We start from the raw sequence: 110,253 nt of genomic DNA on the forward strand, positions 1-110,253 counted from the left end.
CAAGTGGGAGGAAGGAGATTTATAGACCCACCTACAGGTCGGAAGTTTTGAGAAGGATAATAAAGAAGTATGTTCAACCGTCTGGCAATCTTTTTGGTAGGTTTACCGGTGCGGACATTGAGCTTAACGCAAGAACGATTACGAGGCTTGCAGAACTTTCCTACAGGTGCACAATCTGCAGAAGATGCACTCAGACATGTCCTATAGGAATAGATAATGGACTGATAACAAGGGAGATAAGAAAGCTTTTCAGTCAGGAGATGGGCATTGCTCCTTCAGCCCTGCACATGCAGGGTACTGTGCAGCATCTCGAAAAAGGCTCATCAACAGGATTAACACCGGACGGCTTCAAAGACATCATCGAGTTCATTGAAGAAGACATTGAGGAGAGGACAGGGAAGAAAATAAAGATACCTGTTGACGTTAAGGGGGCTGATATTTTACTAATACACAACGCTGGTGAGTATCTCAGCTGGCCTGAAAATGTTGCCGCCTTTGCGGTTATATTTGAAGAAGCCGGACTGGACTGGACGTTGAGCAGTGAGATCGTTGGTTATGATGCTGTGAACTACGGAGTTTGGTATGATGATGTGCAGCTTGCCAGAATAGCTCTTAAACATGCTGAAATAGCCAATAAACTTGATGTAAACCGCATTGTGGTTGGAGAATGTGGACACGCACATAAGGCAATCACCGTTATAGCTGACAGAATCTTCATTGACGAATACAACATTCCAAGGGAAAGCTGCCTGCCATTGCTCTGGGACATTGTGAGAAAGAAGAAGCTGAACCTCGACCCAGAGAAAAACAACTTCCCTGTCACGCTCCATGACCCCTGTAATGTGGTTAGATTGATGGGAATTGTTGAACCTCAGCGCAAAATACTGCACGAAATCTGCCCGCAGTTCAGAGAAATGAATCCAAACGGAGTTTACAACTACTGCTGTGGTGGAGGGAGTGGTTTCGCGATAATGAACTCTATGAACTTCCCCGAGTTCAGGGCAAAGGTTTCAAGCAGAATGAAATTCAAGCAGATACTCGATGCCTTCCAAGACCACATTGAGCCAGATGTTCAGAAGTATGTTTGTGCACCATGCAGCAACTGCAAAGGAGCAATTAGAGATATCTTAACGCATTACAACGCAACGGAGAAGTGTGGGATATACTACGGTGGTCTGGTTGAACTGATAGTCAACGCAATGGTTGATGTTGAGGAGCCTTTTGTGGAAATGTATTAAGGTTCTTTCATTTTTCCCTATATTTTATAGGACTCATACTTCCATATCAGGTCAAAGTACTTCTTCATTCCTGCTACCAAGCTGGGATTCTCTGTTACCGCCGCATCACGCAGATATAACGGGATTTCTGGGTCCTCAACGACAAATATCGCTTTTCCTGTCCTGTAATCATAGCTCGGATCAACAATGCTCCCTCTGAGAGGTAGAGGAGTTTTACTCGATCTTATCTCTGCGTCAATATCAGACTTGATCATTTTTACTATTTCAGTCTGTACTTTCCTCGTTCGCTCGTCAGTAAATTCTCGACCGAGAAGCAGAATTTTTATTTCAACACCTCTCTTATCTGCATCAACCAACTCCTTTCTAACCTTGGGATAGTACTCAAAGCTTCTTGACACTATGTTTATCTCTCTCTGTGATTCAGAATACATCATCCTCGTCTCCCTTTCACTCGCTTCTCCAACCCTGATCACCCTTATAAGCTCCTTCGAGTGGATACTGGATGGAGAATACACAGAGGCAAGCTCTCCTACAAGGTCTTTCTGTACTGCTTCGTAAAACCCTATTTTACCTTCATATTCAAGTGTTATGTTTCTTCTGAGCCTTTCAGCGATCTCTTCAGGCTTTCTCGCCCTAAATCTCACAGGTCGTGTGGGAATTTTGTCAACCAGTCCAAGGTCTGAAAGCTGATCCAAGACCTCGTAAATCTTGGCTCTTGGAATCCCGCTAAGTTCGCTTATCTCTGATGCCTTTGCCTCTCCACATTTGAGAATTGAAATGAGAGCTTTTGCTTGATAGGTGCTCATACCAAGCTTCTCCAAAATACTCTCAACATTCATTAGTTTCATCTCAGAAGCAAAACTTTAAATATTTTGCTACAACTAAAAGTAACAACAATATGGAGGTGTGGTTGTGACAATAATAGTAACAGGTGCCGATGGGTATGTAGGGTGGCCAGTTCTTCTGAGACTTGCGGAGACCTTCCATGACGAGAGAATCGTAGGGGTTGACAACTTTGCAAGAAGGAGATGGGTAGAAGAGATTGGATGTGTTTCTGCAAATCCGATTCTGTCCCCTGCAGAGAGAAGAAAGAAAGTTGAAGACTTAGGAAAGGTGTCTTTTGTCGAGGGCGATCTGATTTCAAAGGAATTTGTGAACATGCTTGTTAGAGTGTATCAGCCAGACGTAATAATTCATCTTGCAGCCCAGCCTTCAGCCCCATACTCTCAGATAAGCTGGGAAAAGGCAGTTTACACACAGTACAACAATAACGTGTCTACCCTAAACCTTCTCTGGGCTTTGAAGGAGAATAAAATGCTCGATGCTCATTTTATAGCTGCAACAACCACAGGTGTCTACGGAGCTCCAGAATATCCAATTCCGGAGGGTTTTATCGAGGTTGAGTATAAGGGAGGAAAAGACATCGTTCCACATCCCCATATGGCAGGCAGTTTCTACCACATGAGCAAGTGCAACGATATTAACAACATGTATCTCGCCCATAAGCAGTGGGGGCTGCCAGTGTCGGATGTGAGGGTGGCAATCGTTACAGGTGCAACGACCGAGGAGGCTAAGGGAGATATGGCGACACGTTTCGACTTTGACTTCTACTTTGGAGTGGTCACTCACAGATTCTGCGCGCAGGCTCTGATAGGGTATCCGATAACGGTTTACGGAAAGGGTTTGCAGGGTAAACCCTTTGTTACACTTGAGGATTGCGTCAAGTCCTTTGTTGAGCTGGCGAAGAAAAAGGACGTGGATGGATATGATGTTTACAATCAAACTCTGGGCGCTGTAAAGATTGTGGAGCTGGCGGAGATAATCAGAGAGGCAGCAGAAGAAGAGATTGGGCTCGAAGTTGAGATAAAGCACGTACCAAATCCGAGAGTCGAGAAAGAGGAGCATGAAATGGTTATTGAAAACGATAACTTCATAAAGCTTGTTGGAAAGCCGATGGACCTCAAAGAGGCAATTGGAGATATATTCAGAACAATAGAGGATAGAAAGAAAATTATCGAGAGCTACAAGGACAGATTTTTGCCCAGAGGACTGGAAAAATGATTCTGATTACGGGAGGATGTGGTTACATAGGAACTGCCCTATCTGAAATTTTAACCCGGCGGGGAGAAGAGTTCAGAGTGCTGGATAATCTTTCAGGCTGCAATCCGCTAAATCTTATTTTTCTCAATCATGCGGAGTTTGTATGGGGTGATGTCAGAAAAAGAGAAGATATCCGGGAGGCTCTGGAAGGGGTTGAGGTCATCATCCATCTCGCAGCAAAACTCCCCACTGCTCCGGGAATTATTGATGATGCCAAGAATGACGTGGAAGATGTGAACTACACGGGAACTTTGAACGTTCTTGAAGAGGCAAGGAGGAAAGATCTAAAAGTTCTTTTTGCCTCTACATGCAATGTGTATGGTGTCGGAACGAATCTGGATGAGAATAGCATTGTCCATCCCTTAAACCCCTACTCGAAATCGAAATTAAAGGCTGAAGAACTCTGCATCGAATATAGCGAGAATTACGGTCTCGACGTTGTAATCCTCAGGCTTGCCTCCGTTTACGGATACAGTCCCGGTGTCAGGTTCAATTTAGTCGTAAACTACTTTACACTTCGAGCACTACTTGGATACAATCTCACGGTTTTTGGATTGGGAGACAACTGGAGACCCTTTATACATGTCAGAGATGCTGCAGAGTCCTTTCTTTTCCTCATGGATAGAGGAAAAAGCGGAGAAATTTATAACGTAGGTGGAGAAAATTACAGAATACGGGATGTGGCAGAAGTGGTTCGCGATACGGTTAACCCCTCTGCGAGAATTGAGTATATGAAAGACAGGACTCCAGAGTTCAGCTACAGTGTTGATTTCTCAAAAATTCAAGAACTTGGATTCTGTCCAGAGTCTGACCTTAGGGCAGGAATAAAAGACCTTGCAAGTAGGTTGGAGGCTCTTAAAAGTTTGAGGAGGTAGTATGAAGGTTGGCGTAACTGGAGCGGGAGGTTATGTTGGAGCGGGCTTGTGCGGAAAGCTGATGGAGAGGGGTCATGAGGTTGTAATGGTTGATAATTTCTACAATGCTCAGGTGAAAGATGTTCATGGGAACAAGATTGTATGGGCTGACATAAGAGATAGAGAAGAGATGGAAAAGATGTTTGCGGATTGCGACCTGATAATCCACTTAGCTGCTATATCAGGCGTTGCCGAGTGTGATGACATGCCGGACAAGGCCTACGAGGTAAATGTGGTTGGCACAGCGAACATCGCATGGATGTGCAGGAAATATGGAATAGACCTCATATTTCCCTCCTCGATGGCTGTTATTGGCGACCCCATTGAGTTGCCGATAAAATCCACACACCCACGAAACCCCCTAAACATCTACGGACTCACGAAATGGGTTGATGAAGAAATCATAAGAACACTCTCAAAAGGAAAATTCAATGCTCTCGTCTTTATGAAAACAAATATCTACGGGGAATACGAACTCGATGGTAGGGGGATAACGAAGAGAACTGTAATAAACATATTTGTCAACAAAGCGTTGAAAGGAGAGACTCTTACCGTTCATAAGCCCGGAACTCAGACGAGAGACTTTATCCACGTTTTAGATGTTATTGATGCTTACGTGATGGCTGTGGAGAATCTGCCTAAGGGATTCAACATCTCTACACTTGCTGGAGGAGAATGTCTTTCTGTTTTAGACATCGCAAAGCTCGTGAGAAAGTATTCCAATGTGGAGATTGAGCTGATCGAGAATCCGAGAAAAGGCGAAACTCACGCGAAAAACTTTGAAGTTGATACGGAAGAGGCTAAACATCTCATAGGATTTGAAGCCAAGAGAAGGGTTGAAGAAGAGATAAAGCGTCAACTGGGTAGATAGAGCTTAAACTCGAAACACATAAATTCAAGCAGAATAAATGAAAGCCCATGAAACTCGAGAAGGTTGAAATTCTGAATCCTGATTTGAAGTATCAGATAATAGTCGGACAGGCGAACTTCTCCGTATTTACCGTTGATGACCTTTTCAGGGCTTTGCTTACCGCAGTTCCGGGTATAAAGGTTGCGGTTGCCATGAACGAAGCTGCCCCAAAGCTTGTGAGAGTTACGGGCAATGACGAGGAGTTGAAGAAGCTGGCAGCGGAAAATGCTTTGAGAATTGCAGCAAGCCATGTATTTGTCGTGGTATCTTCAAACGCTTTTCCAATAAACGTTCTTAACACCATCAAACTTCACCCAGCAGTTTGCAATGTCTTTGTTGCTTCAGCAAATCCAATCGAAATCATTGTAGCCGAAACAGAGCTTGGGAGGGCTGTACTTGGAGCGGTTGACGGTGCTGCCGTCACAAGAATTGAAAATGACGAAGAGAGGAGGCAGAGAAGAGAACTCTGCGAGAAGCTCGGATACAGGCTTGACTGACAAAATTTTTAATCCCATTAACTGAGGCAACTGCATGGCAGATTTCAAAGAAATCGAGAGGAAGTGGCAGAAAGCTTGGCAGGAATCAAGGATTTTTGAGGCTGATCCTGACAATCGTGAAAAGTTTTTCTTGACTATCCCCTATCCTTATCTTAATGGAAATCTTCATGCAGGACATACGAGAACCTTCACAATTGGAGATGCCTTTGCCAGATACATGAGAATGAAGGGGTATAACGTCCTCTTTCCTCTTGGATTTCATGTAACTGGCACACCGATTATAGGGCTGGCGGAACTGATAGCCAAGAGAGACGAGAAGACGATTGAGGTTTACACGAAATATCATGACGTCCCGCCTGATGACCTTCTTGAACTCACAACGCCTGAGAAAATTGTAGAATACTTCTCCAAAGAGGCTCTTCAGGCTCTGAGGAGAATAGGCTATTCCATAGACTGGAGGAGAGTTTTCACGACGACAGATGAGGAATATCAGAAGTTCATTGAGTGGCAATACTGGAAGCTGAAGGAGATGGGTCTGATTGTCAAGGGAACTCATCCCGTCAGGTATTGCCCTCACGACCAGAACCCGGTTGAGGATCACGATCTGTTGATGGGTGAAGAGGCAACGATTGTTGAGTTTACAGTGATCAAGTTCAAGCTCGAAGATGAGGAGTTAATCTTCCCATGCGCCACTCTGCGCCCCGAAACGGTTTTCGGGGTTACCAACATCTGGATAAAGCCCACCACATACGTTATTACTGATGTTGAAGGGGAAAAGTGGTTAGTGAGTAAGGAGGCATATGAAAAGCTAACCTACACTGAAAAGTCTGTTAAGCTTGTCAAAGAGGTTGATGCAAGGGATTACATAGGAAAATACGTTATAGTTCCTCTTGTCAACAGAAGGGTTCCAATCTTGCCAGCTGATTTTGTTGACACCGATAACGCTACTGGAGTTGTGATGAGCGTTCCCGCACATGCTCCCTATGATTACGCCGCCATTGAGGATTTGAAGAGGGACGAAGAGAGATTGAAGGAGTTTGGAATTAATAGAGATGTTGTTGAAAATCTCAAGCCTATCGTACTCATAGGGACGTCCGACCTAAAAGGGGTTCCGGCAGAGATGCTTGTAAGGGAACTTGGTGTGAGAAGTCAGCAGGATGTTGAGCTGCTGGAGAAGGCGACAAAGACCCTCTACAAAAAGGAGTATCACACAGGAATTATGCTCGAAAACACAATGGATTATGCTGGGATGAAAGTTTCTGAGGCGAAGGATAGAGTTCATGAGGATTTGATAAGGACTGGTTTGGGTGATGTGTTCTACGAGTTCAGCGAAAAGCCAGTTGTATGCAGATGCGGCACTAAATGTGTTGTGAAAGTTGTCAGGGATCAATGGTTCTTGAATTACTCAAATCGAGAATGGAAGGACAAAGTTCTGAAACACATTGAAGAAATGGAAATAATCCCGGACTATTACAAAGAGGAGTTCAGAAACAAGATTGAATGGTTGAAGGACAAGGCTTGTGCGAGAAGAAAAGGGTTGGGGACGAGGATACCGTGGGATAGAGAATGGTTAATAGAGAGCCTCTCAGATTCAACTATTTACATGGCTTACTATATCCTTGCAAAGTATATCAACGAAGGCACTCTGAGAGCCGAAAACATGACTCAGGAGTTCTTAGATTATGTGCTTCTTGGCAAAGGAGATGCAGAGAGCGCTTCAAGTTCCGCTGGCATTGACGTCAGGGTCGTGGAGAAAATCAGACAGGATTTTGAATACTGGTATCCTGTTGATTTGAGGAGCAGTGGAAAGGACCTTGTCGCCAATCACTTGCTCTTCTATCTCTTCCACCATATTGCAATCTTTCCACCAGAAAAATGGCCAAGAGCAATTGCTGTCAATGGCTATGTCAGTCTTGAGGGTAAAAAGATGAGCAAGAGTAAAGGGCCTTTGCTCACGATGAAAAGAGCTGTCCAGCAGTATGGAGCGGATGTGACAAGGCTCTACATTCTCCATGCGGCAGAGTATGACAGCGATGCAGATTGGAAAAGCAGGGAGGTTGAAGGACTTGCAAACCACCTCAAAAGATTCTACAACCTTGTGAAGGAGCACTATGTTAGCGAAGTTAAGGAGGCATCGGCACTCGATCGCTGGCTGGTGAGCAGAGTGCAGAGAGCGATAAAAGAGGTCAGAGAGGCTATGGATAGGCTGCAGACAAGAAGGGCCGTGAATGCTGCCTTTTTTGAAATTATGAACGACGTGAGGTGGTATTTGAGAAGAGGTGGCAATAATCTCGCCATAATCCTCGACGACTGGCTAAAGCTACTCTCCCCCTTTGCTCCGCACATCTGCGAAGAACTCTGGCATCTAAAGCACGATAGCTTTGTGAGTCTTGAACCCTACCCAGAATTCGACGAGTCCAAGATTGACGAGAGTGCTGAGATGGCAGAAGAGTATCTTAAAAGGTTAATAGAAGACATACTGGAGGTTAAGAAGTTCGTTGAAGGAGCCAAAGAGGTTTACATTTATCCCGCGGATGAATGGAAAGTTGAAGCTGCCAAAGCCGTTCTCAGCAGTAACGATATCGGGGAGGCTATTAAGAAGCTCATGCAGGACGAAAGAATGAGAAAGATCGGGAAAGAGGTGACAGATTTTGTGAAAAAAGTTTTCAAGGACAGAAAGAAGCTGGTGGTTTTGAATGAGAAAGAGATAATCCAGAAGAACGCCAGTTTCATTGAGAATGAGATAGGGATGAAAGTTTCCTTCGATCCATCAAAGGTTCCAGATGAGAAAAAGAGAATGGCCATTCCGGGTAAACCTGCCATATATGTTGTCTGAATACCAAAGCTTAAACTTTTTATATTTTTAATGTAAAACTTTTACCAATGGACATCAACATTGACTTTATACCCGACCCGGTGATAGTGACAGATAAGGGAGGTAGGATACTCGCCTTAAACACATCAGCCAGTGAACTTGGGCTTTCCGGAGGAGCGAACATTCATGACTACATAGGTAAGAATATTGCTGAGATTGAGATAGATGGGAGAAGCTACGAAATCAAAATTTCAGAAACCACTGAATTCAACCTTTACATCCTGAGGGACATTACAGAAAGAAAAGAAGTTGAGAGAAAGCTAAAAGAGAGCGAAAATATGTATAGAACGCTCGTTGAGTTAAGTCCAGATGCCATTGTAGTTCACGATGGACAAAAAATTGTATTTGCGAACAGACGCGCTGCTGAACTTTCAGGGTTCGAGAAACCAGAGGAAATGGTTGGTCTACCAATCATGAACTTCGTTCACCCCGATTATGTTGACTTAGTTAGGGAAAGAATTTCAAGGATGATGAAAAATAGAACAATTGCCCCCTTTGTAGAAGAGAAGTTCGTTCTACCTGACGGCAGTGTCAGGGATGTGGAAGTGAGTGTAAGCTTCATAACTTTCAATGAGAAGCCAGCAATCCTTCTTGTTGTTCGAGACGTAACAGAAAGGAAAAGAATGGAGGAAGAGGTTATCGAGAGTGAGAGAAAGTACAAGGACTTCTTTCACAACACGTTGGATATAATCGTTGTGACAGACCTCCGGGGGAATTACGTTGAGGTCAACAAAGAATTTGAGAGAATTACAGGATATAGCAGGGATGAAATTCTCGGGAAAAATTTCAGGGATGTCCTGCCAAAAAAAGAGGCTGACTACCTTTTTAAGAAATACAACGAAGCTTTCAGAGAAAGAAAGAGCGTCTACGGTCTTGAGTTCAAATTTACGACAAGGTTTGGAGAGACTAAATATGTAGAAGGGAAAGTGAGACCTCTGATAAAAAAGGATAGAGTTGTGGGCTTTATTGCCAATTTCAAAGACATCACGGAAAGAAAGAAGCTGGAAGAAGAGCTTAGAAGAACAAACAAACTTCTCAAAACGATTAACCACATCAACGAACTTGTGGTAAGGGAAAAAGACCTGCAGAAGCTTATCGAAATGACCGTTAAAGAGATTGGAGAATACAGCAATCATGCGTGGATTGGTATTTACCGTGATGGTCACCTGAATCCAATTGGAACGTCAGGAATAGACATCAAAACAGTTAGACAGGAGATTGAAAAGGGTATGCTTTGTGTTGAGAAGGCAGCTGAAATGAAAAAGCCGGTTGTAGTCTACAAAAATGAACATCGGCCAAAGTGTCCCAATTTTAATGCCCACAAGGAATATAACTGCTACATTTTCCCGATCGTGTATCACGAAAAACTCGTCGGCATTATGACTATACATTCAGACATCAGAATAAGTGACGAAGAGGTCAAGTTACTGCAAACCCTTGCAGACAATATTGCCTTTGCCATTAACTCAATCGAGCTCGAAAAAATGAAAGAGCAGGCTGTTTTGCAGATAGACCGAAATATAGAGCAGTTCGCAATACTTGTTGACAAAATAAGAAACCCCCTCGCCGTTATTATTGGAGCTGTTGAAGTCGGATGTGATAATTATGATATACAGAGAAAGGTTTTTGAAGCTGTAAATAAGGTTGAATCAATCATAGCTGAGCTTGAAAGAGGATGGCTTGAATCAGAAGATGTTAGGAAGCTACTTAGGGGGATGAGAGATGAAGATACTTCTGGTTGAAGATGAGCCTGATTTGCTTGAAATTTTTGAACACATGCTTTCAAGTTATGAGATTATCAAGGCATGTGATGGGAGAGAGGCAATTGAAAAATTCAAATCTCACCAACCCGATCTCGTTCTGATGGACATAGAGCTCCCCGGAATTGATGGGGTTGAAGCAACAAAGCGTATTTTAAGCATAAAGCCTGATACTAAAGTTATCGCCATAACGGCATTTGCTTCAAGAAGAGGAAGAGAGATGCTTGCTGCAGGAGCGGTAGAAGTTCTCAAGAAGCCTTTTAGGATGCAGGAGCTTCTTGAGACTGTTAGGAAGTATTTATGATCTACGCCGATAGCAGAGAGCCAGAGAGAATTGTAGACAGGTTGAAAAGACTCGGAATTGAAGTTGTTGTCAAAGGCCTTGAAACGGGAGACTACATCGTAAAACACGGAAACTACGAAGTTGCGGTGGAAAGGAAAGATATTAACGATTTTTTGAACTCCATCGCTGACGGTAGAATATTCAGGCAGTGTCACGCTTTGGCTGCCAGATACCCTATCTCATTTCTTGCCATTGTTGGTGATCTTGATGAAGCTTTGGAGGAAAGGATGTTTAACAGGGGTGCTGTAGTATCAGCAATAGTCTCCATAGCCGTAAAAAACCTTCAGGGTCAGGTTGTGCCCCTGATCTTCACAAAGGAAGACGACTTCTGCTTAGCACTAAAGGCAATTGACAGCCGGTTGAGGGAGGGGGACTTGAGAATTCTTCCGAGGCTGAAAAAAGCCGAGAGACTACAGGTAGCGATGCTCACCGCAATCCCGGGAATTGGGGAGAAAAAGGCTGAAAAGCTACTTGAAAAGTTCGGCAGTGTGCAAAGAATTGCAAATGCGAGCATTGCAGAGTTGATGAGGGTTGAGGGAATAGGGGAGAAGAAAGCCAAGCAGATTTACAGGATTTTCAGAAAAAAGGTTGGAGATTAATTCGCTGGAACAAATTTAGTCCCGTAATTTATTATTCCTTCTTCTCCATCCTCGCCATACCTTCTGAAAGCTTTTCTGACCCTCATCCCAGTCTCCACTTCACTCGGATCACAGGAAAGTTGCGATATGATTCTTGTTCCATTGTCGAGTTCTATGAGGGCAACGACGCATGGTTCTCCTTCTCTGATGATAGTGTAACTCAAAACCCTGCCCTCATCAGGGAGTCTAACCTCTTTAACCCTCCCTCTCCTTCTGCAAACCGGGCAGAAGTTTCTGGGTGGATAATGGTAATTTCCACAGTTTTCACAGTAACTGCCCTTAAGGTCATACCGATATTTTATCTTCCTCCAGAATCTCGGAACCACAATATCACCTCCCCAGTATTGAAACTACTGCAGTTGCACCAGTTCCTCCAATATTCAACGCTAAACCTTTCTCAGCGTCAACCTGTCTCTTCTCTGCATCTCCTCTGAGCTGGAGTGTAAGCTCCACGATCTGCCTTACACCAGTCGCTCCAACAGCGTGCCCACATGCCTTCAACCCTCCCGAAGGATTTACCGGAAGGTCTCCATCTATCTCTGTAATACCCTCTCTGATCAGTTCTGCCCCCTTCCCCTTTTCCGAAAATCCCAAGTCCTCGTAAGCGAGAATTTCTGCAATCGTAAAGGAATCGTGAACCTCTGCAACCTGAACATCCTTTGCTTCAATTCTCGCAAGTTTATATGCCTCCCTTGCAGCCTTAACAACAGCTTTCATTGTCAGAACATCCTTTCTGCTATGCAGGGCGATGTAGTCACTCGCCTGAGTGCACGCTTCAATGTAAACGGGTGTATCTGTTATTTCTCTCGCGACATTCTCGCTTGCAAGTATTACCGCTGCAGCCCCATCACTTATGGAGGCACAGTCAAGAAGCTTCAGAGGTTCTGCGACATATGGTGACCTCAGCACATCATCCACCTTTATCTCTCTCCTGAACTGTGCCTTTGGATTTTTAACACCATTTCTGTGGTTTTTCACGCTCACCATCGCCAAATCTTCCTCAGTGGTTCCGAAGCTCTCCATGTGCATCCTCGCCATTATCGCATAGAGGGCAGGCAAATTACCGCCAACGAACCTTTCCCATTCCATGTCAACCGAGGCAGAGAGAATTTCCATCGGATCACCGACATCGGTAACCTTTTCTGCACCAGCGGCAATGACTATTTCGTGCAGTCCGGAGGCAACAGCCATATAAGCTTGCCTTACCGCCAACCCACCACTGGCATCAGCAGCTTCGACTCTTGTCGCTGGAATACCAAACTCTGCCAAACCTGAGTAATCGGCAATCAGTGCAGCTATGTGTTCTTGCCCCAAATACCTGCCTCCGCTCATGTTTCCGACATACATTGCCTCTATCTCTTTCCCTTCAAGTTCAGCATCAGCCAAAGCCTCTGCTCCAGCCTCAAGGACTATGTCTCTGAATCCCCTTTCCCAAAGTTCTCCGAACTGACTGTATCCAACACCAACAACAGCAACGCGCCTCATGCCTTTATCTTCCTCCTGTGTTTAAGATAAATCGCATAATCCACATACACCTTCCTCTCGATTTTGTCCCAAACCGCAGGTTCTCTCGAGTAGTTCTCAATTCTGTCAGTAACTCTGATAGCGAAGGCGTCACTTCCTGCACCTGATCCGAAAGAAACAAGGAGTATTCTCTCATCGGGTTCGGCAATGTCGAGAGTTGCACACAAGCCAAGCAGTGAAGAACCTGAGTACGTGTTCCCAATTGCTCTCACAACAAGTCCTTGATTTATCTGCTCAATGCTGAACCCAAGCATTTTTGCAGCCCTTATCGGAAACTTGGCGTTGGGCATGTGGAAGACGGCATAGTCAAAATCCTCTGGCTTGAATTCATGCTTTTCCATCAGACCCTTTGCCGCAGAGATTACGTGTCTGAAGTAGGCAGGTAAACCTGTAAATCTACCACCATGACTGGGATACGGCTGTAAATCCCTTCTCCAGAAGTCTGGGGTATCAGAGGTGTAGGAATACGTCGCCTCAATCTCTGCTATTGGATCGTTACCGATGATAAACGCAGCTCCACCTGCAGCAGCAGCATACTCCAAAGCATCTCCCGGCCTTGCCTGACTTGTATCAGCACCAATGGCTAAGCCATACTTTATCATTCCAGATTTTACCATAGCGTAGCATATCTGCATCCCGGCTGTTCCTGCCTTGCAGGCGAACTCAAGGTCGGCAGAGAAATAGTCGTTTCCAGCTCCAATTGCCTCACCAACTATCGTTGCTGTGGGCTTAACGGCGTATGGATGACTTTCAGACCCGACAAAAACTGCTCCAATTTCTGAGGGATCAATTTTTGATCTGCTGATTGCCTCTCTCGCAGCCTCTACCGCAATAGTTGCAGCATCTTCATCCATCCCTGGCACGGATTTCTCGTAAACACCCAAACCGCCCTTGATCTTCTCCGCATCCTCTCCCCAGACTCTCGCAATTTCCTCAACTCTTATCCTGAATTTGGGTATGTAGCTTCCGTAAGACACTATTCCAGTCATGCAAACTTCCTCCTCAACCTTTTTATCATTCTATCAATCTTCATTTTGGTAACAATCAGCGGAATCCTCTCAATTCCGGCAATCTTCTTCGCCATATCATCAACCCTCGTGGCATCAATACCGTGAAGAACAACTGCAGAAGGTTTCAGATTGGAAACCCTCACAGCCACCATCGGCGATCTTCCGGTTGAAACTTTGGTGAAAACAATCGCCCTTTCGCTCGTAAGACCATATAGCCTGTAAAAGTCAAAGGCGTTGAAGGACATTATAGCGCTGATACTGTCAACAAAGGTATGACCGTGTATCAACCTCTCAAAATCATTTAGCAGTTCTCCGTCTATGACATCGCAGAATTCGGGCACGTTTACAGTTCTGGAATACTCAACTATGTCAAGAATGGCCTTAGTGTCAGACTCAAGGATATGCCTGTATTTCGAAAGCGTTGGATATCCCCTCTCTTTGTCCAGATCGAGAAGAGATAACACGAATTTCCTCAAAAAGCTTATTCCCGGACTCCTCCTCCCCGACTCGTAGTCGCTAATCACCGATGGTGAAATGCCTATCTTTTTCGCCAGTTCACTTTGAGTTGCACTGAAAATTCCCCTCCACTTTCTCATAACCTCTCCTGAGTTTTCGGCCAGAACTATATCTCCGCAAATCCTCTCTGCAATGCTCCGAAACTCCACAAATAATAAGTTAGCATATCATTTATAAAGTTAACGGATAGTCGAAAAGAAATTCGGCAATTGTTGAAAAATGTTGAAGATTGGAAGACCTTGAAGATAAAGTCTTTTTTGCATCCAGAACCTCAAGACAAATTCTCTAAATTCTAAGTTCTGAGTGTCTTTGGAACGTAAATGCAGCACGGCTCCTCTGCCAGATAATCTCCAAAAATCGCATAAGCTCTCGCCCTGCTTCCACCACATATTTTGCGATACTCGCAGACACCACACTTACCCTTCAGCCTATCCGGGTCTCTCAGGTTTACAAAAATTTCCGAGTTGGAGTAGATTTCAGCTACACTTCTCTCCCTAAGATTGCCTGCAACCAATGGTAAAAAGCCACTTGGGTAAATCTCACCGATGTGGCTTATGAACAGCATTCCTCTGCCGTCTGTTATCCCAACACTCCTCCTTATCCCGTCTGTGCTCAGGCTCCTTCCATGGCCTCCGGCAACAATTTGTGAAGCTTTCCCTTCAGGAAGATCATCTGTTCTATCAAGCAACCACCAGTAAAGTTCGCTGACTACTGGCATCTCTCCTCTATCCCTCATAAGCTCGATTCTCCTTAGATGTGTAGCTGCAGAGCTTTTAATGTTCAAGCCCGTTCTTCTGCTCAAATCGTAGAGCCAGCACAACACATCCTCAAATTGCTGAGGAGTTGGCATCATCTCCGCCTTAGCCCTTCCTGTGGGAACAACGAAGAAAACATCCCACATTATAGCTTCAAGTTCAATGCAGAGTCTTGCTATGTTCGGCAAATCTTTAATGTTATCTCTCGTAACCGTCGTGTTAATCTGGAAGGGTATTCCAACTTTCTTTGCATTCTCGATTGCCTGCATGCTCATTCTAAATGTTCCCCTAACACCTCTGAACGAATCATGCCTCTCTTCATCGCTTCCATCAATACTAACAGCAATCCTTGCAATTCCAGCATCCTTCAGCTCCTCCAGCTTCCCCATAGTTGCTCTCTCAGTCCCACTGAAGGCAATTGCAGCCCTAAAACCTTTCTGTGAAGCATAAACGATTATTTCGGCAATATCTTCTCTCATAAGGGGGTCTCCACCGGTAATTATCAGCAGAGGTTTTGGATTGAATTCAGCAAGCTGTTCAATCACTCCGAAGCACTCTTCTGTCGTGAGTTCTTTTGGGTGTCTTTTCCTAATAGCTTTCGCTCTGCAATGCTTGCATGCAAGCATGCACGCCCTTGTAAGCTCCCAGAAGACTATGAAGGGTGATGGGTGCATGACAAAGTGGACAAGAGGAGGCTTATAATCCCTTCGCAGAATCACATGTAATGTTTAATCTAACATATTTTAGAGTAAAGTTAAATATTAGTAATTTCAAATTATTAATAGCGTAGGGGTGGTTGGAGTGATATCTACATACCTGATACTGCTCGGACTGGTTGTGTATATTCTGCTTTACTACACCTACGGCAAAGGAATAGAGAAGAAAGTTGTCAGGGCGAGTGAGGAAAGAGAAACTCCAGCTCACAAGCTTTATGATGGTGTGGACTACGTACCAGCACATCAGGCAGTCCTTTATGGGCATCACTTTGCTTCAATAGCCGGAGCGGGGCCAATAGTTGGTCCAGCACTTGCAATGGCATGGGGCTGGTTGCCGAGCTTGCTGTGGATATGGTTCGGAAACGTCTTCATAGGGGCAGTGCATGACTATTTAGCATTGATGAGTTCAGTGAGATACGACGGAAAGTCTATTCAATGGATTGCGGGTAGAATAGTAGGGAAACGCACCGGTATAACGTTCCCGATATACATCTGGTTCACACTTGTGCTTGTTATTGCTGCTTTTACAGCGGTTGTTTCCAAACTTTTCAACTCCGTTCCCCAAGCCGCGACGGCATCGCTGTTGTTTCTGGCGGTGGCAGTTATACTGGGCTACTTGCTCTATAAAGCAAAACTTAACTTCTATGTGGCAACGATAGTAGGGCTGGTGCTTTTAATCGGTTCCCTGTGGGTTGGATTCCTCAATCCACTGGTTCTCGACTACCACACATGGAACATAATCCTATTTGTTTACATCGTCATCGCTGCGTCACTGCCTGTATGGGTTCTACTGCAGCCGAGAGATTATCTCAATGCCTACATTCTGTGGTTTGGTCTTGCTACTGCTGGAATAGCATTCATCGCTCTCGCAAAACCGATAACAGCTCCAGTCTTCACAGCCTTTACAGCGAACGTTGTTGGTGGACAGCCATCTCCATTCTGGCCAGCAGTCCCCCTCGTCATAGCTTGTGGAGCGCTTTCAGGATTCCACGCTCTGGTTGGCTCAGGAACTACTTCCAAGCAGCTTGACAAAGAAATGCACGGACTGCTCATAGGCTACGGAGGAATGTTTACTGAGGGATTCCTTTCAACAATTGTGGTAGTTTCCATCGCGGCCTACGGTGTCACACTTCTCGGACTGCCAGCAGCCCAGTGGAGCACAGAATACATAAAGTCTGGAGGGGGTCTTGGTGCCTTCATATCAAGCTACGCTCAAGGTTACGCTGACTTTTACGGCTATGAGGTTACCTTCTGGAAGACTTTTGCCACTCTCTGGGTGTCGGCTTTCGCCTTGACGAGTTTGGATACAGCCACAAGACTTGGCAGGTTTGCTTGGCAGGAGATATTTGAGCCTCTCTACGACAGAAGTCCGGGTTTCCACAGTTTCATTGCGAACAGGTGGGTTGCATCTATAATAGCTTCGGCAATTGGTGTTGGACTTGCGTGGGGTGGTAGCTACACAATTCTATGGCCTGCTTTTGCAGGTATGAACCAGCTACTGGCTTCGATAGCAATGATTACGGCCTCAATATGGGTCTCGAAGATTCAGAGACCGGCAAAGGTGTGGAGCTATGCTGTATTGGTCCCGGCACTCTTCCTCTGGATAACCGTAACTGCCGGTTTGATCTGGTATATAGCCTCAATTCAGATTGCAAATCCACTTACAAACGCTGTAGTGAAGGCAATTCTTTTTATAGGACTGATACTGAACTTCATCCTAATAGCAGAGTTTGCCAACGCATACAGAAAGCCTGCGGAGGAATTTGAAGCAGCTGTAGCATAACAAAATTTCTTTATATTTTTTCAACCACAGTATAGAGACATGAAAATTGACGATGTAATCTCATTTTTAAAAGGATTCTTTGGTGCATTCAAGAAAGGATCAACTGAAATGATAGAATTTGAGCTCAGAGAGCTTGAAAATATATTTGCTCTTGTCCAGATGGGATTTTTTGTAGGTATACCCAGCCCGCCACCAACTATAATCATTAAAACTTTACCGCACATGGCGAGAGAGCTTTACATAATGACGAGGAGGGTTAGTGAGGAAGATGCCCTGTCCGAGATGGCAGGAGTTTTTGACGTTACGTAGGTGGAAAGATGAAACTCCTCTTTGTTCTTGGGAAGGGAGGGGTTGGAAAGACAACGCTTTCTGCAGCTATAGCAAAAAAGTATGCCAGAAATTTCAGGACCCTTGTTGTCAGCCTTGATCCTGCTCACAATCTCGGAGATGTTCTTGAAAAAAAATTGTCCACCAAGCCTAAAAAAATTGACGAAAATCTCTACGCCTCTGAGGTAGATTTGGACGAGGCTGTCAAAGATTACATAGGCGAGTTACAGCGAACCCTAAAGCATGTATACCGCTACCTTACCGTTATAAATCTCGAGAAGTACTTCGATGTTCTAAAGCATTATCCGGGTGTCGAGGAAAGTGCCCTTCTTGAAACCATAAGAAAACTCGTTAAAAAAGAGGATTATGACGTGATAATCTTTGATACTCCCCCAACCGGTTTGACAATCAGAATTCTGATTTTAATCGAAATGACCCTGATCTGGTTAAGAGAATTAATTGAAATAAGGAAGAAGATACTTGACAGGCGAAGAGCTATCGAGAAAATCCAGGGTGAAATGTGTGTTGTAATAAACGGTGAGAAATTTGACATTCCAACGTCGGAGGAAAAGGATGCTGTCATCAAAGAAATGAGACAGTATCAGGCAGAAATTAACGATCTTGTCTTGAAACTGAGAAATAAAGATATCTCAAGATTTGTAGCAGTTTTAAACCCTGAGCAGCTTTCTTATTTAGAAACAAAGAGAATAGTTGAAAGCCTGAGGAACATAAATCTTGAACTTGACTGCATGATACTCAACAAATATGTTGAAAACGAGATGAGCAGGAAAATAGTAGAGGAATTTTCGAACCTCAGGATATATACTGTTCCACGGCTGGAGAGAGTAAGGGGGATTGAAGTCCTTGAAAATATTGCCACCTTTATTGGTGATATCTGATGCTGTCGGGTGATGTTGTAGCGGCTCTGCTTCTGCTTGCTGGTGCGGCAGTAATACAGTTTTTCAGAGGAAGAAAGCTCAATCTCGCTCTTGTTCAGTTCTATGCAAGCCAGAGCGTGGAGGTTTTCAAGCCAGTTGACAAAACCTATACCTGGCTTGGTGGATATATCGGTTACAGAGCGAGTTTTGAGCTTGAGGATGGGACAAAGCTGGAATACACCCTCACCCTCCTGCCGAGACACAGCCTTCTATACTTTCCAATATCACTGCTTACAAACCGCCATGACAAACTCTACCTCGTCTTCAGACTTAAAGAACTGGGCGGGGAGGCTCACCTCATACAGAAAGGATACTATCGCCTAAGACCAAGCATTGAGAATGAGATCACCCTCCTCAAAGAGGTTATCAGAATTGCAAAGAGGGACTACGAGGCGATATATGATAAGAAAAGTTATGTAGAATGGATTGTAAAATTTATAGAGGGCTTTTCAAGGCCAGAAAACGTGAAGCATGTCTCGTTGACACCTTCAACAAAGGTTCTCTACGTTCAGATGAAGCCCGAACCCGAAACCTTCAGAAAGGATATGGAGCACACTTACAGCTTTTTAAGAGCAAATATGAAAAAATTGAAGTAGTCTATCCGTCAGCGTAAATGCTTCCCAGTCCCGATTCAATTATTCTATATCTCAGGCTGCTCTTTTTTAGAATTCTTTCCATTCTTCTCACAATTGACTTCGTTATCAGCCAGTTTATGGGGACACAGGCTTTACAGGATGGTATCATGTAGCTGAAATTGACGTATATCGTTATCACATCATCCACTACATCAATACTCTCTATGACGCCGAGTTCTCCGACATTCACTCCTGTTTCAGGTTCTTTTATTTCCGCGATCTCCTTTACAATATCTTCAAAGTTCATTTGCTCTCCTTTTCAAAAATTCCCATCTTCTGTCCCTGTATCTTTCGATCTCCCTGATATCCTCTTCGCTCAGGTGTGAGAATCTCCCCTGCAATTTGAGATACTCCTTGATGTCCTTCATCTTTCTTTTGCCCTCGGCAATAACCTTGCTTAATCCAGTGAATCTCATTTTCCCCTCTACAACTTCGTAAAGTATCCACATTCCGGTTTCAACTGCCAGTCTCCCCATCTCAACTGTTTTATCCATCGGAAAACGCCATCCGGGTGGGCATGGAGCAAGAATTTCAATGTATCTGAACCCTTCGATCTCTCTTGCCTTTCTGACCTTGTTGTAGAGATCGTTTAGAAATCCCGCTGAAGCTGTGGCGATGTAAGGCACATTGTGAGCCATCAGTATCTCAGCGACATCTTTTCTGTGCTCCCTCTTGCCCCCAACCGTAGTTGTTGTCCATGCGCCATAGGGTGTTGCTCCACTTCTCTGAACACCGGTGTTGGAATACATCTCATTGTTGTAACAGATGTACAGAATATCCTCACCCCTCTCAGCCGCTCCTGACAGGGACTGGAGTCCAATGTCGTAAGTACCTCCATCACCAGCCCAAACCACAACTTCTCCCTCTTCTCCATAGAAATCAAGTCCTGCTCTGATACCCGTAGCCACTGCAGCTGACGCTGCAAAGGCAGAATTGAAAACCGGAACATTAAGGGCTGAGTGAGGATAAACGCCCGTTATTACGGAACTGCATGATGCTGGAACAACAACCACGGCTTTTCCCTCAAGGGCCCTAAGTATAACTCTGAGGCACATCGCAGCCGGACATCCATGACATGCCGCGCTTCCGGGAAGGAAGTATTCGGGCTCTATCATCTTACACCTCCACAAGCTTCGTAAACGCCTCTGCAATCATCTCTGCAGTTACATCAGCCCCTCCAACTCCGAGAATCATGGAATCTGACTGAACGAGGTTTGAAATCTCCTGATAAACTATCCCTCCCACACCCGGGATAAAATCCCTGTCAATCACAGTAACTTTCCTGTCCCCAAGCGTTCTCCTGATTTGACTGGGAAATGGTCTGAAGCTTTTCAGTCTCAGTAAGCCGACTTTTACCCCTGCACTTCTGAGTATATCCACAGCTATTCTTGCCTCTGAAGCGACAGCACCAACCGCAACAAGAACTTCCTCAGCATCTTCAAACCTGTATGTTTCATAAAGCATGGGTGTTGATCTTCCAGTGTGATCAAAAAACTCCTCTTCAATCTCTGGTATCAGCTCAAGGGCTTTACGATGAGCCTTGTGGATGGCCTTTCTGAGGGAGATGTAAGCATCGGGTGGCAGAATGTTGCCATGCGTTAATGGCTTTTCAATGCTGATCCTCCATTTTGGTTGGTATTCGTTAATGAATCCTTCGAGAGGTGTAATTTCCACTGGCACAGAGGTGTGGGAAAGAACAAATCCGTCATAACAGACCATTGCCGGAACCATAACATCTTCCGCAACACGGTATGACATAGCAATTGTATCATAAATTTCCTGAACACTGCTGCAGTAAAACTGGAGCCATCCTGTGTCCCGTTGAGATAAGGAGTCACTGAGGTCTGACCATATGTTCCATCCCGGACCGATTGCTCTGTTCGCAACCACCATAACAACGGGTGTTCTAGCATTCACCGCCCAGTGGAGCATCTCATGCATGTAGGCAAGCCCATGGCTGGATGTGGCTGTGAAAGTTCTAAGCCCTGCTGCACTTGCTCCAATGCATGCGGCCATTGCGGAGTGCTCTGACTCTACTGGAACGAACTTTGCCTCCATTATACCCTCCTCAACAAGCTTTGAAATCGTTTCTATAACTGGTGTTGCTGGAGTTATGGGGTAAGCAGCAACGAACCTCACCATTGAGTTCATTGCAGCAAAGGCTGCCGCTTGATTTCCTGTTAGCATCTTAATGAGCATGTTGAACCACCCCCATCTCACTTTCGTGCTTTATTGCATTTTTCGGACATACTGAGGAGCATATCATGCATCCCTTGCAGTAGGCATAGTCAATCTCTATGCCCTCCTCTGTCTCAACTATAACTCCTTCAGGGCAGTGAAGCCAGCAACTCATGCACCCGTTACATCTCTCTGAATCCACAACCGGTTTTACAACTCTCCATAATCCGGTTCTTCCAGCAACTCCTTTGGAGGGCGTGGAGATTGGAATTTCACATTCCATCACTCCCTTGTGCCCAAAATGCATCTTGGTAAATCTGCACGTTTTTCTCCGCGCCCCCTTATACCCTTCATTAAAGGATGAAACTATCCTTTCGTCAGCACCAAAATGTTTCTGGACAACTTCGAGCATTGTTTTATAACTGATGGGTATCTCCGAGCTAAGTAACGCTCCGAGCATGGGGACGTTCGGCACTGGCATCCCTGCGACTACCAATCCGTGTTCAATGGCTATTCGTGTAGCATCAACAAAAACGACCTTCTTAGCAACGTCTGCAGAGCTACCGGAATTCAGAACTGCTATACTACTCTCACCGAGTCCTGAAAATACTTCGGGAAAGTTGATAAGGATCGGATCGAGAACGATAAGAATGTCAGGATAATAAACCTGACTTGTTCTGTAAATTGGGTCTTCAGAAATTCTTGTAAAAGAGACTACCGGAGCTCCCCTTCTTTCAGCTCCGTAAAACGGCATTGATTGGGAGAAATATCCTTCAAGGTTGGCAGCTTCCGCTATAATCTTACTCATCGTTACTACTCCCTGCCCACCCCTACCGTGAATCCTAATTTCCATAATAATTATTTGTTTCAATCCTATATAAGGGTAGGAGCGAACATGTTTCAAAAATCTGATATGTGTGGCTCCCGATCTTTAATTTCTTCGATGATCCTTTTCAGAATCTTCTGCTCTGATAATCTTATGTGGTGAAGGCACGTAGATTTAGCCAGTCCAAGTTTCTTAGCAAGGTCATTCAAGTTCACTCGGCGTGGGTATTCAAAGTATCCACTTCTGTAAGCTTCTACAAGCACCTTCTTCTGCTTGGCTGATAAACTTGAAGATATCTCCTCGATGACATCTGCTGGCATCTCTTCAAAGGCTTTAACGTTCCCTATTCCGAGAATCTCGTATTCTATATTTTCAATCTGAGACAGCTTTTCCAGAGTTTCTCTTAGTTTGCTATCGTAAACAAAGATTGACCAGTATTCATTTCCATTGTGGATGATTATGGTGGATGGCATCATTTCCAGACTGAAAATCTTTTCATAGAAGGTGGATGCCGCTTTAAACCTACCGTGAATGTATGCTTCAAGATTGCTTTTTCCGACAATCAGAACATCTAATGCGAGAGATTCAAATTTTTTAGTCTCTTCTATGTATTTTTTCAATGCCTCGTAATTTTCTGCAATGAGTCTGAAATTTGCCCTTATCTCGTCTCCGATTTTGAATGCCTTGTTAGTGACTAGGGTAACATCTGGGTGGTTCCTTGTGGTCTCAATTGACCAGCAGTTCGGATGCCAGAGTTTGATATCTACCTTCTTTAATTCCATCAAAAATAGTTGTCATGAAAATTAATAATTTTTATGTCCTTACATGTGGAACAAAAATATTTTGTGAAAAGGAATTTTAAAGATTGTTTCTTAAAGACAGTTATGAAGGTTATTAGCCTTGACCTCAGCAGCGGGGAATACAAGTGTGAGGAGATACCAAAGGACTGGGAGAAGTCTTTGATAGGGGGTAAGGGGGTTGCAACAAAGCTCCTGTTCAGCATTCCGAGAGGAATTGACCCATACCATTCGGAAAACGCAATAATTTTTGCCATTGGACCTTTAAACGGTCTTACACTTTCAGGAGCTTCCAGAATGACGGCAGTTTTCAAATCTCCCCTCACATTCGGATATGGTGAATCACAGTGTGGTGGCTTTATAGCTCACGAAATGTCAAAGACTGGAGTTCATTACCTTTTCATAACGGGAAGGGCAAAAAAGCCTGTTTACGTTGTTCTGGATGATGACAAAGTTGAGGTGAGGGATGCCACGCATCTATGGGGAAAGAACTGCTATGAAACAGAGGAAATTCTGATAAGAGATGAAGGAGGAGAGGTTCTGTGCATAGGGCAGGCTGGAGAGAACCTTGTAAGATTTGCCTGCATAACGCATCGCAGAGGGAGGCAGTTTGGCAGGTGTGGTGGTGGGGCTGTAATGGGCAGCAAGAGACTGAAGGCGATCGTTGTCAGAGGAAGCAGGAAGATGGAAGTAGCAAATCCAGAAGCCCTTACAGAGTTCAGGAGTTGGGTAAAGGAGAACGTCGTGATCAAGCTTGAAAGCATGCAGAAATACGGAACTCCATCCATCTCCGCACTTTTAAATGAGCTTGGGGCTCTTCCGACCAGATACTGGCAGTCAGGAAAATTCGATAAGTATGAGGATATCGGCGCAGAAAAGCTGAAGGAATACATTGTAAGAGACATCACGTGTTTCGGATGCAGTGTTGCATGTGGTAAGCTTCGAAGGGCAAAAGGAATTGAAGTTGAAGGGCCTGAGTATGAGACCCAGTTTGCCTTTGGTTCACTCTGCTTTGTGGACGATCCAGTGGCGATAATGCAGGCTAACGACATCTGCGACCGCTACGGTATGGATACAATAAGTGCTGGCAACGTTGTTGCCTTTTACATGGCTTGCGGTGATAGAGGAGAAGTTAGCGAGAGGGTAAACTTTGGCAATGCAGAGGTGATTGCTGATCTTTTAAGACAAATAGCCTTTCGTGAAGGAATAGGAGATGTTCTGGCTGAAGGTGTTAGAATTGCAGCAAAAAAGCTCGGAGCTGGAGTTGAGCCTGTTCATGTAAAGGGTCTCGAACCACCGGGCTACGAACCACGGAGCCTTTACGCAATGGCTCTGGCATATGCATCTTCCCAGAGGGGGGCATGCCACATGAGAAGCTGCGCTTACAGACCAAATTTGACTGGAACGGTTGACAGACTTTCTTCAGAAGGGCAGGCAGAACTGGTAAAGGAGTTGGAAGACTTCTACTGTGTCGTTGATTCGCTCGTATACTGCCGCTTTCTTTGCCTGCCCACAATAGGAATGGGCTGGAATGAGATTGCAAGATTGCTTGAAATTGTCGGTTTGAACTACAGTGTTGATCAGCTTAAAGTGATCGGAGATGAAATCTGGAAGCTGACATACGAATTTAACAGAAGAGAAGGTGTAAACGGATTCACCATTCCAAAGACTTTCTTTAAGCCTTTGGAGAGTGGGCAGGGCTTAGTTCGCGAGGATTTCGAGAAGATGGTTGAGGAATACAGGAGGCTGAGAGGTGTGTGAGAAGTTCATCGTCCTCGAAAAGTGCGGGGGGAGGGATTCGAACCCTCGAACCCCTACGGGACAGGACCCTCAATCCTGCGCCTTTGTCCGCTCGGCAACCCCCGCCTGAAAGTTTTTTCACGAATTGGATTTATGAAGATTGTGGTATTCGATGGTTTCTTATACAATCTGCAAAAACAAAAATCATGAAATGCGTAATGCTGCTTAGCGGAGGTGTTGACTCTTCAACTCTCCTCTACTATCTGCTCGATAAAGGATACAGAGTTTATGCCCTTACATTTTACTATGGTCAAAAGCACTCCAAAGAGCTTGAGAGTGCTAAAAAAGTGGCTGAGAATGCGAAATCGAGAGGAGAGGTGGAGCACATTACCGTTGATATTTCCACAATCCATGACCTAATTTCTTTTGGCGCTCTGACAGGAAAAGAAGAGATTCCAAAAAAATTCTACACCGAAGAGAGTCAGAAAATAACGATTGTGCCCAACAGAAATATGATTTTACTCTCTATTGCAGCAGGTTATGCAGTGAAGATGAGCGCGAAGGAGGTATACTACGCCGCACATCTGAGCGACTATAGTATCTATCCAGACTGTCGCAAGGAATTCGTTAAAGCTCTTGATACCGCCGTCTATCTCGGAAACCTCTGGAATCCGGTAGAGGTCAAAGCACCATTTGTTGACATGACTAAGGCAGACATTGTAAAGCTCGGTCTCAGGCTGGATGTCCCATATGAACTCACTTGGAGTTGCTACGAGGGTGGCGAGAGGCCGTGCCTAAGCTGTGGAACATGCTTGGAGAGGACTGAGGCATTCATGACGAACAGCGCAAAAGACCCTCTACTGACTAACGAAGAGTGGGAAAGGGCCATCGAGATATACCACAGGATGAAAAATGAGAGCGAATCTGATTGAAATTTTCAAATCCATCCAAGGAGAGGGGTATTATATTGGCGTTAAGCAACTGTTCATTCGCTTCTCCGGCTGCAATTTAAACTGCTACTACTGTGATACTCCCAAAAGCTCTGAAATTTGCTTGGACTATGTAGGGAATAAAAAAATACCCAATCCAGTTTCCACATCCTACGTACAGGAGCTTATAGATGAATCAAAGGTTCACTCAATCTGCTTCACGGGTGGAGAACCCTTACTTCAGGCTGATTTCATCACCTCTCTCAAAAAAACAAGACCTTTCTATCTTGAATCCAACATGACGCTGCCCGAAAAGGCGAAGAGGCTCAGATTTGTTGACTATGTTGCGGGAGATTTGAAGGTCAAGGAATCTGGCATCTCCGACTATCAAACAGTTCTTGAGAATACCATAAAGTGTTTCAGAATTCTAAAAAACACAAAAAAGAGGAGAACGTTCTGCAAAATAGTTCTCCCTGAGAAATTTGATGAAGACGACGTTCTGAGTTCAGCAGAAGAGATAAAGAGATACGTTTTCGGTTTCGTTTTGCAGCCCGTGTTTGGAGTTAGAGTGGAAAAAATACTTAAGCTGCAGGACAGGATGATAGAACTTGCTGACACCAGAGTAATACCACAAGTGCACAAGTATCTGGGGGTGAGATGAATGGAAAAGATGGTTATAGGAATATCAACATCTTTCAGCGCTGCTCACAGCATACCTGGTCATTACAAGTGCGGTAAGATACACGGACACAACTTCAAGGTAGAGGTAGAAATAGCTGGGGAGGTCAAGGAAGATGGCATGGTTATGGACTTTTTCGACCTGAAAAAGGTAGTTGATGAGGTAATTTCGAAGTTTGACCACGCACTCATCAATGAGATTATAGAGATACCCACCTCGGAAAATATATGCGTTCATGTCTACAACGAGCTGAAAAAGAGAGGATTAAATGTTGTTAGGGTAAGAGTTGCTGAAAATGATGATAAATGGGCTGAAATAAGACTGTAATCTTTTTTATTTGATGATATGGATACAGATTGTCACTTAATAGCTAACATAAAGTTTTTATATTTTAAATGCAATTTTCATACCATGCGAAAGGGTCAGCTTGATGAAACCGACAAAGCAATCATCGAAAATATTTTGAGGGGCAAAACCCAGAGTGAAATCGCTGAAATGCTTGGGATAACTCTGAGGACAGTTCAGAACAGGGTAAGAGTTCTCGAAGAAAATGAGTATCTTATAAAGGTTAAAGAAGGCTACTGGAGGGCAAACTACCAGAAGCTCGGTTTGAGTATGCTTGCCGTCATTCTAATCGATCTCGACATTACTTCCAAACCTAAGGTTGACGATGTAATCGAGCACTTCAAGAAGCTCGATTTTGTCGAGAACATACTCGAAATGGTTGGTTCTGGCTACGATCTGTGTCTAATAGTGAGATACAAAGACATTGACGAGTTCAGAGAGGAGAGAAGAAAATTCATGGAGTGGTTTGTGAAGAGGGGTATTCGGATCAACCATCTGACCACTTTCATATCATCGAGAACCCATAAGGACCACAGAAGAACGATTATTGGTTGAGAGAACTATTTATTCTTATTTTGTGTAGTCATCAGCCATATACGTTCATATATCACGAAAGTATTATATATTATCGAGCAAACCCTTCTTAATGAGGGTAGGTGTTGTCGGAGTAGGTTGTTCTAAGTTCGGGAGACGGGATGATGTCACCATTCAAGAACTTGCTTATGAAGCGGTAAAAGAGGCTCTTGATGATGCAGGAATGGTTCAGGATGATATTGATCTCAGTGTTGTCGGGAGTGTAAACACCAGAGGCTATGAATTGATGCCTGCTGTTCCTGTCAACGAATACTGCGGTTTTGCGGGAAAAGGGCCTTTAAGAGTGGAGGCAGCTTGTGCAACAGGAACAGCTGCTGTTTACACGGCTTACACCTCAATAGCCTCGAAAATGGCAGATGTTGCCATTGCCATTGGAGTGGAGAAGATGACTGAAGTTGATACCGCCACTTCTCTTGCTATTGGTGGCAGAGCAGGGAACTACCTCTGGGAATTTCATCAGTATGGCACAACCTTTCCCGGTTACTATGCGATGCATGCATCCGCACATATGGCAAAATTTGGCACAAGTGAGAAGCAGATGGCAATGGTGGCAGTTAAAGCTCATAGAAACGCAGCAAAGAATCCTAAAGCCCACTTCCAGAAGGAGATAACTGTTGAGGATGTATTGAACTCGAGGGTGATAACATACCCACTTAAGCTCTACGACTGTTCTCCAATCAGTGATGGTTCTGCAGCGGCAATTTTAGCGAGTGAAGAGAAGATAAAGGAGTTTGGAATAGATGACGTTATCTGGCTTGAATCTGCTGGCTATGCCTCCGACACATCAAATATGACCAATAGAGAGAGTTTTGTAGGACTAAAGGCGACGGTTCTTGCTGCGGAGATGGCGTATAGGAGGGCAGGAATTGATGACCCGGTTAAGCAGCTTGACATGGCAACTGTGCATGACTGCTTTACCATAGCTGAGATCATGGCATATGAAGACCTCAAGTTCTGCAGAAAGGGTGAGGGTGGGAAATTCGTTGAGATGGAAGAAAGCGACATTGGTGGGAAGTTGCCGGTAAACACCTTTGGTGGGTTGAAGGCGAAAGGACACCCCTTAGCTGCAACAGGAGTTGCAATGGTTTATGAAGTTGTAAAGCAGCTCAGAGAGGAGGCAGGAGATTTACAGGTTGATTTGAAGAATTACAGGGGCCTAATTCACAACGTTGGTGGTACAGGGCATTTTGCTTTTGTTATGCTCTTCAGGAGGTGAGAGGGTGTTTATCGAGAGCCGCGAGTTGTTGATAAAGCACAAAATTCCAGTTTCACGAATCTCAAAATACTGGAAGGGACTTGAGGGTGGGATTGTCTACAAGACAGCCTGCAAGAAATGTGGTGAAACTTACTATCCACCAAGAGCAGAATGTCTTTGTGGTGGAGAGGTAGAGTGGGTTGAAGTTGACGGAGAGGGTATCATTGAAGCCTTTACGACTGTCCATGCTATCCCAAAGGGTTTTGAGTGGAATAAGCCCTACACGATAGCCATTGCAAGCTTTGGAGATGTGAAGATTATGGGATGGGCTGAAGATGTGGAGGTTGGAGATAGAGTCAGGATAAAGACCGGAAAAGACGAAACAGGGGTTTGGAAGGTTTATTTCGAGGTGATTTGATGGATTTTAAATTAACTCCTGAACAGGAGGACATAAGGAGAGCTGCAAGAGAGTTTGCCGAGAGGGAGTTTACCCCTGAAATTATGGAGGAGTGTGATAGGGAGGAGAAGTATCCTAAGGAACTTGTGATAAAGGCGAGGGGACTCGGATTCTCAACGGTAAAAATCCCAGAAGAGTATGGGGGAATGGGGCTGAGCTTATTTGAAGAGGCTCTGGTCACCGAAGAGTTCTACAGGGTTAGTCCGGGGATTGGCAATGCATGTCTGAGTTCGACCTTTGGAACAGAGCTGCTGATTCTTTTTGGCACTGAAGAGCAGAAGGAGAAGTATCTGAGATGGGTGACTGAAAAAAACGGTATTTCGGCAATGGCGACAACAGAGCCTGAAGCTGGCAGTGATGTGGCAAATGTAAAAACCAAGATTATCAAGGAGGGGGACGAGTGGGTCATTAATGGGACAAAGATGTTCATAACAAATGGCAGCGTTTGCGACTTCGTTCTCGTTTTGGGGAGAACTTATGAAGGAGAGAAGAGGCACCACGGATTAACCTTTGCAATCGTTGAGAGTGGAAGTGAGGGATTCAAGGCGACGAAGATCAAGAACAAGATGGGTTTAAGGGCAAGTGATACAGCAGAGATCGTGCTGAAAGATGTTAGGGTGCCGGAGGAGAATATACTTGGTGAACCGGGTAAGGGCTTCTACTATATGATGGAGTTCTTCAATCACACGAGGCCAAGGGTTGCTGCTCAAGCAGTTGGAATAGCTCAGGGTGCTTTTGAACTTGCGCTTAACTATGTCAAGCAGAGAAAACAGTTCGGACAGCCAATCGCCGCCTTCCAGCACACCCAATTCAAGATCGCAGAGATGGCTATGAGGATTCAGGCTGCAAGGTTACTCACATGGCAGGCTGCATGGCACTGCAGCAAAGGAGACCCAAAACCCGAACTCTCCTCAATGGCAAAGTGTTTTGCTGGTGAAACTGCAGTTTACGTTGCAGACTGGTGTGTACAGCTTCATGGTGGCTATGGTTATGTCGGAGAATACCCGGCTGAGCGTTTTTACAGGGACGCGAAACTTATGGAGATATATGAGGGGACAAAAGAGATTCAGAAGCTCATTATAGCGAGAAGACTCATAGGGAGGGTATAAAAATGGGAGAGAGAGTAAAGTTCGAGATTGAAGGTCAGATCGGGATTGCAACGTTGAGCAGACCAGAGAAGTTGAATGCTCTGGACACAAAAACAAGGGTTGAGCTCAGAGATGTTGTCGAAGAGGCTGAAAAAAGCGTAAGGGTTCTGATTATAACCGGAAGTGGAAAGGCTTTTGCCGCAGGGGCGGACATCAACGAGCTTCTCCAGAGAAACCCTATAAAAGCTCTTGAAGCAACAAAACTTGGAACAGAGCTTTTCAGTAGAATAGAGGAGCTTGAAATTCCTGTGATAGCAGCCGTCAATGGATTCGCCCTTGGAGGGGGATGCGAGCTTGCAATGGCTTGTGACATTAGAATTGCGAGTGAGAAGGCTAAGTTCGGACAGCCTGAAATCAACCTTGGTATAATGCCGGGTGCTGGTGGAACGCAAAGACTGCCAAGACTTGTAGGATTGGGAATGGCTAAGAAACTCGTTTTGACCGGAGAGATAATTGATGCTCAGACCGCTTTTAGAATTGGGCTTGTTGATGAGGTCGTTGAGCATGAGGAGTTGATGGAAAAAGCCAAGGAAGTTGCAGGGAAGATTGTAGAGAAATCGCCTCTTGCGGTCAAAATTGCCAAGAAGGCTCTGAGCGCATCACTCACTATGCCACTAAAGGAGGGGCTTAAATATGAGGCGAGTCTCTTTTCGCTGCTCTTTGCAAGCGAGGATGCAAAAGAGGGGATGAGGGCGTTTTTAGAGAAAAGGAGGCCCGAGTTTAGGGGTCGTTGAGGTGTTAGCATGTTCAAGAAAATAGGTGTGGTTGGATTCGGGTTGATGGGCACACAAATTGCCCAGTTCTTCGCTCAGAAGGGTTTGGAGGTTGTTGCGATTGATGTCAGCAAAGACTCCCTGAAGAAAGGTATTGAGGCGATTAAGGCAGGCAGATTTGGTCTGCAGAGACTTGTGGAGAAGGGGAAGATTACAGAAGAGGAAATGAACGCTGTGTTGGACAGGATTACGACCTCTACCGAGTATTCGGCTTTGAAGGATTGTGAGATGATTATCGAAGCAGTTTTTGAAGATGTAAACCTGAAGCTGAAGGTTTTAAAAGAGATTGATGGCATAGTAGACAATGCGATTATTGGCTCCAACACATCGTCAATCAGCATAACAAAACTTTCTTCGGCAGTCAGCAGTCCCGAAAAGTTTCTCGGCATTCACTTCTTCAACCCCGCTCAGATTCAGAAGCTGGTTGAACTCGTGAAGGGCTTGTTGAGTGATGAGAAAGTTGTCAACGATATTAAAGAGTGGTTCGTTCAACTGGGAAAGGTGCCGATAGTTGTGAATGACTCTCCCGGTTTTGCAACATCACGTCTTGGGTTGGTGCTCGGCAAGGAGGCTTTGTTGATGGTGCAGGAGGGGGTTGCAACACCGCAGGACATTGACATTGGAATGATGCTCGGATACGGCTACTCGATGGGCCCGATTGAGACCGGGGATTTAGTGGGGCTGGACACAAGATTGAAGATATACGAGACCATGTTCGAAGCAACAAAAGACCCGAAGTGGGCACCACCAAAGCTACTCGTGCAGCTCGTTGATGCAGGCTATCTCGGTGATCCATCGTTAAAGCCCGGAAGCAAGGGAGGAGTTTACGAATACTTTGGTCAAGAGAGGGCAACGCAGGTTTTGAAGAGGTTAGGTATTCGTAGATAATTTTTTATTTTTTCTATTTTGTTGATCATACAAAGTCTCATTCGAATTAGCAAGTGTGATCAGTGTGGTTTTTGAAGATTATCTCAAGATTTACGGGTTGGTCAGCTGAGAAAGTTCGTAAAATTTATAGTTGTTCTACACTCTAATTAATACTAATCAGAAATCTTTTAATACATTGTAAGAGCAAATTTGACGATGAAAATACTTGTCTGCGGGAAAGGAGGGTGTGGAAAGAGTGTCATTTCTGCTCTCATAGCTAAAGAGTTGGCAGGTAGAGGTAAAAAAGTTCTTGTTGTTGACGCTGATGAATCAAACTTCGGAATTCACAGAAATTTAGGAGTTAAACAGCCAAAAGACTTCATGGAGTGGCTTGGCGGGAAAAGCGGAGTAAGAGAGAAACTTTTCAAGGCAATTCAGTCAGAGTGGAAAGAAGAAGCAAGAATGCTCGACGAGCTCAGCCTTGACGAGCTTCCTGAAGAGTTTGTCGAAAGAAATGATGGTATAGCCGTGATAGCGATAGGGAAGATTCACGAGTTTGGCGAGGGATGTGCCTGTCCAATGGGAGTTGTTACGAGGGAATTTCTGCAAGCTCTAAGGCTTGAAGATGATGAGTTTGTGGTTGTTGACACTGACGCAGGAATAGAGCATTTTGGTAGGAGTGTCGAAGCTGGATGTGATGTAATCGTTGCGATTGTTGAGCCGAGCTATGAGTCAATAAAACTTGCAGAGAAAATTGCAGATATGGGTAGAAAATTAGGAAAGAGGGTGACTACGGTTGCAAACAAGGTTAATGATGAGACAAAAGGTCTGATCAATGCTGATGCTTACGTTCCCCTAAGCAAAGAAATCTATCAGGCATGTTTTCTCGGAGAGGAGGTGCCGTTGATTGAGGAGGCAAAAGAGCTTGTTAACCTGATAGCTAACTCGGAGGTGAGAAGATGAAAAAATTGCCGATTCTGCTAACAATAGTAGTGCTTGCATCTCTGGTTGCCGGATGCTCGCAGAGCCATGAGAACAAAGTTGATACCGTTAAAGTCACAGACCTGATAGGAAGAGAAGTTGAAGTTCCTCAAAAAGTTGATAGGATTGTTGCTGTAGGCCCCGGAGCTTTGAGATTGATTGTTTATCTGAATGCAACAGATATGGTTGTAGGTGTTGAGGATGCTGAGACGGCATGGAGTGCGATGGGGAGGCCATACAGAATGGCACATCCAGAGCTTGCTGAGAAGCCCATTATAGGAAAAGGTGGTCCAAGCCCGTCTCCTAATGCTGAAGCAATTGTTGCCGTCAAACCTGACGTGATTTTTGCATGCTATATGGATGCCAGCAGAGCTGATGCTCTCCAGCAGCAAACCGGTGTGCCAGTTGTGATTTTGAGCTACGGCGAGCTTGGAAACTTCAAAGCTCAGGAGATTTACGATTCACTAAGACTGGCTGGTAAGATTCTCGGTAAGGAAAAGAGGGCTGAAGATATAATCAGCTTTGTAAACTCTGCTTACAGTGACCTATCATCGAGGGTTGAAGGGGTTCTGGATGATGCAAAACCAACGGTTTACGTCGGCGCTCTCGGATTCAAAGGTGGACACGGAATAGAGTCAACTCAGTGCAACTTCCCACCGTTCATGGCTGTAAAGGCAAAGAACGTTGCATGTGAGGCAAACAAGAGTGGAGCTTTCTTCATTGATAAGGAGAAGCTTCTGGAGTGGGATCCGGACATAATCTTTCTTGACGAAAACAACCTGCATCTCGTTCTGATTGACTACGAGAAGAGTCCGGAGGTATACAAATCTCTAAGAGCCTTCAAAAATGGTGAGGTTTACGGAATACTCCCATTCAACTACTACACGACGAACATAGAGATTGCAATAGCAGACGCTTACTTTATAGGCAAAGTTCTCTACCCAGATAGATTTGCCGATATCAACCCTGCAGAGAAGGCGAATGAGATATTCAAATTCTTTGTTGGCAAGGAACTCTACGGGGAGATGGCTGAGCATTATGGAGGGTTCAAAAATATAGCAGACATCTTCGAATCATGATAGAGTACAGCAGAAGAATAAGAACTGCGGAAATCGTGCTGGTAACTTCCCTAATTTTTTCGTTTATAGCCTCCCTCTGCATAGGATCGTATAACCTCACTCCTCAGGAAGTTTTCAGTTCTCTTGCTACCGATTCTCCTATAATATGGGACATCAGGCTGCCGAGAATAGTGACCACCATACTTGTGGGGGCGAGCCTTGCTGTAAGTGGAGCTGTGATGCAATGCATCCTGAGAAATCCCCTCGCATCTCCATTCACTCTCGGCATTTCGCAGGGTGCAGCCTTCGGAGCTGCTTTTGCAATTATCTACCTCGGAGCTGGTCTGATGCACAGAACTGGAGAGAGCATCACGATTCTAAACCCTTATCTTGTCCCATTTTTTGCCTTCTTCGGCTCCCTGATCAGCGTTTCTGTAATTCTCACACTTTCAAAAATAAGGGATCTTAGCCCTGAAGCGATGATTCTTGCAGGAGTTGCAATGGCATCCCTCTTTCAGGCTGCAACGATGCTGATGCAGTACTTTGCCGAAGACGTTATGGTAGCATCGGTTGTTTTCTGGACTTTCGGAGACATGGGAAGAACGAACTGGAATGAGATATACATTATCCTTTCAGCATTTGCAGTCTGCACCACCTACTTCATCTTCAGGCGTATGGACTACAACGCTCTAACGCTGAGCGATGAGACTGCCATATCGCTTGGAGTTAATCCCCAAAGAGTCAGACTTGAAAGTCTCCTGCTCTCGTCATTTCTTACAGCAATCTGTGTTTCCTTTACTGGTATCGTAGGTTTTGTAGGACTTGTCGCTCCGCACTCCATCAGAATTTCAGTCAGTGGAGATCACAGATATCTGATTCCTTTCAGCACGGTTTTTGGAGCTACCCTTTTACTTATCGCCGACACGTTTGGCAGAACTGTCCTCTCGCCAGTCTTAATTCCTGTCGGAATCGTTACAGCGTTTGTGGGTGCTCCAGTGTTCATATATCTGCTCTTGATGGGTAGCTGGAGGTGAAAGGAGGTGATTGAATGATTACGGTCAAAAACTTGAGCTTCTCATACAATTCAGAGCCTGTGTTAAATGATCTGAATTTTGAAGCACGAGAGGGCGAGGTTATCTTTATCCTCGGACCCAACGGGAGTGGAAAAACAACCCTGCTTAAGTGCATTGCCGGAATTCTGAAGCCAAGAGGAGCAATTTTGGTTGAAAACCAAAGTTTGAATGATATTTCAAAGAGAGAGTTGGCTAAAAAGCTCGCATATGTGCCACAAAGAGGTGATACAGGTTTTCTCACAGTTTTTGATGTTATTTTGCTTGGCAGGAAACCCTATATGGGTTTTGGTCCGACGAATGAGGACTACAGGATTGTTAAAGATGTGATGTCTCTTTTGAGTCTTGAAAAGCTTGCTTTCAGAAGACTAAATGAACTGAGTGGTGGAGAGCTGCAGAAGGTTATGATAGCGCGAGCTCTGGCTCAGAGGCCGAGAATTCTGCTTTTGGATGAGCCAACAAACAATCTCGACGTTAAAAATCAGATTGAGATCATGAGGCTAATTAGAAAGATTGCCAAGGAGAGCAACATTTCTGTGATCTCGACCATGCATGATCTGAATCTTGCCTCTCTTTACGCTGACAGGATTTTGATGATAAAAAACGGTAAAATTTTTGCTTCTGGTGGGATTGAAGTTCTCAACAAGGAGAACATAAAGGCTGTTTACGGGGTTGATGTTGAGGTCGTGCGGATGAATGGGAAAGCCGTTATTTTGCCCGGTGATTGACATGTTGGAAATTCCCAAACAAGCATCTGAATTTGAAGGTCTCATTCAGCAATGGAGTGACGGTTTCAGAAAAATCCAGCTACTTCGGGCTGCAATCGAACTCAATTTATTTGAAACACTGAAAAATCCTAAAACTGCCGGTGAAGTGGCAACGGAATTTAATGGAAACCACAAGCTTGTTAAACTTATGCTGGAATGTCTTGTAAATACCGGATTGCTTGTAAAAAGAGGAGATAAGTACGCACTCTCTGAGATTTCGAGAACGTTTCTATGTGCAGACTCGCAGTACTCCCAGATTAACTTTTTGAAAAAGCATTTTTCTGATCTTGAAATGTGGCAAAACCTTGAGAAAATAGTAAAGGAGGGGCCAGTTAGAGTGGACAGGGCAAAGTTCTTTTCAGAATCGGTAATCCATTCGATGGCTCAGCATTCTTTGCTTGGTGAGCTGCAGAAGACTGTTGAAGTGATATCCAAATACGAGGAGTTCAGAAGAGCGAGAAGACTCATTGATCTCGGTGGGGGACACGGTCTCTACTCGGTAGCATTCACCAAGTTGAATCCCAAATTAAAGGCAGTGGTGTTTGATCTACCAGAAGTTGTCAAGAGAGGTAGGGAATATGCGGAGAAATACGGAGCTGAGAGAGTGGAGTTCGTTGCTGGCGACTTCTTCAAGGACGATATTGGAAGTGGATACGACATTGTCTTCTCATCCTACAATCCAAGCGGGAAAAACATTGGAATGATATACAAAATAAAAAATGCCCTCAAAACCGGTGGGATTTACGTGAACAAGCAGTATTTCTGGAACAATAGTAAGGAAATTGATCTGTGCGATTTGGAGTGGAACCTGTGGTGTTTTGGTGAGATTGAAAAAAGTGAGAAAAAATATACGTTCAAAAAAGATCTCAGCCTTGAAGAATATATTGAGGAACTGGTTAAAAGGGACTTTGAAATCCTTGATGTGGTTAATCTCGGAGAAGCTAAAATGATAGTGGCGAGGAAAAAGAAATAATACTTCAGATCAACTAAAGCAGATGCAGGATTTCAGAAAGTTACCAACCGTGCTAACGGCAGAGGAGTTGATAGATAAGATTTTCAGGAGAGCGGCCAAGGTTGAAGGCAGAGACCCAAAGGAGAGGGCTTTAAACAAGCTTTCAACCATCTCGAACGTCTCAAAGGATTACTTCAAGAGGATTGTTGAATCCCATCCGAGTTATGACAACTTGCCAGAATTTTATCGAGAAATGGTTGATGTCATCGTGGGCATCAGAAAGCTGAAGAAATCTCTTGCAGCGCTGAAGTGGGCAGATGGCATGATTCAGAAGGTTGTGACGAAAAGTATCAGGGAGATCAAGGGTGGTAAAAATCCCTCAACAGTTGTTAAAGCCACTTATGGTAGAGTTGCGTCCATCATAGAGCAGATTGACGACGAACTGAGATTTCTTAATGACGCGAAGAACAGGATGAGGGAGATACCCATCCTACTCGATGTACCAACTGTTGTTGTTGCTGGCTATCCTAATGTTGGCAAGTCATCCTTAGTTGCGAGAATCTCGACCGTCAAGCCTGAGGTTGCAAGCTATCCTTTCACTACCAAAAAAATCAATGTAGGGTTCGCAGAGGTTGGTGGGAAAAAGGTTCAGATAATTGACACCCCCGGACTGCTTGACAGGCCTCTGAGCAAGAGAAATGCAATAGAAAGGAGAGCCATTCTCAGCCTGAAACATCTCGCAGATATTATTCTCTTCATCCTTGATCCAACAGAGACATGCGGCTATGAGCTGAAAAAGCAGCTTTCCCTTCTTGAAGAGATCAGAGGCTACTTCAAGCGTCCAACCCTTGAGGTTTACAGCAAGGCAGACATGCACAACCAGCGGGACAGGATTGCTTACTCAGCTATAACTGGAGAGGGCATCGAGGAAATCCTACAGGAAATCGAAAAAATGGTAAAGAAAGTTTACTCGCAAACGTCAACTGTTATGGCCCCTTCGGGGCAAACTTCAACACAGGAGCAGCACTCCTGACACTCGTCAGGGTTTGCTGGATAGCTCTTTCCGTCGTCGTTGAATTCAAAAACTCCTCCGGGGCAGACGGAAATGCACTCGCCACATCCGCTGCATTTGTCCTGATCAACGACTATTTCGACCATTTAGCATCACCTCCAGAATCCATCCTTTGTGGCAAGAGTGGAGTATTTAATTTTTTTGATTTTCTTTGAATTGATCGGAAAAACTCAGTACTCTTGTGATAAACAAGTTTGCGAACCGGGTTAGATCGGTGATATAGGGAGACACCGCTTTGATAACTTCCACATCCTGTCTTTCGAGGCTTGAGTAGTAACTCTTGAGTCTTTTTCCAAAATTATCTTTGACTCTTGAAGCTTTATACCCTGTAACCAGATGATAGAGAACATTTACCATACTCCTTAGCCTGAAAGTGTCCCCATACTCTTCGAGCCATTCCTCAATCCTCAAACCTACCCTTTTTGCTTGTTTACATTCAACACTGCATGGATAGAAGTTCGAGGTGAAAAACTGAGGCAATGAGACAATTTGAGATTTTTTAAAAGCATTGAGAACAGTATCAAAAACCCCGTGTTCAATGCACTCGAGGATTAACCTGCTTTCAGCTGGAAAAACTCTCTTGCTCTCGACGTAATTGTCAACACAGCACTCTGGATATCCCAGAATTTCTCCTTCAGTCCTTATAAGTTTATCTCTTCCTTCTCCAAACTCAAGCTTGCCCTCGAGGATTTTCCTCTCGAGCTTTTTCAATCTTCTTAAATCTGCAGCATTTTTGGAGACAAAAAACTGGATTTCGGGGTAAAACGCCTCTCTTGTCAAAACACGGTTTGCAAAGACTACAACTGGGACTACGTTGAGGTCGAGTTCAGAAATGGCGTTTATAAGGGCGGGATCAACCGAGTTCAGTGCCATTTCCTCAACAATTTCAGCAGTTTCAAAAAGCTCCTCAACTTCACTCTCATGACCCAGAAAGCGGGCGAAATTGTTGTTCAGCTGCTCATAAACTGAAAAACTGGGTTCAAACACCCTTTGGGGTAGTGCACATTTCGAAAGTCCACTCTTTATCCTCGAAACCTCAAGGAAAAGAACCGGATTTAGCCAGAATCTTCTCTTAAAAACTTTTAGGGTCGTAGAATCCATAAAATAAAAAAGAAAGTTTAACCTTCTGCCCTCCTCTTTTCAAGTTCTTCTATATGTTCTTTGGTTGACACATATGTTGTAGAGCCAGAAGACCAGTAGGCTGCTACGCCCTCATTAATCAAGTCCTGGACAATTTTCTTCACAACCTTCTTGTCCATTTTAAGTATCTTCGCAAGCTCAGGAATCTTCCAAGTTTTCTTACCAAGTTGTCCCAGAACCTTTTGCTTGTCTTCTTCCGTATAATCCACCATTTTAGGTCACCTTAAAAAAATTTGATAAGTCTGTTTATAAGCTTACCACCTGAACTGGGTTGTTGTTCTGAACTCGCTGTAGAAGTAAGGTGTAATTCTGTAGTCGTCTATCAGGTGCTGGGTGAACTCAAGCCCAGTGAGTTCGAAGAATCTCTCCCAGCCGATTCTGTCAACCCACTCTATCAATCTCTCGTGCTTGTTCGCATTGGCTGCCCATGCCTCAAGAATCTGCTTGACATACTTGACGAGTGTTGGCCATCTTGGTGGCTCGTTCGGCACCCATGGCACTACAACTTTCGAAAGTTCGGGCACTCTTCTTGCATCGGAGATTTTTCCACCGACCATTATCGCAGAACCATCGTTCTCCGGGTCAAAGAGTGGCATACCGGGGCACATTGTGTAACAGTTTCCGCAGTACATGCATTTCTCAACGTCAACCTTGATCGTCTTGTTCTTCATGTCTGGCTTAAGGGCTCCGGTAGGGCATGCCGCAACGGTTGATGGTATCTCACAGGTTCTTCTGATTGCGTCATCGTCAGGTATTGGTGGAGTTCTGTGGATACCGACAATGGCTATATCTGAAGCATGAACAGCTCCACACATGTTCGCACAGCATGCAAGACTGATTCTGCACATCGCAGGCAGCTTGTGGTCTGTGAAGTAGTCATAGAGTTCATCCATAACTGCCTTTACAATACCGGACGCATCAATAGCTGGAGTGTGGCAGTGAATCCATCCTTGTGTGTGGACAATATTCGAGAGTCCGTATTCTCCCTTGCTGGCATCCCATGTTCCGCCACAGGGGAAGCCAACCCTTTCCTTCACTTCATTTATCAGATCATCAATCTTGCTCTCATCTGTAATGAAGAACTCTACATTGTTTCTGCTTGTCCATCTCAGATACCCCTCAGAGTATTTATCTGCGATGTCACACAACTCTTTTACGGTATAGATACTCAAAAGTCTTGGTGTACCGAATCTCACAACATAAATGACGTCTCCACTCTCGGCAACTCTCTTGATAACTCCTGGTTTCACTACCTCATGGTATTTCCACTTACCGTAGTTCTTGGCAATGACCGGATGAAGCATGTCTTTGAAATATGGTGGACCAAAATCCGTCTTAACACCCTCAACTACCATTACCACAACCCCCTCTTCTTCAATTCTTCAGTAAATGCTGATGATACCAACTCCTCTTTCTCGAAGAACATGAATGGGTTGTTTCTCGGAGTCTTCACCATTCTGATGTCTGCCTCTCTTCCAATAACCTTCAGGAACTCCCTCATTCCCTTTCTCCAGATCATTTCGCCAACTCTTTCTCTGAACTTACCTTCCTCGTCCCACCAGTCCCAGATCGCCTCAAGTATCTCCTTGATTTCGTCGTAGGGCTTCTTTACCTCTACGAAGGGTATTGCAACCCATCCGATAACAGCACCCTCAACGAACGGTGCCTTACCGCCAATGAGGATCGTTGCACCTCTCTCATCTCCCGGTTTGAGAGCTTTGGGCATCTTGTTTATACAGTGCATACATCTTACACAGTTCTTATTGTCAATCGTAAGCTCCTTGCCATCCCATTTAACCGCTCCGGTTGGGCAGAGCTTCACGACCTCTTTCTCAATGTCCATCCAGCTTGCGTATTCCTTCACAGCCTCCTGGTCAATCTTAATCTCATCCTTCCAAGTTCCGATAATTGCGAAGTCAGACCTTGCCTTTGAAGCCACACAGTCGTTTGGACAGCCTGCACACTTGATCTTGAACTTGTATGGCCACATTGGTCTGTGGAGTTCATCTTGATAGGTCATTGTGAGGTCGTAGCAGAGTTCAAGAGTGTCATAGCAGGCGAACTCACAGAGTGCTGGACCCATACATGCGGAGGGAGTTCTCAGATCAGAACCACTGCCTCCAATGTCGAAGGGGATTTCAAGATTGCCCAAATCCTCGAAACATGGTTGGAGATACTCACTTCTCGTTCCAAGGAAAATTATGTCTCCAGTAGAACCATGGAAGTTCGTTAGACCGCTTCCCCATTTCTCCCAGACATCGCACAGACCTCTGAGGGCTTTGCTCGTGTAGAACCACCCAGTCGGCATGTTAATACGCATCGTGTGGAAGTGCTCAACTTCTGGAATCTGCTCTCCAAGGTCGGAGTATCTACCAATAACTCCGCCACCATAACCCACAACTGAAACAATACCACCGTGCTTCCAGTGGGTTTTCTTGTCCTTGTACGAGATCTCAAGCTGTTTCAGCAATCCTCTTGCACCCTTAGGCATTTTTAAGTCCTTTCCTTCAGCTGCAGCTTTTTCCATTATCTCCGCTGTCTTTTTGATTTCCTTTACAAAACTTGGCCAAGGCCCTTTTTCTAATTCATCAAGCAAAGGAGTTTCTGACATTACTTCACCTCCTATAAATCCAAGCCTTCGTCTTTTGAAACAATATATAAGAATTTCGAATTTCACCGGTCTGAGAGCTTTAAGGAGAGCCTAAAACGAATTTTTAAGATATTGATTAATAATCTGTCGAGAAGTTTTTTAACCTTCTGCAAATTTAACTTCGTGAGTGGAAAGGTTTACATAGTCGGTGCTGGACCGGGAAATTTTGAATTGCTCACCCTTAAGGCTTATAGAATTTTGAATGAAGCTGACGTAATTCTTTATGACCGCTTAGTTGGAGAAGAGATTGAAGAATTCCTCAGGAGTTTGAAGGGCAAGGAGGTCATATACGTAGGAAAAGAGAGGGGAGAAAGAGGGGAGAAGAGGCAGCAAGAGATCAACAGGCTGATGAAAAAATACGCTACAGAAGGGAAGGTTGTTGTCAGGCTAAAGGGCGGCGATCCGGGAGTTTTTGGAAGACTTGCCGAAGAAATGGAGTTTCTTTTTAATAACAACATCCCCTTTGAAGTTGTCCCCGGCGTTAGTTCTGTAAACGCTGCTCCTGTTAGCTCCAACATCCCCTTAACGCATCCCGAAGCTGGTTTTGGGTTTCTGGTTGTCAGTGGTAGAGACACTGTTAGATTGAACGAGTTGATTGGGTCCGGAACCATGATTGTTTTGATGGGCGGGTGTACGGCAAAGGAGGTTGCCTTAAATCTAATTAAATCGGGTATAAATCCAGAAACAGAGGTTGCTGTGATAGAGAGAGGAAGTTTTAAAGACCAAAGAGTTACCTTTTCAACTGTTAAAAGCCTGACAGAAGTCGAATTCGACTTTAAGAGTCCCGCTCTGATTGTTATTGGCGACATAGTCAAATTAGCAAAGAAATATTCACGATTGATTGGTTTAGATAAAATCAGAGACAGAAAAATATAATTGATGTGAGGTTAAGAATGAAGAGATGGTCAAGAGAGCAAAGCTGATCAATGATGTGGTAGAGCTGATACCCATATTCCACTTGCTTTCAACCGAAACTTACAGAAAAGTTTACTCTTCACTACTTGAGAGTTGGTATACGGTTAGTGAGCTGGAAGAGATGTTCGGTGAGGGTTATGAGGAGGCACTGAGGATTCTAAAGAATGCTGGAATGCTTGAGGCAAAGTGGAGAATGCCTTCTGATCCGGGTGGAAAGCCCGAAAAAGAATACCATGTCAGCTATACCCACGTAAGTGCGAACTTCTATATCTCTCTCAAAGACCTCAACAAGGTTCTCGAAGTCATCTTCATGAGCGATGATGAGGTAGAGGAGTACGTTAAGAGAATCGAAGAGGAAATCAAATCAGGAAGGACTTCTGTCCCATACATAACAAAAGACCTAAACCTCGATCCGCTGTTTCTAAGGGCAATTGCTAAGAGGTCTCTCAGACTCAATCTGAAGGGGCAGCTTATTGAAATCGCAAAAGATGAGGAAATATAGTATAAGAGATTTGCTTAACAAGTTCAAGTGGCATCCCGATTTTGATTTTTCGCTTGTAAGAGTTGTTTACATTGACAGGCCGAAGGGTTTTTCAGAGATAAGCGGAGATGACATTGAGGAAATTGGACACATGTTCCTTTACCTGAAATCCGGTGCTGCAATTCCTCACCACAGAGTTGTTGAAATAAAGTATGGAGATGAGGCAGTATGGAGAAGGTCGTAATAGGGGTCGTTCACCTTTTGCCCCTTCCGGGGTCTCCAGAATACGTGAACTTTGAGGAAGTAGTGGACAGGGCTGTTCAGGATGCTAAAGCAATAGAGGATGGTGGAGCAGATGCTCTAATTATAGAGAATTACGGTGACAGACCCTTTTTAAAGGAAGTCGGAAAAGAGGTCGTAGCATGCATGACGGTAGTTGCGTCTGAAGTAAAAAGGGAGACCTCAATCGGTCTCGGCATCAATGTTCTGAGAAACGACGCGATAGCTTCTCTTGCCATCGCAAAGGCTGTGAATGCTGATTTTATTAGGGTCAATCAGCTCTTCTTTACCTCAATTTCCCCTGAGGGTTTGCTGGAGGGTAATACTGGTAAAATCATGAGATACAAAAGGCAAATTGACTGCAAGGCTATGATCTTTGCCGACATTATGGTAAAGCACGCTGTTCACTTCGCCAGACTTGGGGACTACTGCCTGAATGCAGAGAGAGCTTTGGCTGATGCTCTGATTGTGACCGGTGAGGCAACAGGGAGAGAGGTGAGCATCGAAGACCTAAGGTTTGTTAAAAAAGAAGCAGAAATGCCTGTTCTCGCAGGCAGTGGTGTGAATGCCGAGAATGTTGAGAAGGTGATCAGGCACTGCGACGGAGTTATTGTTGGTAGTTATATTAAAAGGGGCGGGAGAGTAGATGCAGAAAGAGTTTCAAGAATCGTCAGACTTACAAAAGGTAAAAGGTAAACATTCAGAGGTTTATCTCGTCGAGAAGTATGCAATAAAGGTGTTTGAGGACAAATTCGTGTATAACTTCCTGAAGGAGGTGAAGTTTCTCACCCTCCTTCAGCCGTTCAAGTTTGTGCCCAAAATTTACGCTGTAGATGTGCGTAATTTAAAAATAGTCATGCAGAGGGTTGAAGGTGTGACGATAGCAGAACACTTCGATCGGGATGTGGTTGAGCAGTGTCTGAAGAACTGCCTCATTTTGGACATGCTCGGAATAGAGAAGCAGGAGATGAACCATCCGGACAAACATATAATCACCTCTGATAGAGTTTACTTCATAGATTTTGAGAGGGGCAGATTTAAGGATAGACCATCAAACCTCACGCAGTTCTGCGTGTATTTAAGGAGAAGGGGAATTGACGTGGATAGAGAACTGATGGTTGAATACAAGAAGAATCCAAACTTAGAGGTGTTCAAAAAGATAAAATCAGAAATCGTTTCTTCTTTCCAAGAGGAATAGCATTCCAAGATTACCGACAGTCATCGGGTCTCCATCAGCCTCCCTTATGTTCGCCATCTTCGCATTCGGTCCTGTGCAAACAGAGTCTCTCACATCCAGAACCTCTTCGATGTAACATCCATGCCCTCCATCCTTCAAAATGTATTCGTTGTCTATCTTGCCCTCCACGAATCTCTCAAGTAGTCCCTCAATGTTCTCTCCTCTCCTTTTCAGCACTGGAGTGTGATGCTCAAGTAAAGCTCTAATTTCCAAATCCCTATTTACAACAGCTGCCGTGAGATGCGAATTTCCAAAGTTTACGAGCAGTGCCGGAAACTCTCTCGCTGAAATCGCGCATCCGGCTATCGCTGCGAAAACCGTATCAATGACGTAAACATCACCTTCTATGTAGTCCAGAACACTTCTCGCAGCATCCCTCATTCGGTTGAACTCCGCGGGAATCTTCGATGAGTGAAACAGAAAGCTCTCAACTGCAGGACTCTTCTTTATCAGTCTTTCAAACATTCTGAATCTGAAAATCCTGTTGCTTATCTTCGGTGAGAAGCCGTGATCCTGAACTGCTATGACATACTTTTCCGGCATCTCGTAACCCATTTTTGATATGAAATCTGCAAAGAATGGCATGTCCACATCCTTCGTCTCAATGCTCACCACATCACCATCAGGCTCTCCTATTATAACACCCATTTCTCTTACTTTCTCAAGGTCGTCCGAGAACGTCAATGCAGCTCTTTCATCTGCATAAACTCTATACCTCTCAAGATGTCTCCTGACCGCCCAAGTTATCGCCCCACCTCCCATCGTGTAACCATGCAGATAAATATCCCTATCTACTCTCTCGATTCTCCTTGCTATGAGTTTCGTTGGAGATGGTAGAATGGCCTTTGGGCAATTTCTGATGTTTTTTTCAGCAAAAAGCATGAAGTCCTGTGTTCCAGAGCCGACATCCAGCGTAAAAACACTACAACCCAACATATCCACCACCTGAAGCAAAGTAAACAAAGGATAAAGATCCAAGTATGAAGGATGATGCATTTATCACTGGATTATTACTTTTGAAAACCCTGAAAGCAACTCTTTTCTTTGAGAACGGGAAAAATGGCGGAAATTTCTGCATTGTGAATGAGTCGGCAACGATGTGAATTACGACAGCAACAAAAGCGGAGAGAGCCAAAATTTCTTTAACTCTCGCCATCCTGAAAAGGAAAAATGCTGCTATTGTTGCCACTACCGCAAATGTGATGTTGTGAGTGTACTCTCTGTGTTTCACTCGGAGAAGGATGTCAATGTCGGGTAAAATGGCAAAGGCTGCTGCAAAAAGAACAAAATGAATCCCGAGCCTGGACATGAATGGAGATAGCACAAGAAGGGTAAATCCAATGTGCCCAAGTCGGTTCATCTCAGCCTCCACCTCGTCCCCTTAGGTGTATCTATTAGCTGCAAGCCCTTTTTAGCAAATTCGTTTCGAATTGAATCTGCCACATCAAATCTTCTCTCCTTTCTCGCCTTCTCTCTCTCCTTAATCATCTTCGCTTCCTCTGCTGTCAATACTGGAATCCTCCCCCATTTTTCGAAGAGCCCAAGAAGTGAACATAGGGTTTTGAAGGAATCAAACGTCCTCTCAAGCTGTTCAAGTGAAGCATTGAAGATTACCTTGTTGACATAGCCTGCAAAGCTGTGAAGAATTGCCAGAGCCTTAGGAGTGTTCAGGTCATGCTTCATGGCATTCATGAACTCCGTGATGTATTCCTCATACTCAAGATTTTCTGATTCCCTGTCACCAAAGGTCTTGAGATATGCTATTTCCATATCCACATTTAGGAGGGTAGTTCTGAGATATTCATAAGCCTTCTTTGCCCTTTCGATGGCCTCTTCACTGTAGTCGAGGGGGCTGCGATAGTGAGCTGTTAGCAGGAAATATCTGAGAACTTCACCTTCGTACTTCTGAAGGACATCCCTTATTCTTACTATATTTCCGAGGCTCTTGCTCATCTTTTCTCCCTTAATCCTAACAAAGTCATTGTGAACCCATATTTTAACTGGCTCAACGCCGAAAAGGGCGTAACTCTGAGCCCTCTCATTTTCGTGATGTGGAAAAATCAAGTCCCTCCCACCTCCATGAATGTCGAAGGGAACACCGAGATACTTGGCAGACATTACACTGCACTCTATATGCCATCCTGGTCTACCCTCACCCCAAGGTGAGTGAAAGTATGATTTAGCCTTGAAATCTTCCTCCTTTGCAGCTTTCCACAAGGCAAAGTCCTTTACGTCCTTCTTCCTTTCATCAGGTTCAATTCTGTGTTTGTTCAACTCCTCTAAGGTCTGCCTTGAGAGCTCTCCGTAGTGTTCGAAGGCCGGAACATGAAAATAGACATCTCCATCAACAATGTATGCATAGCCCTTCTCTACAAGTTTCTGCACAAATTCGATAATATCGTCTATATGTTCGGTCACCTTGGGGTGATACGTAGCTTTCCTAACATTAAGGCACTCCATGTCCTCAAAATACTCTTTAATGAACTTCTCTGCAATCTCTCTCTGCGTTTTTCCTTCCTCCACAGCCCTCCTTATTATTTTGTCATCCACGTCAGTAAAGTTCTGAACGTAGATGACCCTGTATCCTATATGCTCCAGAAAACGCCTTAAAGTATCGAAGATAACAGCACTTCTCGCGTGACCGATGTGGGAGTAATCATAGGCAGTTATACCGCAAACGTACATCCTTATCTCGTCTCCTTCAATGATATCTTCCAGCCGCTCAAGCCTACGGCTCATCGTATTGTAGAGTTCCATATCCTCAGCTTTCCTGAGATTTAAAAAATTGTTACTTTTCCCTATCCAAAATTTTCTTGATCTCGTAAGTTGCAATCTCTCTTGCTCTCAATTCATCGAGAATTCCCTCGATCCGATTTGCCTGTTCTTCAACTTTTTTAGCAAAATCTTCAAAATTGAAATCGTCTTTGACCTCTATGTACCCTTTGATTATCGCAAGTGGATTTCTGAGCTTGTCTGCAAGGTATTCGAACTGATTTAGATTCTCTACTATTATTCTAAGTGCTGCCTCCTTTTCCCTCTCAATTTTGAGAGACTTAATCGAGAACACAACATCTCTACTTATCGTTGAGAGTATGCCTACCTCTTCATCCGTGAGAACTCTCTCTGAAAATAGGATTGCAATCCCGTAGGTTTTTTCGAGATCAGCAAAGGGTATAATGATGGCTTCACCACCACCCTCCCTCAACCTTACAACCTCCGCCGAATTCAAATACTCGTTGGCGATTTTTCCACATCTCTCTTCATCCAGTCCCTGAGAAATGCTTATTGGAATAAGACCACCTTCATTGAGAAATGCAGCAACCTTTATCCCGGCTTTTTCAAGATGAGTTCTGAGATTGCTAAATATCCTAAATTCTGTTCTTTCATGTATAATGGACCTGCTAAGCTCACCGGTCACTCTCAGCAGAGTATTTACTCTTTTCAGCATTTCTTCATTTTCCTTTAAATCGGTAACATCTGCGATGTTAACAATGACTGCGGGTTTTCCCTTATATTTTATCTGACTTGCAAGGACTCTAACCCACTTTTCCTCGCCGCTCTTTGTTATCGCTTTAACTTCGTAGCTTTCAGGGACTTTTTCACCCCTCTCCCTTGCCCTGTATCTCGAAATTGCTAAATCTCGATAATCCGGGTGAACTACCATATATGGGTGATCGAGCTGATTGATTTCTTCAACAGTGTAGCCAAACATTTCTCTCAGCCTCTCATTGCTGTAGACGATTTTGTCATCCTGTATTATAAATATGCCAGTATGGGAGTTTTCAGCCAAAGTTCTGTAAAGTTCTTCCCTCTCTCTCAGCCTCTTCTTTGCTTTGACCATGTTGGTAACATCTATGAAGTTTCCAAGAATTGCAGGCTTTCCTCTGAAATTTATCCGAACAAGAAGGAGATTGGCATACCTCCTCTCTCCGCTCTTTGTTATATACCGAGTAAATATGGTTTCAGAATTGCCCTCCAAAACTTTCTTTATGATCTTGTCTATCCTATCTCTGACGTTTTCCTCGAAGAGGTTATAGTATGCATCTGTCCCTGTCAACTCTTCCCTCGAATACCCAATATACTCCTCGGAAGCTCTGTTCATGTACACAATTTTGCCGTCTTGAAGAACAAAAATTCCAGCCTGAGAATTTTCTGCCAAAGTTCTGTAAAGCTCTTCACTCTCCTGCACCTTTCTCTCAAGCTCTTTTTTAGCTGTGATATCTCTTAAGATAACCACAGCACCACTAATATCTCCCCTCTCCTTAACTATTGGCGAACCAGTAACCTCCACCCATCTTGGTTTTCCATTTCTATCCTTTATCTGGATTTCCAGTCTTTTGAACTCTATTCCATCACTCAACCCATTCTCAATACTCCTCCTGACCTTTTCAGCATGATCGGGAAGGATAAACTCGAAGGCGTTTCTTCCCACGAGGTCTTCTGGAGTGTAACCATGAAACTTTACAGCAGAATTTGCAAGAAGTATTTTACCTGAGACGTCTGTTACAATAATTGCATCAACTGAACTTTCGAAAGTAATCTTGTAGTTTCTTAGCTCCTCTTCAAGCCTCCGCAAAAGCTCATTCTGTTCACTCAAATCGAAGAAAATGTATATTTCCTCCATACCGGGTATTTTGATGAACAAAAACTCTTTTTTCCCGTCAGGTGTTTCAACCTCAATCCTTCCAGCAGATTTTTCAGAGACTAAACGATAAATGCTTTCAGCACTCAAAAAAGTTTTATCCGCAGCTATATTCGAGTAGTAGAGCCTTCCTGAGATGAAGGTCAGGACAGGATACTCAACATCATCAAAGGTTTTTCTCAGGTTCCTTAGTCTCTCCTCATCTGTCGTTCTCAGAAGTATCTCGTAAATCTTCTCACCACAAATCTCAACCTCTCTTACCTTTGCTCTCACCCCAATAACTTTACCACCAATCTCTATTGAGAAGTCAACCTCCCCCTCAGCCAAAAGCTCCTCAAATATCTTCACATCGAAGATGTCATCGAGCCTTTTTCCCTCGATTTCTTTATCGAGACCGGTTGCATGATAAAACGTCTCATTTGCCAGAACTATCCTTCTCCTCTCATCCACAAACAGCAGTCCATAGTGGAAATCCCAGACACCCGAGTAACTTTTCCTTATAAGTTCGGGGATTTCAGAAAGATCGTAAACTAAAATCCGCTGATCCTCAACAACAGCCTTTAGTCTGTGAAATCTACCATCTCTTCCAACTACTGTAAATTCTCCACCAATCTTTAAAGCCTTCTCCGCAAAGGGTTTAAATCCCTCTGCGACGAGATTAAATACATTCTCACCGAGCAAATCTTCTCGCTCAAAACCAAGTTTTTTCGTAAAATTAGAATTAATTTCTAAGATATTTCCACCTTTGTCCAGCAATAATGCCTCTTTAGTTCTTATTTGTGTCCTTTTCAACATTTTACTCATGAAACATCTTTAGAAATTTAAAGTTTTTCACATAAAAAAAGGTTGATTGTATATGAAAATTAGAATTTAAAATCTTTAAGCCTGTTGATAGCCTCCTTTATAGTGTTCTCATCTCTCGTAAGGGCAAATCTAACGTAACCCTCTCCTGACTTGCCAAATCCAACACCGGGCGTTGCCACTATTCCTGCTGCATCCAGCAGTTTCTTCACGAATTCGATGCTGTTGCCGTTAACTTTAGCCCAAACGTAGAAGGTAGCAAGAGGCTTTTTCACATCAAATCCCACATCATTCAAACCTTCAACCAGCAAATCCCTTCTCTTCCTGTATATCTCGCAGTTTCTCTCGATCACTTCATCTGGACCATCCATTGCTGCAATAGCAGCCTCCTGAATGGCCTCAAAAACACCGCTGTCAACATTCGTTTTAACCTTCAGCAACCCTGATAGGATATCTGGATTGCCGCATGCAAACCCGATCCTCCATCCTGTCATGTTGTAGGTCTTAGACAACGAATTAAATTCAATCGTAACTTCAAAGGCATTGTCAAACTCCAGAAAGCTCGGAGCACGATAGCCATCAAAGGTAATTTCGCTATAGGCTGCATCATGGGCAAGAATAATTTTTCTGTCAATGCAGAAATCAATTACCTCCTTTATGAACTCTTTATCCGCTATCGCGGCGGTTGGATTGTTGGGATAATTGAGGAACATAATCTTCGCTCTACTCGCAATCTCATCGGGAATTGATTCCAGATCGGGAAGAAAGTTGTTTTCTTCTTTAAGAGATATTTCGTAAGGCTTACCGTCCGCTAAAAGTGTTGAAGCAAAGTAGACAGGATAACCTGGTTCGGGAACGAGGACAATATCACCTCTGTTGACGAAAGCCAGAGGTAAATGTGCAATCCCCTCTTTGGAGCCAATGAGAGCTACCACCTCATTCTCAGGATCGAGCTTAACACCCTTACGCCTTCTGTAGAAATTCGCTACACTCTCTCTGAATTTCAGCATCCCCTCGTAACTGGGATATTTCTGCCTCTCAACCCTTTCAACCGCCAACTTCATTGCTTCAACTATGTGTTCTGGAGTTGGCAGGTCCGGATCGCCGACACCAAAATCTATAACCTCTACACCTTCCTGAATCTTCCTGTTCTTCATTGCATCAATTTCAGCAAAAAGGTATGGTGGTATCCTCTCCATTCTTTCCGACAATTTGAACATGCGAGATTGAGGTGCTTCAATGTATATCACTTTTTCCGAATCTTTTTCCGAATAACGTATAAACACCAAATGCAGATTGAGGTTATGTGGCTTAGAGTTGGCAGTTATCCAGAGAAGGAAATGGCTATGGAAATGGCATCGAAGCTGAGAAATGCTGGAGCGAGAGTTGAAATTAAAGAACACACGGATTGGGATTTGGAGGAGAAATACATACTCAGGGGTAAGCTAAGCGAACTTGAGGAATATGAGGAGGTTCAGGAGTGGAAGAGATACACAGAAATCATCAGAGACTTGTTGAAAGAAAAAATTGATGTTGAAACCTTTGAAAAGGAGTTCCTTAAAAGGGCATTTCCGGAAGAATACAGGCTGGCTGAGAAAATTAGGGATGAGGAGATTTCCGAGGAGGTATTTCTGAATGGTGTGGAAGCTGCTTTTAAGCTGTCTTTCCTGATGTCCTCTGTTTACGGTTTCTTAAGGGTAAACGGGATAGAGGTTAACGATTTTGTAGAAGGTTCTCTTCCAGATGACCCCGAAATTGTGATCGAACTCGATGATGAGGTGGTGGGAAGTGAGAAAGTTTACTACCTCGATTTCTCACCAGCGTGGGATGTAAATGTGGATATCCTCAGCGTAGTCAGAAATAATGTCACAGTGGAGGGTGTTGAGGGTGCTGTTGTTGATGCTTTATCAAGGGTGCTTGTGAATCTAATAGCAGGTTTAGAGGAGACTAACGACGTTGAGGAGCTTAAGAACTATGCATTGGGGGTTATTGAGGAATCTGAAGGATTAGATGCTGAAGTATATGTTGATGCTGAAGAAATCTTTGATCTCATGCTAAAATCGCTTGAAAAGGCTGGAATAATAAGAATTTCAGGCAAAAAAGTAAAACTGAGAAAATGATCGTTATCTGTTTGGTTAATACCTACGATAAGTTAAAGCTCCATGAGATACACCTGCGAAGTGTTGCGAGAGCGGCTCCGCTGTGTTATGCTTTCAACATCCATCTCGCCTTGCTCGACTTCCCCTTCTGGAAAAGGGCAGATGATTTGGCGAAAGATGTTGCAAATTACACGACAATTGGAAATAGCGGGGAGTATCTGCTTAAGCTCAGTGAGGAGGGAAAGCTCCACCTGATAGACAAAATTCCAGCTCATTTCGGCGTTAGCATCGCTACAACTTCAAAGCCAGACCCTAAGAAGAGCTTGGACATTGAAAGTTTGCCCAGCCTAAATTCAGCAACATTTTTAATAGGTCTCGGAAGGAGAGGGTTGCCACCAGACATCTTAAAATCTGCAAGGTACCACCTCGACATAACCCGTCAGGGAATAAGTCTGGAAACCTGCACTGCAATAGGGGCGATAGCAATGTTGCTCGCTCTTAAGGTGGTGAAAAAATGGAGGAAATAAGGTTCTGTCCCGAGCATGGATTCTACAGAGGCGAGAGATGCAAATGCGGGGAAAAAGGAGAACTCATTCTGAACAAAGAGAGGGTGGAGAAGCTTGGAAGATTTGTTTCTGGGATTTTGAGGCATTTTCCGGAGAAATTTGGACTTAGTGTAGATAAGAACGGGTGGGTCAATCTGGAGTCTCTCGCCAGAGTTGTTAGGAAGAGGTACAAATGGGCGAATATCTGGATTATCAAGGCGCTGGTTTACAGTGACGAAAAGAAGAGATATGAGCTAAAAGGTGATAAGATTAGGGCGAGATACGGTCACAGCATTGATGTAGAACTTGATGATATGCCGGAAGCAACAGAGGATGTTTTATATTATGGAACAAGCGAGGAGGAAGCTCAGAGGATGATGGAAATTGGAATCAAACCAGTCAATCAAAAATTCGTCCATCTCTCCACAACAATTGAGAAGAGCAAAGAGGTTGCGAGTTTGAGGACAGACAGTCCAATCGTTCTCGAAGTGGATGCAAAGAAGGCAAGAGAGGATGGAATAAAGATTGTTAAAGCTAACGAACTTATAGCGCTGGCAAAAGAAATTCCTGCTCAGTATATAAGAAAACAAATAATCTTTAATCAATATTCGTCTTCGTAGTAGTATTCTTCGTCTTCAAACTCGTCGTATTCGTCTATTTCTTCCTCTTCTTCGTAACGCTCAAGCTCATCAAGTTCGTATTCTTCATTAGTATCAAGGAGAAGCAGACGACCTTCTTGATAGACCATAACAGAGTTGCAGAGGCTGCATTGAATTTCAACCCCCTCGTAAAGATCAGTTATCTCAATCTCCTCCCCGCATGAGGGGCACCTTATTATCTTGACCGCCATATTATGGGAGTGGTTTTTTCTCAAATTTAAATTTTGTGCCCCTTGTATTCCTGTCCCGTTCTGATATTTTTGCAAAATTAAAAATGGACTCGGCGGGATTTGAACCCGCGGCCTCCGCCTCGCGAAGGCGGCGCTCTCCCGCTGAGCTACGAGCCCTTAATTTAATTAACATACTGAGGTTTTAAAGATTGCGGAACTACAAATTTTTAAAGTGCAGATGAACCTGATACATGAACCCTCAAAAAATCGCTGAAAACTACGAGGATGTGACCATTGGCATTTTTGGTTCACATTCCGCAAAGGAGGTTGGAATGGCTGCCAAGGCGTGGGGTTTCAGGACAGTTGTTGTTGTCCAGAAGGGCAGGGATAAGCTTTACACCAAGTACAACAGGCATCTTTACGATGAGGTGATTATGCTCGACAATTTCCGGGATATGCTGGATAAAGAGGTTCAGGAGAGACTTGTAGAACTCAATACGATCTTTATCCCCAACAGAAGTTTCGCTGTATACGTTGGGTATGATGGAATCGAGAACGTCTTTGAAGTTCCGATTTATGGAAATAGATACATGCTGAGAGCTGAAGAGAGGAACTACGAGAGAAACCAGTATTATTTGCTTGAAAAGGCTGGTTTGAGGTATCCTAAGGAGTTCGAATCACCCGAGGAGATAGACAGACTTGTTGTTGTAAAGGTGCAGCAAGCAAAAAACCCGCTCGAAAGAGCATTTTTCTACGCCAACTCTCCCGAAGACTACTACAGACAGGCGGAAGAATTGCTGAAGGCAGGAGTTATTAACGAGGAAGGGTTAAAGAAGGCAAGGATCGAAGAATACGTGCTGGGTGCGAGGTTTAATGCTAACTTCCATAGCTATGCTCTGAAAGATATTTTCGGAGATTTCGATTTTGTTGGCTTTAGCGACAGAAGGCAGGTCAACTTGCAGGGATTTCTGAATTTACCAGCAAAAGATCAGCTCAAGATAAATGTTCCGGTAAAGAATGAGGAAATCGGTCATTTCGGTGTAACCATGAGGGAGAGTAAACAGCAGGAGGTTTACGAGGCGTGCGAGAAATTTCTGAGAGCCTGCGAGAGGGAACTTCCACCGGGTATTATAGGAATGTTTGGATTGCAAGGAGCCATGGCATACTCGTATGAGGACGAAACAAAACTTGAATTTGTAATCTTTGATGTTTCTTTCAGAGTTCCCGGAGACCCAGCAATCGGCCCGACGTCTCCAGAGATGAGAAATCTCAGTCTCAAGCATGGGGTTAGAATAGAGGACCCTCTCGACCTTACGATGATGGAGATAAAGAAAGCGGTGGAAACGGGTAGAATTAAAGAAATAGTGACTTAACCAGCCTCAAGGAGCTCTATTCCATCATCTGTGAGCTTTAGTTTTCCATCTTCCTCTTTTACAAATCCCTCTCTCAGCAACCAGTCGAGGTTGAACTTGAGTTGAAAATCACTTAATTCAAGCTCATTCTTAATCTCTTCTCTTGTCTTGCCTTGAACACCTATTGCGGCAACGATCTTCCTTCTTATCGGACTCATTGATGCTTTGAAGAGCCTTTCGTGATGTTCTCTATCTCTAACCTTTTCTGCCATTTTACCCACCCCCTAAAAAATTGCTTTAGTTTTAATTTAAAGGTTACTCAGCATTGATTCTTTCCATCACAACCAAAATTCTTAAATTGCATTGGGAAGAATTAGCTTTGAGCCGGGGTTGCCGAGCGGTAAGGCGACGGCCTGCTAAGCCGTTGGGCGTTGCCCGCGTGGGTTCGAATCCCACCCCCGGCGTGTGCCAAATTGGATGTTTTTTGCAACTGCTACTCACAAGCCCCACCCACCACCTACCTTAATCTCGTCCAAGCAGATTGCTAATCAGACTGGCAAATATCTTTCCTGCGGTTAATATATCTTCTACAACTACATATTCGTTCGGTGTGTGGGCGAGAGAGATTTTACCTGGCCCAAACGCAATTGTATCAACTCCAGCTTCAATGAAAAATCTTGTATCCATAAATCCACTTGAAATTGCTTTTCTCACACTTATTCCTTCTCTACCAGCAATTGAGGCGATTTGAGACGCTAACTCAGATTTATCGTTTATACACGGAGCTACAGAAAACATAATGTTAAAATCTGCATCACCTACTACACTCTCAATCTCATCTTTTGCGTCCCCCATACTTTCTTCAGGCAAAATTCTACGATCAAAATTCAGTACTGCACTGTCCGGAACCACATTAACTTTTATACCTCCTTTTATTTTTGTAATTGTCAGCGTAGCATTTTTTACAGAACATTCATATCTTGTTTTTCTCTCCTTTACTTTTTGTCCAAGCTCCATAAGTCTGCCTGCAATCCTTACGCATTCTTCAACAGCGTTTACACCAAGTTCTGGTGTGCTGGCATGTGCTGCTCTTCCCATCACTTTAATCTCCCCCCAGATAGCTCCTTTATGACCTACCCAAACATTACTGCAATCTGATGGTTCTGCGACTACCGCCCAATCAGGCTTTTCGACCATACCAAGCATATATCTCACACCACACATCCCACCTATTTCCTCATCGGGTGTTAAAGAGAGCTCAAGGGTGCCTTTCATCTCCATGTTCGACTCTCCAATAGCCATCAATGCAGCAATTATTGATGCAATTCCTCCCTTCATATCTGATGTGCCGCGACCATATACCACACCATTCTTCACAAACCCCTTAAACGCGTCGAATTTCCAGCCTTCACCTGCCGGTACAACATCATAATGTCCGTTGAAGTGTAAAATTGGTCTACCTTTTCCCATTTTTGCAAGCAGAATATATCTCGGGTAGGAAGCCATATCTGGTATGTGTGTCTTCAATTCTTTTTTGGGAACGCTGATAATTTGAGTTTTCATTCCTAAATTCTTCAGAATTTCGTCAACGTATTCTACAAATTCTCTATAGTTTTCCCCAGGAGGCACGACAGTTGGGATAGACACCATATCCTGTAAAATTCTGACTACATCCCTCTCCATTTCCTTTGAAATCTTCCCCATAATTTATTATTCGATTAGATGGGATAAAGTTTTTGGAAAAAGAGATTTATATCCAGACACCAACCCAGAATGTAGGGCGATAGCTCTACCTTTAAATGGCCCGGATGGGGTAGTGGTTATCCTCTGGGACTGTGGATCCCAGGAGCCGGGTTCGAATCCCGGTCCGGGCCCTCTCAGTTCGAGTTGCGCCCCCGACATGACTTTTAGATTGCCGTCGAACATTATAACACCTTTGCTTATATTTTCTCAACTGATGTTTTGGTTATGGCAAATCCGGTTTGTTTCCAAATCTAGAGAGTCAGGACTGCATTGTACTATTGGCACAAGGAGATGAAGCCATCTCAAACAAAAAAGTTCGATTTCCGAATAGAAAAGTTAAAATATTTTGAAGTTCAGTATCAACAAAGGAGGTGATTGTTTTTACTATAAACGACAATGTTGTAAGAGTGATAGAAAAAGCTGGAAGGCTGATAGAGATCGGAAATGCAGCAAAGAAGATGATAAACACAATTGAGAGAAACTCTGGAAGTAACGAGATTAGACTATCAAAAGGTTTAATTATTTACAATAGGGAGGTGTTGGTATGGCATCAATAAGTGAAAAGATGGTTGAGGCGTTGAATGAACAGATAAATGCAGAAATTTACTCTGCATACCTATATCTATCAATGGCTGCTTATTTTGACTCCATAGGACTGAAAGGTTTTGCCAACTGGATGCGGGTGCAGTGGCAGGAAGAATTGACGCATGCGATGAGACTTTACGATTATGTTGTGGAGAGAGGAGGTAGAGTGAAACTCTACGCAATCGAGGAACCGCCATCTGAATGGGAATCACCATTAACGGCCTTTGAGCACACCTACGAGCACGAGGTAAATGTTACAAAGAGGATTCACGAACTGGTTGAGCTGGCGATGAGCGAGAAGGATTATGCGACATACAACATGCTTCAGTGGTTTGTAGCGGAGCAGGTTGAGGAGGAAGCGAACGCGAGCGAGATAGTGGACAAGTTGAGATTGATAGGTGACGATGGTAGAGGATTGCTGATGCTTGACACAGAACTTGGTGCTCGGAGATTCGTGCCAGAGCAGGAGGATCAAACACAATGAAGTTGGGTGGTGATTAGATGACGGAGGTTTTGCAGGTGTATAAATGCATGGTTTGTGGGAATGTTGTGGAGGTCGTACATGCGGGGAGGGGGCAGCTCGTTTGCTGCGGTCAGCCCATGCGGTTGATGAATGTTAAGGAGGCTGAAGAGGGGAAGGAGAAGCATTTACCAGTGATTGAGAAATCCGATGGTAAGGTCTTGGTTAAGGTTGGAAGTATTCTACATCCGATGGAAGAGCAACACTATATTGAGTGGATTGAGCTTTTAGCAGATGGGTTTGTTTACAGAAAGCAGCTCAAACCGGGAGATGAACCCAAAGCGGAGTTTAATGTTGAAGCTGAAAAAGTATCGGCGAGGAGTTATTGCAATATTCACGGTCTTTGGCAGGTTGGATAACAAAAAGGAGGTGTTTGTATGTCGGAAACCCTTGAGAATTTGGTAAAAGCCTTTATCGGGGAGAGTATGGCGAGAAACCGCTACACCTTCTACGCCAAGCTGGCGAAGGAGGAGGGATACGTTTTCATTCAGCGGGTGTTTTTAGAGACTGCCGAAAATGAGAGAGAGCATGCAGAAACACTGTTCGAATTCATTCAGAAACTGAGAGGGGACAACGAAGCAATAAAGGTAGAGGCCGAAGCTCCTTTAGTGTTGGGCAGTGTCGTTGATAACCTAAAAACAGCAATAGCAGGAGAGCATTATGAGAACACTGAAATGTATCCCCAGTTTGCTGAAGTAGCAGAAAAAGAGGGGCATGTGGAGATTGCTGCGAGGCTCAGGGCAATTGCCAAAGCTGAGGAGCATCATGAGGGGAGATATCGTAGACTTCTGGAAGAAGTAGAGAAAGGAACGTTTTTCAAGAGGGACAAGGAGATTGCCTGGGTCTGTCTTGAGTGTGGTTATGTCCATTACGGCACAGAACCACCTGAAGAATGTCCGAGCTGTGGACATCCAAAAGCCTATTACGTCGCTCAGGACTTGCTCTCCCTTTAATTTTTTGGTGGTATTATGGACGTCTCCGCATTGTACAAAATCAGCTACGGACTTTACATTGTCACTTCTGCCAGCAACGGTAAGAAGTGCGGACAGGTCGCCAACAGCGTGTTTCAGGTGACGAGTGAGCCTGTGCAAATCGCTGCATGCCTGAACAAGGAAAACACAACACACAGTTTCGTTAAGGAGAGTGGAGTTTTCGGTATAAGCGTCCTCGAACTCGACACACCGATGCAATTCATCGGCAGGTTCGGGTTCAGGAAGAGCAGCGAGTTCGACAAATTTGAAGGTGTTGAATATAAAACTGGCAAAACGGGTGTGCCATTAGTTACAGAACATGCGGTAGCGGTAATGGAGGCAAAGGTTGTGAAGGAATGTGACGTAGGAACCCACACACTCTTTATCGGTGAGGTTGTTAATACTGAGCTTGTGAAAGATGCAGAAGTTTTAACTTACGCCGACTACCACCTAATTAAGAAGGGCAAAACTCCAAGAACTGCAACTGTATACTTTGAGGACAAATGAAAGGCTTTGAATTTCTGAAACCCTCAAAAATCATCACTTTTTTATACCATCCTCAGGAAATTGTTAGGTTTAAAGCTGCTGAAGCCCTTGGAAAGGTTTGCAAGGGAAAAAGTGCGAGGAATTTCATATTAAGGCTCTTCTGGCATCTCAACGACGAAAGCGGTGGTTACTGTATTGGCGCCCCTCTCGGAATTGCTGAGATAGGCAGGAACAATCCGGAGGTTTTCGAGAACTTCAAAAGCAAATACATCTCACTTCTTGATGATTGGGAGGTTGAGAGAAAGTACGTTGCTTATGGCATTGGTAGAACTGCTGAAATTGTCAGAAATGCATACCCTGACCCAGTAAATAAACTGAGGGAGAAGCTGGAGGAGATTAAAAGCGGAGAGTTTAGGGCTTACGCTGTATGGGCGTTGAAAATGTTGGGTGAGGATGTTTCGGATGTGATTGAGTATTCAAACGAAATCGTAGGGTTTTATGATGGAGAGAGGATCGTAAAGCTTAGACTTAGAGATTTAATCGAAATTTTTGAAGTAGTTCCAAAGCAAAATATTAAACATGAAGAAAGTTCTTATAGTCGGAGGCGATGCGGTTGAGGCACTGGAGATATTTTACCCCTACTACAGACTTAAGGAGGAGGGATTTGAGGTTCACGTAGCAGCGCCAACGAAAAAGGAGCTCCATACGGTGGTTCACGACTTTGAAGAGGGGTGGGAGACCTACACTGAGAAGCCGGGATACCTTTTCCGATGGGTTGACAAGAGTTTTGCAGAAGTTGACCCTAAGGAATACGACGGGTTGTTTATCCCCGGTGGTAGAGCACCAGAATACATAAGGAACTATCCCGAACTTGAGAAGATTGTCAAACACTTTTTTGAAGCGAACAAACCTGTCGCGGCCATATGCCATGGGCCGCAAATTCTCACAGCCTACGGACTGCTGAAAGGGAGAAAAGTCACGTGTTACGTTGCAGTAAAGCCTGATGTGGTTGAGTGCGAAGCGAGTTATGAGGATGCTGAGGTAGTGAAGGATGGAAAACTTGTCACCAGCAGAGCTTGGCCAGACCTTCCAGCTTTAATGAAAGAATTCATCAGCATGCTCAAGGATTAACCCAAATTTTTTAAATTATTTTAGATTAATGTATTGGTATGACTGAAGAGGAGGAGAGGGGAAAGAAGAAAGAAGAATACTACTACGAAGAGGAAGAGGTCAGAGCTGAAAAGAAGAAGCTCTACTATTACGGTGAAGAGACAAAGGCAGAAAAGAAGGAATAGCCTGTTTGCGCGGATCGAATTTTGCGACATCTTTAATCCTCAGAGGCAGGCAAATTCTGGAGACGAGACCGTTGAGAGAGTAAGGGAGTCTTATCAGTCTCATTTCACCGTTCGTAACCCATTCATCTATGGCATAGCTGGAATAAGCCTTTGCGATTTCTCCTCTCTCCTCCTTGCTTAACTTTATCGCCTTCTTGTCAAGGACATGCAAGTGGAACCCCCGGCCTGAGAAAACTATCCGAACCTCTCTGAACTCTGCTTTTAGCTCCTCGTAAAGTTCCAACGTAAACTTTCTAACCTTTTTGAACTCCAACATGCAGAAGCTCAGTCCCTCTCCCCTCTTCATTTTGTCCTCAACGCTGCCATGGTATGGACACTTCACGTTTTCAGGATCAATGTTAAAGGCAAGCTCCTGACCGAGAAAGTTCTCACATTCCCAGCAGTTTTTGTAGTCACAGCCTTTTTTGACGCAGAAACTGAGGTCGGAGTAAAGGTTGCGGTCGTAGTAAACACCTTCTGGTAAATACTGGAGAATATACTCAAGCACATCTCCCAACCCTTTGTGCTCGTCAATTAACACAGCCTTCCTCTTTATGTCCCTGTATTCAGGCGGGTATATATCGGAATGTCTGCCAACTATCACGGCAAAGGCTGTGTTGGCTATGTCTCTCCATTTCAGCCAATTTTCAACGGCTTTAAGGTTAAACTCCCTTTCGTAGAACTTCCTCCTTTCTTCCAGAGTGGAGGGGCGCATTCCTTTCGGGAATCTATACCTTCTCCTATCTGTCCCCCCACTTCCCCCATCTCTTGGCATAGGTGTCATCCTTTTCCTGAAACTCTCTGAACTTCTCAGGATTTGCCTCTACTCTAAAAACACTTCCGACTCCCTTTTCTCCGTGCAGGTCGGTGAAGTAAAGCCCATCTGGACCAAAGGCAAGACCACATGGGCTTGCTGCTCCCCCTGGTAGATGACGAAATCGTTGTAGGACTCTACAGCGCTCGCCTCATCATTCAGAACAAGTTTGACTATCCTCTTTCCCTTCTCCCCCATACCCTCCCTGTAAGCCTCTCCAAACAGTGCAACGAAGAGGTGATCATAGAATTGCGGGGGAAAAGCATCGTTCTGCATGAAGGCGAGATTTGTTGGAGCTTGTGTGTAGTGCCACCAGAAAATCGCATTCTTCCTCACATCACCCGGCCATCCGTAGTTTTCGTAGGGCTTTACCCTCACAATCCTGTCACCATAGTCAGACCCGTTATCTGCGACATACAAATTCTGATCACTCTTTCTCCAAGTTGCACCAAACGGATTCCTAAACCCCTTGGCGTAAACCAGAGAATCTGGATCAGGATTATCCCAAGGTATTTTGCCATCTTTGGTAAGTCTTATCACCTTCCCCCTTAAGTCGCAGTCATCCTGAACCTTCTCCCACACTCCACCATCCCCTGTTGTGAAATACAGCTTGTCATCAAAGCCAATGGTTGGGGAGTGGGCGTGATGAGCCCAGTTTGTCGCAGGAATGTCGTCAATTACTGTAACAAGCTCCTTCAGTTCCATACCCCCTCTCTTTGATTTGGCTCTAACAACCTTGGTCTTCCACTCTTCTCCGTTTCTGTAAAGCATCGTGAGAAATAGGTCTTTGGATTCAGGGTCTACACAAATTCCTGTTACTCCTGACTCTCCACTCCCCGGAAACTCGTAGGTGGGTTCGTAATTCAGAAGATTATCAGCATAGGTATGAACCTCCCCACTTCCGGTCACGACTTTAACACTCCCGTAAAGCTCGGTAACGTAAAAGAATGGCTTGTTGCCCCTTCTTTCACCACTTGTGAAGGCAATGTTTACCGGAAGTTTGAGACCCGTAGCAACAAGTTCCAGATCAAATCCGGGATAAATCCACCATTTTTGCGTTAAATCTTCCATGTTTTAACATGTTTTTTAGTTATTTAAGCTTTTGCAGAGAAAGTTTTATCTGTGAGTTTACCTAAAAAACTTTGGTGATTAAAAATGAAACGCACTGGCTCTTCTTGCAGCCTTTGTTCTTGGTTGCACTCAAAGCGAAGAAGAAGTGGGAGTTATTGTGATTGGATCAAAGCCCTTCAACGAGCAATACATCCTCGCACACATGATTGCTCTCCTTCTTGAGGAAAACGGATACAAAGCTGACGTGAAAGAGGGTTTGGGAGGGACGCTTATCAACTATGAGGCATTGAAAAAGGGGCAGATTCACGTTTATGTGGAGTACACTGGCACAGCTTATAACAATATTCTCAAAATCGAACCTCCTGATGTCTGGGCCCCGGATTACGTTTACGAGAGGAGCGTAGAGGAGATGTTAAATAGAGATGGAATTTCAACCGTTGCAAAGCTCGGTTCAGGGATGATTATGCTATAGCAGTGAAGAAGAATTTTGCTGATATGAAGGGGATAGAGAAGCTGAGCGAGCTTGCCCCTCATGCTGCTGAAATGACCCTCGGCACAGACCCTGAATTTGCTACTCGACCCGATGGCTTGCCGAGAATAAAAGAAGTTTACGGCTTTACCTTCGGTGCTGTTAAGCAGATGGAACCCACACTGATTTGCGAGGCTATAAAGAACGATCAGGTGGATGTAATCTCTGCCTACACGACAGATGCCAGAGTTGACCTATTCGGACTCAAAATTCTGGAGGATGACAAAGGTGCCTTGCCTCCCTACGATGCGGTTATCCTTTTAAAGAAGGGGTTCGCAGACAAACATCCTGAAGTCGTGGAGGTGCTGAAGAAGCTTGAAGGGCTTATAGACACCGATACCATGAGAGCTTTGAATTACAAGTATGATGTCGAGAAGAGAGAAGCAAGAGAGATTGCAGAGGAGTTTCTGGTCGAGAAGGGGTTGATAAAGGATTGAAGTCGATTCAGAATGCTGTGTAGCAGAATAGAGAAGGTTGAGCTGAAGGAGGTTACAAAGGTATACGGCAATCTTACTGCAGTTGATGCAGTTAGCCTTGAAGTTTATGGTGGAGAGCTTTTAGTCCTCATAGGACCCAGTGGTAGCGGGAAGACTACACTACTCAGAATGATCAACCGCCTCGTTGAACCAGACAGTGGGGAGGTTTACATAAACGGCAGAAATGTCAGAGAGTTCGACATCGTGAAGCTTCGAAGGAATATAGGCTATGTTATACAGCAGATCGGGCTTTTTCCACATCTGAGCGTTAAAGAAAATATAGAACTACTCATGAGACTGGAAGGGTGGAGTAACGAGAGGGTTGCGGAAAGAGTTAAGGAACTTATGGAACTCGTTTCTTTACCTCACGAATTTTCTGACAGATTTCCACACCAGCTAAGTGGTGGACAGCAATAGAGAGTTGGTTTAGCAAGAGCTATCGCCTTAAACCCTCCGCTATTGCTTATGGACGAGCCCTTTGGTGCCCTCGACCCAATACTCAGGAAACAGCTTCAGGAGGAATTTCTGAAGATTAAAGGAGTTCTTGGCAGGACGATTGTTTTCGTAACTCATGACATCGAGGAGGCTTTCAAGCTTGGTGACAGAATAGGAATAATGAAGGACGGAAAGCTTCTTCAGATCGGATATCTGGAGGAGCTTGTTTTAAATCCTGCAGACAGGTTTGTGGTGAAGCTCGTTGGTTCTGATCGGAAATTCAAGCACCTCGACACTCTTAAGGTTAAAGACGTGATGTTACCTGCGGAAAACTACACAGTCGAGGTTGGTGGAGGAGTCGAGGATAAGAAAAATTCTTGAGTTTATGGAAATCAGAAATATTGAGTATGCTGTTCTGATCACCAACGGAAGCTTTTCGGGAATAGTTGAGTTGAGAAATTTGATCAAAGCAGAAAGTGTCGGTGAAGTGGTAAAAGAGCCAATTACCTTCTCACCCTCAGATTCTTTGGAAGCGGCGTTAATGGAGATGAAGGAAAGAAAGGAGTTTTCAGGAGTCGTTGTTGATGAAGGAAGACCTGTTGGTGTTTTGCTGTCAAACGAGATTCTCACGAGATTGCTATGAACGTCTTCGAAGTGTGAGAAAGTCAGAACTTAACCCAGAGAACGCTTGAGCATTTAGCAATGTTTGGTATCTCGGTTTTACTTGCTATTTTTATCGGAGTGGCGATCGGTTTGCTGCTTTACAAGGCAAGAACGCTGGCGGAGATCGTATTTAATGTTCTTAATGTCATCGAGACCATACCCACCCTCGCCCTACTCGTCCTCTTTCTTCCGATTCTCGGTCTGGGAGAGAAGCCCACAATAGCTGCAAGCGTCCTGTATTCAATTCTTCCAATAACGAGAAACACGTATGTCGGTTTAACTTCGGTGAGCAGAGAACACATAGAAATTGCTCAGGCTATCGGTTTGAGTGGGTGGGAAATTTTGTTGAGAGTTCGCTTCCCACTTGCACTGCCCTTAATTGCCGCCGGAGTGAGAATTGCTGTTGTCTTCACAATGGGCGTGGTAACTCTTGGCGGTTTGGTTGCTGCAGGTGGACTGGGAGCGCCTCTTCAGACGGGCATTCACCTCTACAGCGTTGAAATAATATCAGTTTCAGGTTTGTGGGTTGGGGTTCTTGCCATAATCTTTGACAAACTTGCTTCTCTGGTTGAAGAACATCTCAGGAGGAGATACCATGGTCACTGACAGGTTAATGGTGGCTGTGGGAGAGCATTTGATTTTAACATACACGTCTCTGTTTCTTAGTATTATTATCGGGATTCCGCTGGCGATACTGGCGATGAGGAGTGAAAGAGCTGCTTCCCTTGTCATTGGCTTTGCCAACCTCGTTCAGGCTATACCGAGCTTTGCAGTTGTAGCTATGGTCGTCCCCCTTCTTGGCATAGGCTTCACACCAGCGATATTCGCCATTTTCCTGAGGACTCTTCTTCCTGTTGTTAAGAACACCTATGTAGAGCTGTCCGAGGTTGATAGAGGGTTGATTGATGCTGCGAGAGGAATCGGACTGACAGAGGTTGAAATTCTGAGATATGTGAGATTTTCCCACGCCCTTCCAGCGATGTTTGCTGGTTTAAAATTTGCTACCATACTGGCAAACTTGATAGCGATTCTGACTGCAATAATTGGTTCCGGGGGACTTGGAAGGTTTGTTTACGAAGGTCTGGCAAGCTTTAACACCGAAAAGATACTGATGGGAGCTGTTCCAGCCATAATAATAGCTATTTTGATTGATCTAAGCTTTACGATTCTCGAGAGGAAATTTACGCCGGTAGCTATGAGGGAGGGAGTATTGGATGGAAGTCTCTGAACTGGAAAAGCAAGTCTTGAAAGAATGACAGACTTTTCACCGGGCATCGGAGCATGCAGATTCCATCTTTTTAAAAATAAAATTTATACAAAGCTTTTGAAAACCGCTAAAGCCCTTTCAGCGGACTCCCTGTCATAGATTACAAGTGCTATCTCTTTCACAAACGAGCCTTCAAAGCTCTTTACAGCCTCAAGAAACGTTTCAACAACCTTCTCCAGCTCACAGCCATATATACCTGCACTTACAGCCGGGAAGGCTATTGAGTCTATTTTCATCTCTTCTGCCTTCCTTAGCGGACCGAGAAATGCCTTGAAGAGTTTCTCTTTCAACCCTTCGTCCCATTTTCCACTGCATATTGGCCCAACTGTGTGAAAGACGTATTTTATTCCCCTCTCCTCCAAGTTCATGGCTGGCGTGACAACAACCTCTCCGTGGTCTATGTAATCCCTTCCGAATTGCTCCCTCATTGCCTTCTTGCTGATTTCTGTGTACTTACCCGCATCTCCTGCACAGGCTTTTGCAATTGCGTAAGCAACCCCACCGCCATGTTCAAGCCTCTTGTTGGCTGCATTGACAATCGCCTTTGCTGGATAGCGGGTAATGTCACCCTGCGCAAGTTTTAAAGTAATTTCATTCATCTTCATCTCGGTCAGCACTTCCATACATCACATTTGACGGAAGTTATAAAAAGATTCATTCAACGTATGGTTTATGAAGAACTTAAAAATAGGCTCATCCCTTTGGTATGGCCACCGTCCTTTTTCAAAAAAATTTAGAGAACTTTTGGAGATCGGGTTCGACTACTTTGAGATTAGCCTTGATTATCCCTTTCCAGATGAGGGTGACGAGCTTGAAAAGGCTGTGCGGGATTTTGGAATTCAGCCAGCATTTCATGCTCCGCTTGACATTCTGCTGGCATGTCCGAGGGACGAAATATTCAGAGCATCAATGAAAGTGCTTGAAAGGTGCTTAAGCTTCGCTGCAAAGTTTGAGACCCTCTACTTCAACTTCCATGCCCTTCACTTCACACCCACCTTCCTTTTTCCGGAGATTCGTAACAAGGCGGTAAGAAATGTTGAAGAAGCATGCAGATTTGCGGTGGAGTTTGGAAAAGAGTCAGGATTCGAAGTTTGCTTAGAGAATGATCGCTTTTTCACTGAGGAATTTATCAGAGGAGACATAAAGCTCACTCTTGACTTGGGGCATTTCGCAGTCGAGGAGACGTGGTGGGGAAGGGACTACAGGGATTCGCTGATAGGGTTCGTGGAGAGGTATGGAGATAGAATCTTGGTCACACATGTCCACGATGTCAGCTTCAACCCCATTCAAGACCATCTTCCGCTTGGTAGCGGTGATTTTAACCTCCAATTTCTTAGCTGGCTTTTGAGAGAGAAGACAAGACCAAAATATGTTTTACTGGAAATATTCTGGAAGGGAAAAAGAGGCAGTAAAGTTTTTGCCGATTCCAAAGACCTCGAAAGCAGTTTTGAAGTTCTAAGGAGTGTTGTCAGGTGTAGTTGATCCACTCAGCAGTTGTAATGCCTCCTAACCCTCTTCACACCTTCTATTTCGAGTAAGCCCTCCTCTCCAATCCCCGATACTCGAACTATGACGTCGTAGTCATAGAATACTTCATGCACTTCATCGCAAATCTCTCTTAGCCTTTTAATGACTTCTCCCTTTTTCGTTTGATCTATCCAGACCTCCAGGTACATGACTTAATCGGTCTGGCAGTTAATTTGACTTTTTTGGTTTTTTGAGGTTAGGAGAACTGGCGATTGTGGTCTAAATTTTTTAAAGGTCACCCGAAAAGTCCACTTGGGTCTCTTCCCTTATCTTCAAGCAGTTCCCTGACGAAGGTCACGCCATCAGGTAGTTCAATGTACTCATCCCTCTCCACAAGCTCAACAGCCTCAACCGGGCATGTAGGCACACAAACCCCACAACCCAAACATCTCTGAACATCAACACTTGCAGGCTCTCTGTTCACCTTAACCCTTATCGCCTTCATCGGGCATCGGAGCATGCAGATTCCGCATGCTATGCATTTCGAGTGATCAACGCTCGCCAAGTAGCTTGAATGGGCTATCGTGTTAGGATGCTTTGCCTCAAATACTGCTTTGAAAAAAACGCAGCAATCATCACAGCAATTACATATCGTTGCTACATGCTTAGACCTTTCTGTGAGATGGACAAGTCCTTCTCTGTTCGCATTCCGAAGAATTTCAATTGCCTCATCAGCCGTTATCTTTCTCGCCATTCCATGTTCGACCATGTATTTGCCAACAGAACCCATGTGGATGCAGTTCTCCAGTGAACGTCTGCACCCCTCCCCAACAACTTTTGCTATAATCCTGCATGGGCAGTGCGCTACGGCTATGTAATCCCTCTCTCTAACCAGTTTTACCGCATCTTCGAATGGTAAAATCTCCGACTTCCCAGAAATCGTGTCTCTCTCAGGCAGCGCTCTCATTATCGGTCTCTTTCTGTCTCCGAGTTCATCCAAAAACCCCTCTTTACGATATTTGGCCCAGAGCGGGGCGAGTTTCTCCTGTCGCGGGTCTTTTCCCAATCCCGACCAGAAGGGAGTTTCAGAAAATCCTACTACGACTGGGAAAAGCCTGTAGTAAACCTTTCCTTCCTTCTCCCCCTTCCATACAGTCCCTTTCTTAGCCATCTCGTTAAGAACTTTCTCGATGTATTCGACGCTCTTCCCGGTTTTTTCAGCAAGCATCTCTGCAGTGAATCTGACGAAGGGCATGTGCAAAGCTATCTTCGCCTCCTCCTCATCGAAAAGCACGCTCAAAATCTCCTTCTCAACTCCGCTGACAGTTTTGGGCAAGCCAATTGGTGCTTTATCCAGCTTCTCCCTCAACCTCTCATACACCTCAAGATGGTGCGAGTGATGCATGAAAAATTACTAAATTCATATGGTTAAAAGATTTTCCACCTTAAAAAATTTAAATCTGGTTTAGTATTTTCAAAATATGAAGGTTGTATTCCATTTAGACTCTGATGAAACGCCAACCTTTGAGTTAGCCTTAGCGAACATAACGAACTTACTCAACGACGTTGGAAAGGCGGATGTTGCAGTTCTTGCCAATGGGTTTGCAGTAAAGCTGTTCGTTGAAAAAGTGTCCACAAAATTCAGAGAGGCACTTAAGGAGCTGAAGGAAAGGGGTGTAAAATTCTACGTCTGTAACAACGCAATGAAGGTTCACGGGATTAACAAAGAAGACCTTTTTGAATTTTGCGAGGTGGTTCCGGCAGGCATAACCAAGCTTGTAAAACTTCAGATGGAAGGTTACACCTATGTGAAACCCTGATTATCAGTTTTTTCAAGCTCTTCTACAAGCGCCCTCACTTTTTCTTCAATCTCTGCCAGAATCTCTCTGTAAATCCCCTCATCTTTGCCAACTGGGTCCTCAATATGCCATCTCTCCAGTTTACTTACCGGAAGCACTACGCAGCTACTCTCCTCGCAGACAGCTATTATCAAATCAAATTCATCCAGATTTACATCATCAATCGTTCTTGGCTTTTCCTTCGCCCTCAGACCCTTTTCAGCCAGCAATCGCTTTACCACTTCGTTAACCCCCTCAGCCCTTTCAACTCCAGCACTCTCAGCTCTCCAGTCCTTTGCCATTGAGTTAAACAAAGCCTCAGCCATAACACTCCTCGCTGTGTTGTGGATGCAGACGAAAAGAATCTTTTTCATCGAATCCATTCTTTTATCTCTGCTATTTATACCATTTGATTTCAAAAACGATATTTAAAATTCGAAAATTGGAAGAAACAAATTAATACTTTAAGCTCTCAATTTCTAACATGAAACCAGTTGGAATTAAGGATAACGTCTTCTGGGTCGGGGCAATAGATTGGAACGAGAGAGACTTCCACAATTTTCTGACGAGAAGAGGACTCACTTACAATTCCTACCTAATCGTGGATGAAAAAGTCACTCTGGTTGATACTGTAAAGCATAAATTCGTAAAGGAGTCTCTGGACAGGATAAAGAAGATTGTTGACCCCTCACAGATTGACTACATTGTCATGAACCATATCGAACCGGATCATTCGAGTGGTTTGCCTGATATGATGCGAATTGCGGAAAATGCCACTGTTGTATGCTCCCAGAGGGCCAAAGATGGAATCTGTAAATACTATGACTGTGATGGATGGAATATCAAGGTTGTTAAAGGAGGAGATGAGCTAAAAATTGGCACAAGAACACTCATGTTCATTGACATGACAATGCTTCACTGGCCAGACAGCATGGCGACCTATCTGAAGGAGGACAAACTTCTTTTCTCCAACGACGCCTTTGGACAGCATGTTGCCAGCGAGGAAAGATTCGATGAGGAACTGGGTGTCGAAGAGACGATAAACTGGGCAAAACTTTACTATGCCAACATCCTCATGCCTCTTGCCGGTTTAATCAAGAAGAAGCTTTCTGAAGTCCAGAATTTGGGATTGGAAATAGAAATGATAGCTCCGAGCCATGGAGTTATCTGGAAGAACCCGGGTAAGATTATAGAAGCCTATTCGAGATGGGCAAACTTTGAGAGCGAGAACAAGGTTGTTGTTGTATTTGATACCATGTGGCATTCAACAGAGAGACTGGCCGAGGCAATTGCCGAAGGAGCGGGTAGCGAGGGTGCAGAAGTAAGGGTTTTTCACGTCAGGAAAGACTCTTGGACGGATATCGTGACTGAGATATTGGACGCCAAGAGTGTTGCAATAGGCGCTCCAACGATTCACAATGGATTGTTCCCACCAGTTGCGGGCTTCCTGACGTATCTCAAGGGTCTAAAGCCTCAGAACAAAAAGGCCCTGACCTTCGGCTCCTACGGCTGGAATGGTAATGGAGTCAAGGAAATCCAGAAGGTGTTGGAAGAACTAAAATTCGAAACGTTGGAACCGCTGATGGTTAAGTTCAAACCGAGTGAAGAGGAGTTACAGAGGGCTTTTGACCTGGGAGCGGAGCTGGCGAGATGATACTCGGCATTTCAGGGAGCCCGAGGAAAAAGGCAACGGAATACGTGCTCAGAGAAACTCTCAAAATGCTCGAAGAGCGGGGCTTTGAAACAAAATTTTTCACGGTCAGGGGTAGACAAATAAGTCCTTGCCAGCACTGCGATTACTGTTTGAGGCACAAAAAGTGCAGAATTGAGGATGATATGCAGGAACTCTACGGGATGCTGAAAGAAGCAAAGGGAATTGTAATGGCGACTCCTGTCTACAACGGTGGGGTGAGTGCCCAAATAAAGGCTCTAATGGATCGCTGCAGGGCTCTGGTTGCTGCCGACTACGACTTTTTTAGGGGCAAGGTTGGAATGGCGATAGCCGTTGGAGGAGATAGAATAGGTGGGCAGGAACTTGCTATACAGCAGATTCTGACTTTCTATATCCTCAATGGTGTTATTCCCGTCAGCGGTGGGTCTTTCGGAGCCAACATCGGCGCAACATTCTGGAGCAAAGATACTCTGGATGGGGTTAAGGAGGACGAGGAGGGTTTTAGGAGTTTGAGGAAAACTGTTAAGAGGTTTGCTGAAATGATAAAAATGCTGGAAGGTGTTTAAGGTGGAGGAGAAGAAGAAAAAGAAGAGGGTTGCTTGGGGAATAACGGGAAGTGGAGACAGGTTGCCTGAAACGGTTAGGGTGATGAAGGAGATAGGGAAGGAATATCCAGAGGTTGAGATAGCAGTTTATCTGTCAAAGGCGGGAGAGCAGGTTGTGAAATACTATAAGCTGATGAACGATCTGAAAGAGAAGTTTGGAGCTGTGAGAGTTGAGATTGACGCCAATACACCCTTCTTAGCTGGACAAATTCAGGTTGGGAGATATGAGTTTTTGCTCATAGCCCCCGCAACCTCAAACACCGTGGCGAAAATTGCGATGGGCATTGCAGACACCCTTCTAACAAATGCAGCTATAATGGGGCTCAAAGCCTACGTTCCTCTTTATATCATGCCTTCTGACTACAAGGAGGGCGAGGTTGTCACCAAACTACCGGATGGCAGGGATTTAAAGATAAGGGTGAGAAGAGAGGACGTTGAGCACGTAAGAAAGCTTGCTCAAATAGATGGGGTAACAATCTTGGAAAAGCCTGAAGATATTTTTGATGTCTTCAGGAAGCACTTCAGAAAGGTTTAATTTTAAGAAGGTTAAGTTCTCTCAATGCCCCCAGAGCCAATTTATCATTACTCTGAGTTTTACGAAGATAAGACTGGGGAGATAGTTTCCGTTACGATTTTCGTTCCTGAAGAGAGGGAGAACCTAATAAAGATGTATGAGGATTACAGTCCCGAAAAGAGATGCTGCGGACTCCCCCCGGTAACCAGAAAAGGGATAGAGACATGGATTGATGGATTGCATGAGAGTGGCTATGGCTTCATCGCAAAGCTCGGAGACAGGGTTGTGGGACATATCGCTGTCGTTCCTGTTAAAGATGAAGCCGAGTTTGCTGTTTTCATTCATCAGGACTTCGAGAACAGAGGTATTGGAAGTGAACTGATTAGATTCGCTTCGAAATTTCTGAAGGAGAGAGGAGTAAAAAAGTTGAAGGCGGTAACCGAGAGAACCAACAGAAGAGCTGTGGAGACATACAGACATCTGGGCTTTGAAATTGTGAGCTACGATCCTCAATATCTTTTCATGGAGAAGAGGCTATGAAAGATTATGAAAATTGAGAACTGTATTGGATGCAAAATTTTGCGCCGGCTTAATCGCTTTGTTGTTGAAGTTGAAGTTAGTGGTAAAGTTGAAAAAGCATACATCAACAACACCGGAAGGCTCAACGAGCTAATTTTTAAGGGGAATGCAGGACTTTGCCTGAAGAAGTATCACGGCAAAACCCCCTACAGGCTTTTTGCAATTAAATGCGAAGATGGATACGCCCTAATAGATACTCGTTTCCAGATGCAGGTTTTTGAGGAGAACGCATGGAAGATACCGTGGATCGGATGCAAATATTACAAGAAAGAGGTTAAAGTTGGAAATTCGAGAATAGACTACCTTTTTCGATGCGGAGAAGATACTTTCGTTGAGTTGAAAAGTGCAGCTCTTAAATCTGGCAGATATGCAATGTATCCTGATTGTCCCACTTTAAGGGGAAGGAAGCATGTAGAAGAGATGATGAGACTTTCTGAGATGGGTTGGAGAGCGGTTATAGCCTTTATCGCAGCCGTTCCAAATGTTGAGGCTTTCAAACCCAACAGAGAGGCAGATCCCAAACTTTACAGAATGTTAGAAGACGCAGAGAAGAGAGGAGTCGAGTTGAAAGCCGTTCATGTTGAATATGAGTGCGGGAATGTGGTTATGAAAAACTACGATCTAAAAGTTGAACTCTAAATTCAAAAACTCAATTTATCATTATATTTTATTAATAAAAAGCTTTATATCCTTTAAAAAAGCAGAATATCCATGGTAGAAATTGTAGTTGATAAGGAAAAATGCAGTGGATGTGGTGAGTGCATAAGTGTGTGCCCTGCGAGTGTCTATGAGTTTGACGATGACAACAAATCCGAGCCTGTTAGACCTGAGGACTGTACCGAGTGCTGCTCATGCGTCGAAGTCTGTCCAGAAGGTGCTATTACCATAGACGTTTGCGAGTAGTTTGCTTTACTTAACTTTTTTAGATAGATGCTTATAATCATAAACTATTAGCCGACGTATTTTGAGTATACTTCCGGAAAGAGTTCCGGCTTTCCGGGGAGCATCAATGCAGCCCTGTATTCGTCAATAAAATCAGCGTCGGTTGAGAGATCAAAATAGGCGAATATTCTCGCGATAGTGTCTGCCAGCATCCTTTTTCTCATTGATGTCAAAACCAAATAGGCTCCGGCGAGGGAGCCATTTCCTATTTGATGAACTCTTGCCTTCATTTCAGGAAATAGTCCGATAGTAATGGCATTTTCGAAATTGATGTAGTATCCGAAGGCTCCGGCAATGTAAAAATCGTCAATCTCCTCTACTTTCAATCCTGCCTTCCTCGTGAGAACAGCGATTCCTGCACAAACAGCCGCTTTAGACTTTATCAGCGTCTCAATATCCTTCTCAGTGATCGTTATAGGCTTCCCGGTTGCACTCTCTGATGAATCAACTATTATGAACTCCCTTCCATCTTCGGTTTTTGTGACTCTCGGATGGTCTCTCAAAGTGCCCTGAGCATCAACTATTCCGTTCTTGAAAAGCTCTGCCAGAAGATCAATCAGTCCGCTGCCACATATACTTCTCGGCTTGACATTCCCTATAACCGAATAAGTTACTCTCTCTCCTTCAATCTTAACGTGGTCTATTGCCCCTTCCACAGCCCTGCTTCCGTGCTTAATCTCATAACCCTCAAATGCCGGTCCGCTTGCCACGCTTGTCGCCATAGCCCAGCCCTCACTACCAATGACGATCTCCCCGTTCGTTCCGAGGTCAACCATCAGAGAAATCGTGGCTGAATCAACAATCTTCGACGCAATTATGTCCCCAACAATATCCCCACCAACAAATCTACCTACTGGAGGGAGACAATAAAGTTCAGCGTTTTTATTGACCTTCAATCCAATTTCAACAGCTTTTACAGAGTATCCTCTTCTATCAACCTTTACATCAGATGAGGAGAAAAGATATTCCACATCCTTTCCCAGTAGAAAATGAGTCATCAGAGTGTTTCCAGCAGCAACAACATCGTAAATTCTGCTTGAGGACGTATATCCTTCGAGTAATTTTTTAATCAACCTGTTTATTGACTCTACAACAGCCTTTTGCAAAACTTTGATGCCATCCCTTCTACTTCTCGCGTACTCAACTCTACTTAGCACTTCTTCACCATATATAATCTGTCCGTTGTAATCTGATGCTATGTTTACCACTCTTCCATCCTTCAAACTGACCAACGCAGCCACGAGAGTTGTTGTTCCTACATCAACAGCCAAACCATAGGCATCACTCTCACCCTCTATAACATCTATAACTTCATTGTCCCTTAAAACCAGCGTCAAATCCCCCTCTTCTACCTCAACATCGCATGCAAGCTTGTAGTTCCTTTTGGAGATTATTTCAGGTAGAAAGGCATTTTCGTAAAACTCAACCCTGACCAGAGGGTTAAAGTCACTCTCGGATATAAAAAACTCGTTCAGAATCTGCTGTCTCCCAAGCCTCGATTCTGGAGGTATGAAAACTTCAACATCATCAACAACTGCAGTCTGACAGGCTAAGTAGTATCCCTCCTCCTTTACAAACTTCTCATGTGCCTCCTCGCTCAGAACCTCAACCTTTCCTTTTCTCACAACAATTAGGCACTTACCGCAGCTACCTTTACCTCCACAGAGACTCCTTATGCCCTCACCCACTTCTTGAGCAGCTGAAAGAATAGTTTTGCCTTTTTCAACCTCAACCCGTTTACCTGATGGGAGAAACGTGATTGTAAGCATGCTTTGGATTAATCAAAAAAGATATTTATCCCTTTTCCTATATTTGGCATGGAAATTGTGGTAATTTATTCAAGAAAAATTGAATCTGAACTTATTCCAGTTTCAAGGAGATTTGGTGTTTTGCTCGAACTCCCCTTTAAAGTCATCCAACCGGGTGACTTAAATGTAGATAACCTTCTCTTGGAGGTGCACAGTAAAGACTACATTGAGAGGGCTAAAGATCACCCATTTTTCTCTGCAGCAATCGAAAATATCCGGTGTATAGTTAGTGCGATCGAAGCTCTGAACCAGCACGACATAGCTATTGTGCCAGTTACTGTTGCAGGTCATCTGGCTGAGAAAGGTAGGATGAGGGGAGGCTGCCTTTTCAACGGTTTGGCTGTAGCTGTTAAGCTTCTGAACTCTAAGGGAAAGATTGCGGTCATCGAGACCGATGCCCACCATGGAAGTGCTGCATTGATATCTCACACAAATGCCCAGTTCTTCTGTATCGGAGACAAAGAATGTGAAATATCGGATGATCTGAGATGTGTGCTCGGTAGAAAGGTCGGCAAGAATTATGTCGAATCCCTAAGGAGAATGGTTGAGAAGGTTAAGGCTTATAACCCATCCTTCATTATCTGGTACCTTGGAACCGATATTGATAGTAGAGAATATGCAGAGATGGACATAGGGCAAGGGGAGTGGGATGACATAATGGGGGCGTTCTCTGACGTGATTCACGGAAGAAAAACTCTGATTTTACTTGCTTCAGGATCGAGAGAGGACGTTTTAAGAGATATCGTATTGAAGTTGAGCAAAGCTTTGGTGGGAAAAATTTTTTGATGATTTTACAAGCTAAGCTCAGCCTCACCCATCCACAAACCGTGGATGTTGCAGTAAGAGAAGGCTGTTAGCTTTCCAGATTTTTCCGTTTTGAAGGTGAACAATGCAACCGGTTCGGTGTAGACTGTGCTCGTATTCGGACCATCAACTGATGCACCATGGGCTGCAAATTCAGCCCTGCCAACAACATAGGGAAACTTCTCTCCTTCTGGATGGAAAACCAGCTCAATCCAAGCTATGTGATGTTCTGTGGTGTTAGGATGAGGTATCTCTTTTCCCACGCTCACTTTAACCTCAACAACCTCATCCTTCTTAGCCTTTAGAATTTCCACGACTGGAACATGCTTCTCCTTCTTCCAGTTCGCTGTCTGAAACAGTTCCATACAATCACCTCACTTTTAATTAGAATTAAGATTTTGGTTCCTAATAAACCTTTCTCTGTTCGAATTTCGAAATACAAACTACATCTTCAGCAGTCTCGCGTTAATGGCGACGATAACTGTGCTGAGACTCATTAGAACTGCTCCAGCTGCTGGAGTTAGAAGGATTCCAAAACCATAAAGCACACCCGCTGCCAGAGGAATGGCGAAGGAGTTATAACCAGTCGCCCAGAGTAGATTCTGCTTCATCTTGGAGTATGTTTTTCTCGAAAGCTCTATAATTGCTGCCACATCTCTCGGATCGTTTCTGACGAGTATTATGTCAGCAGTTTCCACAGCAACATCAGTTCCAGCGCCAATGGCTATGCCAACATCAGCCTGAGCCAAGGCGGGAGCATCGTTTACCCCGTCACCCACCATTGCTGTAACGTATTTTTGCTGCACCTCCCCCACTTTCTCCGCTTTTTCGTGGGGTAAAACCTCGGCGAAGTATTCATCCAACCCGAGTTCCTCCGCAACCCACTTTGCCACGAATCTGTTGTCTCCAGTCAGCATCATACACCTTATTCCCATCGCCTTCAGCCTCGCTATTGCTTCCCTCGACTCCGGTCGGATTTTATCTGCAAGAGCAATAGCCCCTGCAGCTTTGCCATTTTCGAGCAGGAAGACAACAGTTTTACCCTGCTGCTTCAACTTCTCGACCCTATCATCTGCAATTTCAAGACTTCTCTCCCTGATATATCCGGGGCTCACCACCATGTATTTTCTACGATTAACAACACCTTCAACACCCTTACCCGGGATCGCTTTAAATCCATTAACCTCCTCCAGTTTTAACTGCCTTTTCTCAGCTTCTTCAACAATCGCTGCTGCAATCGGATGTTCCGACTTCGTTTCGAGCGATGCAGCTATTTTCAGCACATCCTCCTCCTTATGGTTGAACGCCAGAACGTCGGTCACACCAAACCTCCCCTCCGTAAGCGTCCCGGTTTTGTCGAATATGATCGCATGCAAATCCTTTGCCCCCTCGAAAGCCTGTCTTTCTCTTATAAGCAACCCTGACTTTGCCGCAAGGGAGGTTGAAACGGCAACCACAAGCGGGATGGCTAAGCCCAAGGCGTGGGGGCAGGTTATGACCATAACCGTTACAGCTCTCTCTATTGCGAAGGCAAAGTCCATTCCAAAAGCAAGCCATGCAGCGAGCGTTAAACTTCCAACAAACAAGGCGATTATTGTCAAGGCCAAAGCTGCTCTGTTTGCTAAGTCCTGAGTTCTGGACTTGCTTTCCTGCGCTCTCCTCACAAGCTCGATGACCTGATTGAGATAAGTGTCTTTTCCCGTCTTCTCAACTTCAACAACGATTGATCCCTCTCCGTTTATCGCCCCACCAATAACCTTATCTCCAGGTTTCTTAGACACTGGTTTGGACTCTCCGGTAAGCATCGCCTCGTCGACAAAGGTTTCGCCTTCAGTAACTATCCCATCAACGGGAATCTTCTCCCCCGGCTTAACCAGAACCCTGTCTCCGGGTTTGAGCTGCTCAACCCTCACATCCACCGTTTCGCCATTTTTGATTAAGTGCGCTTCTGACGGCATTATCTTGACGAGCTCCTCCAAAGCCCTCGAAGCTCCCAGAACAGAGCGCATCTCTATCCAGTGGCCGAGGAGCATAATGTCTATAAGCGTGGCGAGTTCCCAGAAGAAGAATTTTCCCTCCAGACCGAAAACCACTGCCGAGCTGTAGAAGTAGGCGACGCTTATTGCAACGGCTATTAACGTCATCATCCCTGGCTGCCATCTCTTGAGTTCATCGAAAATACCCTTAAGAAAGGGATATCCACCGTAGAAATATACTGCAGAGGACAGGAGGAATAAGAGGTAGAGAGAGCCTGGAAACTCCAGTTTAAAGTTGAAGAAACTCTGAATTGCAGGAGAGAGAACCAAGATGGGGATTGTTAAGGCAAAAGAGACGTAGAATCTCCTCTTGAAGTCTTTCAACATGTGCTGGTGATGGTTTTCGTGTTTGGGGTGCTCAATTTCTTTCATTTTGTGCTCCCGAGCGTGCTCATGCCCTTCATGTCCATTTTCCATCATCTCATCATGCCCGCTCATTCAAATCTCCACCTACTTCTCCAGCTCCTCCCTCATCCTCCTGTATTCTTCTTCAGTTATCTCTCCTCTCGCATACCTCTCCTTGAGAATTTCAAGTGGTGTTTTCTCAACTCTGCCAACCCTTTCACTCTTGCTCTCCCTCAAGACCACATAAATCAGCAGAAAAATTATGCCAAGCATCGGAATGATGATGAGTATGAACCAGAGCAAGCCATTCATTCCCCTCTTTTCAGCGTCCTGATAAACGAGATATGCAATAATGAGCAGCGGTATCCACCAGATAAGCATCCCCATTCCCAGAAATGGAAACAAGAAAGGCTGTGTGTAGGGGTGCATGAATCCATCCATATTAAATGTTAGTGTTGTGGAAGAATATAATTTTTCTCCCTAAGAAACCGAATGTCAGGAGCTCAAGGGGTAGGGGTACAGAAAGTTTAATAAACATTTGAACAATTGTTCAAATATGAAACAAGTTCCTACGTGTAAGAGTGTGACGGTGGGAGAGTATGTTGACGAGGTTGCCTCCTGCCTACCACCAGACGATAAGATCGTTGACTTGGCTGAGTTTCTGCAGGCTTTTGGCGATTCGTCAAGAATAAAGATTCTCCTCGCTCTGTCAAAGCGAGAACTCTGCAACTGTGACCTCTCGGCCATAACCGGGCTCTCAGTTTCCGCCGTCTCTCACCAGTTGAGGCTTTTAAGGGATAAGAAGCTCGTGAAGTATAGAAGAGACGGGAAAAAAGTGTTTTACAGCCTTGACGATGAGCATGTTGAGGCAATTCTTAGAATAGCGATGGAGCATATAGGTGAAAGAAAATGAAGAAGTATAGGCTTAAAGGGTTGAACTGTGCGAGTTGTGCGACGAACATAGAGGAAGAGTTGAAAAAACATGTCAACTTCGTAAGGGTGAACTTCTCAACTTCCGAACTTGTCGTTGATGTTGACGATGAGGAAAAGATTGTGGAGCTGATAAAAAATGTCGAGCCAGAGGTGGAGGTTGTTAAACTTAAAGAGAGCGGAGAAGAGGAAGAGTTGAAAGAAATCAGAAGGGAAATAATTCCAATAGCTATTGTTGGAATTCTGTTCGCTTTTGGATTGGTTTTTGAGCAAACTCTTCATGATATCCCAGCAGTTGAGTATGGCCTCTTTCTCTCAGCCTACTTCATAGCGGGCTACAAGATACTGTCAAATGCGGTGAGAAACATTAAAAGAGGTGTTGTTTTCGACGAGAACTTCCTGATCAGCTTGGCAACCATTGGAGCCATGGCGATTCACGAGATGCCTGAAGCTGTTGCTGTGATGATCTTCTTCAGAGTTGGAGAATTCATGCAGGATTTGGCAGTTGGAAAATCCAGGAGGTCTGTCAAATCCCTGCTTGCCATCAAAGCGGATTACGCAAATCTGAAGGTGGATGGGGAGATAAAGAGGGTTAAGCCGGAAGATGTTAAGGTTGGAGACCTAATCGTTGTTAAGCCCGGAGAAAGGATACCTCTCGACGGAGTGGTGGTTGAGGGCTCGTCGGTAGTTGACACTTCAGCCTTAACGGGAGAGTCAAAACCAAGAGAGGTGGTTAAGGGGGGCGAGGTTCTTTCCGGGATGGTAAACCTGAGCGGTTTGCTGACTGTTAGGGTTACAAAGCCCTTCTCAGACTCTACTGTTTCAAGAGTACTTGAGCTGGTTGAGGAGGCTGCAAGCAGAAAGGCGAAAGCTGAGAAGTTCATTACTCGCTTTGCACGTTACTACACTCCGGCGGTGATTATACTTGCCTCAGCTATCGCAGCAATTCCGCCGTTAATTCTTAATGAGCCTTTCACGCCGTGGATTTATCGTGCCCTTGTTCTGCTTGTCATTTCCTGCCCGTGTGCACTCGTCATTTCCATCCCACTCAGCTACTTTGCGTCAATTGGAAAGGCTGCGAAGAGAGGGATTCTCATCAAAGGTGCTAACTTCATTGATGTTTTGAAATCAACGAGGGTGGTTGCCTTTGATAAAACTGGAACTCTCACAGAGGGGAGCTTCAAAGTTGCAAGCGTCGTTGCAACAAATGGATTTAGCGAAGAAGACGTGTTGAAATTTGCTGCTATCGCCGAGAAGCACTCCAACCATCCGATTGCGAGATCGGTGGTGGAGGCTTACGAAGGCGATGTGGATATGAGTGTGGAGAGATATCAAGAATTTGCTGGCAGAGGAGTAGTGGCAGAAGGAGATAGCTACACAATTGTTGTCGGGAATGATCTGCTACTGCACGAAATGGGGGTGGATCATGAGTTCTGCGAGGCAGAAGGGACGGTCGTGCACGTTGCGGTTAATAACGTCTATGCTGGCTATATAGTCGTAGCGGATCGTCTTAAGGATGATGCCAAGCGTGCTGTCGAAGATTTGAAGGCAGATGGACGTAGAGTTGTGATGCTTACAGGCGACAGTAAAGAAGTTGCGGAGAGAATAGCTGCTCAGCTTGGTGGTATAGAATACTACGCAGAACTGCTGCCAGAAGACAAGGTTAGGGTTATTGAGGATATAAGATCAAAGGAGAGACCAGTGGCTTTTGTGGGAGATGGAATAAACGATGCTCCTGTTATTGCAAGGGCTGATGTTGGCATATCCATGGGTGCAATGGGTAGTGATGCCGCAATTGAGGTTGCAGATGTTGTGATCATGGACGACAAACCATCAAAGGTGGCAAAGGCAATCGGACTCGCAAAGAGAACGCAGAATGTCGTGTGGCAGAACATAGGCATCGCTTTAGCCGTTAAGGGGTTCTTCATAGCCCTCGGCTCTCTCGGTATTGCTACAATGTGGGAGGCAGTGTTTGCTGACGTTGGTGTAACTCTGATGGCTGTTGCAAACTCGATGAGGTTGCTGAGGTGAGCTTGGCAACCTCTTTATTTCACGAACATCTTTTTGAGAAAGTGAAATTATTTTGGGATACTGCAATACTATACGAAATGAAACATTTAAATATATCAACAGTAACGAAAGATCATGACTGAGGAGATAGGTCTCTGGCAGAGATATATCTCCTTCCCAGTGATATACAAAATTGCCATAGCACTCGTTGCTGGAGCCGTTCTCGGAGCAATCGTCGGTGAGCCCATTACCGCGTTGAAGCCACTGGGTGATCTTTTCATACGATTGCTGAAAATGATAGTAGTGCCAATAGTTCTCTTCAGCCTTATTGTTGGGGCTGCGAGTATACATCCATCAAAGCTGGGAAAGATAGGAGTTGGAATCATGGTGTTCTACCTGATAACATCAGCTCTGGCTGTTGCCATTGGACTGGGGATGGCCAATCTCTTCCAGCCTGGCAAGGGACTTGCGCTGGCGGGAGAGGAGAAGGTGATTACAGTAACTCCACCCTCACCGGTTGATGTTGTGTTGAACATAGTGCCAACAAACCCATTCAGTGCTATTGCTGAAGGCAAGATACTGCAAATAATATTCTTTGCAATAGTTGTTGGTATTGCGTTATCTTACCTAAAAGAGGCAAAAAATGAAAGGTTGAGCAGAATTGCAGGCTTAACTCTTGATGTATTCGACGCTCTGGCAGAGGTTATGTACAAGATCGTAAGAGGGATACTTGAGTATGCACCCATAGGCGTCTTTGCTCTGATAGCTTATGTGATAGCCAAGCAGGGTCCGGGAGTTTTAGGACCTCTCGGAGTTGTAGTTGCAGCGTTATACATCGGTCTTATCATCCACATATTCGTTGTTTACGGCGGGATTCTTGCATCCATAAAGTTATCCATAATAAAATTCCTGAATGGGGCAAAAGAGGCAATGCTTACTGCCTTCGTAACAAGAAGCAGTAGCGGCACTCTGCCTGTTACGATGAAGGTTGCGGAAGAGAATCTCGGAATTGATAGAGGGGTTTTCTCATTCACACTTCCTCTGGGAGCTACGATTAACATGGATGGTACTGCGATGTATCAGGCTATCTGTGCGATTTTCATAGCAAATGCGGTTGGTATACCTCTAACAATTGGTCAACAGCTGCTGATCGTTCTTGTAGCAGTTATGGCGAGCATTGGAGCAGCTGGTGTGCCTGGAGCAGGTGTGATTATGCTCTTGATGGTTCTCGAGGCAATAGGTCTACCCGTGGAACCCGGAAGTGCGGTTGCAATAGCCTACGCGATGATTCTCGGAATAGACGCAATACTGGACATGGGAAGAACAATGGTTAATGTAACAGGAGATCTTACAGGCTCAACACTTATAAGCAAGTTGGAAGGATCACTAAATACTGAAGTGGGAGTTTGGAAAGAGTAATTTTTTATTTTTTAACTGGATTATGAAGATTTACGATTTTCCAATACCTGTTGCTGTAGAGAGACTTTTGAAAAAGCAAAGAAGACTGACCTTTCCTATGAGGTCTCAAAAAATTATTTGGATATCCACAGAAATAAAACTATAAAGAGTTTGATCGAAAGCGATGGAGAAACAGGAGGGAATGTAAATGGTATTCGAGTTGAAGTGCAGTAAATGCAGAAGAAAATTTGATTTGAAAGTAAATAAATGGAGATGCGACTGCGGTTCACCGTTGAATCTTGAAATTTCCGAGTATCCTAAGGTCGAGAATTTTTCCGAGCTTATAAAAGATGGCCAAAACATTTGGAGGTACTCCGCACTGCTTCCCTTTAAAGAGGGCGTGACACTTGGAGAGGGGTTGACACCTGTTTTAAACAAGAAAATCGCTGAAAAAGAAGTCTTCTTCAAACTCGAATATTTTTCACCAACAGGCTCATTTAAAGACAGAGGAGCCGCTTTGGGGGTCACAAGGGCAAAAGAAATAGGAGTTAGAACAATAGTAGAGGACTCATCCGGCAATGCTGGACTTTCTTATTCAGCTTATGCCGCATCCGCAAATATCAAGGCAAGGATTTATGTCCCCTTCGACGCCCCCATAGGAAAAAGAGCATTAATGAGAGCCTGCAATGCAGAGGTTGTTGAGTGTAAAACAAGGGAAGAGGCTTCTCTTCGAGCAATATCTGAACTCAAAAATGATGAGATTTATGTTGGGCACACATGGGACCCATTCTTTCTTGAAGGTATGAAAACAGAGGCTTTTGAAATATTCGAGGAGAAAATTCAGGTGGATTCAGTAATAGTGCCCACATCCAGCGGAAGTCATCTGCTTGGGATTTATAGAGGATTTGAAGACTTAGTAAAAATGGGATTTCTCGATGAATATCCAGAGTTCTATGCGGTACAAGCTGGTGGAATAACACCCATCTACGACAGAATTTATGGAGAATGGAGGGGTGAGAAAGGAGACCTTGCAGATGGTTTGAGAATACTCCAACCACCGAGACTCGATCAAATTTTGGATACAATCAAAAGAACTAATGGCGATGTGGTTGTGGTGGACAATGAGGAGATAATCTCTGGCATGAAGGAACTGTATCAAATGGGATTAATCGTTGAACCCACATCTGCAACCGCATATGCCGCTCTTAAAAAAATAAGAGATGTTAAAAATCCTCTTGTTCCACTAACAGGAACTGGAATCAAGACTGTTGATAAAATAGAGAAAATAATCAACATACCGCTCTAACCTTCATTCTTGCCGCTAACAGAGTTTCCTTACCAACAATCTTCGCTGCAAACTCATCCGCCATACCCTCAAAATTTATTGATGGCAGGAAGGTCATAACCCTCAAATTTTTTATCAGCGGAAAGCGGTTCTGCATGACGTGAAAAGCTTCGTGTGCGATAACAGCTTTGAGTTCATCATCCGAAAGCATTTCAACCATTCCTGCCGAGACGAACACATCTTTTCCGAGTGTGAATGCCTTTGGTTCGGATGTGCTGAGGAGATAGAGCTTCGAATTCTGCGAACCGGAGACACTTCTCAGGAAGTCCTCAAGCTCCTCACACCTTTCGGGGCCATACTTTCTAAAAAGATACTCTGCATAGATGCGTGGGATTGAGAGAAAAACGGCAGATGCAATTATAATATACCCGAGGTATAAACCGATTACAAAAGACCTTTCGCAACTCATTCCAAGATAAACTATTGGAACTGCCGAAAGGAGAGTGATGTTAGAGACCCAGTAGTATTTTAACCTCTCCACCCCATCGCTTCTGAGGCAGAGTACGAGGGCTACTGCCATTATAGCCATCATGCTCGAAAGTGAGATTTGATACTCCGGTGAGGCGAGGCATGAGAGAAGACACTCACCGCCTACCATTTTCACTCCTCCTCTGGAAATAGTCCACAACAAGATCGCCGAACTTCTCCATCAGGGCGTCGAGTATTTTCTCCAATGCCTTTCTTTCCGCCTCAGTCTTCGAAACAGTGGGATAGTAAACAAATCTCATCCTGTCACCCTTTCTCTCCTTCTTTTTTTCCAGATATCCACTTTCAGAAAGTCTGTCAACAGTAACGGCTACGCTGGAGAGAGGTGCCTTTATCTCATTAGAAATTTCTGAAACACCCGAGCCAGGGTTTTCCCACAAGTACTCCATTATTCTCTTTTCAAGGGGCGAAAACAGCGAAATATCCTCGCCGATCTCCACTCTTCTTCTCTTAACCACTGCATTTTTAAAATTCCAAATTTAAAAAATTTTCCCATTCAGCCTTTGACTTAGCCCTTGACCCACTCACTCAGGTAAATCTTGTAGGTCTTGCCGAACCTCTCCCTGATTATCAAGTCTCTTTCCTCAAGCTTTTTAACAATCATAGATATTTTCGAGTTGGAGAACTCTGTTCTCGCTCTCAACGAGTCCTGAGTTATTCCCTCGTTCTCCGCAATTAGTCTCAGAACCATGGCTTCGTCCTCGTTCAATAGCCTCATAGCCGTCTCCAAACGCTCTGAAGACCTCTCATCTGGGCTTTCGGACACTTCTGGTTCAGGTAAGACTTCCGAGTCCTGTGACCTGGAAAGGGATGAGTAGATGGCTATGGCAATTAAGGCTAAACCACCTACTCCGAAAATAACGGGCAGAATTCCCATGTAGAACGGACCCATCATCATGTAGTGATGTGACATGGGTGAAAAGGTAAGGTAGAGGAATAGCAGAACAACACCACCAACCAGCATCACCACTTCCGAATTTCTCAGCTCCATTAAAATGTGGTTCAGTAAGGTGTTCTTTTAGCTTTCGATTGAAAAGGCAAAGTTTAAATACTATTTTACATCTGATGTAAAACAGGTGATAACAGTGTTAAAAAGGAGGTATTTGATAATAGCCGGAGCTGCCCTGATACTGTTGAGTTATTACCTCCTAAGCGGGTTAGGGGGCCAAAATCAGGAAATTTCAGGGCTGCAAAAGGGAATATACTACTTCTACTCACCAAACTGTCACTACTGTCAGCAGATAGAGGGATTTATAGAACAAATGTCACAGAAGTATTCAATAAACTACTGTCAGGTGGAGAAGCTCAGTGGTGAGTGTGAGAAACTTGCGAACTACATCGGGCTGAGGGGCGTTCCGACTGTGGCAATTGTAGATGGAAAGGTTACTGTTCTTACAGGTGTAAACGAAGTGCTGAAGCTGGAGGATGTTCTGAATGATAGTAGCTAACCCCGGAAGCTTCTTACTGGCAACATCACTGCTGTTCTCACTCTATGCTTTCATAAACCTCTACACCAGTGTAACGAAAAGAGAAATAGAAGCTATCGGTAGGGTTAAGGTTTACATTCTTCTGTCTTTCGTCTCTTTAACACTCTCGCTGTTGACCTTAACTTATTACTTCCTGACGGACAATTTCTCCGTTGAATACGTTTTCAGCCACTCAACAGCAGATATGCCTTTAATCTACAAAATATCAGCTATATGGGCTGGTTCCGAAGGTTCCCTTCTCCTATGGGTCTGGCTTCTGTCGTTGATGATGCTTGTATTTATCCAGATTGAGCAAGAGGATTTGCTCACGGCATGCTCTCTTTCAATTCTCACAGCAGTCCAGAGCTTTTTTCTTACAGTCAATTTAGTTCTCCTGAATCCCTTTGAGACAGTTGAGAACACACCACCACATGGACTCGGCCTCAATCCTCTCCTCGAAACACACGAGATGCTGTTCCATCCACCCGTTCTCTTTGCAGGGTATGCAGCCTCAACTTTCCTGTTCGCTCTCTCTATTGCAGGACTATACCTGCTGGATGAGAGGTGGATTCTAAGACTCAGAAAGTGGGCTTTGACTACGTGGATGTTTCTCACTGCAGGCATTGCACTCGGAGCCTTCTGGGCATATCGCGTCCTCGGTTGGGGCGGTTTCTGGGGCTGGGACCCGGTTGAGAATGCTTCTCTTCTGCCGTGGCTTACAGTAACGGCTCTCGTCCACAGTATAATGATCCAAGAAGCAAGAAGAGGAATGAAAATCTGGAACATACTGCTTTCAGTGGCTACCTTCGAATTCGTCCTTCTCGGAACACTCATTACAAGGAGTGGTGTGGTAAGCTCAGTCCACGCATTCGCGCAGAGCGAGATTTCCTTTCCACTGACAGTTTTCATGATCGGAATTCTTGTTCTAACAGCAGACCTGCTGCACAGCAGGAGGAAGGAGATAGAGAGTCTTGACGTGATTGAGAGTCCTCTGTCAAAAGAGGCGAGTTTTCTTTTGAACAACCTGCTTTTCACGGCTTTTGCTCTGAGCGTTTTCTGGGGGACGATATTCCCCTTGCTTAGTGAGGGTTTTCTGGGTTACAAAGCCACCATAGGTGAACAATACTATCTGCAAACAACTTCCCCACTCGCATTCTCTCTGGTAGCTCTGATCGGGCTCTGTGTCGGACTTCAGTGGAGAAGGAGCAGTATAAAAACTCTCAGGACAATTGTGCTTGTGTTTCTGATATCTCTAACTACAGCACTCCCTATCGCATATCTGCTGAACCTGTCATTTCTCACTGCATTTTCGATTTCACTGGCAGTATTTTCCATCACCCTCCAAGTTTTCCAGTATTTCAGGGATATGATTGCCTTTAAAAAAGAGCTTGGTGGTATGAATTTCATAAAAATTATCCTCAAAAAGAGAAGGAGATATGGCGGATATACAGCACATCTTGGAGCAATAATCGTTTTTATCGGTGTTGTGTGTAACTGGACATATGCAGAAGAGCACGTCTTGAATCTCAAAACAGACGAACCCTTCGAATTTTATGGTCATACACTTGTATACAGGGGATACTCATTCGAAAACACGTCGGTTAAAGCCAGTGCAAAGATACAGGTAGATTTTATTGAGGCTGGAAAACAGGTTTTTTCAAAAATCGAATACTATTACCTTCAAGATCAGGTCGTCAGAAGAGTTGGGATACTGCACGAACCGCTTCGTGACATCTACATAACTCCAGAGAAAATTGGGGATGAAAAGGGAGTATTCAGAGTGAAAATAAATCCTTTGACGAATTTCATATGGATCGGCTCGATTACGATGCTTCTCGGTGGAATGCTCTCTCTCACACCAAGAGCTCTCGTAATAAAAATGGTGAGCGATAAGGGTGATGGAGAATGAGGGCTAAAATAATTCTGACCCTGCTTTTGCTGACGCTGAAGGCTTCCGGGCTCACCTTGCAGGACGTGGAGGGAGATATAATATGCACATGTGGATGCGGCAAGCTGCTCAAAAACTGTGACTGTGGCGCGGCTGAGAAGATGAGAGAAGAAATAAGCGCAATGATTGAAGAAGGTAAAAACAGGGAAGAGATAGTATCAGCTCTCCAGCAGGTTTACGGAAAAGAGGTGCTCGCGACCCCACCAAAGGAGGGCTTTTTCCTGAGTCTGTGGATTTATCCCGCAATTGTTTTGATAGCAGGTTCGGTGATTGTTTACATGATTCTCCAAAAGAAGAGTTCTGAGTGGTTTGGTGATCCAGATGAGAACGTCAACATTGAGGAGGAGGTGAAATGAAGAGAGACATGAAAAGATACAACAGAGTAGCAAGATTCTACGACATGGTAGAGAGTCTAATGGAACTTACGAACTTCAGGAGATGGAGAAGGACGCTCTTCAACTTTATCGAGAAAGAGGGAGAGAACTTGCTTGTCCTCGAAATTGGGGCTGGGACAGGCAAAAATCTACCCTTCTACCCGGATTTCAGTTTTGTTGCAGTGGACATAAGCGAGAAGATGCTCAAGAGGGCGGTAGAGAAAAATAAGAGATATGGAAAGAGGGTTGATTTCGTTATTGGTGATGCTGAAAAACTGCCATTCAGAGATGAGGCTTTTGATGTTGTTTTCTCAACCTTTGTCTTTTGCTCCGTGGATAATCCAGTCAATGGTCTGAAGGAGGCTTACAGGGTTCTCAAGAAAGGGGGCAAAGCCTACTTTCTGGAGCACATGCTCCCAGAGAACAGAGTCATTCAGCCATTCTTCCACCTTCTCAACCCCTTAACCAGACTTTTCGGTCCGGAAATCAACAGAAGGACGGACGAAAATATCAAAAAAGCAGGATTTAGGATTTTAAAGCAATATTTTCTTCTGGGAAGCGTTTTCAGACTCATAGTTGCAGATAAGGCGTTTGATTCAGGAGATAAAACGTTCCATCAGCTTATGAAACATTCTGAACCATCTGATGGTTCTGAATCTCGACGTTTTGACCTGCAACATCTATTGCCCTTGAGGTTAACAGTGTTTTGAGGTGATGCAAGATGGATTGGAAGAAGATAGGTTTGGTTGCAGCACTCGCAGTTGCTGCGGGGCTGTATGTTGCAGCTGCGATGCCGTGGGGAATGATGGGATATGGAGGATATGGCTACGGGATGCCAATGATGGGTGGATACGGAATGCCGATGATGGGCTATGGCGGATATGGAGGATATGATACGAACTACGGATACGACTACAACACCACGCCACAGCAACCACCACAGCAACCGCAGGGCTATTACGTGCCATACGGCTACTACGGTGGTCACGGCTGCCCGATGATGGGATATTGGTAAAGTTCGGGTGATCGGCAAGCATGCGCAAGATTTTACTTATTTTTTTATTATTTTTTATCTTAGGGGTTGCAGTAACTGCAGAATCACAGACCTTTCAGAGTTCAAAAGTCGTCTACATCGAAGCTTTTCAGTTCGGATACAGAGTTGTGGCAATACAGGAAGGAGACAAAATATACAGAACCGACACCTTAAGGCTTAATGCGGGAGATACTGTTACCTTCCACGTCGTAACGAAAGATGTAACCCACGGATTCAGCATTGATGGTATAACGGACAGCATAGCAGAAAAGTTGCTCGTCATACCCGGCAGAACCCTCGTAGTTGGGCCTATTACCTTTAACGAGCCGGGGAAGTACAGGATTAGGTGCTCCGTTAACTGCGGCTCCCTGCACCCCTTCATGAGTATGGATATTGTAGTTGAGCCCAACATTCCCTATTACGCCCTCTCGGGATTCGTTGTAATGATTGGAGTGGCTGCACTCTTTTACAATGGCAAGGGTGGTGATGTTAGAGAGTTACACATTAAGAGCAGACTGCTGAAGTCGAGGACACTGATTTTCATCCTCACAACCCTGAATCTGTCGGTATTCCTGCTGATAATCCTCACTGGCCTTTTTGGCAGCGTTGTTGGCAGCGAGAACTTTTCAATAGCAGTCACGTGGATTCTCTGGTTTGCCCTTGTTGAGTTTGCGATACTCTTCGCCGCGAGAGCTTGGTGTTCCATCTGCCCGATTCCGATAATAGGCGAATGGATATACAGGAGGAGAATTTTGGGTGTCAGGACTGTAAAGCCGAAGCCGGGCAACTTTCCTGTCAAATACCGAAACATGTGGATTCCCGCCATCGGCTTCCTCGTGCTTTCGCTCTTCATACCTTGGATAGTGACAAAGCCTCTTGTTACAGCCCTTCTGTTCCTTTCACTCCTCGTTGCTGCTACGGCATTTTACATAACCAATCCACCGCGCTACTTCTGCAAACACATCTGCCCTGCGAGCGGATACATCGGCTACCACTCCAACGCATCCCTGCTTGCCTTAAGGAGTGTTGACAGGGAGAGATGCAGGAGTTGCAAGAAGTTCTGTCTGAAGGGCAGCGATGAAGGTTATCCTTGCCCTTGGAAGTTATATCCAGGTGGAAACGATGAAAATACCTACTGCGGCCTCTGCTTCGAGTGTCTGAGAACTTGTAAATACGACAACATTGTTTTAAAGCTGAGAATGCCGTTTGAAGAGCTCGCGAGGAAGGCTGTTAGAGTAGCAAAATCTGGAAAATTTGATGAAACAGCGATGGGCTACATAAGGTTTGGCTTAGCGATATTCTACGAGCTATTTTTCTTCGGCAGTCTCTACTGGCTAAAGGACTTCGGAAACCTCGGAAATCCATACGGGGTTAACATCGAAAACGCCCATCTACTTGCTCCATCAATAATCGGAGTTCTGAAGTGGTCTATTTGGGCTGCAATCGTTTTGTCGGCAATAGTGGCAATTGCTGCACTATACTACTCTTTCAGCTATATAGCAGCAAAACTCACCAAACTGAATCCGCAAAAAGTTTTCGTAGCGCTCAGCTACTCTCTCGTCCCCTACGGTCTTTTTGTATGGGCTGGATTCGCTGTCGGGTTGCTATCCTACTTTTACATCTATCCCTTCAGCGCCTTCTTTGATCCGTTTGGACTGGAGAAGAATGCATTTCCCACATCGCTGACAGCTAAGCAGATCATACTCCTTCAAACACCATTCATCGCTCTTGCCCTCACATCAGCCATTATCGCAGCAAAAAGGATTGCTGAGAAGATAACCACGAAATCAACGACAGTGGCAGTTATTTACAGCATACCGCACTTCCTTACAGCTTTAATACTTATTAGAATTATTGCGGGGTGATGGTGTGGATAGGAGAGAGTTAGTCGCTCTGCTTTTCGTCGCAATCGCCGTAGCGATTCCTGTGTATTTGACCATCAACACCAAGCTTTCTGAAAGGCAGAATCCTGAAATTGTCATCGAAGCTTACGTTACTGAATCGGGAGGGTTCAAACCGAACTACATAGTCGTGCCCAAGGGCAGCAAGGTCAGAATTGTGTTCAAAGCTGCCGACGTGACGCACGGCATCTTCATCCCTTCTCTCGGAGTGAATAAACTGATTCCCGCGGGTAGCGAGGTGGTTGTGGAGTTTGTTGCTGAGAAGGAGGGAGTCTATCCTTTCATGTGCTCAGTGTATTGCAGCCCCTATCACAGGTTTATGAGAGGAACGATTGTGGTTGTCTGATTATTTTTTGGGCATCTCAAAAAGTTTCATCATCCCATTGAAATTTACAGCTCCCAGACGCCATTATCGAGCCTCCCATGCTGCTCTTTCCAGTCCAACCTTTAAAAGTAAAAGTGCAGCAAGTTCTGCTAAAATAACATAAGCAATCAGATACCTCACTGAAATGTCGTAAAACAGCCCAACGGCAACACTTCCCGCAAAAAAGGCTACTCCATATGCTGTGTTGAATATACCGTAAGCTGTGCTTCTAAGCTCTGCACCAACCAAATCAGCCACTGCCGCACGCATAATCGTTTCCTGCATCCCCATTGCAATGCCCCAAGCAACGATTCCTATCAAAGCCAGAGTCCATGAATGGGAGAAAGAGAGGAGGATTAGCGGAGTGATAACAGGCACAAGGGTGAGAGACTTTAATCCGACTTTGTCGTAGGCTTTGCCTGTAGCCAAAGCTGCAAGCGCATCTACGCCCATTGCGATTGCGTAGATTATCGGAATGAAAGCATCGGAAATTATGGACTGAGTTTTGAGATGGTACGAGATTATCTGGAAGTTTGCAAATCCAGCCATGCTTAAGAAGATAAATAGTGTGTAAAGCCAGAAAGTCCTTGGAAGTTTCCTGTCTCTAAGTTTAAACTCGGCTTCGAGCGTATGAGGGGAAGGATACTCAACTCTTGCGAAGGAAAGTGTTAAAAGTGCTAAAATGGCTGGAATCAGGAGGATCGCGAAACCCTCGCGATAGCCTCCATTCAGGTAGAATACAGCGAAGAATATCAGGGGACCGATAATCGCACCAATCTGGTCGAGGGCTTCGTGTATTCCAAACCCCCATCCTCTGCCAACCTGTTTCGTTGCGAAGGAAAGTATGGCATCTCTCGCAGGGGATCGGATGGCTTTTCCTGTCCTTTCCAGTACTATCAGCAGCGCTGCAATCTCCCACTGATTTGCCAAAGCAAGAAGAGGAATGGCGAGAATCAGACCGTAGCCGATGAAGGTCATGGCCCAGTAACGCTTCGTTCTGTCTGCAACGTATCCTGAAACAAGCCTCAGCGCAAATCCGGAGAGCTCACCAACTCCAACAACAAAACCGAGTAGAGCGGCACTTACACCAAAAGTTGCTAAGTAGGGGCCTACAACGCTCCTTGCCCCCTCATATGTCATGTCGCCGAAGAGACTAACAAGTCCCATCAGGATAATGAATCTGACAGCCTTTTGCATTTCAACCCTCCATCAACTCGCTGAAAAGTTCCCTTACTCTCCTTTTCGCCTGCTCAAGCGCCTCCAAACCCTTTTCTGTAATTCGATATACCCTCCTTACCTTCCCTTCGACAACCACACTCCTCGACTTCAGCAGTCCATCCCTCTCCATTTCGTGGAGTATTGGGTAAAGAGTTCCAGGACTTAAGGTATATCCATGCCTCTCAAGCTCTTTCATCATCCAAACTCCGTATATCTCCTCTTTCGATGCATGATACAGGATGTGTATCCTCACAAACCCGAGAAACAGCTTTCTCTCAAGCATTGATATCATATTTCGTTATCGGTTTTCGATATTTAAATCTTCTCAAATATTGCAGCCATGCTCCAAAAGACGGAAAGGTAAAATTCAATTCTGAAACGTCTGACGAATTTTAAAGGGTGTCTGAATCACCTTGTGGTTCCGAATTTCGACGTTTGCGGCATGGGAATAGTTAAGAGTGGAGCGGTATTGACCATCCAGTTGAGAAAGGTATAGGTATGGGTGACAGTGGAGTCTTCCACCATACTCTCCTGTTATCGCAAAGAAAGCCAAAGCAAACACATATCTAATGAAACCTTGATAACCTTTCCTCTATCACCAGCACTTTTCTCATGTTGTATCTGTTATTTCCAGTCAATCACACATGAGTCGTAATTGGATGAAGGTTTCTGAGTGTAACGAACCTCACAAGTAACGGAACCGCCATTAACCAAGCTCCTTGAGATAGGTTATAACGTCATTCAGGTCCTCATTGCTCATCTGCCATCTCGGCATGCACCAGTCCAATGTTTCACCCTCATGGACTCCCTTTGTTATTGCCAGCTTGATTTCCTCATCATCCATACCATCTTCTGCGAGAGCAGAGTATCTGATATCCGGAGCCTTTTCATCGCACATCATTGGCACAAAGCCGCCTCTACCATCTCTACCGTGGCAGTTGACGCAACTGCCTCCATGCATGACAAGCCATTGAGGGCCGCCTGTGAACGGAATCCTCTCTCCCTCTTCATTTATCCCGGTGAAGTAAATCTTTTCACCGTTGGATTCGAATGTTGCTGGACCCTGACAGCAACCGGGAGGGTAGTAGCGTCCGTCCTGATATCCCATCCCACCACCCATCATCGGCGTGCCATAGCCAAAACCCATCATTGGCATATAGCCGTAGGGTGTGAAAGAGTAAAGAACTAAAACAACCCCTACCCCTGCGATAATTCCTATTACAAGGTAAGCAACTTTGTCCATGATTATCAATTGTGAAAATACTATATAAAACTATTCCTAATCAAAGTTAAATTTAAATGAAAACAATATTATCTGCACCAATAACCTCTGTCAACCCACCAATTTTGTCAACCCACTTGGGTAAGTCCTCTTTTTTTAAATTGAACAGTTCCATGCTTCCTGAGCAGGCTATTATCCGAAGAGTTCCGAAAGACTTGCCGAGGTTTACGATCTGATCAAGTTCTCTCAGTATCCCTCTTTTTATTCCTCTCTCTATTATCTCTCTCTCCTCGTCCCCATCAAAGACCTTCTCTCGCATACATATGTTTCTGAGAGCCCAGTAGGTAAGAAAAACCTGCACCTCCTCCTTCATCGAAGCAAGGATACTTGCTATGCTGAAAGCATGGTAAATTCGATCCCACTCTCCACTATGTATGATTATTCCAACTATACGATCCATGTTAAACACTGTTAACAAAGTTTTTAAAAGCTTATCGCAAGTTCTATTACAAATATGCATTTAACACTGACCAAAAATTATTAATACTCATATTGACTTAACACAGTTATGTATTTGAAGGGTTTGAAATGCAGAATTTGTGGAGAGGAGTATGCTGCCGAACCCATATACTACTGCAGCTACTGCTTTGGCCCCCTTGAAGCCGTTTACGATTACGAGAGGATAAAGGAGACGGTGACGAGAGAGGAGATAGAGAAGAGAGTGCAGAGCATATGGAGATACAGAGAGTTTCTGCCTGTAAATACGAAGCCAGTTGATCTCGGAGCTGGTTTCACCAGATTCATTCATGCCGAGAACCTCGGAAGAGAACTGGGGCTCAGGAACCTCTACCTGCTCGATGACTCCACTAACCCTACCTACTCCTTCAAAGATAGGGTTGTCAGCGTTGCAGTGACGAAAGCCAAGGAATTTGGATTCAAAGCAGTTGGATGTGCCTCTACAGGGAACCTCGCCGGCAGTCTTGCCGCCCATGCAGCAAAAGCAAGAATACCGGCCTACATCTTCGTTCCGGCTGGAATAGAGAAGAACAAAATAGTTCAGGCTTTAGTTCACGGGGCAAACGTGATAGAGGTTGAAGGTAGCTATGATGACGCCAACAGGCTTGCAACTGAGATTGCAGAAAGAAAGAGGGACTGGGGTTTCGTAAACATAAACCTCCGCCCCTACTATGTAGAGGGCAGCAAGACCCTCGCCTACGAAACCGCTGAGAGACTCGGCTGGACAACACCCGATCAGGTTATTGTTCCCGTCGCATCTGGGGCGCTGCTTTACTCTATATATCGCGGTTTCAGGGATTTCGAGCAGGTCGGGTTTGTTGGGGAGAGTGATGTCGTGTTCAACGCAGCCCAGCCTGCTAACTTTCCGGTAGCGAGGGCTATAAGGGAGGGAAAGGAAGTTGAGCCAGTTGAAAGGATTGAAACGATCGTGCACAGCTTAGCTATTGGCAATCCATCAGACGGGATATTCGCTAAGAAGGTTGTAGAGAAGAGCGGGGGCTATGCCGAAGACCCGACAGATGATGAGGTTATAGAGGCTGTTAGGCTCCTCGCAAGAACTGAGGGCATCTTTACCGAACTCGCTGGTGGTGTTACCATAGCATCCTTGAAGAGGCTCGTGGAAGAGGGAAGGATAGATGCGGATGATTTGGTGGTTGCCTACTTGACAGGAAACGGTCTCAAAACAGCTGATGCGATTGCTGGTAAATTACAAACTGTCAAAATCAAGCCGAGAATCGAGGAATTTGAGAAACTGACGAATGTGGAGGTGTTAGCATGAAGGTAAGGCTTCCAGCGTCAATTTACAGAGATGCAGAAATAGAAATTGATGCTGATGAGATAACTGTAGAGGAACTTGTGAAAATTCTTTCTGAGAAGATAGGAAGAGACCTAAGGAAGCTGATAATAAGAAATGGAGACTTAAGCCCCTTTGTCAATGTATTTATAAACGGCAAGAATGTGAGGCATGAGAAGGGGTTAAAAACCATAGTGAAGAAGGGGGATGAAGTCTCGCTCGTTCCAGCAGTGGCTGGGGGTTGATGCGAGGATGATGTAAATGGTAAAGCTGGATAGGAGTCAGATACGAAGGTATGCAAGGCAGCTGCTCATCCCCGAAATTGGGGGCAGAGGGCAGGAAAAGCTGCTGGAAGCAAGTGTTCTTGTTGTAGGTGCAGGAGGGCTCGGAAGTCCGGTGATACAGTATCTTGCCGCTGCTGGAGTAGGCATGATTGGAATTGCTGACGGAGATGAGGTGGATGAAACAAACCTGCAGAGACAGACAATCCACGCGGGTAATCTCGGAATGAATAAGGCTGAATCCGCAGCACAGTTTGTTGAAAAGCTTAATCCAGATGTGAAGGTTGAAGCTTATCCCTTCAGCGTTACCGTTGAGAATGCGAGGGATTTGGTGAGGAGATATGACATTGTGGTGGACTGCACCGACACTTTCCCAGCAAGATTTCTGCTGAACGATGCCTGCCTGCTCGAATCAACACCTCTCGTTCATTCCGCAGTTCTCAGGTTTGAGGGGCAGATAATGACGATTATCCCCCACGAGACAGCATGCTACAGATGCTTTCTGCCCGAAGCTCCTCCGCCGGGCAGCGTGCCTACATGCAGGGAGGCGGGAGTTATTGGGGTTACAACTGGCTTTTTTGGGGTTCTGCAGGCGAATGAAGTGATAAAGCTGATAATCAGCAAGGGAGAGTTGTTCACTAACAAACTGCTTTACGTTGATCTGCTTCACAACGACTTCAATCTGATAGAGATTAGTAAACATCCTTCGTGCCCGGCTTGCGGGGAGAGGAGAATAAAGGAGCTGAGGAGTGAATACTATGTCGAGACGTGCAGAATCGAGACAGATTGAAGCAAATGAGGTGCTGGACATAAGGGGAGAGGTATGCCCTTTCACCTTCATCGAGACTAAGCTGAAGCTGGAAGAGATGAAAAGCGGTGAGGTTCTGGAGGTTATAACAGATCACGAACCGGCTGCGAGAGATGTGCCAAAAAGTGTGGAGCAGGAAGGACATGAAGTCATAGAGGTTCTGAAGACCGGAGAAAGGGAGTGGAGGATTACTATAAGGAAAAAATAGAAGAATATTACATATTTCTTCTCCTTAGCATCAGATAGGTTGCTCCCAGTGCTGCAATCCCCCCTAAGAGTTCAAATCCCGGTGTAGGTTTTACCTCAGCCGGTTTTACCTCGCCCTCTCCCCTCGTCTCAGCAGTTTCCGTCGTAACCCCAGCAGCCTCCGCTTTGAGTTCATCCCTTGTAACGCCCGTCAACACCGGGTCTCCCGGGTAGCCGAGTGACTTCCAATCCAGTCTCTTTCCATAGAAGTGGCAGTCCTCACACCTCAATGCCTGATCAGCCGGAACAACGCCATGAGAAATACTCATGTACCTCTCCATCCGTATGAATTTTCCAGTGAAGTTGAGTCCGCTTTGCTTGGCGCCGATCATTATCGCTTTTGTGGTGTTACCCGTCTTGAATACAACTCCCACCTTGATGGGGATGGGAATTTTCCTTTCCTCATCAAAGGGGACTATGGCTGTGTGATATTTATAAGGATATATCTTAGAAGTGGGATCATCTATTGAGCCGACGGGAGCGAAGAAGGTTATCTCGTCACCCTCCACCGGCTCCGGATAGATGTATGCAATCCTGTCCTTACCGTTCCACCAAGCATATTCAGGTATCACGTTTGACATTCTGCTCATAACCGGCTCATATTTACCTCTCTCCTCTTCAAACTCTGCCTCCCTCCAGTCTCTACCCATGTCTGTTGGAATTACTTTTGCTATTCTTGGAATATGACACACTGTACAGTGAACTGTCTTTGTGTGTTTCTCCAGAATCTCTGCAATCTCTCTGTCACTTACACCCGCGTGTGCTTTTCCTTCAACATGACAGTTGGTGCAGTCAACAGTATCCGGAATCTCTCTGACCCATTCATCCACACCCCTCCCAGCTATTCTGTGGTCTCTTGCAATGTGACAGCTGGTGCATTCAAAGTCGAGAATAGCCATGTGATAGTCGCAGGGGCAGTCTGGATTTTTGTAGAAGGGCTCAAAGTCCCTCTTGAAAAGCTCACCTCCTCCAGCGTAAACGTGACATCTGACACACTCATACTTGGTTGGCTCTCTAACAGTCTTCATTTTTTCAAGCAGCTCTGCTGGATTTTTAGCCACTCTAGCCAGTTTCCCATCTATCTGGACCACATCAAGGTCTTTCATCCTGCTGTAGCTCGGAACGTGACAGACGAGGCAGTCTATGTTGTTGAGCTGCTCCTCCGTCATCTCCTTCTGAGGTGCAAGCCCGTAGCCCGGATGGCAGGCAGAGCAGCCTGTGGCAATCACCTTTCCCTCTTCGTTGGTGACTTTGCCGATGAGGTTAATTGGAACGTCTCCATAAAACACTGCGCCGCAGAAATCATTGTAGGCGTATCTCTTTCCGTGAACAATTTTATCCTTACCTACTATGTCCTCAGCTATTCCTGCCCACTGATAATGAGGGGAGTCAAAGATTTCTCTCGCTTCTTCTTCGTGACACTGGAGACAGATACTTGAAGGATGGTAGGGATCAAACTGATCTGCATACTGCTCAATGTAAGTTGTATGATCAACGTTTAACTGTCCTGACACTGGCAGTGCCACTGGCAGTGCGAGCAGAACTAACAGTGTTAAAATTAAATATAATCTCATGAATTAAATTTCCGATTTTTCAGCTATAAGTTTTTCGCGCTTTTTCAATTAAAATAAAATCCAAAAATCACTCAGTTTAGTATTTTTAGATGTTGCTCCGACAAAGTGCAATCTTTTATTTAATCTAAAGTTATTTAGGCTCAATGTCTATGACTAATTGATTAATATACGATAAATTAATATACATTTTTTAAGCCTATTCGATCTTTTACTTATCTTTCAAAACCTGTGTACCTTTATCTAAAATAACAACACTATAGGATTGAGGTGATGTTATGAAACTGGCGATAGTTCTTGCAAGCGGTGAGTTGGAGAAAGTTCAGGCTGCAAGCATAATTGCGAGCACAGCAGCCACACTGGGAGAGGTGATGTTATTCGCAACCATGGATGGACTGATGGCGTTCAGGAAGGATGTGGTTGAGAATAAGTCGTGGAAGGCTGGAGAGCTTGGCAAGGGGATGATTCAGGCAAATGCACCATTGTTCGTGGATGTTTTAAGGCAGGCAAAGGAAGTGGGAAACCTGAAGATTTACGCTTGTGGTATGATCATGGACATGCTAAAGATGAGCTTGGATGATTTCGTTGACGTCTTTGACGACGTTATTGGAGTTACAAAGTTCCTCGGTATGGTTGAAGATGCAAAAGTTCTCTTCATCTAATTTTTAGGAGGTGATTGAAAATGGTAGTGGTTGATGCAAGGGGGAGTTACTGTCCAGGTCCGCTCATGGAGATGATAAAGACGATAAAGCAGGTTGAGGTTGGGGAGACAATAGAAGTCCTTTCCAGTGACGAGAGTAGTGCGAAGGATATCCCTGAATGGGTTAAAAAGGCAGGTCACGAACTCGTTGAAGTAAAAAAGGAAGATGATTACTGGAGAATTGTTGTAAAAAAGCTGAAGTGATATGAAGTCTATTGTTATAGTAGGCGGAGGAGTTGCCGGAACGATCACAGCAAACTACCTCGCAATGAGGTTAAAAGATGAGATAAGAAGCGGAGATGTAAAAGTAACTCTTATCTCCGACAGAGAAAAGCAACTTTACGAACCGGGACTGCTTTATCTAATCTTCAATAGATTCGAAGAGGAAGACATTCTTAGGGATGTCAAATATCTTTTAGACCCTCAAGTTGAGCTGAAGATTGTCAGGGCTACCAGAATTGACGCTGAGAGTTCAAAAATAGACCTTGAAGATGGGAGCAAGGTAGAATACGACTACCTTGTGATTGCAACGGGATCAAGGGTTGTTCCTGAAGATGTTCCGGGGCTTGTTGAGAGTGGGCACTGGTTTTACAACCTTGAAGGTGCGAGAAGGTTGCGAGAAGGGCTGGCAAAATTCAGGAAAGGTAAGATTCTCGTGAGTGTGATGGGGATACCCCATAAATGTCCCGTGGCACCAATAGAGGTCACCTTCCTTCTTCACGACTTCTATAAGATTCATGGAGTTAGAAAGAATGTCGAAATTCTCTATACCTACCCCATAAACAAGGTATTCACGATGAACAACGTCTCGGAACTTGTTGAGGAAATGTTCAGGGAGAGAAACATTGGCTACAAGACCTTCTTTAACCCCTTAGAGGTTGATGCGGAAAGAAGGGTGGTCGTTACCCTTGAAGGTGAAGAGGAGCCCTTTGATCTACTTATCGCAATCCCACCGCATAAGGGCTCGCAGGTGATAATAGACTCCGGACTTGGGGATAGGGATGGCTGGGTTCCCACAGACAGATATACGCTCAAAGCGGAAGGATACGACAACATCTACGTCGTTGGAGATGCGACGAATTTGCCAGTCAGCAAAGCCGGAAGTGTTGCCCACTTTGAGGCAGAGGTTGTAGCTGAAAACATAGCTGCTGAAGTAAAAGGGCTACCCCCAACGGCAAGGTATTTCGGAAAGGCAATGTGTTTTATAGAGACTGGTTTTGATCAAGCCACCTACATATGGTTCGATTACGAGACACCTCCGAAGCCGGTTAAACCGAACAAGTTCATTCACTGGATGAAAATAGCCTACAATAGGATGTACTGGCTGACGGCAAGAGGAATACTTTGAGGTGATATCATGGCGGAGGAAGAAGTAATGAAGGAATTCGAACCCTTACTGAAAAAGATTGCAGAAAACAAAGAATATCTTGAGGGTGCAATTGATAAGCTTGTCTGGCTTGAAAAGAGTGGAAATCTGGATGCAATAATTGGATTTGCTGCATTCATAAAAATAGTCCAGGATTCCATCAGCGATGCAGTTGTTGACAGAAATATGGAGATGCTCGCCAACATTGGCTTGATTTCTACAAAATTTACGAGTGACAGAGCTTTGATGCTTTTCAACGCCCTCGGAGATGCAATCTGCAGGTGTGAGAGAGAGCCAGAACCGGTAGGTTTGATGGGTCTAATGAAGGCTCTAAGAGAACCTGAGGTTCAGAAGGCACTTGGAATGCTTCTGAACATCGCGAGGGAGCTTGGAAAGAACATTTAAATTCTTCATCTTCATTTTAAACTTTGTTAACAACGTTAACTTTAAATTTCCTTTATTAAGCTACAACTAATGGATTCCGAAACAACAGGAAAACTGCAGAGGATGAGAGAGTTTCTCAGTGGTTTTAAAAGTGCAGTTGTTGCCTTCAGCGGTGGAGTGGATAGCTCAACCCTCACTGCAATCTGCAAGGATGCCGGTCTTGACACCTTGGCGGTGACGGTGACCTCTCAGAAATCACCAACAAGAGAAATAAAGGAGGCGGTGAAAATTGCAGAGGAGATTGGTGTGAAACATGAGTTCATCAACATGGACATCCTTACCCCGGAGTTCAGGGAAAACACACCTGAGAGGTGCTATTTCTGCAAAAGAAGGGTTCTTTCAGCTCTGGTATCCTTAGCTGAGAGCATGGGTTATGAAGCAGTTTTTGAAGGAACAAACGCGAGCGACCTCTCAGGACACAGACCGGGATACAAAGCCGTGAAGGAGATGGACAGAGTTTACAGTCCCTGGGCGGAATTTGGGATTACAAAGGACGAGATAAGGTTGATAGCAAGATCAATGGGGTTTTCATTTTACGACAAACCCTCCCTCGCCTGCTTAGCTTCGAGAATTCCCTTCGGTGTCGAAATTGACGAGCAAAAGCTGAGGATGGTTGATGAAGCAGAGAATTCCGTGATAGAGATTGCAGGAGTGAGGCAGGTGAGGGTGAGGAACTACAATGGCGTTGCTGTCGTAGAGGTTGGCGAAGATGAAATCAGTAGGTTGCTGGAAAAAGCAACGAAAGTGAGGGATAGACTGAAGGAGATAGGCTTTAAGTCTGTTTTGGTTGATCTGAACGGTTATAGAACGGGGAAACGGCTGTTTTAGCTCAGATCAACAGCTTCACCCCTAACAACTATGTTTGTTGCAAAGGAGATTGCAGCCAAACCACTTTTTTCGCACACTTTTATCGCAGAATCCAGTATTGCCGCTTTGGAGACCACTAAAGGAACCCCAGACCTTACACACTTCATCGCTATACCCCTCGAAATTCTGCCAGAGAGTAGTAGAAAGGTGCGACTCAGGTCAATTCCTTTCATCAAAGCCGCACCTATTGCTTTATCAACAGCATTATGTCTCCCGACATCGTATCTGCGAACCAATAACCCCTTTTTTCCAACTATTGCGGCAACGTGATATCCATGTGTCCTCTCATACTCTCTGATGTTGAGATAATCCAGAGCCTTTTTTGCCTCGGCAACGGAAAACTTCTCCTTCGCGTCAACTTTCCCAATGACCTCATCTTCCCTGTAAATTCCTATACACCCAGAGGACCTGATGGTGGACTCACCCGGATTTCCATTTATATTAACGAAAACAGCATTTTGCAGGCAGGGGGCTTCGTGGAATTCGATGTCATCAACGGATTTGGCAATCCCTTCAGAGATTAGAAAGCCAACTGTAAGTTCTTGCAGATTTTGTGGTGTGCACATAATCCGGTATGGTGTCCTACCTACAAAAATCGTAAATTGGTCCTCTTCTGCGAGTTCAAGGGGTTCACCGATTTTTACAATCACACATTCAGGTTATGCTTAAGTGATTAAAAACTTCTTTTTTATGTTGCTATACTTGAACATAAGGCTGTCACCTTTAATAATTTCTTTAAGTTGTGTGTAACACTCGAAATGGCAAACTGTAGTGGCTTATGATTTCCACGACAGTAGCTGTTTTTAATTTTTATTTAAAGCTCCATCACTTATCAGCAAAAAATAACATGTCTGGTAATATGACCAAAACCTTTAAATAATTTAGGTTAGCCTAAAAATCAATGGAATGTCACAGCGTTAACCCCAAACTTTCGACAGATAGAAAGGTAGCTCTCGTAGGCAATCCGAACGTCGGGAAAAGCGCCCTTTTTTACGCTCTAACGGGAAAGTATGCGACAATATCAAATTATCCCGGCACAACCGTTGATATTGCAGTTGCCAAAATGGGTGATATTGAGATTATAGACACTCCCGGCATGCACTCTCTTGTTCCTGTCACAGGGGAGGAAGAGGTGGCGAGGAGATTGCTTGAAGACGCAGAGTTGGTTGTTCACGTGGTTGATGCCAAAAATATTAAGAGAACTCTTCCCTTCACCCTTCAGCTTATTGAAGCCGGTTTCAACACAATTCTCGTTCTTAACCTCGTTGATGAAGCTGAGAAGCTCGGTATGTTCATTGACGAGAATCTGCTCGAACAAAGGCTAGGTGTTCCAGTGATAAAGACCATCGCAACCGAAAAGAGAGGCGTGAGCAGGTTGAAAGAGGAGATTAGGAAAAGGATTGATGCTGGAAAGGACGGAAGGCGAGTGATTAAGTTCAGTCCTCAGATCGAGAAGGTCGTGAGTGAAGTTGAGGAAATGCTCGAAGGAGATTACAGTATCTCAAAAAGGGCAATGGCGATTTTGCTCCTTCTAAAGGACACAATTTCTCTCGAAATGGTAAAAAGGGAAAAAAATTACGACAAGATTCTGGAGAAGGTCAATGTTAGCAGTATCTTGCCTTACGAGATAATGAGGGAAATCCACGAAAATGCAGAAAAACTGCTTGATGGGGTGGTTAGACAAGAAGAAGTTTCGAAAGGATTAATGAAGAAAATAGGAGTTCTGACGCTAAATCCTCTGGTTGGTATCCCGCTCAGCATTCTGTCCCTTGCATTCATTTATTTGCTCGCAGGTTACGTTGGTGCACAGATTCTCGTGGACTTAATAGAGACTTGGTATGAGGAAAATGTAAACTCTGCAATTAATATCTTTCTCGAGCAAAATATTCCGAACTACTGGATAAGGGAGCTGATTGGTGGAGAGTATGGAATTATAACGCTCGGTATTCGATATGCGATAGCGATTATACTCCCGATAGTGACAACCTTCTTCCTTGCCTTTTCGATTCTGGAGGACTCAGGTTTGCTTCCGAGAACTGCTTACCTGCTGGACGGACTTTTCAAGAAAATCGGGATGAGTGGCAGAGCAGTCATTCCTCTCCTTCTCGGTACTGGTTGTGGAACGATGGCGGTCATAGTTACGAGGATTTTAGAGACTTGGAGAGAAAGGATGATAGCGACGATTTTGCTCGCTGTTGGAATTCCGTGCAGTGCCCAGCTCGGAGTGATGCTCGGTGTAGCTCCGGATTTCAGAGCGATGCTAATGTGGGTATTGATTGTGACTGCAGTGCTTTTGATAACCGGATTCCTCGCATCGAGGGTCTTGCCGGGGGAGAGAGCGGTTTTCTTCATGGAAATTCCACCCATAAGAATTCCGAAGATTGAAAATGTTTTTTACAAAACCGTATCAAGGCTTGAGTGGTATTTTAAGGAAGTTCTACCCATTTTCGTTTTGATCAGCGTCCTGATATGGGTGGGTAGAATAACGATGGTTTTTGATGCTATTGTGACAGCTCTGAGCGTTCCAGTCTCCACCATAGGTTTACCTGCCGAAGCTTCGGAAGTTTTCCTCTACGGATTCTTCAGAAGGGACTACGGAGCTGCAGGGCTTTTTGACATTGCCAGCGAAGGTTTGCTCGGATACGGACAGATTTTGGTGGCGATGGTAACCTTGACTCTCTTCGTTCCATGCGTTGCACAGTTCAGTGTAGTTTGTAAGGAGAGGGGAATAGGGCAAGGTGTGCTGGTGTTTGTTCTGTCTGTAACGATAGCCTTTACTGCAGGCTACGCTACAGCCTTAATGGTTGGGGTGGTGTGATGATTTCAGAAAAAGCTGAGAACAGTTTGCGAGAAATCTGGATGGCTGAGGAGGAGGGCAAGAGGGTTGATGCAAGCACTGTTGAGGCAAATGTGCTTGAGGAGCTGAAGAGGGAGAGGCTTGTGGATGAAGAGGGTGGAAAGCTGATTTTCACTGAAGAGGGTAAGAAGAGGGCAGAGAAGATCGTAAGGCTGCACAGACTTGCCGAGAGGCTTCTCAGTGATATCCTCGGGTTTAAGGATGTAGAGGAGCATGCGTGCAGGTTCGAGCATCTCATTGATGATGAGGCAGAGGAGGCGATATGCACCCTTTTAGGACATCCTCAAGTGTGTCCCCATGGCAGGGCAATTCCAAGTGGAGGTTGTTGTATTGCAAAAGAAACGGAAGTTGAAAGGGTGATTTACAGGCTCAGCGAGCTATCACCGGGTGATGAGGGAGAGGTGAAATACACCGTTGCAGATGACAGAGAAACGAGGATGTTGATATCAGCTGGCATAATTCCGGGAACTGAGTTTAAAGTGATAAGAGTTTACCCAGCCTTTGTAATTCAAATCGAAAACACTCAATTTGCCCTTGACAAGAAAATTGCCGAGTGTATATACGTTGTGAGGAAAAGTTGATGATTAGATTCTTCACGCAGATATGGAGAGCATTGCGGGACTTTTAACACCTCTTCGTCGTGAAAGAGTTTGATGATACCAAAGTTAGAGAGGAGCTGAAGTTTGAGGAAGTATACAGGGGTGGCGAGGATAAAATTTCCATCGAAGAGCTTTAGAAATGGATATCCGAGGATTGGTTCTTCCGTCAGCGAAAACATACTTCAGTGCTGGAGAAGTTCAGGTTTGCAAAAATATTTGATTTGAATTTTAACTTCACATCATATAAAAGCTTTATATGAAAGTATATGCTGGATTTCGTGTTTTTGATCTGACTTGATAAACACTGTTAATTTTATAAAGTAGAAATTAACAGTGATAAATATGGCATTAGTAGGATTGGAAGCGGGAACCCATGTTTTTTTTCGCATTGCTGGCAATGCTTGCGGGGGCAACACTTTTCGGCTATCTGATGAAAAAAGGTGTCGAAAACGGTAGAGTGAGGCAGCTTGCAGCAATTATTGCAGTTCTCGTCTGGTTGTCGTGGATAACTGCTGCACCTATTTACATGTACGAATACGGAGCGGATAAAGCGCGGATTAAAGCACATCCTGAGACTGTAGCGGCACATGGAATAGGTATGGAAATCAAAGAACACGTATTCTACACCGGATTGATACTTGCCACCCTCATACCGATAATTGCATACGGTTCGGATGTTAGCGGGAATGATGCTGCAAGGAGACTTTTGCTTTATAGTGTTGTACTGCTGATTCTTGGAGGAGTAATCCTCGATGGCTTTGGAGCGTGGATTTCGACAGCAGCAAAAATGGCTTATGCTTTGGGAGGTGGTTGAAATGGATGCGAGAGCCGTTTACGGTGCAACCATCGGTTTTTTCGTATCGGCTTTGTTCAACTCAATACTTGTGGTCGTGAAGGAATCAAATGAGAGTGTGCATGACTGGTTGGCAGCTACCTTTTCACACCACTGGCTCGGTCACGGAATTCTGACGATTCTGGTGTTCCTGATCTTCACCGGAATTGGGTATTCAATGTCGAAGGAGACGGAACTTGACGGCGGTGCAGCAAACAAGCTGATAGGGTTTGTAGTCGCCGGAGTTGTGCTGAGCTTTTTGATAATCGCTGGTTACATGACCGCACACTTTTTCAGCGAATAATTTACTTTATATTTTTTCTCGAATATCTGACATTCCCAAACGAAAAGCTTAAAATTCTTAACACTGTTAAAACAGGTTATGGAAAGACTGGAAAGACCATCGAAGGGCATGATAAACATCCATCCCATTCAGAGGGGTGGCATTCTTACAGAAGAGGCGAGAAAATTACTTTTGGAGTGGGGAGACGGTTACAGTCTCTGTGACCTGTGCTTTGAAGGTAGGGTTGACCTGATAGATAACCCTCCGGTTAAAAAGTTCAAAGAGGAGGTTGCAGAGTTCCTCGGGATGGATGATGTTCGCTTTACCGCTGGAGCGAGACATGCGAAGTTCGTCGCGATGAGCGGCTTTAGAGGTGCTGTTGTCCTCGACTCCTTAGCCCACTACACCTCCTACATAGCTGCAGAACTCAACAATCTGAAGGTTTACGAGGTGCCCAATACTGGCTATCCGGAATTCAGGATAGAGGCAGAGAGGTATGCGGAGACGTTCGAGAGAGTTAAGGAGGAAATAGGGGAGTGGCCTTCCCTTGCCTTGCTCACCCACGCTGACTACAGATACGGAAACATTACGGAAGCCAGAAAGGTGGCGAAAATCTGCGAAGAATACGGTATCCCTCTGATTCTCAATGCAGCTTACACCTCCGGATTGATGGAGGTGAAGGGGGATGAAATTGGGTGCGAGTTTATTGTGGCAAGTGGTCACAAGAGCTGGGCTGCTACAGCTCCGATAGGAATTCTTGCGACGAGCTTTGAGCTTGCCGAGGAGGTTTTCAGAACCTCAGAGGTGAGGGGGACCTGGAGTGGTAGGGCTTTCACCAAGAAGGAGGTTACCCTCTTTGGCTGCTCACCCGTTTATGGATTACCACTGATAACCCTCATGGCGTCCTTTCCGAGGGTTAAGGAGAGGGTCAAGAGGTGGAGTAAGGAGGTTGAGAAGGCGAGGTGGTTTGTGAGAGAGATGGAGAAAATAGAGGGTGTTCAGCTTCTGGGCGAGAGACCTAAGAACCACACCCTGATGAACTTCGAAACTGCATCCTTCAACGCCATCGCCAAGAGGCACAGGAGAAGGGGTTACTTCCTCTACCACGAGCTGAAGGAAAGGGGAATTTTCGGCGTGCATCCGGGTATGACGAGAAATGTCAAGATAAACATCTACGGTTTAAGCTGGAATGAGGTTGAGGTTGTTGCCAACGCTTTCAAGGATATAGCCGAGAAATACGGTTTAGAGGTGGAAGATTGAGCTTCAGAAGATATTTTCAGCTGAAATTTAATCCCGTTGGTGTCAAGCTCGTAGCAAAAGAAATCCAGAACGCAGAGGTGGAGGAGAGGTTCTGCGAGGCTGTGAGAAGGGCAACGATGAAAAGAATTGTTGCTTCAGCCTTCAACTGTGCTGGAGCAGAGCTATCTCTCTTCCTTGAACCTTTGAAAGGTTCTGAAGCTGAAGCGGTGGTATTGGAGCCATACCATGAGCAGGGAGACTACGACGTCGTGCTGATTATAGCTACCCCAGACAAACTTATGGAGATTGCGAGGGCTTACAGACAGATATTTGGCGATTCTGTTGTCGCAAGGTTCAGTGGAGCGAGGGCTGTTTGCGGTGAGGCAACTGCGGATGTTATCAAAACAGGAGAGCCGAACGTTTCGTTCCTCTGCGACGGAGCGAGGTTTCTCGGTGGCTATGGCAACGATGAGGTCGTCATGGGTTTCCCAGCTCAGACCTTCAAGGAGTTCGAAAGGGCGATTACAGCGGGGAGATTGAAGTCCCTATGCGGCTGTCTCACTGATGACTTACCGGAGCATGTCAAGATGGCTTTCATGGCGATGGGGTTTGATAAGGCAACAGACCACTTTCTGGGCTACGTTGATGGTTCAATCGTCAATGTTTACGTTTTCAAGGGGGAGGTTTCGAACAGGATTGCTATTTTTGCCAGCGTGAGGTTCAGAAACGAGGACGAAGCTGAAAAAGCCGTTAATGCACTTTCGGATGATGAAGTCATTGTCTATAGAAGGGAGAATTGGGTTGAGCTTTCGAAGGTTTTAACGCTTGATGAAGACATCGGCAGAGCAGTGAGAAGAGATGGATTTGAAAAGTGGTTCATGGCAGAAGTTGAGCGGTTGGCTGCGAGGGCGAAGGAATTGAGAAAAATTAAACAACAATAACGTTCTTATCCGCTCTCTCCAGAATCTTCTCAATGTTTTCTCTCCCAACACCTCTGTTAACGGCAATTGTGTTCGCCTTGAATTCTTTAGCGAGTCTTAAAGTATCTTCAACAACATTACCCCTCATAACGACCCTTTCGGCGTTGAGGCTTGCTGCAAGCTCCAAAGTTTCTCTTTCCATTCTCTCAAAAGTCTCCTTGGTCTTCTTCGATGAGGCTTCAGGGGGCATCGTTGGCTGGATTATCGCAGCCGCAAGGACGTTTTGAGCCTTTTCTAACCATTCAAGTGATCTGGGTTTAGAGGAGGAGTGTATGTAGAGAACCCTGTTAAAGCTGAAGCCTCTTTTTGGGAAGAGCATGACAACATCCCTCTCAAGCAGATCACCTGTAATAAGGATGGGAGTGAAGGAGTAAAGGATATGCGGTTTGAAGGATTCGACAGCGTGGATTAGTTCCTCCTCAACGTGACCAAAGGTGATGCTAAGCCCAAAAACGTTGTAAAACTCCTCAAGGTTTTCTACAAGCTTTTCGGCTCTCTTTATCACCCTTATTTTGTCTCTCGCCATCGAAGTTCTCTCCCCTCTTTCAGAAACTGGCCTCCCCAATGGCATCCCCGAGCTTCCGTTCTCGAGAATGAGAAGGTAGATATCCTTTGCCTCAAACTTTGGCTCAATTTCTTCCCTCAGCACGACAACCGCTCTCATCCAACCACCTCCGCAAAGATTTTGCTGAACTCACTTTGCCATTCCTCAAGCCACCTCCAGATGACCTCGTATGGCTGAACTTCAACGCTGTAGACATTCACAACTCCAAGCAGCTGTCCCCTTTTTATCTCACCATCGAAAACCGGTAAAAAGATAGCCTTATTTATCTCCTTTTTTTCTTCAACCCTGCTTCTCCTTTTCTCAATTACATCAACAACACTGCCAAAGGCGTTCCGCATTATGTAGAGCGGATAGACTACCGTGTTCTCCTCCAGCTTTATCGGTCTAATTGCAATCTCCTTAACCTCCCCTCGCCTAACGCGGCAGTTTTCATCAGCTATTATCATCTCCCATCTCGCTATGGTCTTTCTACGGTAGGCAAATGGACTTATCCTTATCTCCTCTCTTTTTTCGTCCTCGCTAACAATTCTCGCCAGAGTTTCCTCTTTTTCCCTTCTTTTTGCACTGAAGCGCTCCGTAGCGATATAGTAGACGTTGATGACACCAAGCAAATCCCTCCTCTTTATTCTCCCACTCTTGGTGGGTATGAAAGCGGCTTCGGTTATCCTCTTCTCCTCTTCGACTTTTCTCCTCCTTCCGGGCTGTATAACGTCCAGCACTGTACCAAGA

At 44.7% G+C, this 110,253-nt stretch carries 132 protein-coding genes and 4 tRNA genes (1 of these 136 only partly in view); 89 read left to right on the forward strand and 47 right to left on the reverse strand.

Annotated features, from left to right (window positions below):
* Positions 1–1,238: (Fe-S)-binding protein (locus BP688_RS06920; RefSeq protein WP_290623608.1), on the forward strand; the 1,238-nt coding region annotated here is incomplete at its 5' end.
* A 17-nt stretch (positions 1,239–1,255) separates the two neighbouring features.
* On the opposite strand, the gene BP688_RS06925 is transcribed toward BP688_RS06920, so the two are convergent.
* Positions 1,256–2,077 (reverse strand): TrmB family transcriptional regulator, encoded by an 822-nt coding sequence (locus BP688_RS06925; protein ID WP_290623610.1) that lies wholly within the window; start codon positions 2,075–2,077, stop codon positions 1,256–1,258.
* Between the two features lie 73 nt (positions 2,078–2,150).
* Here BP688_RS06925 and BP688_RS06930 point away from each other — a divergent pair, with 73 nt between their 5' ends.
* From BP688_RS06930 to BP688_RS06965, 8 genes are read left to right on the forward strand one after another with little or no spacing between them, the layout of a single operon-like run.
* Entirely contained in the window at positions 2,151–3,299 is a 1,149-nt protein-coding gene (locus BP688_RS06930) for an NAD-dependent epimerase/dehydratase family protein (RefSeq protein WP_290596352.1), read from the forward strand.
* Positions 3,296–4,213, forward strand: a complete 918-nt coding sequence (locus tag BP688_RS06935; RefSeq protein WP_290596351.1) for an NAD-dependent epimerase/dehydratase family protein — start codon at positions 3,296–3,298, stop codon at positions 4,211–4,213. The genes BP688_RS06930 and BP688_RS06935 overlap by 4 nt, the downstream gene beginning before the upstream one ends.
* Position 4,214: 1 nt before the next feature.
* Entirely contained in the window at positions 4,215–5,123 is a 909-nt protein-coding gene (locus BP688_RS06940; RefSeq protein ID WP_290596350.1) for an NAD-dependent epimerase/dehydratase family protein, read from the forward strand.
* Between the two features lie 47 nt (positions 5,124–5,170).
* Positions 5,171–5,659 (forward strand): adenosine-specific kinase, encoded by a 489-nt coding sequence (locus tag BP688_RS06945; RefSeq protein WP_290596349.1) that lies wholly within the window; start codon positions 5,171–5,173, stop codon positions 5,657–5,659.
* Positions 5,660–5,693: 34 nt separating this feature from the next.
* The gene (gene leuS, locus BP688_RS06950; protein WP_290623612.1) at positions 5,694–8,495 is read left to right on the forward strand and encodes a leucine--tRNA ligase; all 2,802 of its coding nucleotides are present in this window, start codon (positions 5,694–5,696) and stop codon (positions 8,493–8,495) included.
* 47 nt (positions 8,496–8,542) lie between these two features.
* Positions 8,543–10,276 (forward strand): PAS domain S-box protein, encoded by a 1,734-nt coding sequence (locus BP688_RS06955; protein WP_290596347.1) that lies wholly within the window; start codon positions 8,543–8,545, stop codon positions 10,274–10,276.
* On the forward strand, positions 10,257–10,598 hold the full coding sequence (locus BP688_RS06960; protein WP_290596346.1) for a response regulator: 342 nt from the start codon (positions 10,257–10,259) through the stop codon (positions 10,596–10,598). The genes BP688_RS06955 and BP688_RS06960 overlap by 20 nt, the downstream gene beginning before the upstream one ends.
* Entirely contained in the window at positions 10,595–11,236 is a 642-nt protein-coding gene (locus tag BP688_RS06965; RefSeq protein WP_290596345.1) for an ERCC4 domain-containing protein, read from the forward strand. Before BP688_RS06960 ends, BP688_RS06965 begins: the two co-directional genes overlap by 4 nt.
* On the opposite strand, the gene BP688_RS06970 is transcribed toward BP688_RS06965, so the two are convergent.
* The 5 genes from BP688_RS06970 to BP688_RS06990 form a co-directional block, all read right to left on the reverse strand.
* A complete protein-coding gene (locus BP688_RS06970; RefSeq protein ID WP_290596344.1) occupies positions 11,233–11,601 on the reverse strand; it encodes a Zn-ribbon domain-containing OB-fold protein in 369 nt (122 codons plus the stop codon). The two genes, BP688_RS06965 and BP688_RS06970, sit on opposite strands and share 4 nt — an antisense overlap.
* A 4-nt stretch (positions 11,602–11,605) precedes the next feature.
* A complete protein-coding gene (locus tag BP688_RS06975; RefSeq protein WP_290596343.1) occupies positions 11,606–12,760 on the reverse strand; it encodes a thiolase domain-containing protein in 1,155 nt (384 codons plus the stop codon).
* Positions 12,757–13,788 (reverse strand): hydroxymethylglutaryl-CoA synthase, encoded by a 1,032-nt coding sequence (locus BP688_RS06980; protein WP_290596342.1) that lies wholly within the window; start codon positions 13,786–13,788, stop codon positions 12,757–12,759. Before BP688_RS06980 ends, BP688_RS06975 begins: the two co-directional genes overlap by 4 nt.
* A complete protein-coding gene (locus tag BP688_RS06985; RefSeq protein WP_290596341.1) occupies positions 13,785–14,474 on the reverse strand; it encodes a helix-turn-helix domain-containing protein in 690 nt (229 codons plus the stop codon). The genes BP688_RS06980 and BP688_RS06985 overlap by 4 nt, the downstream gene beginning before the upstream one ends.
* Before the next feature lie 143 nt (positions 14,475–14,617).
* Complete coding sequence (locus BP688_RS06990; protein ID WP_290623614.1) at positions 14,618–15,799, reverse strand: TIGR04053 family radical SAM/SPASM domain-containing protein; 1,182 nt, start codon at positions 15,797–15,799, stop codon at positions 14,618–14,620.
* 82 nt (positions 15,800–15,881) lie between these two features.
* On the opposite strand from BP688_RS06990, the gene BP688_RS06995 reads away from it, so the two are divergent.
* The 4 genes from BP688_RS06995 to BP688_RS07010 are packed head-to-tail and all read left to right on the forward strand — an operon-like array spanning position 15,882 to position 19,440.
* On the forward strand, positions 15,882–17,579 hold the full coding sequence (locus BP688_RS06995) for a carbon starvation CstA family protein (RefSeq protein WP_290623616.1): 1,698 nt from the start codon (positions 15,882–15,884) through the stop codon (positions 17,577–17,579).
* Positions 17,580–17,618: 39 nt separating this feature from the next.
* Positions 17,619–17,888: a hypothetical protein gene (locus BP688_RS07000; RefSeq protein ID WP_290596338.1), complete on the forward strand. Its 270-nt coding sequence runs from the start codon at positions 17,619–17,621 to the stop codon at positions 17,886–17,888.
* An 8-nt stretch (positions 17,889–17,896) separates the two neighbouring features.
* Complete coding sequence (locus tag BP688_RS07005; RefSeq protein WP_290596337.1) at positions 17,897–18,805, forward strand: ArsA family ATPase; 909 nt, start codon at positions 17,897–17,899, stop codon at positions 18,803–18,805.
* The gene (locus BP688_RS07010; RefSeq protein WP_290596336.1) at positions 18,805–19,440 is read left to right on the forward strand and encodes a hypothetical protein; all 636 of its coding nucleotides are present in this window, start codon (positions 18,805–18,807) and stop codon (positions 19,438–19,440) included. The genes BP688_RS07005 and BP688_RS07010 overlap by 1 nt, the downstream gene beginning before the upstream one ends.
* A gap of 1 nt (position 19,441) precedes the next feature.
* On the opposite strand, the gene BP688_RS07015 is transcribed toward BP688_RS07010, so the two are convergent.
* Genes BP688_RS07015 through BP688_RS07035 form a run of 5 tightly spaced genes read right to left on the reverse strand, consistent with a single transcriptional unit; the run spans position 19,442 to position 23,265 of the window.
* Positions 19,442–19,726, reverse strand: a complete 285-nt coding sequence (locus BP688_RS07015; RefSeq protein WP_290596335.1) for an iron-sulfur cluster assembly protein — start codon at positions 19,724–19,726, stop codon at positions 19,442–19,444.
* Positions 19,716–20,594, reverse strand: coding sequence for a 3-methyl-2-oxobutanoate dehydrogenase subunit beta (locus BP688_RS07020; RefSeq protein WP_290596334.1), 879 nt, complete (start codon positions 20,592–20,594; stop codon positions 19,716–19,718). Before BP688_RS07020 ends, BP688_RS07015 begins: the two co-directional genes overlap by 11 nt.
* 1 nt (position 20,595) lies before the next feature.
* Entirely contained in the window at positions 20,596–21,678 is a 1,083-nt protein-coding gene (gene porA / locus BP688_RS07025) for a pyruvate ferredoxin oxidoreductase (protein WP_290596333.1), read from the reverse strand.
* Positions 21,668–22,510 carry a 2-oxoacid:acceptor oxidoreductase family protein gene (locus BP688_RS07030; protein ID WP_290596332.1) on the reverse strand — a complete coding sequence of 281 codons (843 nt, stop codon included), beginning with the start codon at positions 22,508–22,510 and terminating at the stop codon, positions 21,668–21,670. The genes porA and BP688_RS07030 overlap by 11 nt, the downstream gene beginning before the upstream one ends.
* 47 nt (positions 22,511–22,557) lie before the next feature.
* Positions 22,558–23,265, reverse strand: a complete 708-nt coding sequence (locus BP688_RS07035; protein ID WP_290596331.1) for a helix-turn-helix domain-containing protein — start codon at positions 23,263–23,265, stop codon at positions 22,558–22,560.
* A gap of 102 nt (positions 23,266–23,367) precedes the next feature.
* Between BP688_RS07035 and BP688_RS07040 the strand changes: the two genes are divergently transcribed.
* Entirely contained in the window at positions 23,368–25,041 is a 1,674-nt protein-coding gene (locus BP688_RS07040; protein WP_290623618.1) for an aldehyde ferredoxin oxidoreductase family protein, read from the forward strand.
* Positions 25,042–25,063: 22 nt separating this feature from the next.
* Here the strand turns inward: BP688_RS07040 and BP688_RS07045 are convergent.
* A tRNA-Leu gene (locus tag BP688_RS07045) sits at positions 25,064–25,146 on the reverse strand.
* Between the two features lie 80 nt (positions 25,147–25,226).
* Here BP688_RS07045 and queC point away from each other — a divergent pair.
* From queC to BP688_RS07120, 15 genes are all read left to right on the forward strand, one after another.
* Positions 25,227–25,952, forward strand: a complete 726-nt coding sequence (gene queC, locus BP688_RS07050) for a 7-cyano-7-deazaguanine synthase QueC (protein WP_290596329.1) — start codon at positions 25,227–25,229, stop codon at positions 25,950–25,952.
* The gene (locus tag BP688_RS07055; RefSeq protein WP_290596328.1) at positions 25,933–26,610 is read left to right on the forward strand and encodes a 7-carboxy-7-deazaguanine synthase QueE; all 678 of its coding nucleotides are present in this window, start codon (positions 25,933–25,935) and stop codon (positions 26,608–26,610) included. Before queC ends, BP688_RS07055 begins: the two co-directional genes overlap by 20 nt.
* Positions 26,611–26,955, forward strand: a complete 345-nt coding sequence (queD, locus tag BP688_RS07060; protein ID WP_290596327.1) for a 6-carboxytetrahydropterin synthase QueD — start codon at positions 26,611–26,613, stop codon at positions 26,953–26,955.
* 84 nt (positions 26,956–27,039) lie between these two features.
* On the forward strand, positions 27,040–27,528 hold the full coding sequence (locus tag BP688_RS07065; RefSeq protein WP_290596326.1) for a winged helix-turn-helix transcriptional regulator: 489 nt from the start codon (positions 27,040–27,042) through the stop codon (positions 27,526–27,528).
* Between the two features lie 91 nt (positions 27,529–27,619).
* On the forward strand, positions 27,620–28,783 hold the full coding sequence (locus BP688_RS07070; RefSeq protein ID WP_290596325.1) for a thiolase domain-containing protein: 1,164 nt from the start codon (positions 27,620–27,622) through the stop codon (positions 28,781–28,783).
* A gap of 4 nt (positions 28,784–28,787) precedes the next feature.
* Positions 28,788–29,180, forward strand: a complete 393-nt coding sequence (locus BP688_RS07075) for a Zn-ribbon domain-containing OB-fold protein (RefSeq protein WP_290596324.1) — start codon at positions 28,788–28,790, stop codon at positions 29,178–29,180.
* Positions 29,180–30,328 (forward strand): acyl-CoA dehydrogenase family protein, encoded by a 1,149-nt coding sequence (locus tag BP688_RS07080; RefSeq protein ID WP_290596323.1) that lies wholly within the window; start codon positions 29,180–29,182, stop codon positions 30,326–30,328. Before BP688_RS07075 ends, BP688_RS07080 begins: the two co-directional genes overlap by 1 nt.
* A 2-nt stretch (positions 30,329–30,330) precedes the next feature.
* A complete protein-coding gene (locus BP688_RS07085) occupies positions 30,331–31,101 on the forward strand; it encodes an enoyl-CoA hydratase/isomerase family protein (RefSeq protein WP_290596322.1) in 771 nt (256 codons plus the stop codon).
* A gap of 9 nt (positions 31,102–31,110) precedes the next feature.
* Complete coding sequence (locus tag BP688_RS07090) at positions 31,111–32,028, forward strand: 3-hydroxyacyl-CoA dehydrogenase family protein (RefSeq protein ID WP_290596321.1); 918 nt, start codon at positions 31,111–31,113, stop codon at positions 32,026–32,028.
* Positions 32,029–32,223: 195 nt separating this feature from the next.
* Positions 32,224–32,970, forward strand: a complete 747-nt coding sequence (locus tag BP688_RS07095; RefSeq protein ID WP_290596320.1) for an ATP-binding protein — start codon at positions 32,224–32,226, stop codon at positions 32,968–32,970.
* Positions 32,967–34,067, forward strand: coding sequence for an iron ABC transporter substrate-binding protein (locus BP688_RS07100; protein WP_290596319.1), 1,101 nt, complete (start codon positions 32,967–32,969; stop codon positions 34,065–34,067). The genes BP688_RS07095 and BP688_RS07100 overlap by 4 nt, the downstream gene beginning before the upstream one ends.
* Entirely contained in the window at positions 34,064–35,080 is a 1,017-nt protein-coding gene (locus tag BP688_RS07105; protein WP_290596318.1) for a FecCD family ABC transporter permease, read from the forward strand. Before BP688_RS07100 ends, BP688_RS07105 begins: the two co-directional genes overlap by 4 nt.
* Before the next feature lie 14 nt (positions 35,081–35,094).
* The gene (locus tag BP688_RS07110; protein ID WP_290596317.1) at positions 35,095–35,844 is read left to right on the forward strand and encodes an ABC transporter ATP-binding protein; all 750 of its coding nucleotides are present in this window, start codon (positions 35,095–35,097) and stop codon (positions 35,842–35,844) included.
* Positions 35,813–36,856: a methyltransferase gene (locus tag BP688_RS07115; protein WP_290624575.1), complete on the forward strand. Its 1,044-nt coding sequence runs from the start codon at positions 35,813–35,815 to the stop codon at positions 36,854–36,856. Before BP688_RS07110 ends, BP688_RS07115 begins: the two co-directional genes overlap by 32 nt.
* A gap of 22 nt (positions 36,857–36,878) precedes the next feature.
* Positions 36,879–37,868: an NOG1 family protein gene (locus BP688_RS07120; protein ID WP_290596315.1), complete on the forward strand. Its 990-nt coding sequence runs from the start codon at positions 36,879–36,881 to the stop codon at positions 37,866–37,868.
* Here the strand turns inward: BP688_RS07120 and BP688_RS07125 are convergent.
* Genes BP688_RS07125 through dsrA form a run of 5 tightly spaced genes read right to left on the reverse strand, consistent with a single transcriptional unit; the run spans position 37,802 to position 41,658 of the window.
* A complete protein-coding gene (locus BP688_RS07125) occupies positions 37,802–37,993 on the reverse strand; it encodes a ferredoxin family protein (protein ID WP_290596314.1) in 192 nt (63 codons plus the stop codon). The genes BP688_RS07120 and BP688_RS07125 overlap by 67 nt on opposite strands.
* Positions 37,994–38,039: 46 nt before the next feature.
* Positions 38,040–39,008, reverse strand: coding sequence for a DUF483 domain-containing protein (locus BP688_RS07130; RefSeq protein WP_290623620.1), 969 nt, complete (start codon positions 39,006–39,008; stop codon positions 38,040–38,042).
* A gap of 17 nt (positions 39,009–39,025) precedes the next feature.
* Positions 39,026–39,259 carry a dissimilatory sulfite reductase D family protein gene (locus BP688_RS07135; RefSeq protein ID WP_290596312.1) on the reverse strand — a complete coding sequence of 78 codons (234 nt, stop codon included), beginning with the start codon at positions 39,257–39,259 and terminating at the stop codon, positions 39,026–39,028.
* A 42-nt stretch (positions 39,260–39,301) separates the two neighbouring features.
* Positions 39,302–40,402, reverse strand: a complete 1,101-nt coding sequence (dsrB, locus tag BP688_RS07140) for a dissimilatory-type sulfite reductase subunit beta (RefSeq protein ID WP_290596311.1) — start codon at positions 40,400–40,402, stop codon at positions 39,302–39,304.
* Positions 40,402–41,658, reverse strand: a complete 1,257-nt coding sequence (gene dsrA / locus BP688_RS07145; RefSeq protein ID WP_290596310.1) for a dissimilatory-type sulfite reductase subunit alpha — start codon at positions 41,656–41,658, stop codon at positions 40,402–40,404. Before dsrA ends, dsrB begins: the two co-directional genes overlap by 1 nt.
* Before the next feature lie 162 nt (positions 41,659–41,820).
* Here dsrA and cobA point away from each other — a divergent pair, with 162 nt between their 5' ends.
* Genes cobA through BP688_RS07170 form a run of 5 tightly spaced genes read left to right on the forward strand, consistent with a single transcriptional unit; the run spans position 41,821 to position 44,570 of the window.
* On the forward strand, positions 41,821–42,573 hold the full coding sequence (gene cobA, locus BP688_RS07150; protein ID WP_290596309.1) for a uroporphyrinogen-III C-methyltransferase: 753 nt from the start codon (positions 41,821–41,823) through the stop codon (positions 42,571–42,573).
* A gap of 25 nt (positions 42,574–42,598) precedes the next feature.
* Positions 42,599–43,114 carry an ArsR family transcriptional regulator gene (locus BP688_RS07155; RefSeq protein WP_290596308.1) on the forward strand — a complete coding sequence of 172 codons (516 nt, stop codon included), beginning with the start codon at positions 42,599–42,601 and terminating at the stop codon, positions 43,112–43,114.
* Positions 43,101–43,337 (forward strand): DUF504 domain-containing protein, encoded by a 237-nt coding sequence (locus BP688_RS07160; protein WP_290623622.1) that lies wholly within the window; start codon positions 43,101–43,103, stop codon positions 43,335–43,337. The genes BP688_RS07155 and BP688_RS07160 overlap by 14 nt, the downstream gene beginning before the upstream one ends.
* Positions 43,322–44,068: a BtpA/SgcQ family protein gene (locus tag BP688_RS07165; RefSeq protein WP_290596306.1), complete on the forward strand. Its 747-nt coding sequence runs from the start codon at positions 43,322–43,324 to the stop codon at positions 44,066–44,068. The genes BP688_RS07160 and BP688_RS07165 overlap by 16 nt, the downstream gene beginning before the upstream one ends.
* Positions 44,019–44,570, forward strand: a complete 552-nt coding sequence (locus BP688_RS07170) for a hypothetical protein (protein WP_290623624.1) — start codon at positions 44,019–44,021, stop codon at positions 44,568–44,570. Before BP688_RS07165 ends, BP688_RS07170 begins: the two co-directional genes overlap by 50 nt.
* On the opposite strand, the gene BP688_RS07175 is transcribed toward BP688_RS07170, so the two are convergent.
* The 5 genes from BP688_RS07175 to BP688_RS07195 form a co-directional block, all read right to left on the reverse strand.
* Entirely contained in the window at positions 44,538–45,545 is a 1,008-nt protein-coding gene (locus BP688_RS07175) for a DUF1786 family protein (protein WP_290596305.1), read from the reverse strand. The genes BP688_RS07170 and BP688_RS07175 overlap by 33 nt on opposite strands.
* The gene (locus tag BP688_RS07180; RefSeq protein WP_290596304.1) at positions 45,532–45,981 is read right to left on the reverse strand and encodes a metal-dependent hydrolase; all 450 of its coding nucleotides are present in this window, start codon (positions 45,979–45,981) and stop codon (positions 45,532–45,534) included. The genes BP688_RS07175 and BP688_RS07180 overlap by 14 nt, the downstream gene beginning before the upstream one ends.
* Complete coding sequence (gene cysS, locus BP688_RS07185; RefSeq protein WP_290596303.1) at positions 45,966–47,366, reverse strand: cysteine--tRNA ligase; 1,401 nt, start codon at positions 47,364–47,366, stop codon at positions 45,966–45,968. Before cysS ends, BP688_RS07180 begins: the two co-directional genes overlap by 16 nt.
* Positions 47,367–47,397: 31 nt before the next feature.
* The gene (locus BP688_RS07190) at positions 47,398–50,046 is read right to left on the reverse strand and encodes a PAS domain S-box protein (protein ID WP_290623625.1); all 2,649 of its coding nucleotides are present in this window, start codon (positions 50,044–50,046) and stop codon (positions 47,398–47,400) included.
* A 68-nt stretch (positions 50,047–50,114) separates the two neighbouring features.
* Positions 50,115–51,272 (reverse strand): LL-diaminopimelate aminotransferase, encoded by a 1,158-nt coding sequence (locus BP688_RS07195; protein WP_290596301.1) that lies wholly within the window; start codon positions 51,270–51,272, stop codon positions 50,115–50,117.
* 69 nt (positions 51,273–51,341) lie between these two features.
* On the opposite strand from BP688_RS07195, the gene BP688_RS07200 reads away from it, so the two are divergent.
* Genes BP688_RS07200 through BP688_RS07210 form a run of 3 tightly spaced genes read left to right on the forward strand, consistent with a single transcriptional unit; the run spans position 51,342 to position 53,316 of the window.
* Positions 51,342–52,172 (forward strand): hypothetical protein, encoded by an 831-nt coding sequence (locus BP688_RS07200; protein ID WP_290623626.1) that lies wholly within the window; start codon positions 51,342–51,344, stop codon positions 52,170–52,172.
* Positions 52,169–52,678: a DUF531 family protein gene (locus tag BP688_RS07205; RefSeq protein WP_290596300.1), complete on the forward strand. Its 510-nt coding sequence runs from the start codon at positions 52,169–52,171 to the stop codon at positions 52,676–52,678. Before BP688_RS07200 ends, BP688_RS07205 begins: the two co-directional genes overlap by 4 nt.
* Positions 52,666–53,316, forward strand: a complete 651-nt coding sequence (locus BP688_RS07210; protein WP_290596299.1) for an RNA 2'-phosphotransferase — start codon at positions 52,666–52,668, stop codon at positions 53,314–53,316. Before BP688_RS07205 ends, BP688_RS07210 begins: the two co-directional genes overlap by 13 nt.
* Here the strand turns inward: BP688_RS07210 and BP688_RS07215 are convergent.
* Positions 53,298–53,546, reverse strand: a complete 249-nt coding sequence (locus BP688_RS07215; RefSeq protein WP_290596298.1) for a hypothetical protein — start codon at positions 53,544–53,546, stop codon at positions 53,298–53,300. The genes BP688_RS07210 and BP688_RS07215 overlap by 19 nt on opposite strands.
* Positions 53,547–53,630: 84 nt before the next feature.
* A tRNA-Ala gene (locus BP688_RS07220) sits at positions 53,631–53,702 on the reverse strand.
* Positions 53,703–53,776: 74 nt separating this feature from the next.
* On the opposite strand from BP688_RS07220, the gene BP688_RS07225 reads away from it, so the two are divergent.
* Positions 53,777–54,898, forward strand: coding sequence for a formate--phosphoribosylaminoimidazolecarboxamide ligase family protein (locus BP688_RS07225; RefSeq protein ID WP_290596297.1), 1,122 nt, complete (start codon positions 53,777–53,779; stop codon positions 54,896–54,898).
* On the opposite strand, the gene BP688_RS07230 is transcribed toward BP688_RS07225, so the two are convergent.
* Positions 54,895–55,149 carry a helix-turn-helix domain-containing protein gene (locus tag BP688_RS07230; RefSeq protein WP_290596296.1) on the reverse strand — a complete coding sequence of 85 codons (255 nt, stop codon included), beginning with the start codon at positions 55,147–55,149 and terminating at the stop codon, positions 54,895–54,897. The genes BP688_RS07225 and BP688_RS07230 overlap by 4 nt on opposite strands.
* A 111-nt stretch (positions 55,150–55,260) precedes the next feature.
* Here BP688_RS07230 and BP688_RS07235 point away from each other — a divergent pair.
* Positions 55,261–55,341: transfer RNA gene (locus tag BP688_RS07235), tRNA-Ser, on the forward strand.
* A 58-nt stretch (positions 55,342–55,399) separates the two neighbouring features.
* Here BP688_RS07235 and BP688_RS07240 read toward each other — a convergent pair.
* On the reverse strand, positions 55,400–56,581 hold the full coding sequence (locus BP688_RS07240) for a M20 family metallopeptidase (protein WP_290596295.1): 1,182 nt from the start codon (positions 56,579–56,581) through the stop codon (positions 55,400–55,402).
* Between the two features lie 98 nt (positions 56,582–56,679).
* Here BP688_RS07240 and BP688_RS07245 point away from each other — a divergent pair.
* The 8 genes from BP688_RS07245 (at position 56,680) to BP688_RS07280 (ending at position 60,313) form a co-directional block, all read left to right on the forward strand.
* A tRNA-His gene (locus BP688_RS07245) sits at positions 56,680–56,751 on the forward strand.
* Positions 56,752–56,991: 240 nt separating this feature from the next.
* A complete protein-coding gene (locus BP688_RS07250; protein WP_290596294.1) occupies positions 56,992–57,177 on the forward strand; it encodes a hypothetical protein in 186 nt (61 codons plus the stop codon).
* Positions 57,165–57,689 carry a ferritin gene (locus BP688_RS07255; protein ID WP_290596293.1) on the forward strand — a complete coding sequence of 175 codons (525 nt, stop codon included), beginning with the start codon at positions 57,165–57,167 and terminating at the stop codon, positions 57,687–57,689. Before BP688_RS07250 ends, BP688_RS07255 begins: the two co-directional genes overlap by 13 nt.
* 17 nt (positions 57,690–57,706) lie before the next feature.
* Entirely contained in the window at positions 57,707–58,084 is a 378-nt protein-coding gene (locus BP688_RS07260) for a desulfoferrodoxin (protein WP_290596292.1), read from the forward strand.
* 18 nt (positions 58,085–58,102) lie between these two features.
* A complete protein-coding gene (gene rbr / locus BP688_RS07265; RefSeq protein WP_290596291.1) occupies positions 58,103–58,678 on the forward strand; it encodes a rubrerythrin in 576 nt (191 codons plus the stop codon).
* A 15-nt stretch (positions 58,679–58,693) separates the two neighbouring features.
* Positions 58,694–59,203: a flavin reductase family protein gene (locus BP688_RS07270; RefSeq protein ID WP_290623628.1), complete on the forward strand. Its 510-nt coding sequence runs from the start codon at positions 58,694–58,696 to the stop codon at positions 59,201–59,203.
* Positions 59,200–59,799: a DVU0298 family protein gene (locus BP688_RS07275; protein ID WP_290596289.1), complete on the forward strand. Its 600-nt coding sequence runs from the start codon at positions 59,200–59,202 to the stop codon at positions 59,797–59,799. The genes BP688_RS07270 and BP688_RS07275 overlap by 4 nt, the downstream gene beginning before the upstream one ends.
* Entirely contained in the window at positions 59,762–60,313 is a 552-nt protein-coding gene (locus BP688_RS07280) for a DJ-1/PfpI family protein (RefSeq protein ID WP_290596288.1), read from the forward strand. The genes BP688_RS07275 and BP688_RS07280 overlap by 38 nt, the downstream gene beginning before the upstream one ends.
* A gap of 99 nt (positions 60,314–60,412) precedes the next feature.
* On the opposite strand, the gene BP688_RS07285 is transcribed toward BP688_RS07280, so the two are convergent.
* Both BP688_RS07285 and BP688_RS07290 read right to left on the reverse strand, forming a co-directional pair.
* Positions 60,413–61,291, reverse strand: a complete 879-nt coding sequence (locus BP688_RS07285; protein WP_290596287.1) for a DNA primase small subunit domain-containing protein — start codon at positions 61,289–61,291, stop codon at positions 60,413–60,415.
* A 48-nt stretch (positions 61,292–61,339) separates the two neighbouring features.
* Entirely contained in the window at positions 61,340–62,401 is a 1,062-nt protein-coding gene (locus BP688_RS07290) for a PQQ-dependent sugar dehydrogenase (protein ID WP_290596286.1), read from the reverse strand.
* Positions 62,402–62,558: 157 nt separating this feature from the next.
* Between BP688_RS07290 and BP688_RS07295 the strand changes: the two genes are divergently transcribed.
* The 7 genes from BP688_RS07295 to BP688_RS07325 are packed head-to-tail and all read left to right on the forward strand — an operon-like array spanning position 62,559 to position 65,732.
* Entirely contained in the window at positions 62,559–62,873 is a 315-nt protein-coding gene (locus BP688_RS07295) for a glycine betaine ABC transporter substrate-binding protein (RefSeq protein ID WP_290596285.1), read from the forward strand.
* A 2-nt stretch (positions 62,874–62,875) separates the two neighbouring features.
* Positions 62,876–63,367 (forward strand): glycine betaine ABC transporter substrate-binding protein, encoded by a 492-nt coding sequence (locus BP688_RS07300; RefSeq protein ID WP_290596284.1) that lies wholly within the window; start codon positions 62,876–62,878, stop codon positions 63,365–63,367.
* Between the two features lie 12 nt (positions 63,368–63,379).
* Entirely contained in the window at positions 63,380–63,823 is a 444-nt protein-coding gene (locus BP688_RS07305) for an ATP-binding cassette domain-containing protein (RefSeq protein ID WP_290596283.1), read from the forward strand.
* 48 nt (positions 63,824–63,871) lie between these two features.
* Positions 63,872–64,222 carry an ATP-binding cassette domain-containing protein gene (locus BP688_RS07310; protein WP_290596282.1) on the forward strand — a complete coding sequence of 117 codons (351 nt, stop codon included), beginning with the start codon at positions 63,872–63,874 and terminating at the stop codon, positions 64,220–64,222.
* Positions 64,191–64,484 (forward strand): CBS domain-containing protein, encoded by a 294-nt coding sequence (locus tag BP688_RS07315; protein WP_290596281.1) that lies wholly within the window; start codon positions 64,191–64,193, stop codon positions 64,482–64,484. The genes BP688_RS07310 and BP688_RS07315 overlap by 32 nt, the downstream gene beginning before the upstream one ends.
* A gap of 59 nt (positions 64,485–64,543) precedes the next feature.
* A complete protein-coding gene (locus tag BP688_RS07320) occupies positions 64,544–65,110 on the forward strand; it encodes an ABC transporter permease (RefSeq protein WP_290623630.1) in 567 nt (188 codons plus the stop codon).
* A complete protein-coding gene (locus BP688_RS07325) occupies positions 65,100–65,732 on the forward strand; it encodes an ABC transporter permease (RefSeq protein ID WP_290596279.1) in 633 nt (210 codons plus the stop codon). The genes BP688_RS07320 and BP688_RS07325 overlap by 11 nt, the downstream gene beginning before the upstream one ends.
* 83 nt (positions 65,733–65,815) lie before the next feature.
* Here the strand turns inward: BP688_RS07325 and BP688_RS07330 are convergent, their stop codons facing one another.
* On the reverse strand, positions 65,816–66,394 hold the full coding sequence (locus BP688_RS07330; RefSeq protein ID WP_290596278.1) for a [protein ADP-ribosylglutamate] hydrolase: 579 nt from the start codon (positions 66,392–66,394) through the stop codon (positions 65,816–65,818).
* Positions 66,395–66,443: 49 nt separating this feature from the next.
* Here BP688_RS07330 and BP688_RS07335 point away from each other — a divergent pair, with 49 nt between their 5' ends.
* Positions 66,444–67,253 (forward strand): sugar phosphate isomerase/epimerase family protein, encoded by an 810-nt coding sequence (locus BP688_RS07335; RefSeq protein WP_290596277.1) that lies wholly within the window; start codon positions 66,444–66,446, stop codon positions 67,251–67,253.
* Between the two features lie 5 nt (positions 67,254–67,258).
* Here the strand turns inward: BP688_RS07335 and BP688_RS07340 are convergent, their stop codons facing one another.
* Positions 67,259–67,447 carry a hypothetical protein gene (locus BP688_RS07340; protein ID WP_290596276.1) on the reverse strand — a complete coding sequence of 63 codons (189 nt, stop codon included), beginning with the start codon at positions 67,445–67,447 and terminating at the stop codon, positions 67,259–67,261.
* Positions 67,448–67,533: 86 nt separating this feature from the next.
* Positions 67,534–68,643 (reverse strand): 4Fe-4S binding protein, encoded by a 1,110-nt coding sequence (locus BP688_RS07345; protein ID WP_290596275.1) that lies wholly within the window; start codon positions 68,641–68,643, stop codon positions 67,534–67,536.
* A gap of 76 nt (positions 68,644–68,719) precedes the next feature.
* On the opposite strand from BP688_RS07345, the gene BP688_RS07350 reads away from it, so the two are divergent.
* Positions 68,720–69,058 (forward strand): DsrE family protein, encoded by a 339-nt coding sequence (locus tag BP688_RS07350; RefSeq protein ID WP_290596274.1) that lies wholly within the window; start codon positions 68,720–68,722, stop codon positions 69,056–69,058.
* Here BP688_RS07350 and BP688_RS07355 read toward each other — a convergent pair.
* Positions 69,043–69,450 carry an arsenate-mycothiol transferase ArsC gene (locus tag BP688_RS07355; RefSeq protein WP_290596273.1) on the reverse strand — a complete coding sequence of 136 codons (408 nt, stop codon included), beginning with the start codon at positions 69,448–69,450 and terminating at the stop codon, positions 69,043–69,045. The genes BP688_RS07350 and BP688_RS07355 overlap by 16 nt on opposite strands.
* A gap of 110 nt (positions 69,451–69,560) precedes the next feature.
* Here BP688_RS07355 and BP688_RS07360 point away from each other — a divergent pair, with 110 nt between their 5' ends.
* The 6 genes from BP688_RS07360 (at position 69,561) to BP688_RS07385 (ending at position 73,349) form a co-directional block, all read left to right on the forward strand.
* Positions 69,561–70,730, forward strand: coding sequence for an FprA family A-type flavoprotein (locus BP688_RS07360; RefSeq protein WP_290596272.1), 1,170 nt, complete (start codon positions 69,561–69,563; stop codon positions 70,728–70,730).
* Positions 70,727–71,314 (forward strand): flavodoxin family protein, encoded by a 588-nt coding sequence (locus BP688_RS07365; RefSeq protein WP_290596271.1) that lies wholly within the window; start codon positions 70,727–70,729, stop codon positions 71,312–71,314. Before BP688_RS07360 ends, BP688_RS07365 begins: the two co-directional genes overlap by 4 nt.
* Positions 71,307–71,888: an archaeoflavoprotein AfpA gene (afpA, locus tag BP688_RS07370; protein WP_349677316.1), complete on the forward strand. Its 582-nt coding sequence runs from the start codon at positions 71,307–71,309 to the stop codon at positions 71,886–71,888. The genes BP688_RS07365 and afpA overlap by 8 nt, the downstream gene beginning before the upstream one ends.
* A 24-nt stretch (positions 71,889–71,912) precedes the next feature.
* Positions 71,913–72,407 (forward strand): GNAT family N-acetyltransferase, encoded by a 495-nt coding sequence (locus BP688_RS07375; protein WP_290596269.1) that lies wholly within the window; start codon positions 71,913–71,915, stop codon positions 72,405–72,407.
* A 6-nt stretch (positions 72,408–72,413) separates the two neighbouring features.
* A complete protein-coding gene (gene sfsA, locus BP688_RS07380) occupies positions 72,414–73,085 on the forward strand; it encodes a DNA/RNA nuclease SfsA (protein ID WP_290596268.1) in 672 nt (223 codons plus the stop codon).
* Positions 73,086–73,157: 72 nt separating this feature from the next.
* Positions 73,158–73,349 (forward strand): 4Fe-4S binding protein, encoded by a 192-nt coding sequence (locus BP688_RS07385; RefSeq protein WP_290596267.1) that lies wholly within the window; start codon positions 73,158–73,160, stop codon positions 73,347–73,349.
* A 47-nt stretch (positions 73,350–73,396) separates the two neighbouring features.
* On the opposite strand, the gene BP688_RS07390 is transcribed toward BP688_RS07385, so the two are convergent.
* Positions 73,397–75,157, reverse strand: a complete 1,761-nt coding sequence (locus tag BP688_RS07390; protein ID WP_290623632.1) for an ASKHA domain-containing protein — start codon at positions 75,155–75,157, stop codon at positions 73,397–73,399.
* 48 nt (positions 75,158–75,205) lie between these two features.
* Here BP688_RS07390 and BP688_RS07395 point away from each other — a divergent pair, with 48 nt between their 5' ends.
* Positions 75,206–75,982 carry an arginase family protein gene (locus tag BP688_RS07395; RefSeq protein WP_290596265.1) on the forward strand — a complete coding sequence of 259 codons (777 nt, stop codon included), beginning with the start codon at positions 75,206–75,208 and terminating at the stop codon, positions 75,980–75,982.
* Between the two features lie 5 nt (positions 75,983–75,987).
* Here BP688_RS07395 and BP688_RS07400 read toward each other — a convergent pair whose 3' ends face one another.
* The 3 genes from BP688_RS07400 to BP688_RS07410 all read right to left on the reverse strand — a co-directional run bounded on the left by BP688_RS07400 (position 75,988) and on the right by BP688_RS07410 (position 78,822).
* Positions 75,988–76,365, reverse strand: coding sequence for a class II SORL domain-containing protein (locus tag BP688_RS07400; protein WP_290596264.1), 378 nt, complete (start codon positions 76,363–76,365; stop codon positions 75,988–75,990).
* Positions 76,366–76,443: 78 nt separating this feature from the next.
* Positions 76,444–78,408: a heavy metal translocating P-type ATPase gene (locus tag BP688_RS07405; protein WP_290623634.1), complete on the reverse strand. Its 1,965-nt coding sequence runs from the start codon at positions 78,406–78,408 to the stop codon at positions 76,444–76,446.
* Between the two features lie 78 nt (positions 78,409–78,486).
* Complete coding sequence (locus tag BP688_RS07410; protein ID WP_290596262.1) at positions 78,487–78,822, reverse strand: SHOCT domain-containing protein; 336 nt, start codon at positions 78,820–78,822, stop codon at positions 78,487–78,489.
* A 115-nt stretch (positions 78,823–78,937) separates the two neighbouring features.
* Here BP688_RS07410 and BP688_RS07415 point away from each other — a divergent pair, with 115 nt between their 5' ends.
* From BP688_RS07415 to BP688_RS07430, 4 genes are all read left to right on the forward strand, one after another.
* On the forward strand, positions 78,938–79,294 hold the full coding sequence (locus BP688_RS07415; protein WP_290623636.1) for an ArsR/SmtB family transcription factor: 357 nt from the start codon (positions 78,938–78,940) through the stop codon (positions 79,292–79,294).
* Positions 79,291–81,342, forward strand: a complete 2,052-nt coding sequence (locus tag BP688_RS07420) for a heavy metal translocating P-type ATPase (RefSeq protein WP_290623638.1) — start codon at positions 79,291–79,293, stop codon at positions 81,340–81,342. Before BP688_RS07415 ends, BP688_RS07420 begins: the two co-directional genes overlap by 4 nt.
* A 114-nt stretch (positions 81,343–81,456) precedes the next feature.
* Complete coding sequence (locus BP688_RS07425; RefSeq protein WP_290623640.1) at positions 81,457–82,740, forward strand: dicarboxylate/amino acid:cation symporter; 1,284 nt, start codon at positions 81,457–81,459, stop codon at positions 82,738–82,740.
* 187 nt (positions 82,741–82,927) lie between these two features.
* Positions 82,928–84,025, forward strand: a complete 1,098-nt coding sequence (locus BP688_RS07430; RefSeq protein ID WP_290596258.1) for a threonine synthase — start codon at positions 82,928–82,930, stop codon at positions 84,023–84,025.
* On the opposite strand, the gene BP688_RS07435 is transcribed toward BP688_RS07430, so the two are convergent.
* Genes BP688_RS07435 through BP688_RS07445 form a run of 3 tightly spaced genes read right to left on the reverse strand, consistent with a single transcriptional unit; the run spans position 84,009 to position 85,541 of the window.
* Complete coding sequence (locus tag BP688_RS07435) at positions 84,009–84,662, reverse strand: M48 family metalloprotease (protein ID WP_290596257.1); 654 nt, start codon at positions 84,660–84,662, stop codon at positions 84,009–84,011. The genes BP688_RS07430 and BP688_RS07435 overlap by 17 nt on opposite strands.
* Positions 84,649–85,008 carry a BlaI/MecI/CopY family transcriptional regulator gene (locus BP688_RS07440; RefSeq protein WP_290596256.1) on the reverse strand — a complete coding sequence of 120 codons (360 nt, stop codon included), beginning with the start codon at positions 85,006–85,008 and terminating at the stop codon, positions 84,649–84,651. Before BP688_RS07440 ends, BP688_RS07435 begins: the two co-directional genes overlap by 14 nt.
* A gap of 50 nt (positions 85,009–85,058) precedes the next feature.
* Complete coding sequence (locus tag BP688_RS07445) at positions 85,059–85,541, reverse strand: helix-turn-helix transcriptional regulator (RefSeq protein WP_290596255.1); 483 nt, start codon at positions 85,539–85,541, stop codon at positions 85,059–85,061.
* Positions 85,542–85,626: 85 nt separating this feature from the next.
* Here BP688_RS07445 and BP688_RS07450 point away from each other — a divergent pair, with 85 nt between their 5' ends.
* The 7 genes from BP688_RS07450 to BP688_RS07480 are packed head-to-tail and all read left to right on the forward strand — an operon-like array spanning position 85,627 to position 91,618.
* The gene (locus BP688_RS07450) at positions 85,627–85,998 is read left to right on the forward strand and encodes a thioredoxin family protein (RefSeq protein WP_290596254.1); all 372 of its coding nucleotides are present in this window, start codon (positions 85,627–85,629) and stop codon (positions 85,996–85,998) included.
* Entirely contained in the window at positions 85,985–87,925 is a 1,941-nt protein-coding gene (locus BP688_RS07455) for a heme lyase CcmF/NrfE family subunit (RefSeq protein ID WP_290596253.1), read from the forward strand. The genes BP688_RS07450 and BP688_RS07455 overlap by 14 nt, the downstream gene beginning before the upstream one ends.
* Complete coding sequence (locus BP688_RS07460) at positions 87,922–88,320, forward strand: cytochrome c-type biogenesis protein (RefSeq protein ID WP_290596252.1); 399 nt, start codon at positions 87,922–87,924, stop codon at positions 88,318–88,320. Before BP688_RS07455 ends, BP688_RS07460 begins: the two co-directional genes overlap by 4 nt.
* Positions 88,317–89,048: a class I SAM-dependent methyltransferase gene (locus BP688_RS07465; protein ID WP_290596251.1), complete on the forward strand. Its 732-nt coding sequence runs from the start codon at positions 88,317–88,319 to the stop codon at positions 89,046–89,048. The genes BP688_RS07460 and BP688_RS07465 overlap by 4 nt, the downstream gene beginning before the upstream one ends.
* An 11-nt stretch (positions 89,049–89,059) precedes the next feature.
* Positions 89,060–89,353 (forward strand): hypothetical protein, encoded by a 294-nt coding sequence (locus BP688_RS07470; RefSeq protein ID WP_290596250.1) that lies wholly within the window; start codon positions 89,060–89,062, stop codon positions 89,351–89,353.
* Positions 89,354–89,373: 20 nt separating this feature from the next.
* On the forward strand, positions 89,374–91,236 hold the full coding sequence (locus BP688_RS07475; protein WP_290596249.1) for a 4Fe-4S binding protein: 1,863 nt from the start codon (positions 89,374–89,376) through the stop codon (positions 91,234–91,236).
* Between the two features lie 4 nt (positions 91,237–91,240).
* Complete coding sequence (locus BP688_RS07480; protein ID WP_290596248.1) at positions 91,241–91,618, forward strand: cytochrome c oxidase subunit II; 378 nt, start codon at positions 91,241–91,243, stop codon at positions 91,616–91,618.
* A 63-nt stretch (positions 91,619–91,681) separates the two neighbouring features.
* Here the strand turns inward: BP688_RS07480 and BP688_RS07485 are convergent, their stop codons facing one another.
* From BP688_RS07485 to BP688_RS07500, 4 genes are all read right to left on the reverse strand, one after another.
* The gene (locus tag BP688_RS07485; RefSeq protein WP_290596247.1) at positions 91,682–92,833 is read right to left on the reverse strand and encodes an MFS transporter; all 1,152 of its coding nucleotides are present in this window, start codon (positions 92,831–92,833) and stop codon (positions 91,682–91,684) included.
* Between the two features lies 1 nt (position 92,834).
* Positions 92,835–93,137, reverse strand: coding sequence for a PadR family transcriptional regulator (locus BP688_RS07490; protein ID WP_394335551.1), 303 nt, complete (start codon positions 93,135–93,137; stop codon positions 92,835–92,837).
* A 423-nt stretch (positions 93,138–93,560) separates the two neighbouring features.
* Complete coding sequence (locus BP688_RS07495) at positions 93,561–94,097, reverse strand: c-type cytochrome (RefSeq protein ID WP_290596245.1); 537 nt, start codon at positions 94,095–94,097, stop codon at positions 93,561–93,563.
* Between the two features lie 52 nt (positions 94,098–94,149).
* Positions 94,150–94,536: a hypothetical protein gene (locus tag BP688_RS07500; protein WP_290596244.1), complete on the reverse strand. Its 387-nt coding sequence runs from the start codon at positions 94,534–94,536 to the stop codon at positions 94,150–94,152.
* A gap of 108 nt (positions 94,537–94,644) precedes the next feature.
* On the opposite strand from BP688_RS07500, the gene thrC reads away from it, so the two are divergent.
* Genes thrC through BP688_RS07520 form a run of 4 tightly spaced genes read left to right on the forward strand, consistent with a single transcriptional unit; the run spans position 94,645 to position 97,183 of the window.
* Complete coding sequence (gene thrC / locus BP688_RS07505) at positions 94,645–95,871, forward strand: threonine synthase (RefSeq protein ID WP_290623644.1); 1,227 nt, start codon at positions 94,645–94,647, stop codon at positions 95,869–95,871.
* On the forward strand, positions 95,868–96,131 hold the full coding sequence (locus tag BP688_RS07510; RefSeq protein WP_290596242.1) for a MoaD/ThiS family protein: 264 nt from the start codon (positions 95,868–95,870) through the stop codon (positions 96,129–96,131). Before thrC ends, BP688_RS07510 begins: the two co-directional genes overlap by 4 nt.
* A gap of 16 nt (positions 96,132–96,147) precedes the next feature.
* Positions 96,148–96,957, forward strand: coding sequence for a HesA/MoeB/ThiF family protein (locus BP688_RS07515; protein ID WP_290596241.1), 810 nt, complete (start codon positions 96,148–96,150; stop codon positions 96,955–96,957).
* Complete coding sequence (locus BP688_RS07520) at positions 96,926–97,183, forward strand: sulfurtransferase TusA family protein (protein WP_290596240.1); 258 nt, start codon at positions 96,926–96,928, stop codon at positions 97,181–97,183. Before BP688_RS07515 ends, BP688_RS07520 begins: the two co-directional genes overlap by 32 nt.
* Positions 97,184–97,190: 7 nt before the next feature.
* Here BP688_RS07520 and BP688_RS07525 read toward each other — a convergent pair whose 3' ends face one another.
* The gene (locus tag BP688_RS07525) at positions 97,191–98,795 is read right to left on the reverse strand and encodes a hypothetical protein (protein ID WP_290596239.1); all 1,605 of its coding nucleotides are present in this window, start codon (positions 98,793–98,795) and stop codon (positions 97,191–97,193) included.
* 275 nt (positions 98,796–99,070) lie between these two features.
* On the opposite strand from BP688_RS07525, the gene BP688_RS07530 reads away from it, so the two are divergent.
* From BP688_RS07530 to larE, 5 genes are all read left to right on the forward strand, one after another.
* Positions 99,071–99,454, forward strand: a complete 384-nt coding sequence (locus BP688_RS07530) for a DsrE/DsrF/DrsH-like family protein (protein ID WP_290596238.1) — start codon at positions 99,071–99,073, stop codon at positions 99,452–99,454.
* 20 nt (positions 99,455–99,474) lie between these two features.
* Positions 99,475–99,696: a sulfurtransferase TusA family protein gene (locus tag BP688_RS07535; RefSeq protein ID WP_290596237.1), complete on the forward strand. Its 222-nt coding sequence runs from the start codon at positions 99,475–99,477 to the stop codon at positions 99,694–99,696.
* A 1-nt stretch (position 99,697) separates the two neighbouring features.
* On the forward strand, positions 99,698–100,840 hold the full coding sequence (locus BP688_RS07540; protein WP_290596236.1) for an NAD(P)/FAD-dependent oxidoreductase: 1,143 nt from the start codon (positions 99,698–99,700) through the stop codon (positions 100,838–100,840).
* A gap of 9 nt (positions 100,841–100,849) precedes the next feature.
* Complete coding sequence (locus BP688_RS07545) at positions 100,850–101,263, forward strand: helical membrane plugin domain-containing protein (RefSeq protein ID WP_290596235.1); 414 nt, start codon at positions 100,850–100,852, stop codon at positions 101,261–101,263.
* Between the two features lie 69 nt (positions 101,264–101,332).
* Positions 101,333–102,130 carry an ATP-dependent sacrificial sulfur transferase LarE gene (gene larE, locus BP688_RS07550; protein ID WP_290596234.1) on the forward strand — a complete coding sequence of 266 codons (798 nt, stop codon included), beginning with the start codon at positions 101,333–101,335 and terminating at the stop codon, positions 102,128–102,130.
* Here the strand turns inward: larE and fdhD are convergent.
* Positions 102,127–102,819 (reverse strand): formate dehydrogenase accessory sulfurtransferase FdhD, encoded by a 693-nt coding sequence (gene fdhD / locus BP688_RS07555; protein WP_290596233.1) that lies wholly within the window; start codon positions 102,817–102,819, stop codon positions 102,127–102,129. The genes larE and fdhD overlap by 4 nt on opposite strands.
* Before the next feature lie 251 nt (positions 102,820–103,070).
* Between fdhD and feoB the strand changes: the two genes are divergently transcribed.
* From feoB to BP688_RS07585, 6 genes are all read left to right on the forward strand, one after another.
* Positions 103,071–104,987, forward strand: a complete 1,917-nt coding sequence (gene feoB / locus BP688_RS07560; protein WP_290596232.1) for a ferrous iron transport protein B — start codon at positions 103,071–103,073, stop codon at positions 104,985–104,987.
* The gene (locus tag BP688_RS07565) at positions 104,987–105,607 is read left to right on the forward strand and encodes a metal-dependent transcriptional regulator (protein WP_290623646.1); all 621 of its coding nucleotides are present in this window, start codon (positions 104,987–104,989) and stop codon (positions 105,605–105,607) included. The genes feoB and BP688_RS07565 overlap by 1 nt, the downstream gene beginning before the upstream one ends.
* 391 nt (positions 105,608–105,998) lie before the next feature.
* Positions 105,999–106,439, forward strand: a complete 441-nt coding sequence (locus tag BP688_RS07570) for a hypothetical protein (RefSeq protein ID WP_290596230.1) — start codon at positions 105,999–106,001, stop codon at positions 106,437–106,439.
* Between the two features lies 1 nt (position 106,440).
* Entirely contained in the window at positions 106,441–106,761 is a 321-nt protein-coding gene (locus BP688_RS07575; protein ID WP_290596229.1) for a hypothetical protein, read from the forward strand.
* 78 nt (positions 106,762–106,839) lie between these two features.
* Entirely contained in the window at positions 106,840–108,000 is a 1,161-nt protein-coding gene (gene pscS / locus BP688_RS07580) for an O-phospho-L-seryl-tRNA:Cys-tRNA synthase (RefSeq protein ID WP_290623648.1), read from the forward strand.
* Positions 107,997–108,920 carry a DUF169 domain-containing protein gene (locus tag BP688_RS07585; protein ID WP_290596227.1) on the forward strand — a complete coding sequence of 308 codons (924 nt, stop codon included), beginning with the start codon at positions 107,997–107,999 and terminating at the stop codon, positions 108,918–108,920. The genes pscS and BP688_RS07585 overlap by 4 nt, the downstream gene beginning before the upstream one ends.
* On the opposite strand, the gene BP688_RS07590 is transcribed toward BP688_RS07585, so the two are convergent.
* The gene (locus BP688_RS07590; protein WP_290596226.1) at positions 108,907–109,623 is read right to left on the reverse strand and encodes a hypothetical protein; all 717 of its coding nucleotides are present in this window, start codon (positions 109,621–109,623) and stop codon (positions 108,907–108,909) included. The genes BP688_RS07585 and BP688_RS07590 overlap by 14 nt on opposite strands.
* On the reverse strand, positions 109,620–110,253 hold the final stretch of the coding sequence (locus BP688_RS07595; protein WP_290596225.1) for a DUF22 domain-containing protein. It continues 653 nt past the right edge of the window; only the last 634 of its 1,287 coding nucleotides appear in the window; its start codon lies beyond the right edge, outside the window — the gene reads right to left on this strand; the stop codon is at positions 109,620–109,622. The genes BP688_RS07590 and BP688_RS07595 overlap by 4 nt, the downstream gene beginning before the upstream one ends.

Origin of the sequence: Archaeoglobus sp. UBA230 (assembly GCA_002507545.1) — an archaeon.
Taxonomy (GTDB): domain Archaea; phylum Halobacteriota; class Archaeoglobi; order Archaeoglobales; family Archaeoglobaceae; genus Archaeoglobus.

Coding starts and splice junctions, on each gene's coding strand:
- BP688_RS06925 (WP_290623610.1), bottom strand. CDS start 2,077: ATGAATGTTGAGAGTATTTTGGAGAAGCTTGGTATGAGCACCTATCAA.
- BP688_RS06935 (WP_290596351.1), top strand. CDS start 3,296: ATGATTCTGATTACGGGAGGATGTGGTTACATAGGAACTGCCCTATCT.
- BP688_RS06940 (WP_290596350.1), top strand. CDS start 4,215: ATGAAGGTTGGCGTAACTGGAGCGGGAGGTTATGTTGGAGCGGGCTTG.
- BP688_RS06945 (WP_290596349.1), top strand. CDS start 5,171: ATGAAACTCGAGAAGGTTGAAATTCTGAATCCTGATTTGAAGTATCAG.
- leuS (WP_290623612.1), top strand. CDS start 5,694: ATGGCAGATTTCAAAGAAATCGAGAGGAAGTGGCAGAAAGCTTGGCAG.
- BP688_RS06955 (WP_290596347.1), top strand. CDS start 8,543: ATGGACATCAACATTGACTTTATACCCGACCCGGTGATAGTGACAGAT.
- BP688_RS06960 (WP_290596346.1), top strand. CDS start 10,257: ATGAAGATACTTCTGGTTGAAGATGAGCCTGATTTGCTTGAAATTTTT.
- BP688_RS06965 (WP_290596345.1), top strand. CDS start 10,595: ATGATCTACGCCGATAGCAGAGAGCCAGAGAGAATTGTAGACAGGTTG.
- BP688_RS06975 (WP_290596343.1), bottom strand. CDS start 12,760: ATGAGGCGCGTTGCTGTTGTTGGTGTTGGATACAGTCAGTTCGGAGAA.
- BP688_RS06980 (WP_290596342.1), bottom strand. CDS start 13,788: ATGACTGGAATAGTGTCTTACGGAAGCTACATACCCAAATTCAGGATA.
- BP688_RS07000 (WP_290596338.1), top strand. CDS start 17,619: ATGAAAATTGACGATGTAATCTCATTTTTAAAAGGATTCTTTGGTGCA.
- BP688_RS07005 (WP_290596337.1), top strand. CDS start 17,897: ATGAAACTCCTCTTTGTTCTTGGGAAGGGAGGGGTTGGAAAGACAACG.
- BP688_RS07010 (WP_290596336.1), top strand. CDS start 18,805: ATGCTGTCGGGTGATGTTGTAGCGGCTCTGCTTCTGCTTGCTGGTGCG.
- BP688_RS07015 (WP_290596335.1), bottom strand. CDS start 19,726: ATGAACTTTGAAGATATTGTAAAGGAGATCGCGGAAATAAAAGAACCT.
- BP688_RS07020 (WP_290596334.1), bottom strand. CDS start 20,594: ATGATAGAGCCCGAATACTTCCTTCCCGGAAGCGCGGCATGTCATGGA.
- porA (WP_290596333.1), bottom strand. CDS start 21,678: ATGCTCATTAAGATGCTAACAGGAAATCAAGCGGCAGCCTTTGCTGCA.
- BP688_RS07030 (WP_290596332.1), bottom strand. CDS start 22,510: ATGGAAATTAGGATTCACGGTAGGGGTGGGCAGGGAGTAGTAACGATG.
- BP688_RS07035 (WP_290596331.1), bottom strand. CDS start 23,265: ATGGAATTAAAGAAGGTAGATATCAAACTCTGGCATCCGAACTGCTGG.
- BP688_RS07040 (WP_290623618.1), top strand. CDS start 23,368: ATGAAGGTTATTAGCCTTGACCTCAGCAGCGGGGAATACAAGTGTGAG.
- queC (WP_290596329.1), top strand. CDS start 25,227: ATGAAATGCGTAATGCTGCTTAGCGGAGGTGTTGACTCTTCAACTCTC.
- BP688_RS07055 (WP_290596328.1), top strand. CDS start 25,933: ATGAGAGCGAATCTGATTGAAATTTTCAAATCCATCCAAGGAGAGGGG.
- queD (WP_290596327.1), top strand. CDS start 26,611: ATGGAAAAGATGGTTATAGGAATATCAACATCTTTCAGCGCTGCTCAC.
- BP688_RS07065 (WP_290596326.1), top strand. CDS start 27,040: ATGCGAAAGGGTCAGCTTGATGAAACCGACAAAGCAATCATCGAAAAT.
- BP688_RS07070 (WP_290596325.1), top strand. CDS start 27,620: ATGAGGGTAGGTGTTGTCGGAGTAGGTTGTTCTAAGTTCGGGAGACGG.
- BP688_RS07080 (WP_290596323.1), top strand. CDS start 29,180: ATGGATTTTAAATTAACTCCTGAACAGGAGGACATAAGGAGAGCTGCA.
- BP688_RS07085 (WP_290596322.1), top strand. CDS start 30,331: ATGGGAGAGAGAGTAAAGTTCGAGATTGAAGGTCAGATCGGGATTGCA.
- BP688_RS07090 (WP_290596321.1), top strand. CDS start 31,111: ATGTTCAAGAAAATAGGTGTGGTTGGATTCGGGTTGATGGGCACACAA.
- BP688_RS07095 (WP_290596320.1), top strand. CDS start 32,224: ATGAAAATACTTGTCTGCGGGAAAGGAGGGTGTGGAAAGAGTGTCATT.
- BP688_RS07100 (WP_290596319.1), top strand. CDS start 32,967: ATGAAAAAATTGCCGATTCTGCTAACAATAGTAGTGCTTGCATCTCTG.
- BP688_RS07105 (WP_290596318.1), top strand. CDS start 34,064: ATGATAGAGTACAGCAGAAGAATAAGAACTGCGGAAATCGTGCTGGTA.
- BP688_RS07110 (WP_290596317.1), top strand. CDS start 35,095: ATGATTACGGTCAAAAACTTGAGCTTCTCATACAATTCAGAGCCTGTG.
- BP688_RS07115 (WP_290624575.1), top strand. CDS start 35,813: ATGGGAAAGCCGTTATTTTGCCCGGTGATTGACATGTTGGAAATTCCC.
- BP688_RS07120 (WP_290596315.1), top strand. CDS start 36,879: ATGCAGGATTTCAGAAAGTTACCAACCGTGCTAACGGCAGAGGAGTTG.
- BP688_RS07125 (WP_290596314.1), bottom strand. CDS start 37,993: ATGGTCGAAATAGTCGTTGATCAGGACAAATGCAGCGGATGTGGCGAG.
- BP688_RS07130 (WP_290623620.1), bottom strand. CDS start 39,008: ATGGATTCTACGACCCTAAAAGTTTTTAAGAGAAGATTCTGGCTAAAT.
- BP688_RS07135 (WP_290596312.1), bottom strand. CDS start 39,259: ATGGTGGATTATACGGAAGAAGACAAGCAAAAGGTTCTGGGACAACTT.
- dsrB (WP_290596311.1), bottom strand. CDS start 40,402: ATGGTAGTTGAGGGTGTTAAGACGGATTTTGGTCCACCATATTTCAAA.
- dsrA (WP_290596310.1), bottom strand. CDS start 41,658: ATGTCAGAAACTCCTTTGCTTGATGAATTAGAAAAAGGGCCTTGGCCA.
- BP688_RS07155 (WP_290596308.1), top strand. CDS start 42,599: ATGGTCAAGAGAGCAAAGCTGATCAATGATGTGGTAGAGCTGATACCC.
- BP688_RS07160 (WP_290623622.1), top strand. CDS start 43,101: ATGAGGAAATATAGTATAAGAGATTTGCTTAACAAGTTCAAGTGGCAT.
- BP688_RS07165 (WP_290596306.1), top strand. CDS start 43,322: ATGGAGAAGGTCGTAATAGGGGTCGTTCACCTTTTGCCCCTTCCGGGG.
- BP688_RS07170 (WP_290623624.1), top strand. CDS start 44,019: ATGCAGAAAGAGTTTCAAGAATCGTCAGACTTACAAAAGGTAAAAGGT.
- BP688_RS07175 (WP_290596305.1), bottom strand. CDS start 45,545: ATGTTGGGTTGTAGTGTTTTTACGCTGGATGTCGGCTCTGGAACACAG.
- cysS (WP_290596303.1), bottom strand. CDS start 47,366: ATGGAACTCTACAATACGATGAGCCGTAGGCTTGAGCGGCTGGAAGAT.
- BP688_RS07190 (WP_290623625.1), bottom strand. CDS start 50,046: ATGTTGAAAAGGACACAAATAAGAACTAAAGAGGCATTATTGCTGGAC.
- BP688_RS07195 (WP_290596301.1), bottom strand. CDS start 51,272: ATGTTCAAATTGTCGGAAAGAATGGAGAGGATACCACCATACCTTTTT.
- BP688_RS07200 (WP_290623626.1), top strand. CDS start 51,342: ATGCAGATTGAGGTTATGTGGCTTAGAGTTGGCAGTTATCCAGAGAAG.
- BP688_RS07205 (WP_290596300.1), top strand. CDS start 52,169: ATGATCGTTATCTGTTTGGTTAATACCTACGATAAGTTAAAGCTCCAT.
- BP688_RS07210 (WP_290596299.1), top strand. CDS start 52,666: ATGGAGGAAATAAGGTTCTGTCCCGAGCATGGATTCTACAGAGGCGAG.
- BP688_RS07215 (WP_290596298.1), bottom strand. CDS start 53,546: ATGGCGGTCAAGATAATAAGGTGCCCCTCATGCGGGGAGGAGATTGAG.
- BP688_RS07225 (WP_290596297.1), top strand. CDS start 53,777: ATGAACCCTCAAAAAATCGCTGAAAACTACGAGGATGTGACCATTGGC.
- BP688_RS07230 (WP_290596296.1), bottom strand. CDS start 55,149: ATGGCAGAAAAGGTTAGAGATAGAGAACATCACGAAAGGCTCTTCAAA.
- BP688_RS07240 (WP_290596295.1), bottom strand. CDS start 56,581: ATGGGGAAGATTTCAAAGGAAATGGAGAGGGATGTAGTCAGAATTTTA.
- BP688_RS07255 (WP_290596293.1), top strand. CDS start 57,165: ATGGCATCAATAAGTGAAAAGATGGTTGAGGCGTTGAATGAACAGATA.
- BP688_RS07260 (WP_290596292.1), top strand. CDS start 57,707: ATGACGGAGGTTTTGCAGGTGTATAAATGCATGGTTTGTGGGAATGTT.
- rbr (WP_290596291.1), top strand. CDS start 58,103: ATGTCGGAAACCCTTGAGAATTTGGTAAAAGCCTTTATCGGGGAGAGT.
- BP688_RS07270 (WP_290623628.1), top strand. CDS start 58,694: ATGGACGTCTCCGCATTGTACAAAATCAGCTACGGACTTTACATTGTC.
- BP688_RS07275 (WP_290596289.1), top strand. CDS start 59,200: ATGAAAGGCTTTGAATTTCTGAAACCCTCAAAAATCATCACTTTTTTA.
- BP688_RS07280 (WP_290596288.1), top strand. CDS start 59,762: ATGAAGAAAGTTCTTATAGTCGGAGGCGATGCGGTTGAGGCACTGGAG.
- BP688_RS07285 (WP_290596287.1), bottom strand. CDS start 61,291: ATGCCAAGAGATGGGGGAAGTGGGGGGACAGATAGGAGAAGGTATAGA.
- BP688_RS07290 (WP_290596286.1), bottom strand. CDS start 62,401: ATGGAAGATTTAACGCAAAAATGGTGGATTTATCCCGGATTTGATCTG.
- BP688_RS07305 (WP_290596283.1), top strand. CDS start 63,380: ATGCTGTGTAGCAGAATAGAGAAGGTTGAGCTGAAGGAGGTTACAAAG.
- BP688_RS07310 (WP_290596282.1), top strand. CDS start 63,872: ATGGACGAGCCCTTTGGTGCCCTCGACCCAATACTCAGGAAACAGCTT.
- BP688_RS07320 (WP_290623630.1), top strand. CDS start 64,544: ATGTTTGGTATCTCGGTTTTACTTGCTATTTTTATCGGAGTGGCGATC.
- BP688_RS07325 (WP_290596279.1), top strand. CDS start 65,100: ATGGTCACTGACAGGTTAATGGTGGCTGTGGGAGAGCATTTGATTTTA.
- BP688_RS07330 (WP_290596278.1), bottom strand. CDS start 66,394: ATGGAAGTGCTGACCGAGATGAAGATGAATGAAATTACTTTAAAACTT.
- BP688_RS07335 (WP_290596277.1), top strand. CDS start 66,444: ATGAAGAACTTAAAAATAGGCTCATCCCTTTGGTATGGCCACCGTCCT.
- BP688_RS07340 (WP_290596276.1), bottom strand. CDS start 67,447: ATGTACCTGGAGGTCTGGATAGATCAAACGAAAAAGGGAGAAGTCATT.
- BP688_RS07345 (WP_290596275.1), bottom strand. CDS start 68,643: ATGCATCACTCGCACCATCTTGAGGTGTATGAGAGGTTGAGGGAGAAG.
- BP688_RS07350 (WP_290596274.1), top strand. CDS start 68,720: ATGAAGGTTGTATTCCATTTAGACTCTGATGAAACGCCAACCTTTGAG.
- BP688_RS07355 (WP_290596273.1), bottom strand. CDS start 69,450: ATGAAAAAGATTCTTTTCGTCTGCATCCACAACACAGCGAGGAGTGTT.
- BP688_RS07360 (WP_290596272.1), top strand. CDS start 69,561: ATGAAACCAGTTGGAATTAAGGATAACGTCTTCTGGGTCGGGGCAATA.
- BP688_RS07365 (WP_290596271.1), top strand. CDS start 70,727: ATGATACTCGGCATTTCAGGGAGCCCGAGGAAAAAGGCAACGGAATAC.
- BP688_RS07375 (WP_290596269.1), top strand. CDS start 71,913: ATGCCCCCAGAGCCAATTTATCATTACTCTGAGTTTTACGAAGATAAG.
- sfsA (WP_290596268.1), top strand. CDS start 72,414: ATGAAAATTGAGAACTGTATTGGATGCAAAATTTTGCGCCGGCTTAAT.
- BP688_RS07385 (WP_290596267.1), top strand. CDS start 73,158: ATGGTAGAAATTGTAGTTGATAAGGAAAAATGCAGTGGATGTGGTGAG.
- BP688_RS07390 (WP_290623632.1), bottom strand. CDS start 75,157: ATGCTTACAATCACGTTTCTCCCATCAGGTAAACGGGTTGAGGTTGAA.
- BP688_RS07395 (WP_290596265.1), top strand. CDS start 75,206: ATGGAAATTGTGGTAATTTATTCAAGAAAAATTGAATCTGAACTTATT.
- BP688_RS07400 (WP_290596264.1), bottom strand. CDS start 76,365: ATGGAACTGTTTCAGACAGCGAACTGGAAGAAGGAGAAGCATGTTCCA.
- BP688_RS07405 (WP_290623634.1), bottom strand. CDS start 78,408: ATGAAAGAAATTGAGCACCCCAAACACGAAAACCATCACCAGCACATG.
- BP688_RS07410 (WP_290596262.1), bottom strand. CDS start 78,822: ATGGATGGATTCATGCACCCCTACACACAGCCTTTCTTGTTTCCATTT.
- BP688_RS07415 (WP_290623636.1), top strand. CDS start 78,938: ATGAAACAAGTTCCTACGTGTAAGAGTGTGACGGTGGGAGAGTATGTT.
- BP688_RS07420 (WP_290623638.1), top strand. CDS start 79,291: ATGAAGAAGTATAGGCTTAAAGGGTTGAACTGTGCGAGTTGTGCGACG.
- BP688_RS07425 (WP_290623640.1), top strand. CDS start 81,457: ATGACTGAGGAGATAGGTCTCTGGCAGAGATATATCTCCTTCCCAGTG.
- BP688_RS07430 (WP_290596258.1), top strand. CDS start 82,928: ATGGTATTCGAGTTGAAGTGCAGTAAATGCAGAAGAAAATTTGATTTG.
- BP688_RS07435 (WP_290596257.1), bottom strand. CDS start 84,662: ATGGTAGGCGGTGAGTGTCTTCTCTCATGCCTCGCCTCACCGGAGTAT.
- BP688_RS07445 (WP_290596255.1), bottom strand. CDS start 85,541: ATGGAGCTGAGAAATTCGGAAGTGGTGATGCTGGTTGGTGGTGTTGTT.
- BP688_RS07455 (WP_290596253.1), top strand. CDS start 85,985: ATGATAGTAGCTAACCCCGGAAGCTTCTTACTGGCAACATCACTGCTG.
- BP688_RS07460 (WP_290596252.1), top strand. CDS start 87,922: ATGAGGGCTAAAATAATTCTGACCCTGCTTTTGCTGACGCTGAAGGCT.
- BP688_RS07465 (WP_290596251.1), top strand. CDS start 88,317: ATGAAGAGAGACATGAAAAGATACAACAGAGTAGCAAGATTCTACGAC.
- BP688_RS07470 (WP_290596250.1), top strand. CDS start 89,060: ATGGATTGGAAGAAGATAGGTTTGGTTGCAGCACTCGCAGTTGCTGCG.
- BP688_RS07475 (WP_290596249.1), top strand. CDS start 89,374: ATGCGCAAGATTTTACTTATTTTTTTATTATTTTTTATCTTAGGGGTT.
- BP688_RS07485 (WP_290596247.1), bottom strand. CDS start 92,833: ATGCAAAAGGCTGTCAGATTCATTATCCTGATGGGACTTGTTAGTCTC.
- BP688_RS07490 (WP_394335551.1), bottom strand. CDS start 93,137: ATGCTTGAGAGAAAGCTGTTTCTCGGGTTTGTGAGGATACACATCCTG.
- BP688_RS07495 (WP_290596245.1), bottom strand. CDS start 94,097: ATGGACAAAGTTGCTTACCTTGTAATAGGAATTATCGCAGGGGTAGGG.
- BP688_RS07500 (WP_290596244.1), bottom strand. CDS start 94,536: ATGGATCGTATAGTTGGAATAATCATACATAGTGGAGAGTGGGATCGA.
- thrC (WP_290623644.1), top strand. CDS start 94,645: ATGTATTTGAAGGGTTTGAAATGCAGAATTTGTGGAGAGGAGTATGCT.
- BP688_RS07510 (WP_290596242.1), top strand. CDS start 95,868: ATGAAGGTAAGGCTTCCAGCGTCAATTTACAGAGATGCAGAAATAGAA.
- BP688_RS07515 (WP_290596241.1), top strand. CDS start 96,148: ATGGTAAAGCTGGATAGGAGTCAGATACGAAGGTATGCAAGGCAGCTG.
- BP688_RS07520 (WP_290596240.1), top strand. CDS start 96,926: ATGTCGAGACGTGCAGAATCGAGACAGATTGAAGCAAATGAGGTGCTG.
- BP688_RS07525 (WP_290596239.1), bottom strand. CDS start 98,795: ATGAGATTATATTTAATTTTAACACTGTTAGTTCTGCTCGCACTGCCA.
- BP688_RS07530 (WP_290596238.1), top strand. CDS start 99,071: ATGAAACTGGCGATAGTTCTTGCAAGCGGTGAGTTGGAGAAAGTTCAG.
- BP688_RS07535 (WP_290596237.1), top strand. CDS start 99,475: ATGGTAGTGGTTGATGCAAGGGGGAGTTACTGTCCAGGTCCGCTCATG.
- BP688_RS07540 (WP_290596236.1), top strand. CDS start 99,698: ATGAAGTCTATTGTTATAGTAGGCGGAGGAGTTGCCGGAACGATCACA.
- BP688_RS07545 (WP_290596235.1), top strand. CDS start 100,850: ATGGCGGAGGAAGAAGTAATGAAGGAATTCGAACCCTTACTGAAAAAG.
- larE (WP_290596234.1), top strand. CDS start 101,333: ATGGATTCCGAAACAACAGGAAAACTGCAGAGGATGAGAGAGTTTCTC.
- feoB (WP_290596232.1), top strand. CDS start 103,071: ATGGAATGTCACAGCGTTAACCCCAAACTTTCGACAGATAGAAAGGTA.
- BP688_RS07565 (WP_290623646.1), top strand. CDS start 104,987: ATGATTTCAGAAAAAGCTGAGAACAGTTTGCGAGAAATCTGGATGGCT.
- BP688_RS07570 (WP_290596230.1), top strand. CDS start 105,999: ATGTTTTTTTTCGCATTGCTGGCAATGCTTGCGGGGGCAACACTTTTC.
- BP688_RS07575 (WP_290596229.1), top strand. CDS start 106,441: ATGGATGCGAGAGCCGTTTACGGTGCAACCATCGGTTTTTTCGTATCG.
- pscS (WP_290623648.1), top strand. CDS start 106,840: ATGGAAAGACTGGAAAGACCATCGAAGGGCATGATAAACATCCATCCC.
- BP688_RS07590 (WP_290596226.1), bottom strand. CDS start 109,623: ATGAGAGCGGTTGTCGTGCTGAGGGAAGAAATTGAGCCAAAGTTTGAG.